The organism is Natronorubrum thiooxidans (assembly GCF_900156475.1).
Lineage (GTDB): Archaea > Halobacteriota > Halobacteria > Halobacteriales > Natrialbaceae > Natronorubrum > Natronorubrum thiooxidans.
The window spans coordinates 448,615-563,288 of sequence record NZ_FTNR01000001.1 but is presented as its reverse complement, the minus strand read 5'-3'; the positions used below and the strand labels follow the sequence as shown (position 1 = coordinate 563,288).

The window sequence follows — 114,674 nt, the reverse complement described above, 5'->3', positions numbered from 1 at the left end:
CTGGACCGTCTTGGGAATCGGCGTGCTCGCGCCACTGGTGTCGTACTTCTACGCCATCGAGCGATTCGACTGGTACACGCTCGAGTGACCCTCGAGCCAGTACTCAAGGGTGAGCGGACGCCGTCACTTCCTCGAATCGGATAGTATGCTCCACAGGAGTTAGCAGCCGTTCGCGAACGCTATTTTAAGCTCGTGGCCGACCTACGCTCTCCGTTCCTCGTGGAATTGTAAGTGGAAATGACAGCCACAGTACTCAGACCCGAAAGCTCGCGCCGAACCGTCCTCAAAACGATCGGTGCACTCAGTCTCGGCAGTATCGGCGTCGCAGGTCGGGCACGCGCACAGGAAACGGCAATCCCAACAGAACCGGCGCTGTACCAGATTCGCATGGCCGGGCAGACATCCTTCGAGGAATTCGACAGAGAAGGGCAGTTCTTTGTCACCCCACCAGTTGGACAGAATCAATCCGGGCCTCGAGATGTCGCCGTGATATCCGGCAACCCGCTGGGGGCACCGGAGAGCGGAGCGCTCGCGTTCTACACGAACACCGCACTCCGAACCGTGTTGAATACGGGCGGCGATCGAACGCTCAACGATGCGGCAATACCGATCGGCTCTGTTCAGGTAGACGACGCATCGGGTCTCCTCCGGGCCGAACACATCGAAGATTTAGGCGTCGACCTCCCACCGGGCGTTACTGCGGGATTGCAGGTCAACATCTTCACGCCCAGATCGGGAATCGTCGCGCCGCTTTACGAAGTCGGTGCCGGCATCGTCGATGCACAGTTTCACAGCGGAAACCAGGTCGACGGCACCATGGAGTTCGTCGGAACGTCACTGGGTGGTGCCGCCGATCAAGGAGCAGTCAGTGCCCAGTTCACCGGGGTGTCTTGATTCGCTCAAGACACCGAGCCAGTTGCGAGCCGGCTTAGTCCGAGCGGCCCCACTTTGCGGCCTGCTTCGGACGATCCGTCACGGAGGCGACCTCAAGGTCGCCGTCGAACTCGTCGAGCGCTTCGACGTAGGCCTCGGCACTCGCCACCGTCGACAGGTACGGAATCTCCTCTTCGACGGCCATCTCGAGCGAATCGCGGTCGCGGCTGACGACGAAGTCAACCTTGCTCTCGCGGATCGCCTGTGGCACGTCGTCGAATTCTTCGACGTCGAAGTGGTTCTCGAAGCCGTCGACATCGAGGTCGACCACGGCAGTCCCTTCGCTGACGGCGTTGGAGGACGCCTGCTGGGCCTTCCAGTAGGCCGTGCCAAACTCGCTTGCGGTGCCCATCACTTCGCCGGTGGACTTCATCTCCGGGCCGAGACGCGGGTCTGACCCCGGCAGACGGTCGAACGGCAGGACGACCTCTTTGATCGAGGTGTGGTCGGGAATCTGCTCGTCGGTCTCGAGACTCGCGAGCGTCTCGCCGGCCATCACCTGGGCGGCGAGTTTGGCGATCGGGACGCCGGTCGCCTTCGAGACGAATGGGACGGTACGCGAGGAACGCGGGTTCGCCTCGAGGACGTACACCTCGCCGTCTTTGACGGCCAACTGGACGTTCATCAGGCCCTTCGTCTTCAGGGCCGAGGCGATGTCCTCGGTGACCTCACGAACGCGCTCTAAGGTGTCTTCGTCGAGCGAGCGCGGCGGGATCATACACGCGGAGTCGCCGGAGTGGACACCGGCGGTCTCGACGTGTTCCATGATGCCGCCGATGAGGATCGTGCGGCCATCGGAGACGGCGTCGACGTCGAGTTCGATCGCCTCCTCGAGGAAGTCGTCGACGAGGATCGGTTTGTCCGGACTGACGCGGACGGCTTCCTCGATGTAGGTCTCGAGTTCCTCGTCGCTGTAGACGACGTCCATTGCGCGTCCACCGAGGACGTAGGACGGGCGGACGAGGACGGGGTAGCCGATGTCGTGTGCGAGTTCGAGGGCCTCCGCCTTCGAGAAGGCAGTGCCGCCGTCGGGCTGGGCGATGCCCAGTTCGTCCATCAGGGCGTTGAAGCGGTCGCGGTCCTCCGCAAGGTCCATCGCCGTGACGGAGGTCCCCATGACCTCACACGCGAGGCCGCGGCGTTCGATCTCGTCTTCGAGCGGTTCGGCGATGTTGACGGAGGTCTGGCCGCCGAACTGGACCATCACGCCGTCGGCGTCGATCGCTTCGGCGACGTCGGCGACTTCCTCGGCCGTGATCGGCTCGAAGAACAGCCCGTCGGAGGTATCGTAGTCCGTCGAGACGGTTTCGGGGTTGTTGTTGACGACGTGGGCGTCGATTCCGAGTTCGCGCAGGGCGCGAACCGCGTGAACCGAGCAGTAGTCGAACTCGACTCCCTGTCCGATGCGGATCGGGCCACCGCCGACGACGATCACGCTCTCGATGTCGCGGTCGACCTCGAGTTCGCCCGAGGCGGCGTCGCCCACGAGCGGTCCGGCCTCGAACTCGTTTTTTCGCGCGGAGTAATAATACGGCGTCTCGGCCTCGAACTCGCCGGCACAGGTGTCGACCTGTTTGTAGGTGCGGCCAGGGACGTCCTGCTCGACGGTGTCGATATCGGTTCCCGCAGACGCAGCGATCGAGGTGTTGGTCTGGCCAACGATTGCGGCCGCGGTGAAGTCACCTGCCTGAGCAGCACGCGTCGAGTCGGCGATGTTCTTGTACCGTTCGGTGTACCACTCGAAGATACCCGTCAGGTCGACGACCTCGTCGACCGTGTAGCCGCGTTCGAAGGCCTCGAACATCGCGTAGGGACGGTCCGGGGTCGGCGTCTCGAGGTAGTCGGCCTCGAGTGCCTCGTCGCTCACGTCGTCCCAGTCGACGTCGGGCTCATACTCCGAGGAGCGAAGGGCTTTGAGCAGGGATTCCTCGAAATTGCGGCCGATCGCCATCGCCTCGCCGGTCGACTTCATCGCCGTGGTCAGCTCGAAGTCGACGTCGTCGAACTTGTCCTTGGGCCATCGCGGGACCTTGGTAACCACGTAGTCGATCGCCGGCTCGAACGCGGCGGTCGTCTCGCCGGTAATTTCGTTTTCGATCTCGTGGAGACGCTTGCCGAGGGCGACCTTTGCGGTCACACGCGCGATCGGATACCCGGTCGCCTTCGAGGCGAGCGCCGAGGAACGGGAGACGCGCGGGTTCACTTCGACGACCCGATACTCTCCGCCCGGCGTGCCGTCGTCGCGCCAGGCGAACTGGATGTTACAACCGCCCTGAATGCCGAGTTCGCGGATGACGTCGAGGGCTGCGGTGCGCATTTCCTGGTGGCCCTCGTCGGGGACGAGTTGGGAGGGCGTGACGACCGTCGACTCCCCGGTATGGATCCCCATCGGGTCGATGTTCTCCATGTTACAGATGATGATACAGGAGTCGTCGGCGTCGCGCATGACCTCGTACTCGTACTCGACCCAGCCGGCGATCGACTCGGTGAGCAGGACTTCGCTGTTACGCGAAAGACGCAGCCCCTTGCGAACACGCGCTAAGAGCTCGTCCATCTCCTCGACGACGCCCGAGCCGCTACCACCGAGCGTGTAGGTCGTTCGGGAGATCACCGGGAGGCCGCCGACCTCGTCGACGGCGGCCTCGACGCGCTCGCGGATGTCCTCGTCACTGAGTTCGGTGACTGATTCGCCCTCCTCGAGCGAGATCGTCGTCGACCGGGGTACTGGCTGGCCGATCTTCTCCATGCGCTTTCGGAACAGGTCGCGGTCCTCGGTCGCATAAATCGTCTCCAGCGGCGTCCCCATGATCTCGACGTCGTGTTCCTCCAGGACGCCCTCCTCGGCGAGCCCGGCCGTGACGTTCAGTCCAGTCTGGCCACCGAGGCCGGCGATGACGCCGTCTGGGTTTTCCTTGCGAATAATCTCGGCGATGGCATCGGTCGTGATCGGCTCGATGTAGACCTCGTCGGCCATCTCCGGGTCGGTCATGATCGTTGCGGGGTTCGAGTTGACGAGGACGACGCGAGCGCCCTCTTCTTGGAGCGCCCGACAGGCCTGCGCGCCGGAGTAGTCGAACTCGGCTGCCTGCCCGATCTGGATCGGTCCACTGCCGATCAACAGGATCGTGCGTCCGTCACCTGTGTCGCCCTCGCCCTGATTGTCCGTGCTCATTTGCTTGTTCATCCGAAGTTCGTACATCGTAATAAGCCCCACGATACAGTACGAATCTCGAAATGGCTTTTCGAAATTCGAACTGCGGTGGCTGCCAGCGCGCCACCGTGGTCGATCGGCGCCCTTATCGACGGCCACGCGGTGTCCACACGTCGGTGCCGACACAGCGCGGAGTGCCACACGCCCGTTAATTTATTAATCCGATAACATTATAGCTATACCCACCATCGGTGATACCGGACCCAATCTATATCTCTATACTGGCAAGAGAGATGTGTATGAAACCAGCGGGCGGATCGGCGCGCGAGAACGCCCAGCCGGAGTGCATCCGGGTCGTCCATGTCGCTTCCGAGTCGACGGTTGCAGCCCGGACTGCCGACGGACTGGAACGCGAAGACGACCGGCTCGAGACGGTGACGGCCGCCACCGCAGCCGAAGCACTCGAGTATCTCGAGGAGACCTCTGTCGACTGTATCGTCTCGGCATACGACATCCCCGATATGGACGGCCTGACGTTTCTGAAACGGGTTCGCACGCGGGATGAAGACCTCCCGTTTGTGATGTTTACCGCAAACGGCTCCGAGAAACTCGCCAGCGACGCCATTGCCGCGGGCGTCACGGACTACGTGCGCAAAGACGAGGAGACCAGCCAGTCGCCCGTGCTGGCGAACAGGATCGTCACCGCCGTCGAGGCGACACGTACTCGCCGCCAGCGAACACGCCAGCTTCAGGCGATCGAGACCGCACAGGAAGGGATCAGTATGCTCGATTCGGTGGGGCGATTCACGTACGTCAACCAGTCATATGCCGATTGCTTCGGATACGACCCCGAGGAGCTGCTCGGAAAGCACTGGGACGTGCTGTACGAAGAAGACGAAGCCACGTACGTCTCCGAGGAGTTGCTTCCAACGGTGATGGAGACTGGTGGCTGGCATGGCGAGTCGGTCGGCGTCCGGGCGGACGGCAGCCGGATCATCGTGGATCACACGCTCTCGCGGACCGAGCACGATGGCCTCATCTGTACCGTCCGTGATATCACCGACCGAAAGGAGCGTAAACACGAACTCGAGCGCTACGAGACGATTCTTGAGGCGATCCCCGACGAGGTGTACGTACTGGACGCAGACGGCGTCTTCACGGCCGTGATCCCGCCGACTGATTCGACCCTGACGACGTCGGGATACCGGCCTGCGGAACTGATCGGCGAACACGTCTCGCTCATCCTCAACGATGACGATATCGCAAAGGGCGAGACTGAAATTCGACGACTGCTGGGCCAGGATGACCGCGAGAAGGCATCGTTCGAACTCGATCTACACACGAAAGACGGTGATCGAATTCCAAACGAAAACCACATCGCGTTGTTACCGATGACTGCAGACGAGCGGTTTCAGGGGACTGTCGGCGTCCTCCGTGATATCACCGACCGGAAGGAGCGCGAACGCAAACTGAAACGGCAGAACGAACGCCTCGAGTCGTTTGCCAGTATCGTTTCGCACGATCTTCGAAACCCGTTGAACGTGGCACAGGGGCAACTCGAGTTGGCTCGGGAACAGGCCGATAACGACCACCTCGAGGCGGTGGCTGCCTCCCACGAGCGCATGCAAGCCCTGATCGAGAATCTCCTCACGGTCGCCCGCGAAGAGAAACCGGTGACCAAGACCGAGCCGATCGACCTCGAGACGATCGCTCGAACGTGCTGGCGACACGTCGAAACCGCCGATGCGACGCTTATTACGGCCACCGATGCCGTCGTTCGAGGCGACAGAGCCAGACTCAGACGCTTGCTGGAGAACCTGATCCGAAACAGTGTCGAGCATGGCTCGACACGCTCTGACTCGCACACTCGTCAGAACAGTGTTGAGCATGGCTCAACGAGCAGTCGGCCGCAGGCCGACGACAGTGTCGAGCACGGCTCGACACACCCTGAACACGCTGGCGACGGTGGGGACGTGACAGTCACGGTCGGTGATCTCTCGGCGGAGACAGGGTTTTACATCGAAGACGACGGGCCCGGTATTCCGCCCGACCAGCGCGACGCGGTGTTTGAAATGGGGTACTCGATGGCGGCCGGCAGCACTGGCCTCGGGCTCGCCATCGTCGAGCGAATCGCCGAAAACCACGGCTGGACAGTGACTGTCACCGAGAGCAACGCCGGTGGTGCACGGTTCGAGTTCCGCGACGTCAACCTCGAGCAGTGAATCGCCTCAGAGTGCGCGGTCGTGTTCGCTCTCGAAATCGCGCTGGCGACGATACTGGTCGACGAACTCGCTGACGTCGAACTCGAGCATCTGTGACTCGAAGTCGGTGACAGCGGTGTCGTCTTCGGCGTGGCTGATCGCGTGGTCCATGAGTTCGACGACGAGTTCGACGATAATCTCGTGGAGCCGCCGGGCGTCAAACTCGGTCACCCACACCATCGCGTAGCCGACGCGACCATCATCGCTGCCGTCGTAGGTGGCGACCTTCTCGGGGAACTCCTCTAAGACGATGCCCATCAGGTGGGGCGTGCCGAACGCGTCGAACTCGTCGTCTGTCTCGATCGTCTCTTGCAGGACGGCCACGAGCGATTCGGGGAAGAATCGGGACGGCGGATGGACGTCAGTGACGACGGCGTGTGTATCGCCGTTGGCGCACGTATATTCGCGCATCCCAAGATCGATCTCGTGTGGATCGATCGTCGTCCCACAGGGTAACTCGAGGGTTCGATCGCCGCCGGAACCCGGTACGCGGGGTTCTGCCATTGAGCATCGTTGGACTGGACCGGCAATAAGGGCGACGACTCGGGCGGTCGGCCGCCGTGTCGAGTGGTTAGAAGTCCGCCTTATCGAACAGCGAGTAGCCGACAACGACTGAGACGAGCAGCCAGCCGGCGAGGATGACGAGCCCGATCTCGGGGGACGTATAGAACGGCTCGGCCTCGGCGGCCGTTACCTCGACGCCGGCACCGGCCTGGGCCGGGTCAGCGCCGACCGTCTCCGCGAGGTCTGGCAACAGGGCGACGACCGTCGAAAAATACGCCGCCGAGGGCGGGATCTGCATCACGGGATACACCCAGTCGGGAATCGTCGTTGGAAGCGAAAACCCCTCGACGACGTAGAGGAGTCCCATCGGGATCACGTCCCATAGCAGTTCGAAGACGACAAAGAAGCCAAGCGCAAGCGTTGTGGCGCGTGATGTCGACCCCGTCGTCGCCGAGATACCGACGATGATCGACGCGTAGACCGCCGTAAACGCAAGCGTGGCGAGGACGAACACCAGTACCGCGGCGACATCGAGGTCGCCGAGTAACACGGCACCGAATCCGAGGCCGACCACGAGCCCAACGCCGAGGCCAAACGCGAGGACGGCGGCTCGACCGATGACTTTCCCGACGAAAACCCGCCCACGCGTCGTCGGCAAGGAGAGCAACAGCTTGATGCTCCCGAGTTCGCGCTCGCCCGCAATGGATTTGTAACAGACGACGATCGCCGCCAGCGGGACGAACAGTCCAATGAGGCCGATGGTAAAGAAGATCAGCCCGCCGAACGTTGCGCCGCCCGGCGTGCCAAACATCTCGGGCAGTTCGACGTATGCGTACGTCGAGATGACCGAGAGGAGCACGAAGACGGCGACGAGCGCCCACAGTGCCCGCGATTGGACGGCATCCCGAAAATCCTTCTTTGCGACGGTGAGCCACGTCATGCTTCGACCTCCTTGCCTTCGTTGGTGTAGCGGACGAACAGGTCCTCGAGCGACGATTCGACGACCGAGAAGTCCTGCACCCCAGCCACCTCGTCGATGGCGTGTAAGACGCCGAACTTCGAGACGCCGTCAACAGTCACCCGCAGGCGACCGTCGTCGATCGCCGCAGTTCCGACGCCCTCGAGTCCTCGGACTCGCTCGAGGACTCCCTCGTCGAGCGTCGAGACGTAGACGTACAGCGTTTCGCCGATCTCCGTCGCGTTCCGAAGCCCATCGATCGTATCGACGGCGACGAGGTGGCCGGCATCGATGATCGCGACGCGGTCACAGACCGCCTCGACCTGTTCCATGATGTGACTCGAGAAGAAGACGGTCGTTCCGCGGTCGTTCTCCTGACGAATGATCTCGCGCATCTCGCGGGCACCGTTCGGATCGAGTCCAGTCGAGGGCTCATCCAGGACGAGCAGGTCGGGGTCGCCGACGAGCGCCATGGCGAGCACCAGTCGCTGGCGCATCCCCTTCGAGTAGCCGCCCGCCTTCCGGTCGGCGGCGTCGGCGACCCGGACGCGCTCGAGTAACGCCTCTGGGTCGTCGTCGACGCCTTTCATCTCGATGGCGAACTCGACGTGCTGGCGACCGGTGAGGCGGTCGTAGACGTGGTAAGCGTCCGGGAGCACGCCGGTCCGACGGCGGACGATTTCGCCTTCTGTCTGGGCGTCGTGACCCAGCACGGTTGCGGTTCCCGAAGTCGGGCGAATGAAATCCAGCAGGATATCGATCGCTGTCGACTTGCCCGCGCCGTTTGGCCCCAGAAAGCCGAAGATCTCGCCCTCTTCGACGGTTAGATCGAGGTCGTCGACGGCGACGACGTCACCAAAACGTTTCGTTAGCCCCTCGAGTTCAATCGCGGCCATGCTCGATCCTCCGAGATGCAGTCACAGTAGACAGTACGATGGGGTGCATGGAGAACACATAAACGGGGGATTGGATAAATATTGTCGTTTATTTTATATATTGACAGCGAGACTACTCAAAGATATTTGAGCCGGGACGGAGACACGACCGAGACAGACAGCTGTCGAGTGATACACGCACGTCGGTCTGTCGTCCACTGTCGGTGGAGTGACCCTGATACCGGCGCGAGTCGGCGGTCAGCAGTTGTCAGTTGAGACGGCCGTAACCCGAAACGAGTCGTCGATCTGCGGGTCAGATGCTGCCCTCATTGTTGGACGATGCGATTGGTGCCGTCTGCGTGCATCGCTCGAAAAGAACTCACCACTCAGCAGCCGATGCCCGGGGATGCCCTAGGGCCAGTCGTCTCGAACCGGCTCGGGGTCGTCGTCCTCGCTGTCGACGTTCGTTGCGAGGATCCAGTCGGCGGCCTCGGCAGCGTCCTCGACGGCGAGATACTCCCAGCCGACGTCGTCGGCCAACTGTTCGTCGTCGTCGTTCGAGCCAACGAAGACGTATCGGTCGGTGTCGAACTGGTTTTTGACGCCCTCGAGGCTCTCGGCTTTCCCGCGCGGGCCGGAGAAGAAGTCCTGTCGGATGCGGTTTTTCCGCGTGAAGTTCGTCACGACGTAGGTGGGTTTCTCGGAGACGACGCCGATGTACTCGGTCCAGCCTCTGGCGTCTTCGAAAACGGTCTCGGGTGAGGCGAGTTCTTTCAGCGCCTCGAGTTCGAACGCCAGGGTCATATCGCTACCGCCGTTCATACGGTACCGAAGGCCCGCGCTGGGGAAAACGGCTTCGATACGTTCGACAACTGATCAGTCGGCTATGGTACCGACTCAAACAGGTCACACACCGACCGCACAGCTATCGAGCGAGCGAGTGTGCACTGCCGTTCAGTGGCTACTATAGCGTGTTGCTACATCAAATCGACTCTGTAGTACTCGGTCCCAACGATTACATCGCCGGCATCGAGTCCCATTTCAGCGGCCGTGATCGGTCGGTTCCCTTCGACTGCCGCATAAAACGTGTCCAGTGTCTCCGTCTCGAGTTGATCGACGTGACGGACGGTCGCGTCCGGGCTGACGGATTCGATTCGGGTGAGTTTGAGCGACGACCCTCGGAGTTCACTGGTTGCCATGTGCATTGGTACCAAATGTCTGTATTGTACTTAACAATTGTGTCTCCGGAAAAACGGGAGCACTCGAGCGACAGCGGAAGCCACTGCGAACGTCTCGCGGGGTCGACGCTCCGGCGAGTAGCGCGTGAGCTACTGGCGATTCGACTCGATCGCTGTCGTGGCACAAAGAATCCGCGTCGATCGCTGCCGTTACTGTTCTTGTGTCGGCGCGAGCTCATCGAGGTCGACGGACTGCTCAAGGAGGACCTCTTTCTGGTCGGCGACGACACGCTGTTCGCGCATCAGCTGTTTGAACGCGGTCTGTGGCGAGAGGTCGCCGATGAGGACGCCGCCGACGATCTTGCCGTCTTTGAACGCGATGCGACGCCACTCGGTGTCGCTATACTTGCGTTCGGCGTGGTCGTCGCCGAGCGTTGGGTGGCCAAACGAAAGGAACGGGAAGTCGAAGTGGGTGATCGAGTACGAGGACACCCACTCGAACTGCTCGGCCTCGTCATCCGCGGCCATGTTGACGGCGGCGATGCGGCCCTGTTCTTTCGCCGAGCCCCACGAGCCGTTCTGGGCCTGCTCGCCGAGCAAGACGTCGTAGAAGCGCGTGAGGTCGCCGGCGGCGTAGACGTCATCGACGTTCGTCTGCATGTACTCGTCGACCATAATTCCGTTGTCCTCCTCGAGGCCGGCTCCACGGAGGAACTCGGTGTTAAAGGAGAGCCCGATAGCAACGCCAGCGAAGTCGCATTCGTAGCGGTCGCCGTTCGGATCGACGGCAGCCGTGACGTGGCCGTCGTCGTCGGTCTCGAAGTGGTCGACGCCGCTGTCGAAGACGGGTTCGACGCCGACGTCACGCATCCCTCCGTGCATGATTTCCGCGCCGTCAGCCGAGAGCGCGTAGCGCCACCAGCGGTCGCCACGCATCAGGTAGTTGGCCTCGATGCCCTGTGCGCCACAGACCGCCGCGAAGTCGATACCGAGCAGGCCGGCTCCGACGATAACGCCCGTATCGGACTGTTCGGCGTGCTCGCGGATGCCGCGTGCGTCTTCGAACGTCCAGAAGTGGTGGATACCGTCGGCGTCGCTGTTGTCGACCGGTAGTTGGGTCGGCGTCCCGCCTGTCGCGACGAGCAGTTTGTCGTACTCGAGGTCGCCGCTGTCGTGGGTGTGGACGACCTTTGCGTCGGTGTCGACGCTCGTGACGTGGGTATTAAGCGAGAGCTCGATGTCGCGTTCCTCATACCAGCCCTCCTCGTGGATCGAGATCGGCGCTTCGGGGAGTTTCCCTTTAGCGTGTTCTTTGATGAGAATCCGGTTGTACAGTGGCTCCCCCTCATCGGTGATGACGGTAATCGTCGCATCCGGGGCTTTCTCCCGGAGGGTCTCGGCAGCCGAACTGCCCGAGATCCCGTCGCCGATGATCACGTAATGGGTCATACTATCATCGTTCGTAATGCGGGTTAAAGTGGGTTGCTATCTCGTCTATTTTGCCAGCTGAAACGAGCTCACCTCCACAGTTGCACACCGATCTCGGTAATCGGCACGCACGGACAGATAGAACAGCACTCTTTTCGAGATATTTTTCGAGATTATAAGATTCGCCGACCAGTTAGTTATCAGACTGGTTTCGGCGATCAGACCGGAGTCATCGGCCACACCTGCGTTGTTGGCCGAACTGTTCTTTAGGCCACTCTCCATAGACCACGGCATGAAACTGCGCCAGAACGCCCGCCACTTCGCCTCGCGGAAGGCCCTCGAGACGCCGGTCGTCCGGTCGGTCGCGACGTCCGGGCTCGTCCGGCTTCACACCAAGGTCTTCCTCGACAAAGCCGACCCGGCCCATAGAGACGAGCGCAAACCCCACCTTGATGGACTCTTCGAGGCGACTATCGATACCTACCTGCGGGCGCTTCAGGACGGCTACTCCGAGGCCGAAGCCCGCGAAATCACCCATATCCAGGCCAACTTCGACTTCTATAACCATGGCTGGACCGAGATGATGGAGTTCCCCGCCGACGAACTCGAGGCTCACTACGACCGCTATCGGGAGTTCTTCGAGCCGTGGGGGATCACGATCGACAAACCGCTCGGCCAGTTCGCACCGCCGACGGGGCTTCCCGAGGCACCCGCGACGCCGGAGCGACTCGAGGATCCCACCCATCCTCACGCCGAAGGCGGCTTCGCGGACGACGTCTACGTCGAAACCGATGACGGCGACCTCATTGTTGGCGGACAGGACGAGCCTGACGACCCCGACGTCTCGAAAGCCGTCGGCGTCAGCGACGACGACCTCGACGACCAGTAACGCGTCCGCTGTGTCAATTGCGGACGGCCGTGCGACTCGAGGGCGGGTCGGGGGCGGGTCGGGTGCGGATCGGGGGCGGGTCGCGTACAGCGAGTCCGTTCAGAACCAGTCGGGGTCAGCGTACTCGGCCGTCGCCTCGCTTTCGGGCCAGATGACTTCCTGGACCCCCTCGCCGTTGTCGTTTTCCTGCCACTGGAAGTACAGCGACTGAAGATTGTCCTCACCGTAGATGACGTCGTGCGTGTGGCCGTACGCTCTGCCCTCGGCCTGGTGGTCCTGTCCATAGAACTCGAGCGTCCCGGTCGTGCCGGTAAACGTCGCGTCCTCGAGTGCCGGAATGAGCTCGTCGGAATCGACGGTTCCGAGCTCGGCCGCTTTCTCGGCGAAAAGTTTGATTCCGTCGTAAGTGTGATAGCCGGTGTAGACCGGATTCGATCCATCGAACGTCTCCTGGTAGTGGTTGACGAAGTCCTGTGTCTTCGGCGTCAGCGTACTCTGGGCCGTTGCGCTGTTGAAACTGAGGCCGTACTCGGCCAGCGGCGCGTCGGTCACTGGATGGCGGGCCTGCTCGTAGTACGCTGGCAGCTGCATCGGGACGTGGATCCCACCGAACGCGAACGGTCGCTGGGGTACTGCCCAGTCGGCCAACGCCTCGTTGCCGGTGTGTGCAGCCGTAATGAACGCCACGTCGGCATCGGCGTCTTCCACCCGGCCATAGATGTCCGAGAAATCGTCGGTCGCCGGCGGATACCGCTCGTCCATAACGACGTCGACACCCGTCTCTGCAAGCTGTTCCTGATAGATGGCCCACGGTTCTTCTGTCCAGGTGTAGTCTTCGGCGATGAGTGCGACGGATTCCCAGCCGATCTCCGATGCCATGTCGTTCATGAAGTCGATCTGCAGCCGTCCGAGATCGTAGTCATTGACCGGGCCAACACGGAAGTGATATTTGTACTGGTCGTACTCCTCGTTGACCAGTCGACTCACCTTCGTCGTTGCTGCTCCGGAGGTGAGATGGATCGTCTCCTGTTCAGCGATATCGTCGATGATCCCCAAGAGCGCCTCGCTCGCAAAGATACCAACCGTCACATCGGCTCCTTCCTCGAGGACGAGTCGCTGGTACTGGCGGCGGGCCTCGAGTGGACTTCCGTTCGTGTCACCGACGGCTATCTCGACATCTCGGCCGTTAATACCGCCGTCATCGTTGAGCTCTGTGACAGCGATTTCTGCCGCTCGGACGATCGATCGGCCGATGTAGTCGCTGTTCGGGTTCGGAGCCAGCACGCCGATCGTAACCGGCTCAGCATCGTCATCGCTGCGTCCGGCAATGGTTTCGTAGGAATCGAGACAGCCAGCGACCGAGATTCCGGCCGCGACACCGGTGGTCGTTTTGAGAAGCCGCCGCCGGTTCAGTGTTCGTCGCCGACCCCCATTGTTCGATGTGCTTCCGAACTCTGTTTCCCGCCGCTCGATATTGGACATATTGATACTCCTTTAGACGTATATTGCTTAGTGTTTGTGGATAGTTGTCAAAAACTAAGTTCTTGATTCGTGCACGCATACGCGTGCCCGTAATCGACCGGGTGAAGAGATGAAGCGAGTCGCTGGTGCTGGCGACGAATTGCGAGTGGATCCCCGTTCACGGTATCGATGGCCAACTCGGTCTATTTCGTCGATTTCGACGTTATCGTTGAGTTCCTTGCCTCCAAGAGAACTACCTGCCACATCGCCGGGAAATCGGTACAGCAGACCGTATCGCTGACCCCTGGCCGAAAGTGTCGTGATGACGCTCATCAAGGATGGTCCGGCCGTCGAAACCGATCGCAATAGGTGCCGCTCTCGTCATCCAGTTATCAGCACCGATAACTGTGGATCACCATTTATGTAGGGACACTGGGATCCGTACTATATCTATGGACGTCCTTCGACGACTGGTACCATCAGCTATCCGCCGCAGATATGCGGTCAAGTTCGGGATCGTATTGTTGATACTCGGTTTGGGTGTTGGAATGGTCGGATTCGTCGCAACTGCTGGCATCACTGGACAGGTCGAAGAGCGTGTCCAGAACGACCACACGTCGATCGCCAGCCAGGAAGCACAGAACCTCCAGATGTGGAACGAACAAAACGAGCATACAATCGGGGTGATCGCCTGGTCAGACGTCGTCGCCAGTGACGACCCGGACGCGATCGAAAACCGGTTCCTCAACTGGCAGGAACACCTCGATGCGGACACCTTCGCAATTAGCTACGTCGACACCGCTGACGGAACGGTGCTTGCAAGCACCGACAGCGATGTACGCGAGCAATCAGCCGACCAGATCGACGGCGTCCCGCTCGAGGCCTACGACGAAGCGACGAGCGACGTGCCGTGGGTCTCGAGTCCGTACACGGTCGAGCGTGAGTTGGGCGACGACAACGTCGCCGTCATGAGCTACGTCCTCTCCGTTCCCGGCGCAGACGACAGAGCAATTGTCTATACGGCCGACCTCGAGGCGTACGCGAACCGCCTCGACGATGATGAGAGCGTGACGACGATGATCCTCGACGGTAACGACGAAGTCATGCTCGATAACGCCGGCTACGGCGAGAATTACGAAACACTCGGTCTCGCATACGGCGACGAGCTCACGCGGGACGTCGTCCAGCCGGCACGAACTGAGGGTGCTGGAACCCACCAGGTTGCCGGCTCCGCACTGAATTTCGACAGTGCAGCCTACGACTTCAGCGGCGACGATTACGTCGTCAGTTCCGCACGCGTCCTTGGAACTGACTGGGTCGTCGTCACACACGAACCCGAGAGCCAGGCCTACGGATTCGTCAATACGGTCAACGACTGGGGGTACATCGCAACCCTGATCGGCGTGCTCATGATCGGGCTGATCGGTGCCGTGCTCGGTCGGAACACGGCCGTTTCGATCGATCGACTCACGGACAAAGCAAGCCAGATGGAAGAGGGCAATCTCGACGTCGACTTAGAGACCAACCGCGTCGACAACATCGGCCGACTCTACGATGGCTTCGACTCGATGCGCGGTGCCCTGCGAGCACAGATCGAAGAGGCCGAAACGGCCCGCAGAGAGGCCGAACACGAACGTGAACGGGTCGAAGAGATCAACGCCCACCTCGAGGAGAAAGCCGGTGAGTACTGCAGCGTCATGGGTGCGGCTGCAGACGGTGATCTCACGGCTCGTGCAGACACCGACAGCGATAACGAGATGATGGCACAGATCGGCGAGGACTTCAACCAGATGCTCGATGAGATCGAGCAGACCGTCGCCGAACTCAACCGGTTTGCAACCGACGTTGCGACCGCCTCCGAACAGGTCACGGCCTCGAGTGAAGAGGTTCGCTCGGCGTCCGAGCAGGTTACCGAGTCGGTCCAGGAAATCTCAGACGGCGCGGAACGACAGAACCAGTCGTTGCAGTCGGCCAACCAGGAGATGAGCGGGCTCTCGACGACGACCGAAGAGATCGCCGCGTCCTCGAACGAGGTCGCCGACATCGCCGAGCGGACGGTCGCCACTGGCGAAGACGGACAGGAGGCCGCCCACGCAGCGATCGCCGCGATGGACGAGATCGAGACCGAGGCAGGCGGTGCCGTCGACGAGATCCGCCGCCTCGAAGCGGAAGTCCAGCAGATCGACGAACTGATCGCGACGATTTCCGAGATCGCACGCCAGACCAATATGCTGGCACTGAACGCCAACATCGAGGCCTCTCGGTCTGCGGGCGGGAACGACGACGAAGGATTCTCCGTCGTCGCAAAAGAAGTCAAAGCCCTCTCCGAAGACGTCGCGGAGGCAGCCGACGAAGCCGAGGATCGCCTCGAGGCGATTCGAGAGCGGACCGAACAGTCCGCCGCCGAGGTCGAGGGCACCAGCGAGCAGATCGAGGACGCGAGTGAGCAAGTCAACGCGGTCGTCGACGCCTTAGAAGAGATCTCCGAACTCGCCGACGAGACCAACATCGGTGTCCAGGAAATCTCTGCGGCGACCGAAGAGCAGGCGGCATCGACTCAAGAAGTCGTCGCGATGGTCGACGACGCAGCAACGATTTCCGAGGAGACGACCGCCGAATCCGAAAACGTCGCCGCAGCGGCCGAAGAACAGACGACCGCGCTGACGGAAGTGACCAACTCCGCATCGAACCTCTCCGGGCAGGCCACACAGCTGTCCGAGGGACTCGACCGGTTCGAGACCGATGTGGACCGTTCGGAACTCGACATAGAGTTCGACCTGTCGGACGATGATACCGACGGATCGGAGCCGGTTGCGCCGGCGTTTGACGCTGGAACGGCACTCGAGGACGCCGCCGAGAGTCAGACACGGGGGATCACGCTCGAGACGGATGACGGTGACACGGAGTCGGCCGACGACGAGTCGGCGACGTCCGATGCCGAATCGATGTCTGCCCCAGACGCCACGCCGGACGAGCTATCGACTGGTGCCAGTGAAACGGACAACACAGCCACCGAACTCGGTGCCGAAGAGATTCTCGGGATCGACAACGAAACCGACGACGGGACCGTGGTCGACGAGCCGACAGCGACACCGGATGAAACGGCCAGCGCTGATTCAGACACCACTACGGATCCGCTTACGGATACAGATCCGTTCGCAGACGAGACTGCGGACCTATTCACAGACGAGACTGCCGATCCGCTCGGGGATGCAGAGCCGCTCGCAGACGAGACTGCCGACCAGCATGACGGCGACGCCGCTCAGCCGTTCGAGCCGGGCGAAGCGCCGGATGATGGACTCGAGACCGACGATCAGACGACGGTGTCCGACGCTGGTGTTGACACCGAAGCCGAACCGGACGATGAATCCGGTGCTGACGAGCACGAAACTGCTGAGGATGACGCCGACGAGACTGACGATGCTGAATCCGAAGACGACGTGTTCACGTTCGGGAACACCGACGAGTAACACGTCTCACTTGCCGTCACGTCGGACCGTCCGAACGAATCGCCGCCGGTGACGCTCGCCGGCGGCGAGTTGGATATGCTGTTTTGATTCGAGATCGTACTTATTTAATGACATGATAACCCCCGCCGTGACTGGCAAGTTCACCGTCGAATCGTCGCAGTTCGCTACCTTTTTGACTGCAGTCTCGGAAGGAATCGGCATGCTCACCGTGCGGGCACCAGCGACGAGCGCAAACCTCGGGAGTGGCTTCGACGTCTTCGGTGTTGCCCTTGGGACGCCCGCCGACGTGATCCGGGTTGAACGCGCACCGGAAACTCGGATTACCGTTACTGGGGCGGGCAGCCAGTATATTCCGGAAGATCCGGACCAGAACACTGTCGGCGCAGTCGCCGACGCTCTCGACGCACCGGCACATATCAAGATCGACAAAGGCGTTCGTCCCTCCTCGGGGCTTGGCTCTTCGGCCGCGAGCGCGGCTGGTGCGGCCGTCGCCTTGAACGCCCTCTACGACCGCGGACTCTCTCGAGAGGAACTCGTCCCGATCGCAGCCAAAGGCGAGGCGGTCGTCTCCGGCGAGGCCCACGCGGATAACGTCGCCCCCTCCATTCTCGGCGGCTTTACGATCGTCACCGACAACGGCGTCACACAGGTCGATACCTCGATCTCCGTCGTCGCCTGTCTTCCCGAGACGACCGTCTCCACGCGCGATGCACGCGGTGTCGTGCCGGAGTCGGCACCCCTCGATGACGTCGTCAACACCGTTGGCAGCGCTGCGACGCTCACTGTCGGCATGACTCGAGACGATCCCGACCTCGTCGGTCGCGGCATGAACGATCAGATCGTCACTCCGCAGCGAACCGCCCTGATCGACGGCTACGATCGGGTCCACGAGGCCGCTCTCGAGGCGGGCGCGACCGGCGTCACGGTCAGCGGGGCCGGCCCGGGCGTGCTCGCGGTCTGTCACGACCGCGACCAGAACGCGATCGCCGGCGCGATGATCGACGCCTTCGACGCCGTCGGTATCGAGAGCCGAGCCTACCAGACACGCGTCAGCGAGGGGGCACGCATCTATCCCGACCGGTCGTAGATCGGCACACTGACCATGGGTGTCCGGATCGACGCGGCGCTTGCACTGCTCGTTCTCATCGCTGTTGGAACGGCGTTCGTGATCGTCGAGCCTGGGGTCTCGTGGGTAGCTGCCAGCATCGGCGGCCTCGGCACGCTCGTCTTCGAACTCGTCGCCGCTCGAGACCCCGAAACCGTTCGCCGCTACTGGGACCAACCAGTCGTTCAGGGTCTGACTGTCGCCGTCACGCTGGCCGGCATTGCAATCGGCGCGGTCGTCGCGCCCTCGAGCGTGTTGTCGTTCGTGTTCGGCGCGCTGGTGACGTACCTCGTCGTATTGCTCGTGGTCCAGAGAGACGCGAAAACGGGTGTGAGGTCCCGCATGAAGTAGTCACGGACCGGGTCCGAACGCCCTCCCCGAGAGCTCCTGTGGAACCAGTCGGTAGAACTCGAAGGCGAGCTCGTCAGTCATCGTCTCGAGACTGACATTGAGCGCTGGGATGGTCGCGTTCGCTGCGATCGCACCCGAGGCACGCTGTTGATCCGCCTCGGGGACGGGCTCGAGCGGACCGCGAACGAGTACGCTTCGTGCGGGGTCGTCGGTGAAGGCAGTGAGCGTCGCGACGTCGGTCGTTTCGATGAACGACAGTTTCTGGCTATCCGAGTCGAAGCCCAGTTGAAAGTAGAGAACGTCGCCCTCGTAGCCGAACGACTCGGGAACGGCATACGTTTCTGCCCCATCGGTTAGCGACAATACACCGGAGCCCTGTTCGCGGAGAAAGGCGTCGATTTCATCCCGAGTCAGTGCAGTGGCAGTCATCAGCTGGTATTCTTTCGGGATCGAGTTTATAAGTTAACTTACCTATTTATGGGAGTATCCCAAACAGCTAAGTTATCGTATTAGTTGCGCGAGAAACGGCTTCAGACGGGAGCTGCCGGTGACAGAAGATCAGTTTTGTGACGTTTCTGGCGTCTCAGACGCCGCGACCCTGTAGCTTCTCCTCTTCGGCGAGGTCGGCGTTCGCGTCACCTTTCATCCCCTTGCCGAGGTTCTTTGAAATCTCGGCGAGACGGTCGGGGTCGTCCCAGTTGTTCGTCGCTTCGACGATCGCTTCTCCCATCGCTTCGGGGTTCTCCGCACCGAAAATTCCGCTGCCGACGAAGATGCCGTCGCATTCGTGGTGCATCATCAGTGCGGCGTCGGCAGGCGTCGCGATCCCGCCTGCGGCGAAGTTGACGACCGGCAGTCGTCCCATCTCGGCGGTCTCGTGGACCAGTTCCGCGGGCGCTTCGATCTTTCGGGCGTAAGCCTCGCGTTCCTCGTGTTTCATGCCCTCGAGTTTGCGAATCTCGCCTTTGATCGTGCGCTGGTGGTGGACGGCCTGATTGACGTCGCCGGTGCCGGCTTCGCCTTTGGTTCGGATCATCGCTGCTCCCTCGTCGATCCGGCGCAGCGCTTCGCCGAGGTTGCGTGCGCCACAGACGAACGGGGCCGTAAAGTCGCGCTTGTCGATGTGGTAGGCGTCGTCGGCCGGGGTGAGGACTTCCGACTCGTCGATCATGTCGACGCCGACACTCTCTAAGATCTGGGCTTCCTTGGTGTGGCCAATGCGGGATTTCCCCATCACCGGAATGGAGACTTCCTCGACGATCTCTTCGACATCTGCGGGGTCGGCCATCCGGGCGACGCCCCCGCGCTTGCGGATGTCTGCTGGGACGGCCTCGAGTGACATAACCGCGACCGCGCCGGCGTCTTCGGCGATTCGGGCCTGTTCTTTATTGACGACGTCCATGATGACGCCGCCTTTCTGCATCCGGGCAAACCCTCGTTTGATGAGGTCAGTCCCGCGTCGCAGTTCCTCCAAATCGGTGTCTTCGGCCATGGTGCGCCGTTAGGAACCACGGTACTTACACGTGTCCGTTCCACCCGCGATTGCCGACTTTTGGGCAGACGGTCTCGCCCCCGTCAGCTCTCGGTGATCGGTTCACTCGAGATCGATGGCGTGGAGGGGGCTGCATACGTCGATCACTGTAATGGCGGTACCGATAGTTGCCACGGCCGTGTCAATCGCTACTGTTTTGCGGGTGTCGTTCGTCGAACTGGACGAAACGATGTCTGTGACGACTGAGTTGCCCGACCGGGATCCACTGCCGACGTATCTCGCCCCCGTGCCAAAGACGATCGAAGACCTCGGGCTGCGATTCGCGTGGCTCATCGTCGCGATCAACCTCGCGGGGACGGCGTTTGGCTTCTGGTACTATTCGGGACAGTTCGCCGAAACCGCCGCCATCATGTGGCCCTGGGTTCCCGACAGCCCGCTGGCGACCCTGTTCATCGCGCTTGCGATTGCGGCATGGAAACTCGGGTACGAACAGCCGTGGCTGACATCGCTTGCCTTCTTTGGCAACGTCGTCCTGGGGCTGTGGACGCCGTATACGCTGCTTGCGTTCTCTGACGCCTATTCGTACTTGCATCCGCTGATGTTCCAGTTTCTCTTCTGGAGCCATCTCGCGATGGTCGTCCAGGCGTTCGTACTCCACCGAATCTCCGACTTTCCCGTCTGGGGTGTCGCCGTCGCGAGCGTCTGGTATGTGAGCAACCTCATCGTCGACTACTTCGTGCCGATCGTCGGTGAGCCACACCACACCGTCATCCCCGTCGCTCGAGACGAACCGATGTTCTTCGGTGCGGACGCCCTCGGCGTCATCGCTGCGGGTGAACTCACGTTCGTCCTCTTAGCGCTCTTTCTCGCGCTGGCGACGCGGGTCAAAAAGTGCGAAGCAGTACGCGGCCGACGCAGCTAGCGCAGGTCGTCGACAAACGCGAGCTCGAGGTAGGAATCGAGCGCGCGAGCCGCTGGCTTGCGCTCGACCGTCTCGGCGTCGGCATCGTATTTCAGGACGTCCGCCTCAATGAGCTTCCGAAGGTGATTGTGATGGAACTCGAGACGAATCGCCTCACGGCGATCGCGTGTCGGTGTTCCTTCCCGGTGTGCGATCCGAGCGACGAGTTCATCCAGACTCACCGCACCGACTTTCCGGGACAGGTAGTACAGCGCGTATCGCCGTCGATCCTCGAGCAACAGTTCGAATACCGTGTCCGAGGGGAGACCGGCGTTCGTACCGGCAGCTTCGACGTTCGTAATATCGGTGTTCATGGTGCTCCGTACTCGGCTTACACGACACTGAGCGACGGGTCGGCTCACGACGACTTCAGCAGAGCACGATTGGTATTCACACACAATAATTATAACTTTTCTTGTATCTGACAGTAGTATATACCATTATTTGGAGAATGTTTCGAACGATGATACGACCGAGACGGCATCCCGTCAGCAGCCGAGTCGGACGACGGCCGACTCGGTTTCGATCAGTCGTCCTGCAAGATGACGACAGCCGACTCGGTTTCGATCATCTCGCCCTCGCCGGAGTAGCTGCGTTCGACGGCGACCTCGAATAAGTCGTCCTCGAGTTCCTCGCCGGCGACTCGCAACACACCAGCGTCGTCGTCGATCTCGTACTCGCCACTGTCGATCCCGGCGTCGATCTCGCCGACTTTCGAGCCGAATTTCGGGCCGAGCGTCGAGTAATCGAGGTCGATCGAGGCGACCTCGGTCGTCACCTCGGGTTCGTCATCGAGGATCGACAGCTCCTGGACGTGCATCACGTGCTGGATGGCGTCCTCGAAGCCCTCGATCGGGCCGTAGACCGACACCGACTCGAGGTCGGCGTTCAGCGGCAGCTGGTTCTCGCTCTTGTAGCGTCGCAGCGCCGAGATGACCTCCATCGCGGTCTCGCCGGCCTCGAGGTCGGCCTCGTACCCCTTCGGGGTGGGCCACTCGCGGGTGTGGATGCTCTCGAGGTCAGCTGCGTCCGCGGCATACACCGCCTGCCAGATTTCCTCGGTCACGTGAGGCAAGAACGGAGCCCACAGCTCGAGGAAGGTCCGATGTGCCGTCCGCAGCGCATACTGGGTCGACGGCTCGTCCTCGCGGGTCTTGGCGATCTCGAGGTAGTCGTCACAGAACGTGTTCCAGAAGAACGTCCGCAGGCGGTCGCGGGCCTTGGCGAACTCGTAATCCTCGAGGTGGGTCGTCAGATCCTCGACGGCGTCGTCGAGTTCCGCGAGCAGCCAGCGGTCGATCGCCTCGAGCGTCTCGGGCTCGTCGGGCTCGCGGGGGGCGAGCGTGTCGACGAGTTTCGAGGCGTTCCAGAGCTTGCGCAGGAGTTTTTCGCCCGCCGTGAGGTCTTTCTCCTGATACGGGAAGTCGTCGCCGACGGCGGCGCTAGCCGCCCAGAAGCGGACTGCGTCGACGGGGTACTCCGAGAGCACTGCGTCGGGTTCGACGACGTTGCCCCGCGATTTCGACATCTTCTCGCGGTTTTCGTCGAGCACGTGGCCGTTGATCATCGTCGCGTCGAAGGGCACCTCGCCGGTGTGTTCGTAACACTTGACGATGGTGTGGAACAGCCAGAAGGAGATGATGTCGTGGCCCTGTGGACGGAGGTCGAACGGGTAGAGCTCGGGGTTGTCCATCGTGAACGCCTCGGCGTCGGCGTCCCAGTCCCAGCCAGCGTTGATCAGCGGGGTCAGCGAGGAGGTCGCCCACGTGTCGAAGACGTCCTCTTCGGGCTCGAAGGCGTCGTGGCCACACTCGGGACAGCTGTCGACGGGTGGCTCGTCGGAGAGCGGATCGACCGGGAGGTCGTCCTTCTCGGCCATGACCGCGTTGTCACAGTCCTCGCAGTACCAGACCGGGAACGGGATCCCCGAGTCGCGCTGGCGGGAGATCAGCCAGTCCCACTCGAGGCCCTCGATCCAGTGGCGATAGCGCGTAAACATCTTCTCGGGGTACCAGTCCATCTCCTGGCCGGCCGCTAAGTACTCGTCTTTGTGATCTAAGATTTCGACGTACCACTGTTTGGAGACGCGGTACTCGACGGAGGTGTCACAGCGTTCGTGGACGCCGACGTCGTGGACGATCTCGCGACGGTCCCGAAGGAATCCGTCGTCGTCTAAATCTTCAACGATGGCCTCGCGGGCGTCCTCGGTCGAGAGGCCTTCGTAGTCGCCGGCGAGGTCGGTCATCGTCGCCGTCTCGTCGATAGCGACACGCAGAGGCAGGTCGTGGGCCTGGTACCACTCGATGTCGTTCTGGTCGCCGAAAGTACAGCACATGACAACCCCGCTGCCTTTCTCCATGTCGACGCGCTCGTCTTCGATGATCGGCACCTCGTGGTCGAAGATCGGGACGCGAGCGGTTTCGCCGATAAGGTCGGCGTTTTCCTCGTCGTCGGGGTGGACGAAGACGGAGACACACGCCGGAATGAGTTCGGGACGGGTCGTCGAGATAACGAACTCCTCGCGGTCTGTGCCGTCACTGGCGATTTCGAACGCGATATCGTTGAAGTGGGCGTGGCGTTCGTCGTCTTCCGTTTCGACCTGCGAGATCGCCGTCTCACACTCGGGACACCAGATCGCTGGGGCCTTCTTGCGGTACTCACGGCCCTTCTCGTAGAGATCGAGGAACGAGAGCTGAGAGATGCGCTGAACGCGGGGTTCGATCGTTTTGTAGGTGTGCGACCAGTCGATCGAAGTACCGAGCGCCTGCATCTTGTCGGTGAACTCGGCTTCGTACTCTGCACAGACCTCTCGGCAGCGTTCCTGGAACTCCCGGCGCTCGTAGTCCTGGTGGCGAATGTCGAGTTCCGTCTCGGTCAGGCGTTCGCTCGCGATCCCGTTGTCATCGTAGCCGAAGGGAAAGAGAACGTCGCCGTCGGCCATCCGCTGGAAGCGGGCGGCGAAGTCCTGCAGCGTCGAACCGTAGAGGTGGCCCATGTGCAGGCTGCCCGAGACTGTCGGCGGCGGCGTGTCGATCGCATACGTCGTGTTCGGATCCTGCCCCGGGTCGCCGTCGTAGGCGTAGGTCTCCTCGTCGACCCAGCGCTGTTGCCAGCGCGTTTCGACGGCGTCGGGGTCGTAACCGCCCTCGAGTGACGGTTCAGTTGCCTCGGGGTCGTCCATACTCATGCTCTCACCGCCCGGAATGGGCGTCGTCGATACGTCGTCGTGACGTGGAAGTTGCTCGTATTCATTGCTGAGACCGGTCGTTGCTCGGTGAATGCTGGTCGCCGACAATACATCCGTCGAAACGGGGTGGGGAATGTGGGGCTAGGCCGCCCCTACGAAAACGGCGGTCCACGGACCGTCGAGCGCGTCAGCCGTGACCGCGACGGCGTCGGACATATTCGAACGTAGCGCCGGGCACGGTGTTAGGTGTTTCGTCGTCCGCGTCCGTAGTCGATCAGTAGTCGTCGTCTCTGTTGCCGGTCGCCGCGTCAAGTCGAATAACCGCCTGCGAGTCGCTGGTCTGGTCGAGGTCGCCGCCGAGATACGACGCCAGTCGCTCGAGGAAGCCGTCGGCCGTCTGCTCGTCGTCAGTGCCGACGAGTCGGATTCGTTCGTGGTCGCGCGTGTCGTACTCACCGTGCATGACGAGCGAAAACAGCTCTCTCGGCGTCACCGGCTCACCCGCGTCCAGCCGTGTGGCGACCCCCTCGAGCGAGGATTCGACGGTCGTCTCGACGTCGAAGGTGACGTCGACCGAAACGTTCGCCGCGCGGTCGGTCGCCGCGAGATACTCCTCGGAGCTTCGGATCGCTGGCTCGAGTACGTCCTCGAAGTCGACGCCGTACGTTTCGGTGCCGAGGTAGAGAAAGGCGACTGCTGCTCGAAGGCCGTCGAGAAACTCCTCGTCGGTCGTCGTCCGCTCGAAGAGCTGTTTGCGATCCTTCTCCGGGAGGGTGTGCAAGAGCAGATCGAAATCGAGCATCGCCGCGTGAATCCGGCGACGGATGCGCGCCTCTGCGTTGCGTTTTGACTGCTCGTGGCTCATCTCCCGGTCGCCGAGCAGGTAGGCCCGATCCGCGGGACTCAACACGCCGCGTTCGCGGTCAGTTTCGGTGTTCATAATCGGATATCGATTATACGACACCGGATACCATCCGAACTGATATGACTCTCCCGGTTCGAATGGATCCCAATGCATTCGTTTCCTGATCAGTGGGGGCGGCAATGAGCGGGCGAATCGCTGCCCGATATGCGAACGCGATCGTCTCACACAGTCGGCTCGTCGTCGTGCTCGTCTTGTTGCTCACTGGCGTCGTCGCCGCCGGCGTGGCGATCGGCGAGAGCGAGGATGGCGAGATCGGCCAGTTCGAGACCGACTCCGAGGAAACCGCGGCCCTCGAGGAGATCGATGCGACCTACGGGACCGACGACGGGGTCGTCGCCCAGCTCGTCGTCCGCGACGAGGGCGGGGATGTCCTCACGCGCGAATCATTACTCGAAGGGTTGCGCCTCCAACAGGAGATCCGCGACGACGACGAGTTGAACGCGACGCTCGAGGATGACGGCTTCGTCGGCCTCGAAAACATCGTCGGGACGGCCGCCGTGTTCGAAGATCGAGCCGCTGCTGGGGGCCCGCCGGACACGAGCGAGCCGACCCTCGAGGAACAGATCGCAGCGCTCGAAGCGCGCGACGACGCAGAAGTCGAGGCGCTACTCGAAAGCGTCCTCGATCCCGACGCTGAACAGGGTGGCGAGGACGCCTACGAGTTCCTGCCGACGAGCTACGAGCCGGGCTCGACCGAGGCTGAGTCACGGATCACGTTCGTCTTCCAGGTCGACGACAGCGGTCCCGACGAGGACCCGCAGGCGGCCTACGACGCACAAGTCGAAATCGCTGACCGCGTGGACGAGCGGTTCGACGACGCGTTCGTCTTTGGGCAGGGAATTACCGACGCGGCGTCCGCGAGCGCGGTCGGTGACAGCTTTGCGATCATCACGCCCGTCGCGCTCGTGCTCGTCCTCGGGGTGCTCGCGATCACCTACCGGGACGTCGTCGACGTCCTCATCGGACTGTTCGGCATCGCCGTCGTGATGGCGTGGCTCGCGGGCATCCAGGGCTGGCTCGAGATTCCCTCGAGTCAGCTGTTGATCGCCGTCCCCTTCTTGTTGATCGGGCTGAGCATCGACTACGCACTCCACGTTGTGATGCGCTACCGGGAGGCCAGAGCCGGCGAACTCGAGGCCTCACACGAGATGCAGGCGAAGGCAGCGAGCGACGGTGGGACGGCGGGCGGTGGATCGATCATCGGCGCACGGGCTGGGATGACACTCGGGCTGACGGGCGTCGTGCTCGCACTCGCTGCGGCGACCGTCTCGACGGGTGTCGGCTTCCTCTCGAACGTTGTCAGCCCGTTGCCGGCGATTCAGGACTTCGCGATCTTGAGCGCCGGTGGGATTCTCGCGACGTTCGTCGCCTTCGCCGTCCTCGTGCCCGCACTCAAGGTGACTGTCGATGACGTCCTCGAGAGCCGATTCGGCCGCAATCGAGCGAAACCGCCGTTTGGGACGGGAACCAGCGTCGTCAACCGCGCGCTCTCACAGTTCGTTACGCTGGCCCGTCGCGCGCCGGTCGCAATCGTGATCGTCGCGCTTCTCTTGGCCGTTGGCGGGGCCTACGGGGCGACGGGCATCGATACGGAGTTCAATCAGGCGGATTTCCTCCCTGAGGACGCTCCAGAGTGGGCGAAATCCCTCCCCGGACCGCTCGCACCCGGCACCTACACGATCAGCGACGACGCTGCATACCTCGGCGCGAACTTCGCTGACCGCGGCGAGGGGAGTCAGACACAGGTCCTGATACGCGGGGACGTCACCGATCCGGACGCACTCGTCGCGATGGACGAGGCGACCCGCGACGTCGACAGCGACGGAACGATCGTCGTCCGACCGGGCGGGCAGGCTGCGATCGACGGCCCGCCGACGGTGATCCGTGAACTCGCAGCCGAGAACGAAACCGTCGCTGCCGCCCTCGAGGCGCGTGATACGAACGACGACGGGCTGCCGGACGAGGACGTCGCTGGCTTCTACGACGTGCTGTTCGACGTCGATCCGGACCGCGCGTCGGAGGTTCTCTACCGTGGCGACGACGGCGCGTACGAGTCGGCACGGCTGCTCGTCAGTGTGCAAGGCGACGCCGCCGCACAGACCGTCGCCGACGACACCCGCGACGTGGCGGCCACGATCAGCAACAGCGGCGTCGTCACGGCAGTCGCAACCGGCGGACCCGTGACGACGGCTGTCGTCCAGGACGCCCTCCTCGAGACGCTCGTCCAGGCATTCGTCATCACACTGGTGGTCATCCTGGTCTTCCTGACGATTCTTTACTGGGTCCGCCACCGGGCACTCTCGCTCGGCGCGATTACGCTTGCACCCGTCGTCGTGGCGCTCGCGTGGCTGCTGGGAACGATGGCGCTCCTCGATCTGCCGTTCAATAGCGAGACGGCAGTAATCACGAGCCTCGCGATCGGCCTCGGCGTCGACTACAGCATCCACGTCGGCGAGCGGTTCATCGACGAGAAAGACGAGCGAGACTCACTCGAGGACGCGCTGGCGGCGACGATCACCGGCACCGGCGGGGCGTTGCTCGGCAGCGCGGCGACGACGGCAGCCGGCTTCGGCGTCCTTGCGCTGGCGCTCGCACCACCGCTCCAGCGCTTTGGACTGGTGACGGGCCTGAGCATTATCTTCGCGTTCATCGCCTGTCTCACCGTCCTGCCGTGTCTGCTCGTGTTGCGCGAGCGCGTGCTCGAGCGCGTTGGTGCGTGAGTTAGTCGCTGAAACCTTTTTGCTGGTCGGCGGTGTCGCGAGATAGCACACGATGAGCATGAATGCATTTGTCATGGATGGGATCGGCGAGACGGGAATTACGGAGAAGGAGCCGCCGGAGCCGGGACCGGCGGACGCAATCCTCAAGCCCACGAAGGGGCTGATCTGCACCTCGGACTGCCACACCGTCCACGGGGCGATCGGCGACCGCGAGAACCTCACGCTGGGCCACGAGGTTGTCGGCGTCGTCGAGGAGGTCGGCGACTCGGTGAGCGACTTCGAGCCCGGCGACCGCGTCGCTGTCGGCGCGATCACGCCTGACTGGAACTCGAAAGCCGCACAGGACGGCCATTCTTCACAGTCGAACGGGGCACTCGGCGGCTGGAAGTTCGCGAACGTCAAAGACGGGACGTTCGCTGAGTACGCCCACGTCAACGACGCCGACGGGAACCTGGCACACATTCCAGACGACGTCAGCGATCACGAAGCACTGTACACGACGGACATGATGTCGACCGGGTTCGCCGCGGCCGAAAACGCCGACATTCCGATCGGTGGAACCGTCGCCGTCTTCGCCCAGGGACCGGTCGGGCTGATGGCGACGAAGGGGGCCGAATTACAGGGTGCTGGCGAGATCATCGCCGTCGAAACGGTCGACAAGCGTCAGGAACTCGCCCAAACCTACGGTGCTGACCATGTCGTCGATTTTCAGGAGGTCGATCCGATCGAGACGATCATGGACCACACCGACGGCGAGGGCGTCGACGCCGCCATCGAAGCGCTCGGAACCGATCAGACCTTTCAGGACTGCATCAAGGCCGTCAAGCCTGGCGGGACCGTCTCGAACGTCGGCTACCACGGCGAGGGCGAGTTCCGTCACATCCCTCGAGAGGAGTGGGGCGTCGGGATGGCCGAGATCGACATCGTCACCGACCTCTGTCCGGGTGGTCGGCTCCGTATCGAACGACTGCTTCGACTGCTGGAGACCGACCGGGTCGATCCGACCGAGATGACGACTCATGAGTTCGAGTTCGACGAGATCGAAGCGGCGTTCGAACTGATGGACAAGAAAAAAGACGGGATCATCAAGCCGCTCATCCACTTCGAGTGAGACGGCCCCCTGTACCAACGTCCCGGCGCAACCGCAGGACGGTTCGCGGTTGCCGGCACCGACGTACAGTAATGCGTATGCCCCTCCGACCGCGTCGTCAGTTCTGGTGTGTCACTCCCCCGGAATCAACAGCCCTTCGGCGACGAGGCTCGCGGCCACCGAGCGACCGACGACGATACGTGCAACCCGAGGTAAAAAACCGTGCTCTTCTGACCCGTTACTGCTTGAGGCCGCTATCGGAGTGGGCCCGGACCCACAACTCGCCGATCCGGGAGAGACGCGTTCGGTAGGATTTCCCGTGTTCTTCGCGTTCGATGTAGCCTTTGCCGCCGGGGCCGAGTCGGTCGACGTTGTAGATAACCTTCGAGCGAAAGCTGTCGGTGTACTCCTCGTTCAACTCGCGGGCGAGCGCCTCTGCCAGTTCTGAGACGGAGGCGAACTCGCCGTCCTCGCCGAGTTTGTAGAGAATGAGTTCCTCGAAGGGTTTGACGTTCGAAAACGAGGCCACCGGGAGCTCGACGATGTGTTTGCCGTCGATCTCCTTCGCGCCGATGGTCGTCCCGCGTTCGTCGAACTCGGCGAGTAACTCCCGTGCGCTCTCGAGGCGATCGTCGACCCGGTCGTCCTCGAGGTCGTCGGCTCCGTCGAGTTTCTCGAGCAGCGTGATCTGTGCGCGCAGTTCCTCGGCGAGTTCCGTCTCGAGGTACTTCTCGGGGGCGGTGTAGTAGGTGTGGATATGTTCGCGGTCGTCTTGACGTTCGACCATCAGCGAGTGGGCGGCGTTGGCGAAGGCGAAACTGACCGTGCGGGGCATCGCCGCGACGTTGACCCAGACCTCGTTGCCGGCGTCGAGTTCCGCGGTGATGAGTTCGTAGGCCTGCTCGAAGGCGGCGTCGTAGTCATAGACGTCGGCCAGCACGAACCGTTCCGTACTCGCCCCTAACAGATTTCGAAAGTCCGTCTCGAGTTTCTTCGAGAGCCGGCGGGAGTACTCGACGTTGGCCTCGCTGCCGACGGCTCCCTCGAGCAAAATGACGCTATCGACGTCGATCTGATCGCGAACCAATGGGGCGATCAGCCGGTCGTAATCGAACCCGACCGGGACGATGTGGGTTTGCATACGCGATACGTGGTGCGACGCCGTAATCAATCCCGCCACGTTAGGAGCGGCGTGAGTCACGGTCCCGCCAGTCAGGGATCGTCGGTCATCTCCTAGCGGACTGTCTCCGGTTCATCGAGGATTGCCGTGAGGAGTTTTCGCTGGGCCGCCCGGAAATGCTCGTGAAACGTTGCGGGGGCCACGCCCATCGTCTCGGCAACCTCCTCGCCGGAACTGTTGCGGGGCCACTCGAAGTAGCCGCTGTAGTAGGCCGTCTCGAGGGCTGTTCGCTGGCGGTCGGTCAACGTCGCAGCCAGACGGTTTCGAAGCTGCTCGACCGACTCCCTCGAGGGCGTGACCTGTCGGCGGGCGACCGTTCGCGTCCCGGGATAGACGTCGGTGAGGTCGTCGACGAGGCTTCGAACGTCCGTTCCGGTCGGGAAGTGGGTCGTCACGGTGTAGTCGCCGTCGTGGATGGCTGCCGCCTCGACGTAGCCGCCGTAGGCGTCGATGACGCCGACCATTGGCGGTGAGCTGATGGTCAACTCGAAGGTCACCTCGGCGGCTGACTCGTCGAGGACGGATAGCTGCTCCCAGTGTGGGATACATGCGACGAGTGCTTCGACCATCGGCACTGTCTCGGAGGCCGTCGTCCCGTACTCGAGATACTGCTTTTCGTCGATTCGGATGACGCGGTCGAACCAGACGGAGTGGCCCGTCATCGAGGGGCCGTCGAAGAGCGCGACGGCGTCGTCGATGACGAGTTCGAGTTCGATCAGTTCGTCGCCCAGGAGGACACGCCGGCGCTCGAGGGCGGCAATCGCGTGTCCCAGGACGTCACCGAGTTGGCCGATGACGTCCCGTTCCTCGTTGGTGAACGCGTTCCGACGGGCACTCGTCACACCGAGGACGCCGTATAAGACGTCGTCGTGGATGATCGGGATCGCAGCCGCCGAGTTGTAGCCGTGCTCGCGGGCATCGTCGCGCCAGGGTTCGAACGACGGGTCTTCGAAGACATCGGTCGACACCTGCATCGTTCCCGTTCGGATGGCAGTTCCGGCCGGCCCGCGGCCGGCGGGGTCGTTGGCGTCCGTCGATAGCGGAATCGTCTCGACGTAGTCGTCGATCCCCGCCTCGACACTGTGTGTGATCCGTTTCGATCTGGTATCGACGTCCGCAATAAAGGCGAACTCATACGACGGCGAGTCGGCCAGCGACTCGCAGGTCACCCGCTCGAGATGCGTTCTGTTCGAGCCGTTGACGATCGCGTCGTTGATCTCGCGGACGACGCTGTTGACGTGATCGAGCGCCGTCAGCCGTTCACGCTGGCGCTCGAGTTGGCGTTTACGCCGGCGACTGTTGGTGACGTCTCGGAGGATGGAGAGATGGGTCCCGGGCAAGACGTCGGCGACGGCGTTGTACTCGACGATTCGGTCGGTGCCGTCGGGCCGAGCCAGCGAGAACGACCCATGGAGCCGTCCCTGCTCGAGGAGTGCCGCCCAGGCCGACTCAACGTCATAGTCGTCGTGAATAAACTCCTCGAGCGAGCGGCCGTGCAGTTCCGACCGGTCGACGCCGAGCAACTCGCTTGCGGCCGGGTTGGCAGCGACGATTTCGTCTGTGTCACCGACGAGGATCGCATCGTGTGCGTTCTCGAAGATCGATCGCAGCCGTCTGTTCCCGTCCGCGAGCGTTTGCTCTCGCTCCTTGCGCTCGGTGATCTCCCGAACGACGACGGTGACGCCCGTCTCGTCCGGATAACACCGCGCCTCGAGCCAGTCGTCGGCCGCGTCGTGGAACCGTTCGACCGTGATCGGCTGTTGGGACTCGAGGGCGCGTTCGTGGGCGTTCCCAAAGAGCGCCCGAATCGTGTCGATCGGTGGCTCCGCCGCTGTAGCCGCGACAGTCCCGGTCTCCTGTCCGAACAGCGCCCTCGCACGGTCGTTGACGGCCGTACACCGTCCCTCGGCATCGAGGGTGTAGATCCCATCGGCGATCCGATCGAACGCGGCCTCGAGGTCGACACTCGAGTCATCCTCTCGCCTGGAATCGGCCTCGATCGATCGCCGCTCGTCTCCCATATCTGTCGCGTGTGACCCAGTCGCAAAAATATAGCGGTTGACACGGTTTTTGGCGCATCAGCACCGTGCTCCGTAAACTGGTGGTCACAATCGACCGGATCGATATCGGGGGCCAGCGATCGCCGCGGCCAATCGTCACTCGTCGGTTTCGGTGTCGGGCTCGGCGTCGGTCTCGAGGGCGATCGTCCGGACCAGTTCCGCGATCGTCTCGCGGTCGCGTTCCGGGTCGACCTCCGGGGCGGACAGCAGGTTGTCGAGCTCCGCTCCCGTCTCGCCGGCGACGTCGGCGACGCTCTCGAGTGGCACCGTGCCTCCCGCCATCCCGTAGCTCGTCTCGGTCGGCCAGACGGCGACGTGGACCTCGGCATCGATCGCGTCGAGTTCGACACCCAACAGGTCAGGGTCGACGGGGTAGCCCGCGTCGATGACGTACCAGACACCCGACTCCCCGTTTGCTGCTTCGAACTCGAGGCTGTTTCGCGTGCCGTCGATGACCAGCCCCTCGTCCTCGATCGTCTCGATGAACTGCCGTTTGGCTTTGGGGGCTGCCTGAGAGAACACCGACGATGGTGGAATGCCGACGTTCGGCAGTGGTGGCGAAAACGAGAGATCGACGGCAAACAGCGAGCGAACCGGAATCTCGCTGGCACTGACTGCTGCCAGTTGGTCGGCGCGATCGATGGGTTCGTACAGCGTCGTCTCTGCAGTAATCGAGAGGATGAGGACGTTCATCGTCCCCGTTCGCGTTCCAAGCGGACGCCACGACGCGGCCAACGACTCCGGCAGATCGGACGGCATTACCCCTCGATACGAGACGGATTCGTTTCGGTCTGTCGGTCCGCGATACTGTTTCCCGACGATCAGTCAACCGGTTCGACCAGCCGTTCGTCGACGGGCGTCGCTCGCATCCTCGAGGAGCGACGCAGACGGACAGCAACTCGTCTCACTCCTGGTGGCGGACGCGAACCATCCCCTCGGCAGTGACGCCGACGATCAGCGGCGTCGAAATCTCGCGTCCCGAGACTGCGGGGCCGGCAGCGTCGCTGACGGCTTTCATGAGATCCGGCGCGGTGTGATCGACCTTGACGCCCTGTTCGTCACAGGCCTCGTAAACGAGCTGTGGCACGTCATAGAGGTCGGTTCCCGTCGGCACCCGGACGCGAACCGGTGCCCGGAGCGCTTCCGCGAAGGCGACCGTCTCACGAGCTTTCGATAAGTTCTCTCTGGCGCTCGATTCGACCGATGAGACGTTCGCTCGTGACGTTCCGAGTGCATCGGCAATATCGGCCTGTGAAATGCCGCGTTCGCGTAACGCGAGCACCTGCGCCTGCCGGTGGGTCAGCACGCTCGTCTCCGGCTCGAACCCGATATCCTCGAGGAGTGCCTCGACCTCGTCGATCACGGTGATCGCCCCCACTCTCGGTACCCCCGGCTCTCGCGTGCATACATATTGAATAGTAAGACGGCGACGGCATCAAAGCTTCCCCGATCTGTTCTCCGGATGGCTAGACTGTACCGGCAGCGTGACTCTTCACTCAGCGGAATCGTGGCTGCAACCGCCAGCACAGCCGTGACGTCGCCGGCGAGAACGGAACCAGCATCTCTGCCTGCCGACAGCGTCGAAGGTCGCACACCGACCGCAAGCGACTGTCGAAGGCACGGTCGAGTCCGCCAGCGTCCATACTGAGCGCGGCGTGTCCGGGACGATCAGTACTCGAGTGGCCACCGCTCCTCGTCGCTCGCGGCGAGTTCGTCGGCGACGCCGTCGGCCAGCCGGTACTCGGTGCCCTCTCTGACGACGGTGCCAGCCCGCTCTACGTGTTCCAGGTGGGCGTAGGACTCGCCGGGACCGTGGAGAATGTGAATGCTCTCGAGGTCGCCGAACAGGTCGTCGCTGACCGTCCAGGTGTCACAGGGCCCCTTCCGATCGAGAGCATCGAGCACCCGCCACGACCGTTCCTCGTGGTGGTCGATGATGTACTGGGCGCGTGCGGCCGGATCGTCGATCGGATCGCGATGGCCCGGCCACGCTCGAGCGTAGTCGGCGTCGACGATCCCCTGCAGCGCCCGCAGGTATTTCTCGAGTGGCCGCTCCACACGGATATCCGCGCCGCCGACGTTCGGCGTATAGACTGGAAGTAACGCGTCCCCAGAAACGACCTCACGGCGGCCAGCTCGTGTGAGTTCGAACATACAGAGCCCCGCAGCGTGTCCCGAGGTGTGGACGACCTCGAGGTCGTGTCCGTTGATGGTAAACGTCTCGCCATCTTCGAACGTCGTCACCGTCGGTGACTCGCCCGTCGGCTTCCCGCCAGCCAGCACCTCCCGGAGGACGTCCCGTTTGGATTCGGGCATCCCCCACTGCTCGAAGTATCGTTCCTGGCGGTCGGATAGATCCGCCCACGCGTCCTCGTCGCCCTCGATGAGCGGCGCATCGGCAGCATGCGCGTACACCTCGGCACCGCTTGCGGCCTGTAATTCGCCTGCCAGCCCCGTGTGGTCGCCGTGCCAGTGTGTGAGAAAGATGCGATCGATGTCCGCAAACTCGAGATCGCGCTCGTCGAACGCGGCCTCGAGTTGCTCGCGCGTCGTTGCCATCCAGTCGCCGGTATCGATCAGGACCGTCTCCGGCCCGTCGGTAAAGAGGTACGTGTTGTTGTTGCCCTCGAACGCGGAGTTCGACAGGGATATTCGTTCCATGCCAGTATGACACACGGAGAACGTGAAAACTGTTGTGAGAATCGCGAGCAGTTGGCAGTGATTAGCCTCGAAGAGCCCACACAACGCGGACGACGGCGAGCAGCCATCGATCAGGCTACAGTTGCTGTGACTGATACGTACGTCTTATTGGCAAAAACGCGGCACGGCGTCGAGCGTGTTCCGGTGACTGTCCACTCAGTGGAACGCACTCGAGGGCGACGATTACGAGCCCCAGAAGTTATCGCGGCTCCCGAGCCGTTCGCGGCGATCTTCTTTCGTGTCTTCGTCGTTGGATTCGTCCGTATCGGCGTCCGCAGCAGCCGTGGTATCGTCGGCGTCCGTTTCATCGGCATCGGCTTCCTCGTCGGGGTCCATCGGCAGCAACTCGAGTTCTTTCGCGCGTGCGTGATTGCTGTGGACTCGTGTGATTTCGACGCGAGCACGGGCCTCCGGCAGCACGCCGTCGACCATGACGATAAAGCCATCCTCAGTTCGACCGACGCCGGCTCCGCTTTCGTGCATGTCGACGACGTCGATAACGACCTCCTGACCCGATTTGACCGGTTGGGTTTTGAGGTCCTCGATCGGCTGGCTGTAATGATTGCACCACTCCTTGCCACCCCGATCCCCGTAGTGGCTACACCCCATTCCAGAGATCCGTTCAGAAAAGCTCGGACAGTCGTCGGAAAGTGGACAGTCTGCCATACGGCGTACTACCAGTGGCGTCGTTAAACCGTTTCCGTCTTGGGGATCGAATTCGGAGTAGCCAAAAACGCTGGTAGCATCTCTCGGCCATGTGAGAGGAGACGTAATGTTGGTTGGCGCGATCGGTAACTGTTGGTAAATGAACGGCGATCACCTGACGGGCCGTTTCGAAAAGGTTTACGGCACGGACGTAGCAGTGATAGATGATGAAAATCCTCGTTACGGTCAAAGAAGTCGCGACCGTCGAAGACGAGTTCGAGATCGAGGGGACTGAAATCGCATCCCAGTACCTCGGTGCCGACCTCAACGAGTGGGACGATTACGCCGTCGAAGAGGCAGTTCAGCTCCAGGAGGCCGGACTCGCGGACGAAGTCGTCACGGTCACAATCGGGCCGGAAGAGTGCGAACAGACCATCCGACAGGCCCTCGCGAAAGGTGCCGACCGCGCTGTCCGCGTCTGGGACGACGCACTCGAAGGCGTCGACTTACTCGACGTCAACGCGAAGACGGAGATCCTGAGCGCCGTCGTCGAGGCGGAGGATCCAGACCTCGTACTGACGGGGGTCCAAGCTGGTGACGACAGCTTCGGCGCGACTGGCGTCTCGCTGGCCGAAGAGATCGGTGCACAGTGGGGAGCCGTCGTCAACTCTCTCGAGCACGACCTCGAGGACGGCGTCGCCTCGGTACGACGCGAACTGGAGGGCGGTGTCGAGGAGCTGACCGAGATCGACCTGCCAGCGGTCCTGACGATCCAGACGGGGATCAACGAGCCACGCTATGCGAGCCTGCGTGGCATTCGACAGGCCCAGCGCAAAGAGCTTGACGTCCAGGCCCTCGCCGACATCGGCATCGACGAGAGCGCGATCGAAGCCCAACTCGAGCTGACTGAGATGTACGAACCCGAGAGCGAGAGCGACGCGACGATCTGGGAGGGCAGTGCCGACGAGACCGCATCGGAGCTCGGTGACCTGCTTCGCGAGAAGGGGGTGACACAATGACGGACGTCCTTGCAGTTACTGACCACCGCCGCGGCGAACTGCGCGATGTGAGCTACGAGATCATCACTGCCGGACGAGAGCTGGCCGACGAAACCGGCGGCGACCTCCATCTCGCCGTGATCAGCGGCACTGTCGACGAGTTCGCGGAGAAACTCGATCGTGAAGGCGTCGACGCCATCCACACCGTCGACTACGGCGAGGAGTTCAACCACGACGTCTACACGCAGACGATCACGCAGCTCTACGACGAACTCGCGCCACAGTACGTCCTCGCACCGAACAGCGTCAACGGGCTCGACTACGCACCCGCCGTCGCCAACGAACTCGACCTCCCGATCGTCACCGACACGATCGGTCTCGAGACCGACGGCGAGACGCTGATCGCCACCCGCGAAATGTACGGCGGCAAAGTCGAGACGACAAACGAACTCGAGGGTGAAGCCGTCGTCACGATCCGAAGTGCCGAGTGGCCGCAGGCCGAGGGCACGGGCGACGCTGCCATCGAGGCCTTCGACGCCGAGATCGACGAGGACGCGATCGGCTCGACCGTCACCGGCTTCGAGGAAGTCGGCGGCGGCGACGTCGACATCAGCGAGGCGGACGTGCTTGTCTCTGTTGGCCGTGGGATCGAAGAGGAGGACAACATCCCGATCATCGAGGAACTCGCTGAGGCACTCGACGCAACAGTCTCCTCGTCGCGCCCGATCGTCGACAACGGCTGGCTGCCGAAGAACCGGCAGGTCGGCCAGTCCGGGAAGGTCGTCACACCTGACGTCTACATCGCCATCGGTATTTCGGGTGCCGTCCAGCACGTCGCTGGCATGAAAGGCTCCGATACGATCGTCGCGATCAACACGGACCCCAATGCGCCCATCATGGACATCGCCGATTACGCGATCCACGACGACCTCTTCGACGTCGTCCCGGCGCTGACCGAAGAGTTCCAGTAAGCGAGCGCGCGCCCTGCGCAGGCCCCACTCTCGGAAACGCGAGCGGGAAGGAACGACCCGCGAGCTGTGTGGGTCGAACTGACTGTGACTGGATTCGGGCCTTTTTGCTCGGTTTGGGACGACAGTGAGACGCGCAGCGAGCGCGTTACGCTCGACGGGCGGATTTTCACACGAGAGTGAACATCACGACCTCGAGTGGAAAACCTGGCTTGTGATCCGTCACCTACTTTTTACCCCCGTCCTAAGCGCTGGCAATGGAACGTCTGGAGCGTCGTCGGGCGCTGATCGAAGCGCGTCTCGTCGAGGTGATCGACGGCCTCGAGCCGGATACGCTCAGAGAGGAGGTACGCCACACGGCGCTGTCGGGCGGCAAGCGCGTCCGACCGATGGTGACGCTGTTAGCTTGTGAAACCGTCGGCGGGACAGCCGAGGAGGCAGTCGATTTCGGTGTCGGCATCGAACTCGTCCATAGCGCATCGCTCGTGATCGACGATATTATCGACCGCTCGGAACTGCGTCGCGGAACGACCAGCGCGTGGGCCGAGTTCGGCTACGGCCCAGCGATCGTCTCGAGCGATGGGCTACTCGGCGAGGCGTTTGCCCTCTTTTCGGCCGACCCGGATGCCATGCAGGTCGTCGCTGAATCGATGGTCGAACTCGGGATCGGCGAGGCGACCGAACTTTCGGCAAAGCCAGCAAACGAAGCGGAGTATATGACGCTGGCCCGACGCAAGACGGGTGCGCTGTTTCGGGCCGCCGCCGAACTCGGGGCCATCGCTGCCGGCTCCGACCCCGTCACCGTCGAAGCCCTTGGAGAATACGCCGAACGAGTCGGTGTCGCCTTCCAGATCAGAGACGACGTCCTGGATGCGATCGCAGATGCCGACGAACTGGGCAAACCGACCGGCCACGACGCCGCCCTCGAGCGCCCGTCGGTCGTCCAGGTGACCGATCTCACCCCCGACGAAGCCAACGCCCGCGCTCGAGCCGAGTCCGATCGAGCGATCGACGCCTTAGACCGTATCGAGGTCGTCGATCCGGCGGCCAGAGCGTATCTGCTCGAACTCGCGGAGTTCGTCGTCGAACGCGAGCGCTAACTCGTCGCGGTTCTCGCCGTTATCCGAGGTCCGTTCCGGCGCAATCACTGTGGCGTGGGCCCGTACTGCGACTCATACGGACTGCTGTCGGTCAGTTTCGGCGCGACCGCGATCACACACGGTCCAGTTGCCGTGGTTCTCCCTCCGGTTCCTGCTCGTCGTCTCCCGAGTCGGAGAGTCTGGATTCGGCGACGGCGAACGTGAGCGTACTCACGATTCCCAAGAGCGTGCCGGCCGTCAGGGCCGCTGCCAGATAGCTGATCCCGACCTCACCGAGGAAGAAGGCGCTCACTGCATAGAGGACGACGGCGATCGAGAGGACGTAAAAGGGGGCGTTGAGGTAGCGCCACTCGAGCGTGCCGGCGATATACTCGTCGGTGATCTGGCCGAGGCTGGTCGTCACGCCCGCCGCAGCAAGCCATTGGATCGAGCCGTGGACGAGTGCAGCGAGCATGACCGGCACGCCGACGTCACCAGCCGTCGCGTTCTGTTCTGCCTCGAGGGCGTTCACCCCGCTGACGCCGCCGAGGACGAGCAAGGTCGCGGCGACGACGTAGGCAAGCAGGGTCGTCCGACCGGCGTACAGCGACCGGCGGGCGCGCTCGACGGCATCATCGAGCCGGTTGCCGAGTCCGAGGCCACGGGAGATGAGATACAGGCCGAGCAGCGCGGATGTCGTCCCGAGTACGAACCCTGGCATTTCGAGGACGGCTCCGACCAACGCGAGCGGGTAGATGAGCAGCAGGATTCCCAGCGGGATCAACACCGTCCCGCGCGTTTCGGGATCATTCAACACCTGTTTGATCGTGTAGTACATCGATTCCAGGTTCTGGGCCTGCCGAACGACGACGCGGCGAACGCCATCGATCGGCACGCGCGAGCGAATAATCGGGATGACGGATTCGTCCTGTGCGCCGTCGGTGACCACGAGTGCCGTGACGTCTTCGGCCGTCGAGAGGCTCGCGAGGACGGTGTCGACCTCGTCGCCGACCTCACGGTTGGCGTTGACATCGCCGTCGTCGTTGCCGGTGACGACGGCGACCTCGACGCTCTCGTCGCGTTCGTCGAGGTTGTCGTAGATATGTATGCCCTGAAAAATCACGTTGACGTCGGAGTCCTCGGGATCCGCAGTCGCGAGTGCGACGGCCGCCGATTCGGCCGACTCTCGGCCGATAACCGGGGTCGAGAAGCCGGTTTTCCGACCGAGGTCGTCGTCGAGATCGACACAGAGGACCAACAGCATTGGGTCACACGTTCGAGCGCAGGGTATTTCCATCTTCTGGGGACGACAGAATCGGGCGTGCAGGCTCGAGGCCGGTCGGGTCGTTTCGCACGGCTTTTGTGAGTCGGCCCACTAACCGTCGTTGAATGATCTCGAAGGGCTGTGAGCAGTGTGCGAAAGGTGGGAAGATGGTGCTGTTCGTCTACGGCTACTGTGACCAGCGCGACTGCTTTTACTGCCCGCTTGGCGAGAACCGAAAGAACGTCACTGACGTCTACGCCAACGAACGACAGGTCGAATCCGACGCGGACGTCCTCGAGGAGGCCCACCGGATGGACGCACTCGGCACGTCGATCACCGGCGGCGAACCCCAAGAAGCCCTCGAGCGCACCTGTCACTACCTCGAACTGCTCAAAGACGAGTTCGGCGAGGACCATCACACCCACCTCTACACCGGCATCACGGGCGGCCGCGAGAACATGCGCCGGCTCTCCGAGGCCGGCCTCGACGAGATTCGGTTCCACCCGCCACTCGAGCAGTGGGGTGACCTCCACGGCACCGAGTGGGAAGAGATCCTGTATATCGCCCGTGAGGAAGGACTGACGCCCGCGTTCGAAATCCCCGGTATTCGCGCCGAAACGGAGTTCCTCGAGTTCCTCGATGAGGGGGCTGCGGAGTTTTGTAACGTCAACGAGTTCGAGATGAGCGACGGGAACTACCGCCGAATGCAAAAGGAAGGGTACGAACTCAAAGAAGACCACATGAGTGCCGTCGACAATGACCGCGAGGGGATCCTCGATGTAATGGGCGACCACGAGAAGGTCTACTTCTGTACCTCCGTGTTCAAAGACGCGGCCCAGCATCGCCGCCGACTGAAACGGATGGCCCGCAACGTCCGCCGAGAGTTCGACGACGTGACCGACGACGGCACGCTCGTCTACGGCAAGACGTACACCGACCCCGAACACTTCGAGGCCCTCGGCGTCCCCGAGGAGTTCTACACCGTCAAAACGAACCACGTCGAAGTCGCCTGGTGGCTGCTCGAAGAAATGATCGAGGAAGGCGACCTCGAGGACGGGGAGATCGTCGAGCAGTATCCGAGCTACGACGGACAGGTCGTCGAGCGAACGCCGTTGGTGTGAAGTTCTGACCACGAGCGAGCAAAGCGAGCGAGTGACTTTTTGCTGTCCTCTCGAGGGGGACGAGCGACTGCTTACTCGATTTCGGTCGGGTCGATGTCGGGGAGTGTGATGAGGTTCTCACGGCCGATTCGAAGCTTCTCGATCTCGTCGCCCTCGTCCATCTGTGAGAGCAGTTGCGAGACCTTGGCGTTCGACCAGCCGGTCTCCGAGACGATCGAACCCTGTTTCATCCGGCCACTGTTCTGTTTGAGCAGTCGAAGGACGCGTTCCTCGTCGCTCAGCAGTTCGGGATCGATCCCATCGTCGATCTCCTCGTCAAACTCGAGTTGCGTGCCGGCCCCGCCGGCTGGGGCTGTGTCGGTCGGATTCGTCCCGGTTTCGGGAGGTGCCTCGAGCGATCCCCCATCGGTATCGGTGATGGACTCGTGGGAGGGCGTCTCATCGGTCGTGCGTGTACGGAGTCGACGGACGACCCCGAGGGCACCAACACGCTTGCAGAGCCGATCGACCGGCGGTGGCAGTTCGATGTGTGGCCGGCGCGCGAGGAGATAGCTCCCGACGCCGACGACGAACACGAGCCCCACGATGCCAGCGATCAGCCAGTTCGACACCGCAGCCGTGGGAGCGAGACCGTTGCCACCGCCAGCACTGCGAACAAAGATGATCTGGAGGTCGTCCTCGCTGAACTGGTACGGGCCGTCTCGTTGGAGCGTGGTCGACGCCTCCGCACTGAGGGCGTAGCCGGGGGGTGATTCGATGACGAGGCGTTGCTCATCGGACAACGAGAGCCACACACCGCTGTCGGTCTGGAAGACGTCACCGAAGTAGATCCGATCCTCGTCGACAGTCGCGAAGTTCGTCCAGGTCACCGAGTAGGCGAGGACGCCGACACGGACTGACGTATTCTCATCAGTCTCAGGAAGGGTCTGTGCATCGAGGCCTGCCTCTTCGGGTGAGACGATACGTGGCTCGTCCCAGCCCGCGTTCTCGAGGCTCATCTCACGGCCGGTCGCCTGTTGGGCGTCCTGACGGAACGGTTCGAACTGCTCGGCGTCGTAGGTAATCTCTCGTTGCCCGCTCGTCACCGCATCAGCGTACTCGGTAAACGCTTCTTCGTCGTCGTCAGTAGTCAAAACGACGTACCGTTCGATCGTCCACGTCGCGTCACCGGTCTCGCTGATCGTGATCCGAATCACCTGTTTCGGATCGGTATCCTCGAGTGTGGGTTGGGTCGCTGCGAAATTCGCGGTGGTGGACGAGAGCTGCGAATGTGTCGGAGAAGACGGATCTATCAGTGGCCGGTCACCGGCAGGGTCCGCTTGTGTCTGGGCGGGCCCAGAAGCGGCTACAGCCGGTGTGGCGGCCACCGCCCCAAGGAGGGATGTCGTGAGGAGGGCTGTGAGGGCGAGTGTAATGGCGGTGGATACCCGCATACGTACCAACAGGGTGGTCCCCCGGGGGAAAAAACACTTTCCATCGGAAAATAAAGCGTTACCCTCGGTTGTGAATCGTCTCCGCAGCGAAAGCGAGGCCACGAATCCGGACGAAGGGACCGGAAGACAACGATAATGCGGGCATAAACGGTTGGTATTTCGCCACGTTCTAGTGCGACCAGTTTTTGTATCAAGAGTTCATACAGTGGATCGATGAACAGCGCGACTTCTGCCCTCCTCGCGTTGCTTCTCGTCTTCTCACTCGTCGCGATTCCGGTCGCAGCGGGTCCCGGAGATGGGACGCGAGCCCAGCTACAGGCGGAGCAGCAGGATCGGACGACCGACAACTCGGCGGCCGACGAGACGACCACCCGCCTCCCGCTCGAGGGTGAAGTACGAAGCGACACCGTGTCGTACGGTCCCGACCTTGGGATAGTACTCACAGCGACGGACGACGAGTTGCGAACGGATTACGCCCAGTACACGATCGTCGAGCACGAGTTCGAGGACGCGAGCGAAGCGAAACGAGAAGCGCTGGTTGCGGATGCGTACGATCGAATCACGGACCGCGCGGACGAACTCGAGCAGCGGGAAGTAGACGCCGTGGAGGATCACGCGGCAGGCGACCTCTCGACGACGGAACTGCTACAGATTCTGCTTCGAAACCACAACGAGGCAGCAGTTCTCTCTGACGCGCTCGAGGAACTCAAGAATCGAACAAATCAGATTCCTGACTCCGAGGTCCGGGACGAGCAGAACAGACTCGAAATGCAGCAGACACCAGTTCGAACGCACCTTCAGATGGCAGCTCAAGGTGGAGACGAAACAGTCGTTACCGTCCAGACGTCCGAAAACGGATATGCCCTCTCGACTCTCACCGATGACTACGTCCGTGAAACGACCAGATTCGACAATCGCGACACTAGGTTAGGAAATAGCTTCGAGGATATGTGGGATGGTTATGAGTATGCTGTCGAGCAGTACCCGTGGGTGTTCGAAACTGGCAGCTCACAGGCGGTTCACCAACATACGGCAGCAAGACTGTACCAGATTCGAGTCTCACATGATCAGGGTCGATTCGATATATATCTCGATTGGGGAACTGGAGAGGTTCACCGTGAAGTGCAGGTCCTAACGTATACCTCGTTGCCGACGGAGACCGAAACGACCTGGACGGACGGCGAGCGCCGGCTCGCGCTCAACGAGACGCCGGCGAACGGACCGGCCAAGATCACGGTGACCGATATCGAAACCGAGAGTCCCGAGACGGCAACGGTCACGGTTGATGGGTTCGGGGTTGGCGAACTCGATAGTGACGGGACCATCTGGTTCGTACCACCGGCTGAATCGTACGACCTGACGGTAACGACCGAAAACAGCAGTACCACCGTCACCGTCGGCGACTGATCACGCGTTTTTGCGGTCGGTCTCGAGTAGTGGGCCCGTTCGAGGAGCGACTCGAGCGCTGGTGGCAGAGCCAGACGTTTATATTGGAACAGGCAGCCAGTGCAGTGCGTGACTGACCGTCCGGATGAGAGCGTGACGTTCGAGACGTGCGAGCAGCCGAGCGCGGGCCGCGGAATCAGCCCGGTTGTCGGCCTCGTCGCGTTACTCGTGCTTACCGTCGGACTGGTGGCCGTCGTCGCCGTCGGCGTCGGGGCGCTGTCACTCGAGGCGGGCGCGCCGACCGCGGCGTTCGACCTCACAGTCGACAGCGAGGCGTCGGCGATCACGGTCGAACACATCGGCGGCGATCCGATCGACGTAACGAAGCTGTCGATGACGGTCGCGATCGACGACGAGGAACTGACGAAACAGCCGCCCGTGCCGTTCGTCGGTGCAAGCGGGTTCGATGGAACACCAACCGGGCCGTTCAACTCGGCAACCGATCCCGAATGGCGGGCTGGAGAGCGTGGAACCGTCGTCGTCGCCGATACGAACGAGCCACCGATCGAGACCGGTGATTCGGTCACCGTCACGCTTGCTGTCGACGGCACTCGCGTGGCTACACTCGAGACGACGGCGAAATAAGAGTCACAAACCGACGACGGGGCGAGTTACTCGGGTGCCCGACCGATCGTCGTGATCGCGACCTCGGGATCGTAGGAGGGGCCCTGAAACAGGTGTTTGACGTCCTCGAAGCCCGCCCGTTTGAACATTCGGTCAGCCTCGTACTCGTCATAGAAGAGCATGATCGAGTCGGCGAGTTTCTGTGCGATAACGTTGTCGGGGTAGTTCGGTCCGACGACGAGTACCTGCCCACCCGGTTTCAATACGCGACGGAACTCCCGGAGCGCGAGGATCGGGTTCGGCCAGTACTCGATCGAGCCCGACGACCAGACGACGTCGAACGTGTCCGTCGCGAACGGCAGCCGTTCGGCGTCGCCACGGTGGAACTGAACTGGCGGTGCTCGTTTGCCGAACTTCGCGTAGGCCTGCTCGAGTTGGTGTTCGCTCTGGTCGAGTGCATACACCTCGTCGACACGCTCGAGCAAGCCCTCGGTCGCAAAGCCGGTGCCACAGCCGACGTCGAGGACCGTCATATCGGCCTCGAGTTCGAGTAGATCGAGGGCCTCCGTTCGCATCTCCTCGTTCCAGATGAAGGGGTTGATCTGGTCGTAGACCTTCGAGAGGTATTTATAGAACAGTCGAGCCCGGGCCTTGTTCTCGAGGATTCCCATTGTGAAGACGTTTCGACCGGACCGGGATATGTTTACTGTTCCGGGCGGTCAGGCACCGCCGACAGTAGCAGGGATCAACATCGATCGGCAGAAATTGGCCCGTTTTCCCCCGAAAATGCTGAACGACTTTCGCAACTACCATATACGCGCTCTGGTAAACATCCGTTTGCTTAGAGTATGCCGAGGCCAGAGGTTCTCGAACGAATAAAGTCGGCGGAAGAGGAAGCCGACGAGATCGTCGCATTGGCACAAAACGACCGCGACGAGCGAATAGCCGAGGCCCGGGAACGTGCCGAGGAGATTCGCACGGAAGCGGAACAAGAAGCGCGGGATCTCAAAGAGCGTCGTCTCGAGGAGGCGCGCGAGGAGATCGACACTGAAACCGAACGCGTCCTCGAGAACGGTGAACAGGAGCGCGAGGCGCTCGCCGAGCGTGCCCAAAACCGGGTCGACGAAGTGACCGACCACGTCGTCGAACTGTTCCAGGAGGACGTTCATGCTCAGACCTGAACGGATGAGTAAGGTCTCGGTGACCGGCTCCAAGGGCGTCATGCCCACGGTCATCGAGACAGTCCACGGACTGAACCTGGTCCATCTCTCGGACTACGACGGCTCCTGGGAGGGGTTCGATAACGGCAACCCGATCGAGGGTGCCGACGACGCCTCCGAGAAGCTGGTGACTGTCCGAGCCCTCGAGAGTACCCTGGGGCTGTCGGTCGACGAGGCCGAACCAGACACCCTCGGGGACGACTGGGAAGACCGGGTCGAAGAGATTCGAACTCGAGTCAACGAACTCGACGACCAGCGCAGTGAGGTCCGTGAGGAGCTCCGCCAGGTCAACGAGAAAATCGACCGCGTCGCCCCCTTCGCGGAACTGGGGATTGACCTCGACCTCCTGTCGGGGTACGACACGGTCGACATCGTCGTCGGTGAAGGCCCGAACGACCAGATCGAAGCGGCGATCGACGCCGCCGACGAGATCCGGGTGTTCGAGCTGTTTACCGGTGGTGACGTCGTGGCTATCGTGGCCGCACCGACCGACGACGCCGGCTCGGACCCACTCGGCGACGCACTTGTCGGGATCGAGTTCACCCGACATCCGGTGCCGGAGACCGAACAGACGCCGAGTGCGTACGTCGACGAACTCGAGGAACGCAAGCGCGAACTCGAGTACGAACTCGACGATATCGACGCGGAACTCGAGGAAATCAAGCAGACTGAAGCCGGGTTCCTCTTGCGCGTCGAAGAGAAGCTGACCATCGAGGTACAGCGTGCGGAAGCACCGCTGCAGTTTGCGACGACGGATCGCGCGTTCATCGCCGAGGGATGGATCCCAAGCGACGAGTACGATAGATTCGTCGCAACGCTGGACGACGCCGTCGGCGACAGCGTCGAGATCGAAGAACTCGAGCGTGCGAGCTACGACCGCCACGGGGCACACTCCCACACGGAGGACGTCCAGAAGGGCGCGCCCGCGGCGGACGAACCAGCCGAATCGGACGACCAACAACAGAAGGCCGTGACCGACGGTGGCTCGACGATGACGATGAGCGACGAGCCACCAGTGATCCAGAACAATCCGAGCGCGGCAAAACCGTTCGAAGTGCTGGTGCAGGCAGTTAACCAACCGAAATACAGCGAATTGGATCCGACGATCTTCCTGTTCCTGACGTTCCCGGCGTTCTTCGGGTTCATGATCGGGGACGTCGGATATGGGATCGTGTACGTCGCCATCGGCGCGTACATGGCCACGCAGTTCGACAGCAAAGGAATCACCAGTCTTGGCGGCGTCGCCATCTGGGCTGGTCTGTTCACAATGCTGTTCGGGATCATCTACGGCGAAATATTCGGCCTTCACGTGCTCGGCGAAGTGATCTGGCACGATATATTCAGCTCAGAGGTTCTCCCGCTGAACAAGGGACTCGAGCCAGGAGCGAGTGCGTTCGCACTGGGCTGGATGGTCATTAGCGTGCTAGCCGGGATCGTCCACCTCAACATCGGGTACATCCTGGACTTCTACGAGAACATGAGCCACGGCGTCAAAGACGCCCTCTTCCACAGCGGCTCATGGATCCTGATGCTCAACGGCATCTGGATCTGGATCTTCTCGGCGCAGGCTTCGGGCTCCAAGCCCGACTTCCTGTTCACGACGTTCGCAAGCGATGGGCCGTTCCCGATCGGCTTCACCGGGTTCCCGGAGTGGGGGCTGTTCGCCTTCCCCGAGGGGATCCCGGTACTCGGCGGGTTCCTGTTGACGGCCCCGCTGCTCATCTTCCTCGTCGGGCTGGTCATGCTGATCGTCAGCGATCCAGTCGAAGCCGTCGAGGCACTCGACGTCATCGTCAACGTCTTCTCGTATACCCGAATGGGCGCAGTCCTGCTCGCGAAGGCCGGAATGGCCTTCGTGGTCAACCTGCTGTTCTTCGGGGCCTACGAGGACCCAGACGGCGCATTCCACTTCCTGCGCTCTCACGAGCCGAGCTACGTCGCCGAAACCTACGGTGGCGAAGCGACCGTCATCTTCGACGGACTCATGCACTCCGGCACTGCCGGCTTGCTCGGCGGACTTGTGATTCTCGTCCTCGGCCACATCGTCGTGTTAGTTCTTGGCGTGACAAGCGCCGGCTTACAGGGCGTGCGCCTCGAGTACGTGGAATTCTTTAACAAGTTTTATGAGGGCGGTGGGGAGAACTACGAACCGTTCGGAACCGATCGAAATCACAGTGAGGACTAATCAACAATGATTGACCAAGCACCTGAACTCGCGGAAGTTGCACTGCAAGCAGAAGAAGTTGCCGGACCAACCCTCGAAAACTCTGGCGCAGCGGCGATCGCCGTCGGTCTCGCCGCACTCGCAGCGGGTTACGCTGAGCGCGGTATCGGCGCCGCAGCCGTCGGCGCAATCGCCGAGGACGACGACATGTTCGTCCCAGGCCTGATCATGACCGTCCTCCCAGAGACGCTCGTGATCCTCGCCCTGGTTGTCGTCTTCATCGTCTAAACACCGCCCCCCTTCTCTTACCAATGAGTTTGGACACAGTCGTAGAAGACATTCGAGAAGAGGCCCACGCGCGTGCGGAGGATATCCGTGCCGAGGGCGAAGCGCGCGCTGAAGAGATCGAATCGGCCGCCGAGGAGGATGCCGAGGAGATCGTCGCCGACGCAGAAGCTGCGGTCGAGCGCGAGATCGAGCAGCTGCGTGAACAGCGACTCTCCAGTGCGAAGCTGGAGGCGAAACAGAAGCGTCTGGAGGCCCGCCGTGATGTCCTCAGTGATGTTCACGAGCAGGTCGAAACCGAGCTCGCGTCCCTCGACGGAGACAGCCGCAAAGAGCTGACTCGTGCGCTGCTCGAGGCTGCAAGCGACGAGTTCGACGCCGACGACGACGTCAGCGTCTACGGTCGCGCAGACGACGAGGACCTCCTCGAGGAGATCCTCGAGGCGTACGACGGCTATATGTTCGCCGGCGAGTACGACTGCCTCGGTGGCGTCGTCGTCGAGAGCGAGCAGTCCCGGGTTCGGGTCAACAACACGTTTGACTCGGTTCTCGAGGACGTCTGGGAAGACAACCTTCGGACGATCAGCAACAAACTCTTCGAGCAATGAGTGTAGGTGCCTCGAATCCGGAATACGTGAACGCTCGCGTTCGGTCCCGCCGAGCCTCGCTGTTCGCGGACGAAGATTATCGGAAGCTGATCCGGATGGGGCCGAGCGAGATCGCACGGTTCATGGAAGAGACGGAGTACGAACGCGAGATCAACGCACTGGGGGCGCGTTTTTCGGGTGTCGACCTGATCGAGTATGCGCTCAACCAGAATCTCGCAAAGCACTTCCATGATCTGCTGGACTGGTCGAACGGACGACTGTACGACCTGATTTCGCGCTACCTGCGAAAGTTCGACGTCTGGAATCTCAAGACGATTATCCGCGGGATCTACACCGACACCGATCCCGATGCGATCCGGACGGACCTGATCCAAGCCGGCGAACTTGAGGAGGCGACGCTCGATCGTGTCCTCGAAGTCGATACGATCGAGGATGCGATCGAGGTACTCAACCGGACGATCTACTACGACCCCCTCAGCGAGGCGTATGAGGAGTTCGAAGAGACCGGTGCGCTCGTTCCCCTCGAGAACGCACTCGACCGGGAGTTCTACGAGCACTTGCTCGAGGACATCTCCCGTGGATCGGGAGACGAGCCCCAGGAAGGGCCGGAAGCGAAGTACGTCGAATTCCTGCAGGCCGAGATCGACTTCCGGAACGCCCGGAACGCGCTTCGACTCGCCCGCAGTGGCGCTGACCTCGATCCTGCCAGCTACTACATCGAGGGTGGCGTTCTGTTCGACCAGTCAGAACTGAGTCGACTCGTCGGGAACTACGACGAGCTCGTCGATCACATCGGCGAGAACAAACGCTACGGTGACCGACTCTCGGGGGCGATGGATCGGCTGCGCGATGCTGATAGCCTTATCCAGTTCGAGCACGCACTAGACGCTGCGTTGCTCGAGTACGCAGATACACTCTCGAGCATCTATCCGGCCTCCGTCTCGGCCGTGCTGTCGTATATCCTCGCGAAAGAGCGCGAGGTCGAGAACATCCGTGCGATCGCGCGTGGTCGAGAGGTCGGCCTCTCCGAAAGCGAGATCGAAGAAGAGCTGGTGATCCTATGAGCCAGGAAATCGCAGTCGTTGGCAGTCCGGAGTTTACGACCGGCTTCCGTCTTGCGGGCGTCCGCCGGTTCGAGAACGTTCCGGACGACGACAAAGGTGCGGAGCTCGACGATGCCGTTATCGACGTCCTCGACGACGATGGCGTCGGCATCGTCGTTATGCACGACGACGACCTCGAGTATCTGTCGCGGTCAGTTCGTCAGAACGTCGAAACGAGCGTCGAACCGGTTGTCGTCACCATCGGTAGCGGAACGGGTGGCGGCGGACTGCGCGAGCAGATCAAACGTGCGATCGGTATCGACCTAATGGAAGAAGACAGCGAGTAACACTATGAGTCAGGCACAAGACACCGAAACCGTCCAGGAGGACGGTGTTATCGAAAGCGTGAGTGGTCCGGTTGTGACCGCCACGGACCTCGACGCCCGGATGAACGACGTCGTCTACGTCGGAACGGAAGGGCTAATGGGAGAGGTCATCGAGATCGAAGGCAACATTACGACGATTCAGGTTTACGAAGAAACCTCCGGCGTTGGCCCGGGCGAACCCGTCGAAAACACGGGCGAACCGCTTTCCGTCGACCTCGGACCGGGTGTGCTCGACGCCATCTACGACGGCGTCCAGCGTCCGCTCGACGTCCTCGAGGAGAAGATGGGAACGGCCTTTTTGGACCGTGGAGTCGACGCCCCCGGGATCGACTTCGAAACGGAGTGGGAGTTCACGCCGACCGTCGACGTCGGTGACACCGTCGAGGCCGGCGATGTCGTCGGTGAAGTCCCCGAAACCGAAAGCATCACCCACAAGGTGATGGTGCCGCCGGATTACGAGGGTGGCGAAATCGAGTCGATCGAGAGCGGCGAGTTCACGGTCGACGAAATCATCGCTGAACTCTCTTCTGGCGAATCGATCACGATGCACCAGGAGTGGCCTGTTCGACAGGCCCGACCTGCTGACACGAAAGAAACGCCGACGGTTCCGCTGGTCAGTGGCCAGCGGATCCTCGACGGACTCTTCCCGATCGCCAAAGGTGGGACCGCTGCGATTCCCGGACCCTTCGGCTCCGGGAAGACGGTCACCCAGCACCAACTCGCCAAGTGGGCCGACGCGGACATCGTCGTCTACGTCGGTTGTGGTGAGCGTGGTAACGAGATGACCGAGGTCATTGAGGACTTCCCCGAACTGGAAGACCCGAAGACGGGCAAGCCGCTCATGTCTCGTACATGTCTCATTGCGAACACGTCTAACATGCCCGTCGCCGCCCGTGAGTCCTGTATTTACACGGGAATCACCATCGCGGAGTACTTCCGCGACATGGGTTACGACGTCGCACTAATGGCCGACTCCACCTCCCGGTGGGCAGAGGCCATGCGTGAGATTTCGAGCCGACTCGAGGAGATGCCTGGCGAAGAAGGGTATCCCGCATATCTGGCCGCATCGCTCTCGGAGTTCTACGAGCGTGCCGGCAAGTTCCAGAATATCAACGGCACCGAGGGATCGGTGACGGCGATCGGCGCCGTCTCGCCACCTGGTGGCGACTTCTCCGAGCCAGTGACGCAGAACACGCTTCGTATCGTCAAGACGTTCTGGGCACTGGACGCAGACCTCGCAGAGCGCCGACACTTCCCGTCGATCAATTGGAACGAGTCGTACTCGCTGTATCGACAGCAACTCGACCCGTGGTTCCGCGACAACGTCGCGGACGACTGGCCGGAGGTCCGTCAGTGGGCCGTCGACGTGTTAGACGAAGAGGATGAACTCCAGGAGATTGTCCAGCTCGTCGGGAAAGACGCGCTGCCGGAAGACCAGCAGCTGACGCTGGAAGTCGCACGCTACCTGCGTGAGGCGTGGCTTCAGCAGAACGCGTTCCACGACGTGGACACCTACTGTGAACCGAAGAAGACCTACCGGATGCTCCTCGCGATCCGGACGTTCAACGACGAAGCCTTCGATGCACTCGAGGCGGGCGTCCCGGTCGAGGAGATCCAGGATGTCGATGCCACCCCGCGCCTGAACCGGATGAACACATCCGATGAGTGGAACGAGTTCATCGACGACCTCGAATCGGATCTCGAAGAACAGATTCGGAGCCTGTACTAACCATGAAAGAGTACCAAACAATCACTGAAATCAGCGGCCCGCTGGTGTTCGCCGAGGTCGACGAACCGGTCGGCTACGACGAAATCGTCGAGATCGAAACCGACGACGGACGGACGCTCCGCGGCCAGGTACTAGAATCGAGCGAAGGACTCGTCTCGATCCAGGTGTTCGAAGGAACTGGCGGTATCGACCGCAACGCTTCCGTTCGATTCCTGGGCGAAACGATGAAGATGCCCGTCACCGAGGACCTGCTCGGACGGGTGCTAGACGGCTCCGGACAGCCGATCGACGGCGGGCCGGAGATCGTCCCCGAGTCCCGTGAGGACATCGTCGGCGAAGCGATCAACCCCTTCTCCCGAGAGTACCCCGAAGAGTTCATCCAGACCGGTGTTTCCGGTATTGACGGCATGAACACCCTGGTCCGTGGACAGAAGCTGCCGATCTTCTCGGGTTCCGGACTCCCGCACAACGACCTCGCACTCCAGATCGCCCGGCAGGCAACCGTGCCGGAAGAAGAGGAAGGCGACGACGAAGATGGCTCGGAGTTCGCGGTCATCTTCGGTGCGATGGGGATCACCCAGGAAGAGGCAAACGAGTTCATGGACGACTTCGAGCGCACGGGTGCACTCGAGCGCTCTGTCGTCTTCATGAACCTCGCGGACGACCCCGCAGTCGAGCGGACAGTCACGCCGCGACTCGCGCTGACCACGGCCGAGTATCTCGCCTTCGAGAAGGACTACCACGTCCTTGTCATTCTCACGGACATCACGAACTACTGTGAAGCGCTTCGTGAGATCGGTGCCGCACGTGAGGAGGTTCCGGGACGACGTGGCTACCCCGGATACATGTACACTGACCTGGCACAGCTCTACGAGCGTGCCGGTCGAATCGAGGGCAAGGACGGATCGGTCACGCAGATTCCGATTCTCACGATGCCCGGCGACGACGACACCCACCCGATTCCAGACCTGACTGGCTACATTACCGAGGGTCAGATCGTGATGGATCGGGACCTCAACAGTCAGGGTATCGAGCCGCCGATCAACGTCCTGCCAAGCCTCTCGCGGCTGATGGACGACGGGATCGGCGAGGGTCTGACCCGGGGCGACCACGCCGACGTCTCCGACCAGATGTACGCCGCCTACGCGGAGGGTGAGGACCTTCGCGACCTCGTGAACATTGTCGGTCGCGAGGCGCTGTCCGAACTGGACAACAAGTATCTCGACTTCGCAGACCGCTTCGAGACGGAGTTCGTCCAACAGGGGTACGACACCAACCGCTCGATCGACGACACGATCGAACTCGGCTGGGACCTGCTGTCGGACCTCCCGAAGGAGGCACTCAACCGGATCGACGAGGACCTCATCGAAGAGCACTATCGCGAAGACGCCGAAGAAGCTGAAGCCGTTCAGGCTGACTGACTGCCGACGCGGCTTCTCTCGGAATCCATTTTTATCGGTGAAACCCACGCTGGAGACACGTGTGTACCCTGGAGCAGGGTGTACGTCGAACCGTGTCGAACGGAGAACATGACTGCGATACAATATATCGAAACAGTCGTATACCCGCTCGATTAATTATGATATGTATGCACAAGCCACTGCTCGTCCCGGAGTTTTTAGACCGGGCGCGAACGCACTACGGCGATGATGAGGCGGTTATCGCCACGACCGGTGAACGGTTTACGTACAACGAACTCGGCGAGCGGGCAGACCGTTTCTCGGCGGCATTACAGGACCGGGGGATCGAGAAAGGCGACCGCGTTGCGGTGTTGGATCCGAACACCCACTATCATCTCGAGGCAGCGTACGGAATTATGCAGGCCGGGGCGGTTCACACCCCACTGAACTACCGGCTCACTCCGAACGATTTCGAATACATCCTGTCGGATGCCGGCGTCGACGCGATCTACGCCGATTACGAGTACGCCGAAAACATCGAGGCGATTCGCGACGACGTACCGACGGAGACGTTCATCACGAACGACGCCGACGCCGTCGATGGCGATTGGGAGCGCTTCGACGACGTCATCGAGGAAGCCGGGACCGAGTACGACCGACCCGAGATGGATGAAGATGAACTCATCACGATCAACTATACTTCGGGGACGACCGGCGATCCGAAAGGCGTCTGTCGAACGCACCGCGGGGAGACGATCCACGCGTATCTGACGGTTGCCCATCAGGATATCAGCGACGACGACGTCTACCTCTGGACCCTGCCGATGTTCCACGCCAACGGCTGGGGACACATCTTTGCCATCACGGGAATCGGTGCGACGCACGTCTGTACGCGCGGGATCGATGCTGGCGAGATCTTCGAGACGGTTCGCGAGGAGAACGTTTCGTACATGTGCGGCGCGCCGACGGTGTTGAACATGCTCGTCGACTACTACAACGAGCACGAACCCGAGACGACCGGCGACTCGCCGGTCCGACTCGCGACCGCTGGCAGCGCGCCGCCGGAGGCGACGATCCGGACCGTCGAAGACGAGTTCGGCTGGTACCTGAAACACGTCTACGGGGCGACCGAGACGGGGCCGCTAATCACCACGTCCGACGCCGGGCGACACTTCGAGGCTGACAGCGATGACCGGTTCCGGATCAAGAAACGACAGGGGCTTGCCTTCCTTGGAACCGAGATCAGAGTGGTCGACGAGGACGGCAACGACGTCCCGCGGGACGACGAAACGCTCGGCGAGGTCGTCGTCCGTGGCAACCAGATCATGGAAAAATACTGGGGAAAACCTGACGCCACCGAGGAGGCGTTTACCGACCGCGTTGAGGGATACTACCACACCGGCGATCTCGCGACGATCGACGAACACGGGATGATCGCGATTCAGGACCGCAAAAAAGACATCATCATCTCGGGCGGCGAAAACATCTCGAGTATCGAACTCGAGGACACGCTGTTCGATCACCCCGAGGTGTCGGACGTCGCGGTGATCCCGGCCCCGAGCGACGAGTGGGGCGAAACACCCAAGGCTTTCGTCGTGCCGGCAAGCGGCGATCCCGATGACCCGGGTGTCTCCGAAGACGACCTCGTCGCGTTCACCCGTGAAAACCTCGCCGGCTACAAGACCGTCCGTCGACTCGAGTTCGTCGAGGAGCTGCCGACGACGGCAACAGGCAAGATCCAGAAGTACGAGCTCCGCCAGGAGGAGTGGGAGGACGAGGATCGGATGGTCGGACAGGGATAGAGCCAGTTCGCAGCGGACAGCCGATCGCATCGACGACAGTGACCGAACCGAGACCCGGCTCGCGTCGCGGCGAGGGGTGATCGTCGGGGACTAAGCGACGGTCCACGACGCAAAAAACTGTAAACAGTTATCCGGCTGGGTGCGCAATCCCCCCACAAGATGGCCAAGGACGTCAAGCCCACCCGCAAGAACCTGATGGAGATCGAGGATCGGATCGAACTCTCCGAGCGCGGGCACGGCACCTTAGAGAAGAAACGGGACGGGCTGATTATGGAATTCATGGACATCCTGGACAAAGCCCAGGACGTCCGCGGTGACTTAGCCGACGATTACAACTCGGCCCAGAAGAAGATCAACATGGCGCGGGCCATGGAAGGTGACGTCGCGGTTCGCGGGGCCGCCGCTGCACTGCAGGAACACCCCGAGATCACCACCGAAGCGAAAAACATCATGGGCGTCGTCGTCCCACAGATCGAGTCCTCGCGGGTCTCAAAGAGCTTGGACCAGCGTGGCTACGGGATCATGGGCACCTCCGCCCGTATCGACGAAGCCGCCGAAGCCTACGAAGACCTCTTAGAGAGCATCATTCTCGCCGCCGAAGTCGAGACGGCGATGAAGAAGATGCTCCGCGAGATCGAGACCACGAAGCGTCGTGTCAACGCACTCGAGTTCAAACTCCTGCCCGACCTCTATGAAAACCAGGAGTACATCGAGCAGAAACTCGAGGAACAGGAACGCGAGGAAACCTTCCGTCTGAAAAAGATCAAAGAGAAGAAAGAACAACAGGAGAAAGCAGAGCGAGAAGCCGAAGCAGAAGAAGCGACGGAGGACGAAGGCACGGCCGAACCGGATATGGAGCAGTCGACTGCGGGCGGCATTCCGGGCGGCGACTGAGACCGCTTGCGCCAGACTATGGCCTGTTCGGAGTGTGGTGCGCCGACGATCGTGTTTTCCGTTCCCGAGGAGTATCAAGCATGCACGCCGGGCGAATCAGCGGCGGCGACGCTCTGTACGCGCTGTCTGACCGTCGAATCGACGTCGGTCGAGTCGACCGGTGAGTCAGATTTCACTCGCGTGAGCGATGCGTTCCCGACGGCGGCGAACGCAGCGGTCCCACTGGCGCTTGCGCTGGGGCTGTGTCCCTCGCTTGCGACCAACCGGTCGGCGATCGAGACACTGCTCGAGGCCGTCGAACGGGCGGGGACGGATCCGCTGTTGGTCCTCGATCGACTCGGTGACGAACCATCGATCGAGCCGGCGTTCGCTCTCGAGCGACGACGCCACCAACTCGAGCAACTCCTGTACTGAGTTCGCTGTCGCTACTCGAGTGGACGAGAAACTGGGGTGTCGATTCGAAGATCAAGAGACGTGGCTCTTCGGTGAGTGAAGACGTGGGGGCACGGTGCCCGAAAATCGGAACGGCGATTACTTCGCAGTCGGGGTGACGCTGTCACTGACGGCCTGTTTGACCTGCAGTGCGGCGCTTGCAGCGAGGCCGCGGGCGACCTCGTCACGTTCGGCGGCGGTGATGACTTCCTCGGCGGCCACAACTTCTTCTAAGTCAGGCGTAAAACCGGCGCTGACGGCGTGGCCGATCGGCGGTCGGACGGCGACGGTGACCTGTGGACCGGTGAGTCCACTCGAGATATCCGAGTCGACAACGTATTCGTCGGGGAGGAACTCTCGCGTTCGAGCGGCGATCCGCGAGACGTCACGGTGAAGCAGACGTTTCTGTGCCCGCGATAGTTCTGGAACGTCCGCCGCGGCACGCTGACCAGCACCCGTTTCTCCCGGCAGCCCTGCGTACGGCGTATTTCCGTTCATGAGAAGTGTGTACCCGGACCAATGCACTGACGGGTCAAAAGGATTCGCCTTCAGACAATCCAGACAGGCCGACCTGTCATTCGTTAACAAATTGGGTCGCTATCGCCGTAGACCGCCAGTACGAGCGCTGTCGTATACGTTCCCGACTCGGCTTGCTCGCTCTCGACGGCGACACGCGGGCCGGCAAACTCCCAGTCTCGCAGTTCCTGTCCCGCATGCAGTCCCTCGTGGACGCGTCGTTCGACGTCCTCGGCGTCGGTTTCGCCCGCTACCTCGTAGAACAGCCCCGGACCGTCGTCGACTGACTGTGACCACGCAAGCGCAGCGGACACCTGGCCTGGACCAGCAGTAGTGGCTCGAGCCTCGACGACGGTCAGCCGTTCGCCAGCGGGGCCGAGGTCGGGTGCGGTGCCGACGGCTTCGACAGCGGTTGCAGCCGGAATAACAGACGAGACGGAGACGAGATTGTAGTTTTCGATGCCTGCCGCTGCGAGTGCAGCGTCGTAGGAGGCCATTTCGGTCGGCGCGGATGCCGATCCCCAGACGACCCGAATCAGACTCATATCCGTGTTCGGGGATGGACAGCGTAAGGCGTTGCGATCCAACGGCAAAACGGTTCAGGAGTCTTACTGGTAGAAGTAGCCAGCCGAGGAGATGACGTCGCTCGAGTCGTCGCTTTCGATCTTCTCGAGGGCCTCGAGGAAGTCCTCGTGGTGGACCTCGTTGCGGTCGTCGCGGATGGCAAACATGCCGGCTTCGGTGGCGAGGCTCTCGATCTCGGCACCGGAGTAGCCCTCGGTTTCTGCGGCCAGTTGCTCGAAGTCGACCTCGTCGTCGACGCGCATGCCGCGGGTATGGATCTGGAGGATCTGCTCGCGACCCTCTCGGTCGGGTTCGGGCACTTCGATGAGGCGGTCGAACCGGCCGGGACGGAGGATCGCGCGGTCGAGCATGTCGTACCGATTGGTCGCAGCGATAATACGAATCTCGCCGCGAGCCTCGAAGCCGTCCATCTCGGAAAGCAGTTGCATCATCGTCCGCTGGACCTCGGCGTCGCCGGAGGTCTTCGATTCCGTGCGCGTGGTGGCGATCGCGTCGATCTCGTCGATGAAGATGATGGCTGGCTGGCGTTCGCGGGCCATCTCGAAGAGATCGCGGACGAGTCGGGAGCCTTCGCCGATGAACTTGCGGACGAGTTCCGAGCCGGCCATTTTGATGAAGGTGGCGTCGGTCTCGTGGGCGACGGCTTTGGCGAGCATCGTCTTGCCGGTCCCCGGTGGCCCGTGGAGGAGGACGCCGCTTGGCGGATCGATGCCGACCTCGTCGAACAGTTCGGGTTCGGCGAGGGGCTGTTCGACGGCCTCGCGGACTTCGCGGATCTGCTCGTCGATCCCACCGATATCGGCGTAGGTGACCGTGGGACGCTCGGTAATCTCCATCGACTGCGCGCGCGCATCGGTCTCGGCGTCGAGGACCGTCTGGATCGCAAACGAGTCATTGACGGCAACGCGGTCGCCAGCCTCGACTTGTTCGAGGATGCGCGGTGAGACGTCGGTCAGCACCTCCTGGTTGTTCCCGTGCTGTTTGACGATTACCTCGTCGTTGTCGAGGACGTCCTCGATGGTGGCGATGTACAGCGAGGAGCTCTTGAGCGCCTCGTTTTCGCGTTCGATGCGGTCGGCGCGCTCGCGCAGTTGCTGGCGGCGCTCGTCGGCGTCCTCGAGTTGGTCGGAGAGCTGTTCGTTGACGTCCACGAGATCGGCATAATGCCCGCGGAGCGCCTCGAGCCGCTCATCGTCGGGGAGATCGGGATCGATATCGCGGTGAGGTCGGTCTGGAATAGACGGGCTTCGAGACATCCTGACGTACGCTGGTAAGCCCCCCACGATAAATGTGCCTTTGGGTCGCGGCCGGTTTTCGGAGCGTACCGCCAGTTCGGACTCGAAAAGACGTGTGATACGGTTCAGTGTCCGTCTGAATTACTCGAGTAACGCCTCGAACTCCTCGAGTCGCTGGCCGTAGGTCTCGAGCGCGCGGTCGATCGGCTCCGACGTACTCATGTCGACGCCGGCGATCCGGAGGAGTTCGAGGGGATACTCGCGGGAGCCACGCCGAAGAAACTCGAGATAGCTGTCGGCTGCATCCCGGTCCGGTTCGTCGCCAGCGCCGTTCGGGAGGATATCGTCGACGATGGCCAGCGCGGCCGAGATTCCGGTCGCGTACTGGTAGACGTAGAACGCCCGGTAGAAGTGGGGGATGCGCATCCACTCGGTGGCGATGCGGTCGTCGATCACGGCGGGTTCGTAGTACGTCTCCTTGAGCCCGCGGTAGAGGTCGTCGAGTCGATCGGCCGTCAGCGGTTCGCCCGCTTCCTCGAGTTCGTGGGCCTTGTGTTCGAACTCCGCAAAGAGCGTCTGCCGATACAGCGTCGAGCGGACGCGCTCTAAGAACTCGTTCAAAACGTGTTTGCGGAACTCGGGGTCGTTGACGGTCTCGAGTAAGTGATTCGTCAGCAGGGCTTCGTTGACCGTGCTGGCGACTTCGGCCACGAAGATTTCGTACCCCGAGTAGACGAACGGCTGTTCGTCTTTCGTGAGTTCGGAATGCATCGAATGGCCGAGTTCGTGGGCCAGCGTGTACATCGAGGAGATGTCGTCCTGATAGTTCATCAGGATAAACGGCTGTGTGTCGTAGGTCCCACCGGAGTAGGCCCCGGACTGTTTGCCCTCGTTTTCGTAGACGTCGACCCACTGAGACTCGAGCCCCTCTGCGACACGTGATTGGTACTCCTCTCCAAGCGGGGCCAGCGCGTCGACGACGTACTCCGTCGCCTGCTCGTAGTCGACCTCGGGGCCTTCGTCACCGGTCAGGGGCATGTAGACGTCCCACATCTGGAGCTCGTCGACCTCGAGTGCCTGTGCTTTGAGGTCGGCGTGGTGGTGGAGCTTGTCAAGATTGTCGTGGACGCTCTCGACGAGCGTCTCGTAGACGTCGACGGGGACGTTGGGGCCGTCGAGGGCGGCCTCGCGGGCGGTGTCGTAGTTGCGCGCCTGGGCCGTCTTCACGTCGGCTTTGACGCTGTTTTTGTAGCTCGCCGCAACCGTGTTCCGGACCGATTCCCACTCGTCGAAATAGGCGTCGTAGACCCGCTGGCGAAACTCTCGGTCGGGGCGTTTGAGCAGGTTGACGAAGTTGCTCTGGGTGATTCCGACGGCCTCACCGTCAGGGTCTTCGACCGTGGGGAACTCCATATCGGCGTTCGAAAGCATCGTATAGACTTCGCCCGTCGCACCCGTGACCTCGCTCAGATCGGCGAGGAGCTCCTCGACTTCCGCCGAGCGGGTGTGGGGTTTCATCCGGAGGACGTCGTCGATGTAGTGGTCGTAGGTCTCGAGGGCGGGTTCGGCTTCGACCATCGCTTCGAACTCCTCGCGAGTCAGTTCCTGAATCTCGGGATCGATAAACGAAGCAGCGGACTGTGCGTCGGCCGCAAGCGACTGTGAGCGGGCCGTCAGTGCCTGGTACTCCTGATTGGTCGTATCCTCGTCGCGGCGCATTCGGGCGTAGGCGGCGACCGTCGACACCTCGCGCATGATCTCGTCGCGCAACTCGAGGACGGAGTGTAGCGTCTCGGCGTCGTCGGTGACCTGTCCCTCGCAGGCGGCGAGTTCGTTGACGCGCTCGGCGACCGATTCGTAGGCGGCCTCCCAGTCGTCGTCGGTCGCGTAGATGCTCTCGAGGGCCCAGGTATACTCCTCGTCGACCTCGGAGCGGTCGGGAACGGAACTCATGCCTCCGGTTTCGGAACGGAGGTGGTAAAGCGTATCGAACGCCGAAGATAGCGGACACAGCGCTGTCGGCGAGTATAGTAGCCACTGAAAATCAATGCACACCTGATCGCACGACAGCTGTGCGATCAGTGTGTAAATCGTTTCAGTTGTTACTATAGGAACCGTCTTCGGGCCCGGTGGCCCGCGGCTGTTGGGAGCGTCGCCACTGGAAAACACTGCCATCCGATCGCACGGCGGCGGTGCGGTCGGTGTACAAATCGTCTTGTCCGGCAGCATATCGCCGAAACGGCGACGGATCGGTGGGTGAAGGGTTTAACTGTCGTTGTCGAATGAATCGACTAATGGGTGACCGGGAGGATACGGCAACGCGAGACTCCCAGACCGACAGCGTCGACAGCGCGGGCGGACAACAGTACCGGGCGCTCGTCGAACTGCTCGATGACGGAGTCTACCGCCTCGATAGTGATGGACATATCATCGCTGTCAACGACGCTCTCGTCGAGATAACGAGCTACGCTCGTCGCGACCTCCTCGGTGAACACGTCTCGAGCATCGTCGGTGAGCGAGACGTGACGCGACTCGAGCGGGAAATCCGCACCCGACTCGAGACGGCTGTGGACGACGACACTACGTTCGAGGTCGGAATCGAGACAGCCGACGGCAACCGGCTACCGTGTACGGTGCAGTTCAGCCTGCTCGTGACTGCTGGCGAGTTCGACGGGACCGTTGGCATCGTTCGACCGGTCGATGCGTCAGCGCTAGCCCGGTCGAAGAGCGACCAGCGGTTCGAATCGTTGGTCGATGCAGTCGAGGAGTATGCGATCTTCATGCTCGATCCGAACGGACACGTCGTGAGCTGGAACGAGGGGCCGAACGGATCAAAGGCTACGACAAAGCGGAGATAATCGGCGAGCACTCCTCCGTGTTCTATACCGACAGCGATCAAGCGGACGACATTCCACAGCGAAATCTCACACAGGCACGCGAGGCAGGCATGGTCGAAGACGAGGGCTGGCGTGTCCGTGCCGACGGCTCGACGTTCTGGGCGAACGTGACGATCACGGCGATCCGAACTGACGGGGAGTTACAGGGGTATGCGAAGGTCACGCGGGATATGACCGACCGACGGGAACGGGAACGACAGCTGCGACACGAACGTAACGTCGTCGAGCAACTCCTCGAGACCAGCCCGGTTGGGATCGCAGTCGTGAACCCGGATGGTTCGACCAACCGGGCCAACGAACGGATGGCGCAACTGCTCGAGATCTCAGCTGAAGACGCCTCGGCGTACACCGCCGGCCAGCGAGCGATGTTCGACGCGGATGGGGCGTTCCTCCCGGTCGAAGAACGGCCTGCGTTCCGGGTGTTCGAGACGGGTGAGCCCCTGTACGATCAGGAGATTCTGTTGGATCCGGACGGGCAACGGCGCTGGCTGTCGGTCAACGCCACGCCAATCACTGGCGAGGAGGGTGATCCGGAGCAAGTCGTCGTGACGGCGACGGAGATCACCGAGTTGAAAACGGTAGCCGAACGGCGCAAGCGGGAACTCGAGGGACGGGAAAAGGAACTCGCCACGGTCAGACTCGCCACGAACTTGCTCGAGACCAGTGAACAACCGACGGAGGAGTTACTCCAGGATTTCGTGGCGAAACTCCCGCAGTCGTTTCGGTATCCAGACCGGACTGCAGCGCGTGTTTCGGTCGGTGAACACGAGGCGGCCACCGGATCGTATGAGCCGTCCGAGCGGTCGATTACTGCCACCACCACCACGGCAAACGGCACGCGGGTTACGATCGACGTCGTCCTCACGGAGCGCCAGCCAGAAACGGACACGGAGCCGTTTCTCGAGGATGAGCAACAGCTGATCGAGACGCTCGCAACGCTCGTTGCGTTTCATTTCGAACGTCAGGAGTACATCGACGAGTTGCAAGCCGAAACCAGACGCCTCGAGCAGTTCGCCTACGCCGCCAGCCACGACTTACAGGAGCCGTTACGGATGATCTCGAGCTATCTCCAGCTGATCGAGCGCCGCTATGGGAACGACCTCGACGCAGACGGGCGTGAGTTCCTTTCGTTTGCCGTCGACGGTGCTGAGCGAATGCGGTCGATGATCGAGGGACTCCTCGAGTACTCGCGTGTCGAGACCCAGGGCGCTCCGCTCGAACCGGTCGATCTCGATTCAGTCATCGAAGACGTGCTCAGAGATCTCGAGGTGCGGATTATCGAGACTAACGCCGAAATCACGACGGCGTCGCTCCCGACGGTCGAAGGCGATGCGAGCCAACTCCGACAGCTGTTCCAGAATCTCCTCGAGAACGCACTCGAGTACAGCGAGGGCGTCCCTCGCGTTCACATCTCGACCGAACGGAGGGGGTCAAAATGGGTTGTGTCCGTCTGCGACGACGGAATCGGCATCGAACCCGAGGAGACGGACCGAATCTTCGAGGTGTTCCAGCGGCTCCATAGCCGCGAGGACTACGACGGAACCGGGATCGGATTGGCGCTGTGTCAACGGATCGTCGAACGACACGGCGGTGAGATCTGGGTCGACTCCGAATCCGGCAGTGGATCGACGTTCTCGGTGACGTTGCCAGCGGTATCCGAGGCCGACGATTGATCTAAAACGCGGCGCTGACCGACCGACAGCGGCTGCTCAGAACGGGACGTCGTCCGAGATGTCGCGTGACGTTCCCTCCGTCAGCCCATCGAACCCGGTGGTGACCGAGACGCGATCGATCTCGTCGATCTCGCTCGGCAGTCGGCGCTGGATCGCCTGCGTCGTCATCGGGCTGACGCCACAGCCGCTACAGGCCCCGGTCAGGTTGATCGACACGTGGCCCGCCTCGAGGTCGACCTCGGTGATCGAGGAGTCGCCGCCGTGGGCCTGAATCTGGGGAAAGTTCCGCTGGAGGAACAGGGAGACGGCTTCTCTGACGGCGTCTTCCGGGGACTGGGTGTCGGCGGAGTTGCTCATGGGAGCACGAACGGACCGGGCGAATAAATCTCTGTCCACCGCTCGGAACTGCGCCAGGAGAACACGACTGGCACCTGCTCGAGGAAGAGCGCGTCGTCTCGACGATGGTCTGCGTGATCAGCGTCGCAGCTCAGCGTCGACCGCAGTTCGGACCACACGAGCAACACCGAGCATCGCGATGAACGTACTCGCAAAGATGACAGCCACGAACAGAAAGACACCGAGCCCGACCGCCCCGGCGTTTGGATGAGAGAGAAACGGCGACGTGAGGCGGGAGCCCAGAAACGCGATCACGATCCCTGCGGCAACGTAGATCGACGCTCGCCAGTAGGCACCGTACTCGTCCGGCGACAGTTCCATGCGCTGAACAATCAGCCCCGACCGTAAAAAGCGCTCGTCCACTCACTGGATGCCGTCAGCGACCTGCCCTGCGACCCGCGCGCCTGTCTGGCGGTCGATACGACGCGTCTCGAAGACCGCCCGTGCGCTCGAGGCGGCATCCTCGTCCACAGTGAACTCGAGGCCCGGATAGTCGACCGCCGTCAACACGAGTGGCTCCGGCGGTGCGGGTGCGATTCCCTCGTGGCCGGGCAGTGACTCGGAGCTGAGTGTCCGCTCGATCTTCGCGAGCGAGACCGCGCCGGTACCGACGTCCTGTGCGAGCGAGACGAGTCGGCGGACGAGTTCGCGGGCAAAGCCGCCCGCGATGACAGTGAGGACGAGATAGTCGCCATCACGGGCCGCCGACAGCGTCGGCGAGCGCTCGGTGTTGTGGTCGTCCGGGGTGAGGTTATGGAAGTCGTGGGGTCCCGACAGGGCCTCACAGGCGGCGTGGAATCGGTCGTCGTCGACCGACTGCTCGATTTTAGCCGGAGTCGCACTCGAGTCGCCTGCAGCCGGCGGTGCGTACAGGTGATACGTGTACGTCCGGCGGGTCGCGTCGTGAGTTGCGTGAAACGAGTCAGGGACGTCGGCGACCGCCCAAGCCCGAACGGCGGCGGGCAGTTCGGCATTGAGCGCCCGTGGCGTCAGCCAGTCCGGTCCCTCGAGAGTGATCGTCTGAGCGAGTGCGGAGACACCGGCGTCGGTCCGGCCGGCGGCGGCGTAGCCCGCGGGCTTGTCAGCGTCGGGAGCAAGGACCTCGAGCGAGCGCAGAGCGTCGAAGATGGTATCCTCGACGGTGGACACGTCGGGCTGGCGCTGAAAGCCGTAGTAGCCGGTGCCGTCGTAGGCGATCCGAAAGGCGCGCATCGGTTCAGTTCCACCGACGCGCGCAGCCGTGTTAGGGCCGTCGAACCCACGCCCGACGGTGTCGGCCGACAGTATATCCGCCGCGAGTGTCGACAGTTCCCATCCGACGCGTCCGCTACTGATCGGTACTGATCCGGGTTGTGACGACGCCATCGCACTCGTGTTGGCACTCGAGCGCACCCTCTCGCTTGTCGACGTGAGAGCGGCGAGAGAGTGCTGTCCGCGTTGCTTCCCTCGAGTCGTCAGTGCTGGCTGTCGCCCGACGACAGTCTGATTGCGTCCCAGTCACCCGGCAGAACGGGCCCTCGAGCAGCGGATCGTTCGTCTCGGCCATCCACTCGCGTAGCTCCTCGCGAAGCCGGTCGCGAGTCTGCTCGAGGGCGGGGTCGTCGGGGCCGTCATCGGCGAGGAGATTGTCCTGTTCGAGCGGATCGGCCTCGAGGTCGTACAGTTCCTCGTAGGCTCGTTGCTCGCCGTAACACGCCTCACGCACCTCGCGGCCGGCGTCGCTACAGTAGATGTCGGTCGTGAGATAGCCGTGCGAACTCGTCGGCGACGGTTCGGGCACGAGCGGTCTCGTGAACCGACGGCGGCGTGTCCGCGGTCAGTGGCTGGTCGGTGTGGATTCGATCGTAGCCGAGCCGGGCGGGGGACTCGGTGACGTGTTGCAGCCCGAACAGATGGGTCTCGTAGCCGGCCTCGGCGAGCAGTTCGGGGAGGAGTCGCTCATCGTCGTGAAGCTCCCAGTCGGCGTGGGCAAGCCCGAGCATCCCGTTCTGGTGTGGATGGCGTCCGGTGAACAGACTCGAGCGACTGGGCGAACACTGGGGTGCGGTCACGAAGTGGCGGTCGAAGCGAACGCCGTCGGCGGCGAGGCTGTCGAGCCGTGGCGTGTCGACGGCCGCGCCGTAACAGCCGACGTACGTCCCCAAGTCGTGACAGTGGATGAGGACGATGTGTGGCGAGGGCATGCCAACAGGCTACGGCGACGACGAGAGTAAGCGTTCGGACGAATACGGACGCGTAAGCATCTCTCGGAAACGATTGTCAGTCTATCAGTAGTCTCCAATCGAGTGATCCACCTGCATACTCCGGGCCGATGACCTTCCCTTCGAGGAGCGGAGTTGTGCCACCCATGGCGGAATCTAACGGACGTGACCCGGAGTTACATTCAACTGTGCGGAACGTCGTTCTCGTCGTCCTCGATACGGCTCGAGCAAAAAGCGTTGGCCCGGAAACGACGCCAGCGCTGACCCAGCTTGCGGCGGAGGGCACGACCTTCGACAACGCGTTTGCGACTGCCCCGTGGACCCTGCCCTCTCACGCCTCGATATTCACGGGGACCTATCCCTCCGAACACGGCACGCACGGCGGACACACCTATCTCGACGATGAACTGCGGACACTCCCCGAGGCGTTTGCCGACGCGGGGTACGAGACCGTCGGCGTCTCGAACAACACCTGGATCACCGAGGAGTTCGGCTTCGATCGGGGCTTCGAGGAGTTGCGGAAAGGCTGGCAGTACGTCCAGTCCGACGCGGATATGGGGGCGGTCGTCCGCGGCGAGGACCTCCGGGAGAAGCTCCAGGCCACGCGGCGTCGGCTCTTCGACGGCAATCCAATGGTCAACGCGGCGAACATCCTCTACAGCGAACTGCTTCAGCCAGCGGGTGACGACGGGGCCGACCGAGCGACGACCTGGGTCACCGACTGGCTCGAGAGGCGGACGGACGACCGCCCGTTTTTTCTGTTCTGTAACTTCATCGAGCCACACGTCGAGTACGACCCCCCGAAGGCGTACGCCGAGCAGTTTCTCCCCGAGGACGCGAGCTACGAGGAGGCAGCCGCGATCCGGCAGGATCCTCGTGCCTACGACTGCGAGGACTACGTCCTCTCCGATCGTGACTTCGCGCTGCTTCGCGGCCTCTACCGGGCGGAACTCGCCTACGTCGACGGCCAACTCGCCGAGCTTCGGACGGGACTCGAGGACGCCGGGATGTGGGAGGACACCCTGTTCGTCGTCTGTGGCGACCACGGCGAGCACGTCGGCGAGCACGGTTTTTTCGGCCACCAGTACAACCTCTATGACACCCTGCTTAACGTGCCGCTGGTCGTCCACGGGGGGCCGTTTACCGACGGCGGGCGACGACGCGATCTCGTCCAGTTGCTCGACCTCCCCGCGACGCTGCTCGAGACTGTCGGCATCGACGATCCAGCGCTCCGAGCGCAGGGCTCGAGCCGATCGATGCATCCGAATTCGACGGCGACGCCGCGAGACGCCGTCTTCGCCGAGTACGTCGCTCCCCAACCGTCGATCGAGCGCCTCGAGGCCCGGTTCGGCGACATTCCTGCTCGCGTACGAGCGTTCGACCGGCGACTACGGGCCATCCGCACGGCGAGGCACAAGTATGTCCGGGGTGACGACGGCTTCGAACGGCTGCACGAGATCGAATCGGATCCGCTCGAGCACGTCGACATCGCGGCGGACGAGCCAGAACGGGTTCGAGCGCTCCGTGAGCGCCTCGAGGAGCGATTCGAGCCGCTCGCGGACGTCGGCACGACAGGCGAGGTTGCGATGCGTGAGGGGACGAAAGAGCGACTCGCGGATCTGGGCTACCTGTAGTCGGCCACATCGCGGCCGTGCCTGCAGTACCCGTTTGATTGGCAGTCCGCTACACCGGACGACGACGAGTTGCCACACCGAGTTCGGCTCGAGCGACGGGAAAAACGGCGATCATCGACGCTTCGACCAATGACATCACAGACTGTCCGACTCGAGGCAGGCGGGTTCGTCCCGTTTTTCCGGTCGTACACGAGGACGTGGATCCACGCCGTCGCGACGGCCGGGCTGACCGCGTTCGGGACGCTAACGATCGTTCACCGCTGGTTTGCCGGCCTCGCGCTCGCAGCGTACGTCGTTCCGCCTATCGTACTCTATCTCCGCCAGCGAGGACGTGTCGAGGACGACAGCGAGTCTCGAGCGGAAGCGACACCACGCGAGCACTCCGAACTCGACGACGAGCGACCCCCCAGTGAGGGCGAACGACGGGCCGACCAGAACGACGCTTCGCCCGTCGGCTGGAACACGGCCGAGACACCCACGGACGCGACGTTGCACGACGTGACCGTCACCACGTCGAACGACGGCTACGCTGTTGGCGACGGCGGGCTCGTTCTCGCGAGCGAGGGCGACGAATGGGAGACCGTCCTCGAGGACGGACCGGCAGCCCAGGGCAACAACCTCCGCGGAGCGGATGCGACGGCAGACGGCGAGGCAATCTGGATCGCCGGCGACAGCGGCTCCCTCGGTCGCGTCGACGGCGAGACCGGCCGCCACACGGATTATACGGCCCCAGCGGAGATTACCGGCAACTGGCTAGGCGTCGCCGTTGACGGCTCGAGCGGCGAGGAGACGATCGTTTTGATAACTGGCTCCGGCGGCGTCGTTCGCGGCACGTATCACGAGGGCGACCTCGAGTGGTCCGGCCCTAAAAAGCCCGGCAGCGGATCGAGTCTGCGTGCCGTTTCGCTCGCCGACGCGGCGGTCGGCTACTGCTGTGACACCAACGACGGCGTCTTCGAGACGACCAACGGCGGTGAGTCGTTCGACCGCGTCGGCCTCGAGGGAGCGGACGGAACGCTTACCGACGTCGCGACGGCCGGACGTGGGGACTGCGTCGTCAGCGACGACGACGGAACCGTTCACCGCTACGACGGCTCGAGGTGGACGCCAGAACGCGTCGCCACGGGGTCGGTGTCCGGTGTCGCGCGTCACGAGGAACGGACGGTCGCGTGTACTGCGGACGGCAGTGTGTTCGAGCGGCCGTCGCCGGAGGCTGCGTGGGAACGGCTCGATACCGACGTCTCCGGCGGGCTGGTCGCGGTCTCGCTCGGCCCTGATCGCTCTGTCGCAGTCGGCGCGGACGGACTCATCGTCGAACGGGGGCGACGGTGACGCCGGTCGTCGCTTACAGTTATTGTACTCGAGGGTGGTATCTCGAGGTGTGAGCGATCAGCGAACGGACCGCGATCGCTGTTGCCTCTGTGGGACGGCGATCACCGAATCGAACACCGAGACTGGCTCGGAGACGGGCGGGGACGGCCCGTTCTGCTCGACGGGCTGTCGTGACGTCGCCGCAACACTCGGCAAGCCCGACAGTGCTGACAGTACCGCCGAGAGTGGTGCGAGTCCCGATACCGACCCCGACGACCGAGACGACGCGTTGACGCGTACGTTCTTCCGGGTCGACGGCATGCACTCGGCGCTCTGTGAGAAATATCTCGAGTCGATCGCCGAGGGTCACGCCGGCGTCTCGGCTGTCGCGGCGAGTTACGTCACGGAAAGCGTTCGAGTCGACCACGACCCCGATCGCGTCTCGGCGGCGACACTCGAGGATGCCCTGACTACGACCGGCTACACGGCATATCGTCGCGAGAAGGCCACGGACGCGGCCAAAGCTGACGAGACGGCGGACGACTCGAGTAGCACACGGCGATCCCGCGAGATGCAGGGGATGCGAAAGCGCCGCTCGGAAGACATGCTCGAGGTCCGGTACATCATTGGAATCGTCTTCGGCTCGTTTCTGCTCGTACCGTACGTCACGGTGTTGTATCCGGTGTATCTCTCCGCGTACACTGACTACTGGCTGTTCGAGCGCTACGGCGAGACGTTTGCGACGTTCGACGGCATGCTGTTCCTCCCCATTTTTCTCGTGGTAACTGGGGCCGTCCTCTATCTGACCGGGATGCCACTGTTGCGCGGTGCGTACGTGAGCCTGACGCTCCGACGACCGAGTACGCACCTGTTCGCGGCGCTGTCGATCGTTGCCGCCTTCTGTTATGGCACGATCTCGTTCGTCGTTGGTGATCCCCAGATCTACTACGACCTGACGATTCTCGTCGCCGCCACCGTCATGGCCGCGATCTTCTACGAGGAACTGATCAAGCGGACAGCGGTGAACCGGCTCACCGAGCTCACGGTCTCGCAGGTCGGGACGGCTCGCGTCCTCGAGGCCGACGGCACGACTCGCGAGCGTCCGGTCGAGGAAATCGAGGCCGACGACCGCCTGCTGGTTCGGGCGGGCGAGCGAATCCCTGTCGACGGGACGATCGCCGAGGGCGAGTGTACGGTCGACGAGGCGGTCATCACCGGGGAATCGCTCCCGGTCTCGAAAGCCGCGGGCGACGAAGTGGTCGGTGGCTCGGTCGTGACGGGGAACGCCGCCGTCGTCGCCGTTGGCGAACGGACGACGAGTAGTATCGACCAGCTAACACGAACTGTCTGGAATCTCCAGAGCGCCGATCACGGCGTCCAACGCCGGGCGGACGCCCTCGCCGGGCGACTGCTCCCGGTCGTCGCCGTCGCCGTCGTCGCCGTCGGGCTGGGAGCAGTGGTGCTTGGCAACGGGCCACTGACCACCACGACGGCCGCACTCGTGGCGATTATCGCCGTGAGTCCGTGGGCGCTCGCGCTCGCGACGCCGTATTCGATCGCGACCAGCATCCGCGACGCCCTCGAGGCCGGAATCGTCGTTTTCGACGAGAGCGTTTTCGAGCGGCTCCGCGCGGTCGACATCGTCGTCTTCGACAAAACCGGGACGCTGACGACCGGCGAGATGACTGTCCTCGAGGCGGACGCTCCGGACGACCTCCTCTCCGCGGCCGGCACGATCGAACGGCGCGGCGCACACCCCGCTGCCGCGGCGATCGAGACTGCGTTCGCCGACGACGGCGCACGCGCGTCGGCACGGACCGACGGCGGCGTCACGGACGAGGAGGCAGACGGTGAGCGAGGAGACGGCCAGCTACGGGCGTTCGAACGCCACGCGACCGGCGTCGAGGGCGTCGTCGACGGCCAGCGCGTGCTCGTCGGTCATCCCGACCTCTTTCGCGAGCAGGGCTGGGCGCTCGAGGACGGCCTCGAACAGCGCGTTGCGACCGTCCGGGCGGACGGCCACCTCCCCGTCGTCGTCGGGCGTGATGGCCACGCAGCGGGGATCATTACCGTCGGCGACGAACCGCGCGGGGAGTGGGAACGGACGGTGACGGCGCTTGCCGACGGCGGCGTCGACGTCGTGGTCCTGACCGGCGACGACGACTCGGCTGCGGCCCGCTTTCGCGCGCACTCGAGTATCGATCACGTCTTCGCAAACGTCTCACCCGAGGGAAAGACGGCGGCGATCCGGCGGCTACGGGCCGACAACCGCGTGGCGATGGTCGGCGACGGGACGAACGATGCACCCGCCCTCGCCGCGGCGGATCTGGGCATCTCGCTCGGTGGCGGGACGGCACTCGCCGCCGACGCGGCCGATCTCGCGATCGTCGAGGACGACCTCGCTGCCGTCGAGCGGGCGTTCGCACTCGCGCGCGGCGCTCGCAGGCGTGTCGTCCAGAACCTCTGGCTCGCGCTCGTCTACAACGCGATCGTGATTCCCGTCGCGCTGGCGGGGCTGTTGAGTCCCGTCATCACGACCGCGGCGCTGGCTGCCAGTGGCCTGTTGATCGTCGGCAACGCCTCGCGACCGCTGCTCGAGGCCGACCGCGAGTGAACAGGGGTCGAAACGTCCCGCCCCACGGTCACCTCGTCAACGGCATCGTTTGATAGCGCTCCGTTCCGTAGGAGACGTATGGCTGCCCTCGAGACGGCTCGTTCACGTGCGCGGATCGTCCCGGTCGACCACGCAAGCCGACCGCGTCGGGGTGAGCGGTGATGGCCCGCGTACTCGTCGCCTTCGGCTCGAGCGAGGGCCAGACGGCGACAATCGCCGAGCGGATCGGCGACGTCCTCGAGGCGGCGGGCCACGACGTGGTGGTCGTCCACGCGAAACACCCGCCGGCGGAGCTCGATCCGGGCACGTACGAGGGAGTGATCGTCGGTGCGTCGATCCACATGGGCTCACACCAGTCGTACGTCGAATCGTTCGTCGACACGCACAGCGAGGCGCTAAACCGCCTCCCGTCGGCGTTTTTCTCGGTGAGCCTAACGGCAGCTCACGACGACCCCGCCGAGCGCAAGCCGGCCCGGGACCTGCTTGAGGACTTTCTCGAGGAGACGGGCTGGGAACCGGACGCCACGTTGCTCGTCGCGGGCGCGCTCAAGTATCGCGAGTACGGCCTGCTCAAACGGTTCATGATGCGCCGAATCGCGAGGAGTGAAGGCGGCGACACCGATACCGCCCAGGACTATGAGTACACCGACTGGGACGAGATCGAGGCGTTCGCCGAGGAGTTTACGACGTTGCTCCCCGACGCATCCGAACCGGATCCGCGCTGATCTCAGACGGCCCCGACCGAACTCGCGATCAGCAGCGCCACGACCAGTAGGGCGAGAACAGTCCCGACGGCCAGCGGGACGTTTTCTCTTGCTTTCTCGAGGACGGACATGTCGTCGTACTCCGCGCGGAACGCCTCGAGATTGGTCTCGTCGTAGAAATATTTCGTCTTGAGCGCGAAGCGTTCGGTCACGGCACAGCCGAGACAGATCGGCTCACCCTCGAGTCGCTCCGTTTCGATGTGGGCGTCGCAGTTGATGCTGCCGCAGTTGGCACAGTAGGTGTAGGACTCGCTCGAGCCGGCGGTCTCGCAGTGGACACACCCCTGAAGATCGTTGGTCGTGGTCGATCGCGAGGGGCCGGCGGCGTAGTAGGCGTATTCGTACTCGTACTCACCGAGCGAGAGCTGCGAGCGGACGTGTGGGACGTAGACCGGATCGATCGCCTGGACCGAGATATCCGAGCGCGTCGGCGTACAGGTCTTCTCGTAGTCGACGTTGTTCCCGCCCGTGTAGTGAACTGTCGTCGTGTGGGCCTGCCGGAGGCGGTCGATCGCCCACTCCTTGTAGGCCGTCTCGGTCTGGCCGAAGCGCTTGCGCTCGACGCCGTCGAACGTCGCTTCGAGGGCGGCGTCCTCGATATCGATCCGGGGTGCTGTCGGCGTCGCGACGAGGTCTCGAACGTCGCCGGTCGCCACGGCGGGCGCGTCGCGGTCAGCGTGGACGACGAGGTCGTTCACCTCGTCGATCCGGTGGATGACGCCGACGGAGGTCTCGAACGTCGCATCCGTCGTCGCACGGACGGTCACCATTGGCTCGAGAGAGACCGTCGTCTCCGGTGTCGGAATCGTCACGGCCTCGAGATTGGCGATCTCCCGGACGGCCGCGAAAACGGGGGCGTCTCGGCCGGCGGTGGGGTGGACCGGCTGGAGGGTCTCGGTACAGAGGATCTCGATCCGCCCGTTGTAGAGATTCATCCCGATCTCCTCGCCGATCGTTCGGAGGTCCTGCCCGTCGAGGAGTTCGACGCCGCCGTCACCGTCGCCCAACTGTCGTGCATACTCGCGAGCCGGCGCGGTAAAACGCCCGGTCGTCGCCACCATCCCCCGGACCGGGCCGTCGTAGTCGTACGTCGTCGCCGCCGAGTGGAGCTTCTGGATCACCGGGCGACTCACTGTCGCCGTGTGTTTGCATTCGACGACGACCGCCCGTCGGGTCCCGTCGACGACCTCTTCCATCAGGATGTCCCGGCCCTCGTCGGCTGTCCGTCGTGATTGGCGGACGTTCCCGTAGCCGAGGTGTCGAAACACGTCCTCCATCAGGTCCTCGAACTCGTAGCCCGAGAGATCGTCGAGTATCGCCATCGCGTTCACGACCGACTACCAAGTCGACCGCCGATAGCGTTTCGACTCGAGACAGTCTCGATGGCCGACTATCGGAACCCATTGTCACATCTGATACGGACTGATACGGTCTGCTGTAACGATTTACCGGCGCGACCACAGGGCGACTCGCGGTCACACCGGAAATGACGTACAGCAGATCGTATGACAGCAGTCCGTTCCGGTGCACTCGCGCCCACCCTGCGGGTGCACCAGGACATCGGTACAGCAGATCAGATCGTATGAAACGTCTTTACCTGCGCTCGTGGTTTTCCAACTATGACCACCGATCTCGACGACCTCGAGTTGAGCGACGCCGAAGCTGAGGCACTCCACGAGATGCAACTCGGTATCGAGTACATCTACCGAGCGTACGGCAACTTGCTCGAGTTCCACCACGAACTCGGCCACGCGATGGACCGGATGGGAAACGCCGAAGACCGACTTCGTGAGGCCGGTCACGAGGGGTGGGCAGACGACCTCCGGGACGACCACCTGCCCGCGGGGGCGGTCAGCGACCAGTGGACGTTCGAACTCGTCGAGGAGTTTTCGACCGCGTTTCTCGAGGAGGTCGATGCGTTCGAAGACGAGGTCAGAGCGGAGTTAGCCGACGGTATCGACCACGTGACCGAACGCCGCCAGAAGCGACAGTTGCGCGAGCGGGCCAAGCGAGACGACGACTGAACGCCGCACACGGATACGAAACTGCCCGGAAGGCTCCGTCCTCGCGGACGAGTCGCGCTCGAGCGACGAACGCACAGACCAGGCGGAACGCTGACCGACCGTACGCTCGCCGGCGAAACAGCCGGCCTACAGCGTCCCAATGATCTCGTCGGCGAACGTCGACAGCGCTGCCTCTCGATCGTCGTTTTGGATCCCGACGATCGCGTGATCCAGCCCGTAGTCCTCGAGCCGCCGGAAGTACTCGCTGAACCACTCAACGCCGGCGTGAAAGCCCAGATGGAGCGGCTCCGGCTCCGCGGTCGGGTCGTCGGCCAACTCGACGCGGATCGCGATCGCGAACGGTTTCTCGCCCGCTGCCTCGCGCCAGTCTACGAGATAGTTTTGGAGAGTGCGCTCGGGCAGGTGATAGAACAGCCAGCCGTCGCCGTGGTCGGCGATCCACTCCGTCGACTGGCGGGCATGACCCGTCGGGAGCAGCGGAATGGTCTCCGTCGTCGGTTTCGGAACGATCTCGAGATCACCCTCGAGGGAACCCCACTCGCCCTCGAGTTCCGGGAAGTCCTCGCGCCAGACCGTTCGCATCGCCTCGACAGACTCACGAAAGAGCTGGCCGCGATTCTCGCGGTCGACGTCGAACGCCGGAAACTCGGGGTCCCGGTCCCCGGAGGCGACGCCGAGGACGAGTCGGCCATCCGACAGCTGGTCGACCGTCGCCGCGGACTTCGCGACGTGAAGCGGATGCCGGAGTGTGAGCACGACGCTCGAGGTGCCGAGCGCGATGTCGTCAGTGTGTGCGGCAACGTGTGAGAGCCACGGCCACGTGTCGAACGTCTGGCCGGCATCGCCGAACTTCGGCCAGTAGGTCGGGACGTCCCGCGCCCAGAGGCCGTCGAAGCCGACCGATTCGGCGTGAGTCGCGAGTCGCAGTTCCTCGGTGATGTCCGGCGTCGAACGGTTCGCCCCCGTCAGCGGAAAGCCGGCCCCAAAGGTCAGCCCCTCGTGGTCGAACAGCCGTCGATACCCCGCGTTCTCGTAGTCGCGTCCACCGGTTGCCATTCGAGTGCGCTATCGGGCGCAGCCCTATGACGATGCCGTTGTACGGCCGCGATGGCGATATCGACGGAAAGCGGAGCGACAACGTGGCCGTCGCTCGAGCGACCCAAAAAAGCAGAGAATCGAAGTCGGAATGCCGATCAGTCGTCGGCGGGGGCAGCGCCGCTGCCGCCTTCGGCCTGTTCTTTCGTCCAGGCGAGTTTGCCACCGGCGGCGAGGATATCGCGCTCGCGCTCGGAGGCGTCCAGCGTCGCGGTGTACTCCTCGTCACCGACGCGGACCGTGAACTCTTCCTGCCCGCTCGTGACGGCCTCGTAGACGTCGTCGACGATCTCGATCTCGTCGCCCTGATCAATCGACTCGTAGGTGTCCTCGTCGATCGTCAGCGGGATGATCCCGAAGTTGAAGAGGTTCGCACGGTGGATGCGGGCGAAGCTCTGTGCGAGGACGCCCTCGATGCCGAGATACATCGGACAGAGCGCGGCGTGTTCTCGCGAGGAGCCCTGGCCGTAGTTCTCGCCAGCGACGAGGAAGCCACCGTCGGCGTCGAGTGCGCGCTGTGCGAAGGTGTCGTCGACACGCGAGAGCGTAAACTCGCTCAGTTTGGGGACGTTCGACCGGTACATCAGGATGTCCTGCGTCGCCGGGATGATGTGGTCGGTCGTGATGTTGTCCGCCATCTTGAGCAGCGCTTCGCCTTCGATCTCGGAGCCGAGCTGGTCTTTCAGCGGGACGTCGCCGATGTTCGGGCCCTTGATGAGTTCGTCGTCGACGGCCTCGTCGGGACTGATGAGGTCCGTCTTGGAGCCGTCGTACTCCTCTGGGAGCTCGACGCCGGGTGCCTCGAGGTCGCCGAGTTCGTCGGCAAGGTTCCGTGGATCGATGATTTCGCCCTTGAGCGCGGCTGCGGCCGCGACCTCTGGCGAGCAGAGGTAGACGTTGTCGTCTTCGATCCCCGAGCGACCCTCGAAGTTCCGGTTGAAGGTTCGCAGCGAGACCGAATCGGAGGCTGGCACGTGACCGATGCCGATACAGGCACCACACGTGGCTTCCGAGAAGTTGACGCCGGCGGCCATCATCTCTGCGACCCAGCCCTCACGGGCGAGCATCTCGGAGGCCTGCTTGGAGCCAGGGGCGACGATCGTCTCGGTCTCCATCGAGGTCTCGCGACCCTCGAGCATCTTGGCGACGGGGAGGATGTCCTCGTAGCCACCGTTCGTACAGGAGCCGACCATGACCTGCTCGACGGATTCGCCCTCGACTTCGCTGACGGGGACGACCTTGTCGGGCATCGAGGGCTGTGCGATCAGCGGCTCGAGATCCGAAAGGTCGACGACGATCTCGTCGTCGTACTCGGCGTCGTCGTCGGGCTGGAGTTCGACGTACTCCTCGCCGCGGCCGACACGTTCGAGGTAGTCTTCGGTCTGCTCGTCGGTCGGGAAGATCGACGTCGTCGCGCCGAGTTCCGTGCCCATGTTCGTGATCGTCATCCGCTCGGGGGCGGTAAGCGTCTCGACGCCGGGGCCGGTGTACTCGAGAATCTTGCCGACGCCGCCCTTAACGCTCAGTCGGCGGAGCAGTTCGAGGATGACGTCTTTCGCGGTGGCCCACTCGGGGAGTTCGCCCTCGAGACGGACGCTGACGATTTCGGGCATCTCGATGTAGTAGGGTGCGCCACCCATCGCGACGGTGACGTCGATCCCGCCGGAACCGATGGCGAGTTCGCCGATGCCACCGGGCGTTGGGGTGTGGCTGTCCGATCCGAGCAGTGTCTTGCCGGGGGCCGCGAAGTTCTCGCGGTGGACGTTGTGACAAATGCCGTTGCCGGGGCGAGAGAAATGAGCGCCATATGTACCGGCAGCAGAGCGGAGGAAACGGTGGTCGTCCGTGTTCTTGAAGTCGAACTGGTAGGTCTGGTGGTCACAGTACTGGGCCGCGATTTCGGTCTGGACCTCGTCCAGTCCCATCGCTTCGAACTGGAGCCAGACCATCGTGCCGGTCGTGTCCTGGGTAAGTACCTGATCGATCTCGATCCCGATCTCCTCGCCGGTCTCGAGTTCGCCCTCGACGAGGTGGTCGTCGAGAATCTTTTCGGTGAGAGTCTGTCCCATAGCACTACGAAATGCGCTTTCCGTCCTGATAAATCCAGCGTGTTTCTGCGAGGAAGCGGCCGTTTCGAGCCCCCCACCGGAAAACTCACCGTGTTTCATGTAATTATTGCCATCGGCGTGGACAGCTGTCAGAGAACCGGTGGACTCCTTCGACGAGTCGATGAAACGATGGTTGGTTGTCGATCCGTTTGCCACGCGTACCCGTCCCGAACGGCCCGTCGTGAACGGATACGCTTTTCTCTGCGCCGCGGTGTTGTGCCCACATGTTCCGTTCCGGTGCGTTCGTCTCTGAACACGTCTCGCCGACGGCTGCCGATCAGGTCCAGCCCAACGGCGTCGACCTCACCTTAGACGTCGTCTTCGAACAACTCGAGCCAGGTCGGATCGGTCGGGATGGCAAAGAGATCGGTGACCGTATCGCCCGCCCACTAGAGGAACTCGAGCAGAAAGATCCCGACACCTACTATCTGCCCGAAGGAGCCTACGTCGCCCGCTACGACGAACGGATTCGGATTCCGGAGGGCCACATCGGCTTCGTCTACCCTCGATCGTCGCTGATGCGCAACTCGTGTATGCTGAATACGGCCGTCTGGGACGCCGGCTACGAGGGCCGTGGCGAGGGGCTACTGCAGGTCCATCACGACATCGAGATCGCACGGGGTGCTCGGATCGCCCAGCTCGTCCTCGCCGAGGCCGACCACGAGGACGTCTACGACGGCAGCTATCAGGGCGAGAACCTCGAGTAACGCGCGATGGACCGCCGGTTCGCGTACTGTTTTATCGGTTCCCGTCGGAGGATTCGGGTATGATGGCGACCACGCACGTCTTCGCCGGGCTCGCTATTGTCGCCCCGATTGCCTACGCCCGCCCCGAGTTCGCGGTGCCGCTGGCGGTCGGGGCAATCCTCGGCGGGCTCGCACCCGATTTCGACCTCGTCGGTGTTCACCGGCGGACGTTCCATTTCCCGTTTAGCGGGCTCGCAGTCGCCGCTCCGGCCGCCGCCATCGCAATCAGTGTTCCCTCGAGTGGCACGGTCACAGTCGCGGCGTTCGCCGTCGCCGCGTGGGTTCACGCCGCGAGCGACGCGCTCGGTGGCGGCCCCGAGATGGATCCGTGGAACGACCGGAGCGAGCGGGCGGTCTACGACCACGTTCGCGGGCGCTGGATCCGACCGCGACGGTGGATTCGCTACGACGGCGCGCCCGAAGACGCCGCGCTCGCGGTCGCACTCGCCGTCCCCGTGGTGCTCGTCTTCGACGGCTGGATCAGCGCCGTTGTCCTCGGCGGCGTCGCCGTGTCGCTCGTGTATGCACTCGTTCGCCGGGAGCTCGTCGCGTGGGTTCCCGACTGGCTCGAGTAGCCACGTCGGTCGGTGGACAGCCACCGCCGCTCGGCTGTGAGTCGGAACGCTGATACTCCACCTCTCCGAGGGACTCGATATGGTTGATATGTTCCTCGCCCAGACGATTCACCTGATATTCGCCGCGCTCTGGGCTGGCAGCGTCTGTTACGTTGCGCTCGTCGTACTACCACTCGCCCGCGACGGCGCGTTCAACACGACGAAGCCGCTCGAGGTTATCTCGGGAAAGCTCACGATGCTGTCGCGTGTGAGCGCGCTCGTCCTGTTGCTGACTGGTGGTCACCTCGCGGGCATGCGATATACCTCCGAGAGTCTTTTTGGGACGACCAACGGACACCTCGTGCTCGCGATGGTTGCGCTCTGGGCCGCCCTGGCCGGACTCGTCGAAGTCGGCGCGAAGCGCTTCGAGTCGGGGCTCAACGGGAAGAAACTGCGTGAACCGGCCGGTGATGCCTTGCCACTGTACCGGGCAGCGGCGGTCGTCTCCATCGCGTTGCTCGTGGTCGGCGGGATGATCACGACGAACATCGCCCGTCTCATCTGACCGAACGGGGTGTTTAGTTCTGGAAGTGACATATTAGAAGACAACATTCTTACGAAAGATACTTAGTCAGTTACTGTAACGTACTCCCATGATGATCAGGGGAAAAGAACTGGCGCTGTCGGTCCTTGCAGTCGGTACGGCGGCGGTCGTCGGCTACGCGCTTCGCTCGAGCGGGCGGGCCGACTGCGAGTCACGATCGAAAGCCGACCTCGGCGCACGGATCGTCGACCACGACGCGGTCCCGGACGAGGCTACGATCGTCGACAGCACGTCTCGCCAACTGCGCGAGATCCCTGGTGCACGGCGTGCGATCGACCGCGCCGTTCGTAACGACGCGGCCAACGAGTGGGAACACGTCACCATCGAACGTGATGGTGCCTGGTCTGTCGTCGACGCCGTTCGTGGCTCGCTGCCGTACTACGACGGTGATCGAAGCGAGTACAATGGCGTCTTCGTTCACTCGGGAGACCAAATCGTCGTCCTCGATGCGATCGGCTGGGCCCGACTCGAGGAGCCACTTCAGTAACAGCACGGTCGATCCTGTGTGAGTCCGCACTGCAGTTCTCTCTTGTCGGTTGACAGCCGATCTATCGTTGGTTTCCAGCGGCCGATCGCTGCCTCGAGTCGACACCCGTCGCGAGCAATAAATCATAACCACTACCTCACCCCCCCGCAGAGTGACGCCCATGGAACTAGGCGTAATCGGACTCGGACGCATGGGACAAATCGTCGTCGACCGCACCCTCGAGGCAGGCCACGACGTCGTCGCCTTCGACCTCGAGCCGGAAGCCGTCGCGACGGCTGCCGACGCGGGCGCAGAGCCGGCTGACTCGGTCGCGGATCTCGTCGACCGACTCGGCGACGACAAATGCATCTGGCTAATGGTCCCGGCGGGTGCAGCCGTCGACGCGACGCTCGAGGAACTCGAGGGCCACCTCGACGAAGACGACGTCGTCGTCGACGGCGGCAACTCCTACTTCGAGGACTCCGTGCGGCGAGCCGAAAGCACGCCGGCAGCGTATCTCGACTGTGGGACCTCGGGCGGCCCGGCAGGCGCACATCTGGGCTTCTCGCTGATGGTCGGCGGCCCCGAGTGGGCCTACGACGAGCTCACCCCCGTCTTCGACGCCGTCGCGACCGGCCCGGACGGCCACGAGCGCATGGGGCCTGCGGGCTCGGGTCACTACGTGAAAATGGTCCACAACGGCGTCGAGTACGCGCTGATGCAGGCCTACGGCGAAGGGTTCGAACTCCTCCACGAGGGCCGCTACGACCTCGACCTCGAGTCGGTCGCCTCGGTCTGGAACAACGGCGCAGTGATCCGCTCGTGGCTGCTCGAACTCTGTGAAGAGGCGTTCCGCGAGGAGGGCACCGATCTTGGCGACGTCGCGGACCGCATCGAAGGCGGCTCGACGGGGACCTGGACCGTTCAAGAAGGTCTCGAGCAGGAGGTGCCGCTGCCGCTCATCTACACCGCGCTCGGCGAACGCTTCGGCTCGCGAGCCGACGACGGCCGCTTCTCGCGGCGACTGGCGAACCGACTCCGGTACGGCTTCGGTCGTCACGAAGTCCCACGTCGAGAGTAACGAGAACGACGGCGCTTCCAGTAGCGAGCGCACGCGATTCGACCGGTATCTGAGCGGTTTGTACAATACTAAACCGCATCTCTGCGAGCCCGAAACACGGGCGAACTCTCGACAGGTCACTGATACTGTCGATATCACGGGAATGGATTGTAATTTTGCTTGTCGAACTGGGGGTGGAATATTGAGGTATTTTCTTTATTCCCGATATCGACGTCACCAGTGATGGACTCTGATCACTCGACGATAGTGACGGCTGTAGACGAACACCGGCCAAGTATGGCCGTTGTCGACCTCGTCGCAGCGGTAACCGACACTGATCCGCTCGCTCTCGCTCCGCTCTACGACGCGATCGATCCCGACGCACTCGATTCGCTCTGTACACCCGACGCTTGCGTTTCGTCCCTCGAGTTCGAGTATGAGGGGTATACCGTCGTTGTCGAACAGTCTGGTGACGACGTCGAAATCTCGCTCGAACCGATCACAGTCGGTGACGGGAGCGCTCAGGAGGTTGCCGATTCCGGATCGTCAGCGTAACACTGATTTTATCAACACATACGATAGTCCACTCGCCCGAAACGACAGCGACGGCGCCGGCTAGGTGTCCGCTTGACGGTCCTCATTACCCTACTCGCAGATTTCCGCTTCGTGCTCCCGTTCGAGCGTGAGTACGATATTCACTGCCCCGACGTCAGCATGGCCTCGTTCTCGAGTTGTAGTCTCATTTTAAATATGTGTTCTGTTAATCGTGTGTACTCGAGATATGTGTGAGAGTTCGCGCCCTTTGATTTTATACTGGGTAGTTGATACCAGCGCAGGTTCCGTCGCAACCATCATTGATAAACACAAAAGATTCAACTATACATATTCTCGATACTGTGATGTGAAACGAAGGAACAAACTCCTTTTTGTGGGCGTCGGTATTCTATTGCTCCTTGGTGCCCTGGGCGTGACGGTAATGAACGCGTCTGCAGAGTTCGTTACACCAACGGCTGTCGACGACGGCGACTATGAGGGTGAGTGGGTAAATCTTGAGGGCCAAGCGACTGACATCGAACAGACGGGTGAGAAAATCACGTTCGCCATATCTGATAACAACACGTCGGTCGATGTGGTCTACGAGGGAACCATGCCCGAGACGATGGCCGAAAACCGAATCGTCGTTGCAAAAGGCGCTGTCGAGGATGGAACACTACAGGCGACCGAACTCTCGGTCAGGGCCCACAACGACGAAGACGGTGACCCGCCGGAAGAACACACCTAACCGATGGCGTCGATTACCGCCGAGGGTGTCACGAAGCGACTCGGTTCGACGGTCGCCGTCCGCGACGTCAGTTTCACCGTTGAATCAGGCGAACACGTCGGACTGTTCGGTCCGAACGGCGCCGGCAAAACGACCCTGATGCAGATGCTGGCCACGCTTTCGTTCCCCAGTGACGGCTCCATTCAGATCGGTGGACGCGACGTCACACCCGATGCGACGCGCGTCCGACGCGACCTCGGTGTCATGGGCCACCGACCGATGCTGTACGGCACCCTCACCGCCCGTGAAAACCTCCGTCTTCACGCTCGACTCCGAGGCGTCAGTACCGACCGCGTCGAGGAGGTCCTCGGGCAGGTCAATCTCCGGACGCAGGCGTCGACGCGCGTGGAAACGTTCTCCCACGGGATGAAGAAGCGACTCGCTATCGCTCGCGCAGTGCTTCACGATCCGACAGTGCTATTGCTCGACGAACCCTATGCCGGGCTGGATCAACGCTCGGCTGCGGATCTGCAACGGATTCTCGACCAGTTCGACGACCGAACGGTCGTGCTCGCGACCCACGACTTAGCACGGGGCGCTACCGACTGTGACCGCGCACTCGTGCTCGTTGACGGCACCGTTTCGCGTGACGTTCAAATCGAAGATTCGGCAACGGACGCACTCGAGACCGTCTACCAGCGAGCAACCGACCCGGCTGATCAACGATGATCGACGGCCTTCGCAAGTACAACCGCGTCGTGCTCGAGGTCGTGCGCAAGGACCTGCTCCTCGAGTTGCGCTCGAAGCAGGTACTCAACACGGCGGTCGTGTTCGCGTTGCTGGTCGTCGTCATCTTCGCGTTCAGTTTCGCCAGATCGTTTACGGACGTTGGCGTCGTCGGAAGCGGCGCACTCTGGATCGCGTTCGTCTTCGCGGGGACCTTCGGCGTCAGCCAGAGTGCAACGGCAGAGACGGCCGACGCGGGACTCGACGGCCTTCTCCTGTTGCCCGTCGACCGATCGGCGATCTACGTCGGAAAAGTGCTGAGCAACACCGTCTTTACCACGGCCGTTGCGGTCATTACGTTCGTCTGTACCGTCATCTTCCTCGAGTTTACCGTCCCGCTTGACGTCGTTCCGATACTGCTGGTGGTCTTCGTGCTGGCCGCGTTCGGATTCACGTCGACCGGCGTCCTCATCGCGACGATGACCGCCCGGGCCCGGCTTCGCGAACTCCTGTTGCCGCTCTTGCTCGTGCCGCTCGTCGTCCCCGTGTTGCTCGCCGGTGTCGAACTCACGCGCGTGCTCACGGAGGGGTACGTGACGTGGCAGTGGCTTCAGCTCTTGCTCGTGTACGATGGACTGCTGTTTCTCACTGGATTAGTGACGTTCGAATACGTGGTCGAACGGTAGCTACAGCCGTCGGTACGCAAGTAGCCCGACGACCACGATTCCGACGAACGCAGCGCTTAGAAGACCGACAGGAAGGTCATCACCCTGCGAGTCGTTATCCAGTTCGTCGCCGGCGACCGCCCCGCGCTCGTCAATGCTCACGGCGATCCGTTCGTCCGCTTCGAGGGCGTTGGTGTTCATCACCATCGGCATCGGCGCGTCCGCTTCGACGAGGTTGTCCGAGAACTCGACCTGACTCAGGTCGTACTCGACAAACGAGATGGCGAACTGCTCGACGTCGTATCCGACCGGTTTCTCGAGTTCTCGGTCTTCAAGCTGATAGAATACCGATACGTCGGCCGTCTCGCCGCCCTCGATCGAGGCGTCGACCGTTGCCGTTCCGTTCTCGACGGTGACCTCAGTACGCTCCTCTTGGACCATTCCCGTGACGACTTCGGCATCCGACGGCACCGCAAACTCGACTGGACCGGCGAAGGGGCGAGCGGCACTGTTCTCGAACGAAACGGTCTCGACGACGAACAGTCTCGACCCGTCCTGAGTGGGTCCGACCCGCAGCAGATGGTTTACGGGTTGTCCACCGCCGAGGTGTAACACGTCTTGGTCGGCAGTCGGCTCCGGAAGCTCGTACGTGGCGTCGACGGATCCATCACCGGTCGAGAGCATCCGCTCGTAGACAGCGCCGTTCGCCTCGATACGAATCGGATACGTTTGATCGGGCTGGAGTGGCTCGAGGGTAAACGAGCCGGTATCGACCGCCAGCTGATCGACTGGCGGACCGTGCTCGCTCATGACGTCGATGGTCGCGTTCGAGACAGGATCGCCATCCTCGTCGACGAGCGTTCCGGTTGCCGTTTCGTTTAGGGTGATCGTCGGCTCCTGGCCGTCGGTGACGAGTTCGTAGTGAGACGCGCCGGCGTGCTCGAGTTTGATGAAGTACACTGACGCGTTGTCAGCCCGTTCGTAGCTGAACGAGCCGTTCTCGATGATCGTCTCGGTTGGATCATCGACTGCGTTGTACCCCGCATCGAGCGGCGTAATGGTGATGTTATCTCCCTCCGCGGAGCCGTCTGCGACGGTCACGGTGCCGGAATACGACTCCTCGGCGACAGCGCCGGGAACCAGCGCGATCGAGACGAGTACGACGAGTGCAAGCGATGCGAGTACTGTGAGAAGTGTGTGTTTGTGAGACATGAATTAGTCGTCGGATGGTGTTTCAGTGGTGTTCGGCTGTTCGGTCCGGCGTGACCACGTGCGAACGAGCCCGTAGGCCGGGTCGAACAGGATGATAACCAACATTCCTGCGAGCAACACGCCGGTACTAACTCGCATGAGATTCATCAGCGGAATCTGTCGGATCGTCAGTGAGGCGGTTCCGTCGTCGACCGCTGCGATGACGTACGTGTCGTGGGCCAGTCCACGATCGACAAAGACGTTTCTGACTTCCATCCCGCCCTGCCGGAGGTAGCGCTCCTGGCCGGCTTCGCCGCTGGCGAGTCGTTCGCCACCGTCGTAGACGGTGAGTCCAACGGCACTGCCCTGGACGCGCGTCTGGTCGAGTGCAGCAGGCGGATTCGTCACCGACCCGATGTCCGCCGGGTCGGTGACGACGACCGCATCGGTTTGCGATAGCTCCGGAAGGTAATCCCACATCACGTAGCCGACGCCGACGACCTGGTCGCCCTCGGAAACGTCAACGTCTGCCTGCCCGTCGCCGACGACGCCGAGCCAGATTTGCGAGTCGTCGAGTTGGACGATCGTCGCCTCCGGCCCCTGATTAACCTCCGTTACCGTTCCGTACACCGGCTGTACCGTCTCGTGAATCGAATCACCTCGAGCAGTCACCTCGTCGACCGAGAAGGCGACGTTTCGAATGTCCGGATCCTCCGGACGCTGATACTCACGATAGTCAGTCACTTCGACGGCGTAAGCGGAGTCGGGGACGTCGTGGACACCGGAGTCGTCCAGTGCTGCCTCCTGTTCGGCATCGGCGATGATCACCGACGACTGGGCGGTAAACAGATAGGAGAACGCGACGGCGACCACGAGGATCACGAAGCCGATGTGAACCATCGCGACGCCCACCTGTTTGAACTGATAGTTTCGACTCGGCGAACCGGGAACGTACTCGAGTGCGCGATTGATGACCGTGAGACAGACGTACGCCGCTGGCGGGAGCAGCGAGAGGGCACTCACGCTGCCGATGAGTTGGTAGAATAGCGCATCGTTCGTGTCACTCGCAAGCAACCACGAGTCGGTCGGCGCGATCAGCGCAGCCAGAACGGTCGCCGTCGTGAAGACACCAAGCGAGAGCAGTGCACGGCGGCGACCCTCTACGTCGTAATCCATGTAGAACCCGAGGAGCAACAGCATCGCGAGCACGATCGGATAGCTCCAGAGGTTATAGTAGTCGCCCGTCACTTCGACTTCCATCCCCGTGATGTAGCTGTTGAGGACGGGGAACGAAAGCCCCCAGACGGAGACGAAACCGAGCAGTCCGATACCGAGGATGGCAAGGTGTAACACATTCGCTCGAGTGAGCCATGGCTGTGAGTCGTCGGCTGGCTCCGCTGGCTCCCTCAGAAGCCAGTAGCCAAGCGGGAGACAGACGCCGAGTATCGTCGTCACTGCGAGCAACACGAGCAGCGCGAACCCAATTCCGTCGTCGGCAAACGAGTGAACGCTTCGGAAGACGCCACTTCTGACGATCGCGGTCGCGTAGATGACGAGCGCAAGTGTCGTCGCCGTCATCGCCGGTGCAAGCGTTGCGTACGTCGATCGCGACCGGTAGTTCATTACGGCGTGTAACGTCGCAGTGAGGAAGATCCACGGGATCAACACGGCAGTCTCGACGGGATCCCACGCCCAGATCCCACCCCAGCCGAGGACTCGATACGACCACAGCGACCCGAGGACGATTGCAGCGGTGAGAAAGAGCCACGAGATGCGGAGCCAGCGCGTGATGCTTCCGATCCAGTCGCTGAACAGTCCTCCGTTACCACGGATCGTCGAAATAAAATGGGCAACGGCGATGGCAAACGGCATCGTCAGAAGCGCGTAGGCGATGAACATCACCGGTGGATGGATCGCCATATACGGATCGACCAGAAGCGGATTAAGTCCCGTCCCATCGAGCGGCGTGACCCCCTCGCCCATCTCGGGGAACTCGTCGGTGATCGAGGTGAAGGGACTATCGAAGAATAGCATGGCCGCGAAGTACGTGACAATCCCGACCGTGAGTCCCTGCACGAGTTTCGCATCGGGCGACGCTACTCCACGGCGGACAGCCGCCCAGAAGGCGACGACGGCAGCCAGTGCTGCCCACAGGAGAACGGAGCCTTCGTTACCTGCGTAGACGCCGGTGATGCGATAGAGCAGTGGAATGTAATTCGCGGTGTTGTTCCAAACGTACGCATTCGCGTAATCGGTGACGACAAACTGGTACGTGAGATACCCGAGTGCGAGTGTCAACAGTCCGGCAGTCGCACCGATCAACGGTGCAATGACGGTGACGTAGTCGTTGTTACGGCGGAGATAGCCACGAAACAGGAGCACCGTTGCCACGAGTCCCGTAACCATCGCGCCGGCGATGAGCGCAGATCCAATCATCGACTCTTCCACTCCGATTGCGCTTCGTCGAGATACGCGATAAACGAGTCCGTCTCGGCGTATCCATTGATGTCCACCAACAGTTCTCCGTCAGGTGTGATCGCGACATGCTGGGGCGGGTAGTTCGCATTGTACCGTCGCTGGAGGTCTTTCGCTTCCGAACTGCTATCGTCGAGATTCACCGCGAGGAGAACGAAGTTATCGAGCCGGTCGTGAACATCCGGCTCGACGTAGGCGTTCTCGTTGTAATCTTCACAGTAGGTACACCACGTCGTCCAGAAGTAGACGAGCACCGGTTTGTCTTCCGCGGCAGCGGTTTCCAGCGCTTCGTCTACGTCTGTTTGCCATGCAGTGTCTCCGTGATACGTGTGTGACTCATCACTCAGTACGGATGCCGTGTTCATCGAGTAGTATCCGATTCCGAGGGCCATGATAACAAGAACAATCGTGAAGATTTTTCGTGGCGTCACGGATTCGGCGGGCTCATTACTAGTGGATCGATTGATGTGACCATACGATAGATACTAATTTTCCCATGGGATTTCATCGACCATAAATCTTTAATCATTAGTTTCCATCATTATGACTCATGCCAGTGAGTGCATCATGCAGAAGGTGTCCGGAAAGAGGATCTTCTGGGCCATGAAGCGAAAACTACTCATCTTGTCAGGAGTGCTCGTACTGGCCGTTCTGGCCGGTTGTTCCGCTCCGACAGCACCTGATGATAGCAACGGCGAAACGAGTGATCCGATAGAGGCGCCGGCAGAATGGCCGGACCGCAACGTGTTGGACGAAGATCTTCGGGAGGGTGAGTCGAAAGACGACCTCGAGTACCGGAACGAAACGGCCGGCGAGGAGATCCAGTTCTCCCCCAAGGAGATGAACGAGTCGACGCTTCCCGAGAACGAAAACGAGCGGGAACTCGTCATCTACGGGCGCGAGATCATGGAGAACACCTCCGAAGAACTTCCAGAGCACGTCGGTAACGAACTGTCGTGTGCGAGCTGTCACGGCGGCAGCGATCTCGGTATGACGCAGGGAATGGTCGGCCAGGATATCACCATGATTCCGCTCGTCGGGACCCATGCAGACCTACCCGAGTGGACCAACCGGCGCGACCGGATGCGTGACAGTCGCCAGCGGCTGATGGGCTGTTTCGACCGGAGTATGAACTCCCAGGACTCCGAGGAGGGCACACCCGAGTACGACAGCAGAGAGATGCAAGCCATGGAGGCGTACATGCAGTGGCTGAGCGAGGGCGTGCCGACGAAGGCCCAGCCGTACTGGTCACACCTGAACAAAGCAGAGGGTGACGAACGCGTTCCGGTCGAAGAGATCAACCCTGTCCGGGGTGCAGAACTCTACCTTGAGAACTGTGCGTCCTGTCACGGTGACGACGGACAGGGAATCGAGGGCACTGCCACAGCACTGTGGGGCCCTGACTCGTTCAACGACGGTGCCGGAATGTCCCGCGTCTACACGTCGTCGGCGTTCATCCGTGAAGCCATGCCATACGGTGCACCACACACGCTGACTGACTGGCGTGACGTACAGGACATCGCTGGATTCATGAACGGCCACGACCGTCCCGAGTTCGTTGGCAAAGAAGACGACTTCCCGACGACGGGTCCACCGGAGGAGGGAGTCTACTACGAACGGACGCAGGGGGATCTCGGCTACGAGATGAACCCGATGCAGAAGAAACTCGAGTTAGCTGGCATCCCGACGGGTACCGAGTCGCTTAGCGAGGACGACATCCCGGACGACGTCGATCGGTACGACCAGCCGCTCCGGGAGGAGTCGGTCGACGAGACGGGCGACTGAACGAAGCCGTCGAAGATTCACCACGTTCTTTATTTCCATCTCGGGATATAGAGTCATCAATGCTCGAGACGCCGGGACTGGTTGCAGTTTTCGTCGCAGGGGTACTCACTGCACTCACACCGTGTTGTCTCCCGATGATCCCCCCGTTACTCGCGGGAAGCACCGGACACCGGTTTCGGCCGCTCGCGATCGTCGCCGGGAGTATCGCGTCGTTTACCGTGCTCGGAATCGCCACGGCGCTGGTCGGCTCGTTGACGCCCGATTCGTTTCGGCTGCCGTTCGTGGCAATGATCATCGTCTTCGGTGCGGTGATGGCCGATGACGATCTTCACACCGCGTACACGACGTACGCATCGAGAGTTACCGGTCCGGTGACGCGGTTTACGACCGCCATCGAAACGTCCCACCACCCACTCGTCGGTGGCTTCGTGCTCGGACTGTTTCTCGGCGTCATCTGGTTGCCGTGTGTCGGGCCCGTACTCGGGAGCGTGCTCGCGTTCGTCGGTGCGTCCGGAGAGACGGCACAGAGTGCAACGCTGCTTTTTACGTACGGGGTCGGCTTCTCCGGACCACTGTTGGTCGTCGCGTACGGCGGGAAACGGGCCGGCAGTGTGCTGACCGACCGCGTGCGGTCGCTCGATCGACCGGCGCTGGTACGACGGCTGAGCGGGTACGCGCTCGTCGTGACAGGTATCGGACTGTTGTTCGAAGTCGACAAGGCGTTGCTGGCAGCACTCGTCCAGTAATTGTTGGAAAAAATTAAGTCATACTCGTTGAATGCATGCTCGTATGCGTACACTCTCGAGACGCCTTGGCACACTCATCGCGCTGTTCCACCGAATCATGTGGAGTCGGTTTGTTCGCTGGGGCGCGTTCGTTCTTGGCTTGACCTCGTTGACTCTCATATTCGGATTCGCCTCCCGAACGATGTACGGCATCGATCACGGTATCAACCTCATCGCCTACTGGCACATTCCGCTCGCGTTTCTGACTGCCGGCGCCCTCTCTGCGACGTTCGTCGGGAGTGTGCTCTATCTCAAATACGAGGGCCGATTCTGGAACCGGCTCGCACACAGCGGCGGCGAGATCGGATTCCTGTTCGCAACGCTGACGCTCGTTACGGGGAGCCTGTGGGGACGCGTCGTCTGGAACTCGTGGTGGGAGTGGAGTGACGTTCGACTCGTCACGTTTCTCATGGTCTGGTTCATTTACGCGGGGTATCTCGTCGTGTACGCCTCGACAGAACGGGGTGCCGACGAACGATTTGCGGCAGTCTACGGAACAGTCGCGTTCATCACCGTTCCGATCACCTACACTGCTGGCCGTCTCTGGACACCGACGTTTCACGAACCGACCGTGGCAAATCCAGACGTGAGTGCAAACATCGACCCACTGACGCTCGGCATCTCGTTGCTCGCACTGGGACTGCTCTACATCTACCTGATGGCGATTCGTATCCGCCTGCACGAACTCGAGGACAAAGTCGTCCTCAAAAAAGAGGAGGTGGCGTAACCATGGAACCGTTCCTCCTCGCCGGATACGGCGCGATATTCGTCGCGCTGTTCGCGTACATCCTCTACATGCAGCGCCAGTTACACCGCCTCGAGCGACAACTGCAAGATCTCCGGTAGCCCTCTGTCACGGCCCGGATGAATAGCGTCTCCACCGACTGTCGCCGCACGCCTACACACGACGGCTGTGCGTCGGGATAGCTATCGACAGTGTTTCTCGAGGGCGACCTCGGTGCTGACACCCTCGAGAGCGAGTGACGAAGAAATCACAACCGTGTTGACGCTGCCCTCGTGAGTAGGGCCCGATGACGAACGCGTCCGGGAGCCGAGAGACACTGTGGGTTATTCTGGCGTCGGCAACGCTGACCGTGATGGCCGGGGCGATCCTCGGGCCGATCGTGCCGGCGATCCAGTCGAGTCTGGGCGTTTCGGAGTCGAACGCCGGCCTCATTATTACGACCCACGGGGCACTCATTGTTCTCGTTAGTCCGATTGCGGGCGCGCTCATCGACCGTATCGGGCCTCGCCGGCCCTTCATTATCGGGCTCTTGCTGTATGCAGCCGGTGGCGGGGCCGGACTCGTCATCGACTCGTTTGGCCCGCTGCTCGCCTCGAGGGCAGTGCTGGGCGTCGGCGTGGCCTTGGTCTACACCGGGATCACGGTACTTATTTACGATCTCTACGAGGGCCAGCGGATGAACCGTGCGCTCGGCTTACGGAGCAGCGCCAACAGCGTCGGTGCGGTTATCTGGCCGTTGGTCGGCGGTGCGCTCGGCACCCTCTCGTGGCAGGCCCCCTTCGGTGTCTACTTGATCGCGGTCCCGCTTGGTCTCCTCGCGATCGTGACTGTTCCCGAGACGGGACGAAACGAAACCAGCGACGAGGTGGAGTCGGATGCGGGTGTCGCCGGTGTCGTCGCCGTCTTCCGACGGCGGCCCGCGCTGCTGTCGGTCTACCTGCTATACTTCGGGGCGAACACACTCCTCTACAGTATCGTCGTCTTTTACCCCCAACTGCTTTCGGGGCTGGGGATCACCTCCTCGCTGTCGATCAGCTACTATCTCGCCGCCAACGGGCTTGCCGGTGGGATTTCGGCTGCGCTCTACGATCGACTCGTCGAACGGACGAGCCGGCACGTCCTCGTCGCGACGGCGCTCGTCCTCTGGATCGTCGCGTTCACGGGTGCGACCGTCGCGGGATCGGCGCTGACCGCAGTCCCGTCGGTGGTCGCGTTTGGGCTGGGACTGGGGCTGGTCTTCCCCTCGGCGTTCGCGTGGATCGAGGCACTCGCACCCGTCGATCGACAGGGACAGTTCAGCTCCTATCTCGCATCAGCAGGCTATACGGGCCAGTTCCTCTCACCAGTGTTGTTCGGTCCACTGGTCCCGCTGTTCGGCGTCCGTGGAGTGTTCGGTGCGGCGGCGACAGCAGCCACACTCGGTACGCTCGCACTCGCGGCCGTGCTGGGCAGACGGCGTCGACATAACAGGGCACTGGCGAAGTGAATCTCCCGCTTTGTCAAGCCAGAGTATACGTTCCAGATAGCCGATCAAAACGGTCCAAACTGACTCACACGGACTCCCGAAGCGCCCAGACGTCCTCGGTCGGCTCGAGGCGATGCGGCTCTGCCCCTCGAGCAGTCAGAATCCCAGCGTGGTACAACATCGCCTTCAGTTGGAAGACGGTCGGCGAGTGATAGACGGACCCATCCTCGAGCGCTGAGCGCCGAAGCTCGCCGTCTTCGGTCAGGACTCGTCGTCGAACCGCCTCGTCGCCGCGGACGAACAGTTCGACGGTAAAGGTCGGATGGAGTTCGTGCATGTGGACGACCAGATCGACGAGCGAGGGCTCGGGCTGCCAGTCGTCGTGCATGGTCTGGAGTTCGGTCACGAGCAACTCCGTCGCGGGATACTCGAACAGGACGCGTCGAGCCAGCCGCCCCCACGCCGGGGCGACGTCGACGAACCGTTTTGACGACCGATACCAGTTCTCGAACTCGGCAAGCGCCGCCTCCACGGAGCCGTACTGTGCCGTCGCGAATCGAACGACCTCCTGACCGAGCGACGTCAGCGCCGGGGCGGGGCCGGGTTCGATCAATCCGAGAAAGGTAGCGCCGCGTCTGGCATCGTCGGCCGCGCCGACGATCTTGTAGTCTGAGAGCACCGTTGCGGTGTCCCCGTCTGCGTACTGCGCGAGCGGATAGCCCAGATAGTTTTTCGGATGATTCAGCCCGAACGAGGCGTCGGTGACGCCCTGTGCGCCAGCCTGGAATCGCAGCGCCGTCGCCTCGCTCGAGGTTCGGTTACCGACGACACGGGGCACCTCGAGGGCGTCGACCGTCCCCGACTCGGCAACGCCGAGGACGCCGACGTTCAACTCCCGGGCGAGCGTGCGATCGGTTTCCGAAACCGCGGCTGCCGGCGCGGCGAGATACGCCGCGTTCGCCTCGTGAAGCCGGTCGTAGGCCTGGACGATCCCGCGTTGCGTGTCGACGCCGCCGCTCGTCTCCCCTTTCGCTTCGATGGCGATCAGCGGCGGCTCGTCGCCGAGCCGGTCGACAGCGAGCAGATCGGACTCGAGGGCGCGCACGCCGACGAGATCCGGGTAGCCGCCACCGATCCGAACGTGGTTGAACGGCGCGAGACAGTCTCGAACGGCCGGATCGACGGGGTGGCCAGGGAGCCATTCGGCTTTCGAGAACTGCGTGTCGGCGACTGCGTAGGACGGCGAGTCGTCCGCGGACTGGCTCGGAAAGAGCCGTCGCTTGGTGTGGGCCAACACCTGTGGTTCCGACAGCGGCCCTGCCGCGGTGCTCATGACTTGTGATTCGAGACAGCGATCAAGAATGTTCTGGCACCGAGATCGGTCGGGCCGGACGCCAGTGTTCGAGTGGGTTCGGCTCGAGGGGCGTCTCAATCCATCGGCTCGGTCGGTGTCGCCGCCGCCTCGCTCGAGTAATCGAGCAGGGCAATCGCGATTCGGCCAGCGACGTACGCAAAGGCGTTCGAAAGGTGGAAAAACGCGAGTCCGAGACCTGCACCGAGCACCACCGCGAGGGCTGCTTCCGGGAGCGTGTCGATCGTCCAGACGATCGGCTCGTCGTTGACCCTGAACAGTTCCTCCTCGTGTGGATACCGGAACGGGATAGTGAGAAACGAGAGCGCGGTGACGAACACGACGAGCAACACGATTGCGACGAACCCGAACCAGAACTTCACCATGAGAAAGCCCAGTCCGCGCCAGGTCGAGGGAGCGTCGAAATATCGTCTCACCGTCGCCAGCAACCCGGCCGACGAGGACCGGACGTCGTCGATCGTCTCGAGATCGACCGAAAGCAACGCGTTTGCGAGCCATCGTTCGAACCGCACAAGCAGTCGCGAGCCGATGACGGTGCCGATCAACAGCAGGATGCCGATGCCGAGCGCAGAGAGGACGGTTCCGAACCCGAAGCCGACGAGAAACACCACCGAGTACACCATTCCGAGTGGAAACGCCACAGCCAGATAGCAGAGGTTTTTGTACGTCTGTCGCTCGGCGACGACGCCGACGAAATTGGCAACCGAATAGCTCCGCTCGCGGCTTGGACGGTCTGTAGATGACATTTTGACTGACTGTTGTCTCGCTCTAGTAAAGAGGGCCGCATCCAGTTACAGGATCAGAAACAGCGTGGTGAGCCACACCCGACGACGGTTACGGCCCGGTGACCACACGAGCCGAGCGCTCGAGCGGACCGCTGACACGTCACCCGCCCACCCCAAGCACTGCCTCGAGGGTCGAGGACAGGCGTTTGTGCCTCGAGTCCGTCAACGTCGTGTATGACCGAGCCAACGCTCGTCTACGACGACGACTGTGGGTTCTGTACGTGGTGGGCGGACTACGTCGATCGACATGGCGAACTGCGTCTCGTCGGCTTTAGCGATCTGTCGGCCGAACCCGAACTCCACGGGCGGCTGCCGACGCACTACGAGCAGTGTTCGCATCTCGTGACCGATGATGCGGTCTACTCCTGTGGGGCATCGATCGAAGAGGCACTCCGTCGGACGACTGCCAACAACACCGTTCGCGACGTCATCGAGTTCGGTCGCCACTTCGAAGAGTACGAACGCGTCCGCGAGTGGGCCTACCGGCAGGTAGCGAACAACCGCGAGACGTGGGGCCAACTCGTCTCGAAGACGCCGCCAGCGAGGCAAGATGCGGCCGACGACGGGAGCCGCTGAGAGCCCGTATACGACCCAGCCGTCCCATCGCGTGCTTGCTCTGGCCTGTCAGCCACCGTCGTACTCGCCGAGCCACGACTGTACCGTCCCCTGCAGGGCACCGGTGGTACTTCCGATATTCAGGATTTGGTAGCCCGACGCGGCCTTCTCGTTGACATCGTCCATCCCGAAGCCGAGCCCGCCGAGTGGGACATCGGCCTCGAGCGCTGCCTCTCGAATCCGGTCGACGTGGTGCTCGACGTCCTTGTGGGTCGGCTCCCCAGGATGGCCCGTTGAGACGGCGAGATCGAGCGGGCCGGCGAAGACGAAGCCCAGTTCGGGCACCGCGAGGATGTCGTCGATGTTGTCGACCGCCGTCGGATTCTCGATCGTCACGCCGAGGACGATCTCGTCGTCTTCGGTGCCGACGTAGTCGTCGGCCGTCCCCCAGCGACTCGCACGGGGGCTTGCAAAACCGCGTCTTCCGGGGTCGCCGTCGTACTCGAACCGGGCGGCCTCGAGCGCCTGCTGGACCTCGTCGGCCGTCTCGATCCGCGAGACGAACAGCGAGCGGACGCCGGCGTCGAGCGCTTTTCGGATCATCCCCGGGTCGGGTTCGGGCAGGCGAACGAGCAGTTCCGTCTCGGTTACGTCCGCGGCCCGAAGCAGGTCCTCGAGTCGGTCGCCGTCCCACGGACTCGGGCCGGCGTGTTCGAGATCGATCCAGACGAAGTCGAGCCCGAGCTCGCCGTAGAACTCGACGAGCGTTGGGTTGTACGTGTTCTCGAGGATTCCAAGGGCGACACCGCCGTCCTCGAGCGTTCGCTGAAGCCGGTTGCTGCGGGGTGTGGTCGGCATAGGCGACGGACCAGCAGAACCGCAATAAAGCTTCGCGGTGAGTAAGCACCGTCGGCTCGAGCAGTTGGTCCGCTCGTCGGTTCGCCAGCCTCGAACGGGACATCTCGGCGACTGTGGACACCTACTGGCGCTCGTATCGAAGCATGGTCCCAGCGAGGACGATCACGAGTGTACCACCCGAAAGCATGGCCAGTCCGGGAACGTACGAGCCCGTCACGTCGTGAAAGACGCCGATCAACATTGGGCCGAAGAAGCCGCCGATCTCGCCGACGGCGAAAATGAAGCCGACCGCCGTCCCGGTCAGCCGCGCGCCGATCCCTTCGAGTGTCGGCGGAATCGCCCGGATGAGCGGCGACACACCGCCAATTCCCAGCCCGGCGAAAACGATTCCAATGACGGCCAGTGTCCCGGACCCGCCCGCGATCACCCCGGCAACGCCGAGGAACGCGACGCTGCCACAGCCCATCAGTGCGAGTCGCCGGGCAGCGAACCGGTCTGCAAGCGTGGGGATGAACAACACGCCGACGACGTAGGATCCGATCAACAGGCTCGTGGCCTGTCCAGCCACACCGGCCGCGAGCCCGCGCGACTCGAGTACCGTCGGCAGCCACCCCTGCAGGCCGTGGTGTAACAGCAGGTACATCGTCCCAATGACGACGATCAACTGGAGGTCGCGGTGGGACAGCACCAGCCGCAGGTCGTCGACGACCGACTCGAGGGAAAACGGGTCGTTGTCGGCCATCCGGTCGTCGATGCCGACGTGCCACGTCACGAGGAGCCAGCAGAGCCCGTAGCCGATGGCGACGACACCACTCCAGAAAAACAGCGGTCGCCAGCCGCCGAGCCACGGTCCCAGAATCGGCCGACCGACGGCGAAGACGAGCGCCGAGCCCGTCGAGGCTCCGATGAGATAGATCGCCGATGGGCGACCGGTTGCCGCTGGCGGGAACAGGACCCCGACCAGCTTCGGGAGGCCGAACGTAATCGCGGTCGCGCCGACGCCGAGCAGGAGCGTTGTGGCCAGCAGCGACGGAAAGCTGCCGGCCGTGCTTCGACCGATCTGGGCGACGCCGTAGATCAGCACACCGACAGCGAGGCTTCGGCCAGGCCCGACTCGGTCGACGGCGAGCCCGGAAAACAGCGCAAGCGGGATGTACGTCAACGGCACCGCCCCAGCGAGAATCCCAGCTTGCGTACTCGAGAGGTCGAGCTCCGCGATAATCGTCGAGAGAAACGCCGGCAGCGAGAACCAGACGAACATGAGACAGGTATAACTCCCTGCCCCGAGCACGACGAGGCCGTACTCCTGTCGGTATCCACTGCCATTAGTTCTCATGGAGTCGGGGTGTGTGCCGACACATGGAGTAGGTTGCTATACCGGTCGTATCGACCGGATGGCACCCCGATCGCTTCTTGCCGTGTGTCGGCTGTGCAGTGACGGCCAGTGGCGATCATCGCTGCACCCACGTGGGAATTATGTCGGTTGTGACCGTAGTCGACGTATCCAACGGAGGGGACAACCTGTGACATGCACCAACTGCGGAGCGACGGAGTACCCAGTCGAGCGCTATCACGTTCATCTGTCCACGGGCCAAGTCGTCGAGTTTGCGCTCTGTGAAGGATGTCGTCACAAGTTCGTCACCGCAGACTGGGTTGCGGCAGTGGTTTAAGTGGTTGAACGACGACAGTACACGGTGTCATGGTGTCGACACCGACTGAAAGTGCGACTGCGGAGGGGCACCCTGTTGGCAGGAGTCCGCTCCCGGAGTTCGTCGACTGGCTCTTCGGGGCTATCATCGCGCTGAGCGGACTGTTTCTGGTCGTCGGTGGGAGCGCGCTCGTGTTTCTGGTCGACCGAACGCTCCTCGCGGAGGGCGTCGAAGACGGAACGATCACGGTCACCGTCGGCACGACCGAACTCACCGACGCCGAGACGCTGACTGTCGCCGACGCCGTCGTCTCGTGGACGGGGCCAGGACTGCTACTGACCGGCGTTGGGCTGGTTCTGTTCGCCGTCGGGTACGTCGTCGCGAGACACCGCGCGCACCGTCAGGCCGGGACGGACGACCCCGTCAGTTCGTATGGTACGTTCGCCGTTCTCGGCGCTGTGACGACTGTCGTGCTCTCTTTTATCCCCGTCTCGCCCGCCGTCGGCGGTGCGCTGGCGGGCTATCTCGAGCGTGGCGAGTCCGATCGGACGGTCAGCGTCGGGACGCTCGCGGGGCTCTTGCCCATGCTGCCAGTAATCGCGATCCTCCTGTTCGTGTTCGGCGGCCTGGTAACCGGACTGCTGGCCATCGAGCAGGCAGGGAACGCAATCGTCGTCGGAACAGTGGTGCTCCTTTCGGTGTTGCTCGTCGCGACCGTCGGGGCCGGCCTCGGCGCGCTCGGCGGGTACGTCGGTGGTCGGCTTGCAGACCGTCGGGCGACTGTTAACTGACGCACACTACGTTTCGCATCCCGCTTCTCATCTCACGGGTGTTACGTCGACGCTTCCACCGATACAACGTCGCCGAGTTCGGGCGCACTCGCGTCGAACCCATCGCCTCGCAACTCTTCGGCGAATGCCTCACAGCGGTCGCCGTGGTTGATCAGGACTGAACTGTCGCGGTAGGATGCGAGAAACTCGAGAATGCCGTCTCGATCCGCGTGGGCCGAGAAGTCGTACTGTTCGACCTGGGCGCTGACGGGCATCACTCGCCCGTCGATCTCGGCGCTGCCGGTCTCGAGGAGGTCGCGTCCGGGCGTCCCCTCGACCTGATATCCCGTCATGGTGATCTTGTTCGCCGGATTCCGCCGGATTTCGGGGATGTAGGTCATCGCCGGCCCGCCCGAGAGCATCCCGCTGGTGGTGATGATCGCGGCTTTCTGGTCGACGATTCGCTTGCGCTGGCCGTCCCGGCCGGTAACGAAGCGGGCGTGTGAGATCGCTCGCCGAAACGCCTCGGCGTCGCGGACGTAGTCGGGATACTGGCGGAGCATCTCGGTGACCTGTGTCCCCATCCCATCGACATAACACGGGATGTCGTGGGCTGCACAGACGAGCATCAACTCTTGTGTGCGCCCGATCGCGAACGCCGGGACAACGACCGTGCCGCCGTCCCAGAGCGTCGTCTCGACGCTTTCGACGAATCGCTCCTCGACCGTAGCTCGAGGCTCGTGGTCGACGTCGGAGTACGTACTCTCACAGAGGACAATATCGGCGTCGGGACGCGCGGTCGTCCCCGACACCAGCCGCTGTCCAGCCACGGAGCTGGCGTGGCCGTTCGAACCGCTCGAGTCGACATCGGCGTCGATGTGGAAATCGCCCGTATAGAGCAGTCGCGTGTCGCCGTCATCGACGAGGACGTGGGCGCTGCCCGGAATATGGCCGGCATTATAAAACGTGATCTCGTGGCCAGCGGCTTCAAAGGGCTCCCGATAGCCGTGTGTCTCCGAGACCTGCGTGACGCGTTTGAGGTCGGGTTCAGTAAACGGGCAGTTGTACGAACCGCCGTGCAGTTTCAGCGTGTCTCGAGCGAGCGTCTGCGCGAGTTCGGCCGTCGGCGGCGTCCAGTGGATCGGCGGTCGCCCGTCACCAGAGAGAAGGGTCGGAATCGTCCCGACGTGGTCGAGGTGGCCATGGGAGACGACGACCGCCTCGGGATCGGGCGTCTCGAGCGGAAACTGGGGCGGGTTGGCGGTCAGCATCCCGAAATCGAGCAACAGCGCGTCGTTGACGAGGATCGCGCTGCGCCCGACCTCACGAGCACCGCCGAGAAATCGGATGTCCATTACCATCGCTGGGTCCTCGAGCCGTTTTCCTCCATCGTTTCCGTTCGTTCGGCCAGCGAATATGACACGGACAGCGGCGGACAGCCTGTCACCGAAAAGGCATAGGGTGGGCTACGTCAAACGGACACATAGATGAGTGCCACACTGGACGAGCGGGACATCAAGATCATCTTCGCAATCGCAGAACAGGAGACCGACAACACGGAAGTCATCCACGAACAGACCGGTATTCCGAAGTCGACGGTGCACTACCGATTGCAGAGTCTCAAAGAGGACGGCGTCATCACGAACGAACTGTACGAACTCGACCTCGAAAAGGTCGGCCTCGGAATCACGATCATCTCCGAAATCTGGGCGGAGTTCGGCGAGGGCTATCACGAACGGGTCGGCGAACAGCTCGCCGATATCGAGGGCGTCAATCAGGTCTATTTCACGATGGGCGATACTGACTTCATTGTCATTGGGCGACTCACCTCGCGGGATATGGTCGAAGAGCTCGTCGACGACTACGAGTCGATCGACGAAATTCGTCGCACGAGTTCGAAGTTCGTCATCTCGACGATCAAGACGAACACGGGGATCGGCACGCTGCGTGATTACAGTCAGGAGTCGCTGCTCGACTCACATGAGTTGCCCACTGGCGACGAAGCGGAGTAAGGACGAGTCGCTTACTCGTAGGCGGCGATCCCGGTCAGATCCTCGCCGAGGATGAGGGTATGGATGTCGTGGGTGCCCTCGTAGGTGTAGACCGTTTCCATGTTCGCCAGGTGACGCATCGGCGAGTAGTCGGTCGTGATCCCGTTCCCACCGAGCATCTCACGGGCGATCCGGGACTGGTCGCGGGCCATGCGCACGTTGTTTCGTTTGGCCATCGAGACGTGCTGTGGGCGCAAGTCGCCGCGCTCTTTGAGCTCCGTCAGGCGGTGGATAAGCAGTTGTGCGAGTGAGATCTGGGTCGCCATCTCCGCGAGTTTCTGCTGTTGGAGCTGGAAGCGCCCGATCGGGCCGCCGAACTGCTCGCGGTCCGTCGCGTACTGGCGGGCTGTCTCGAAGCAGTTTCGAGCCGCGCCGACAGCTCCCCAGGCGATACCAAAGCGCGCCTGCGTGAGACAGGACAGCGGTCCTTTCATGCCGGAGACGCCGGGGAGGACGTTCTCCTCGGGAACGTGGACGTCGTTCAGACCGATCTCGCCAGTGATCGAGGCGCGAAGCGAGAGCTTTTCGGTGATTTTGTTGGTCGAGACGCCGTCGCGGTCGGTCTCGACGAGGAAGCCCCGAACTGGGGTGTCGTCGCTCGAGCGATCACGCGCCCAGACGATCGCGACGTCGGCGATGGGGGAGTTCGTGATCCACGTCTTCGAGCCGTTGAGCACGTAGCCGTCGGCGTCGCGTTCGGCGTGGGTTTCCATCGCCGTCGGGTTCGAGCCGTGTTCGGGTTCGGTGAGGCCGAAACAGCCGACAGCCTCGCCAGCGCCGAGTTTGGGGAGCCATTCTTCTTTCTGCTCCTCGCTGCCGTAGGCGTGGATCGGATACATGACGAGTGCGCCCTGGACCGACGCCATCGAGCGCAGCCCCGAGTCACAGGCCTCGAGTTCCTGCATCAACAGGCCGTAGGCCGTCTCGGAGACGTTCGGCGAGCCGTAGCCCTCGAGGTTGGGGGCGTAAAAGCCCATCTCGCCCATCTCTGGGATCAGTTCTTTCGGGAACGTGCCGTTTTCGAAGTGCTCGCCGATATCCGGGCGAACCTGTTCGTCGACGAACTCGCGTGCCGTATCGCGGATCAGTCGTTCTTCGTCGGTGAGTTCTGCTTCGAGGTCAAGGTAGTCGAGCATTAGTGTGAATCCTCCGTTGTTGCACGAACGGCCTCACAGAGGACGTCCATGCCGAATTCCGCTTGTTCGTGGGTGAGAACGAGCGGCGGGATGAGCCGCAACACGTTCCCGTGTCGGCCGGCGCTCCAGACGAGAACGCCGTTCTCATAACAGTACTGCTGGATCGCTTTGACGATGTCGGCGTCCGGGTTGCCGTCCGCGTCTTCGAACTCGACGCCGACGAACAGCCCCTTCCCGCGCACGTCGATGATCTCCGGGGTGGTTTCTGCGACCTCGCCGATGCGGTCGCGAAGGTAGCGCCCGAGTTCCGTCGCGTGTGCGAGCAGGTCGTGTGATTCGATGTACTCGATCGCACGCAGGCCGCCGACCATCGCGGGCGCGTTGCCGCGGAACGTGCCAACGTGGCCGCCCGGCCCCCAGGTGTCGAACTTCTCGTGGTAGAGCATCGCACCGATCGGCAGCCCGGTACCGCCGAGTGCTTTCGCCATCGTGATCGCGTCCGGGGTCACGTCGAAGTGGTCCGTTGCGAACCACTCGCCGGTTCGACCCAGTCCGGTCTGGATCTCGTCGACGATCAACATCGCATCGTTGTCGTCTGCGATGTCACGAAGCCCCTGCAGGAAGCCCTCCGGCGGCACGATGACGCCGCCTTCGCCCTGAATCGGTTCGACCCAGATGCCGGCCGGCGTCTCGTGGCCGCCGTAGGGGGCCTCGAACTTCCGCTTGACGGCGTCGAGCGCGCGGGCACAACCGTCGTTCATACAGCAGTCGTCGGCCGGACAAAGTGCGCCGGCGTCGCCGGTGTCGGGATCCTGGGCGGGGTAGGGATAGGGCACGTGGACGGTGTCCGCAAGCAGCGGCGCATAGCCTTTCTTGTACTTCTTGCCCGCAGTGAGGCTGAGTGCACCGGCGGTCGTGCCGTGGTAGGAGCCTTCGAAGGCGAGCAGGCCGTGTCGACCCGTGTTGTGTTTGGCGAGTTTGATCGACCCTTCGATCGCGTCGCTCCCACTCGGGCCGCCGAAAACGACGTTACTCGCGCCAGCCAGCCCGCCGGGAGCGATCTCTCGAAGCTTGTCGATGAGATCGAGCCGCGCTTCGGTCGGGAAGTCGATCGTATGGGCGACCGACTCGAGTTGTTCCTGAGTCCCCTCGAGAACGTAGGGGTTCGAGTGGCCGACGTTCAACACGCCGATCCCGGCGAAGAAGTCGAGGAAGGTGTTGCCGTCGACGTCACGAACCGTCGCCCCGCGGGCTTCCTCGAGGGCGATCGGGATCCGTTTCGGATACGCAACGGCGCTACTGTCGATCTCCTGTTGACGCTCCAGGAGTTTCCGTGAGTTCGGTCCTGGAATCTTATCAACGGATGGTTCCATCGCGAAGTGAAGGTCGTCGATTGGCGGGCCTACTGCCATATGATACTATTTCCAGCGTCACATATATATTTGATGCGAAATCTCACGTAGTTTGCGTTAGACAGCAATAATCTAAAAGCCGGAATAGATATTGGACCTAATCCAACATCGAGAGATTGTGGTGGCGAAGGGACGCTGTGTGGGTGAAATGCTGTCTGCTCGACGGCGTCTCGCGTGCTCCTCGGCACCAAGTCGGGCGGTCGGAACAAACATGTTCGACAGAATATATGTAGACCAGTGTCAACCACAGTCACGGCTCTGAGTAACATCTGTTTTACCGGTAGAATAGCAGAAATGTTTCTAAATTGCTGTATTTGACCCAACAAAACGGAAAGAAATAGGATCTAATACACTATATAGTACACTTCTTGATGAATATACAACACCTACGAAAGATACATTAGGTATCGTATTTATGGCCCATACGGTAACGGAAGTCAAGGACGACAACTATGTCAGATACAACACAAAGCGGATTAGAAAAGGCGTTGGGGAGCAAGGAAATGCTGATCTTGGCGTTTGGCGCGATGATCGGCTGGGGATGGATCATTCTCGCAGGGGATTGGGTCAATGAAGGAGGTCCACTGGGTGCGATCACCGCGTTCGTTGCAGGGGGGATTGTCGTCGGTATCGTGGCGATCATTTACAGTGAACTGGCGTCGTCGATGCCGTTGGTCGGTGGCGAACACGTCTACAGCCTTCGTGCGCTGGGTCCGATCGGCTCGTTCGTCTGTACCTGGGCGATCATCTTTGGCTACGTCACAGTCGCTGCCTTCGAGGCGGTGGCTCTTCCGTCCGCGATGGCGTTTATCGTTCCCGGGTTCGATGCGATCCCGCTCTGGGAGGTCGCCGGCGAGCCGGTGTACGCCACCTGGATCCTCGTCGGTGTGCTGGGAACGATCGGTATTACGTACCTGAACTACATCGGCATTCGAATCGCTGCACAGTTCCAGATCATCATGACCGTCGTCATCGCGTTCGCCGGTGTCGTGTTGATCGCCGGTGCGGTGACCAACGGGCAGCCATCGCCCGATCCATCCTTCGGGGCTGGAACGGCCGGTATCTTCGCTGTCGTGTTGATGACGCCGTTCATGTTTGTCGGGTTCGACGTTATTCCACAGTCAGCGGAAGAAGCCGACATTCCGGCCCGAACGCTGGGGCTCTTGATCATACTGTCAGTTAGCATGGCTGCGCTGTTTTATATGGCCGTCATCTGGGGCTCCAGTCGTGCGCTTCCGGGTACGGAACTCGTCGACAGCGCCCTCCCCGCGGCGACGGCAATGGAGGTGCTGTACAGCAGTACCGCTGCTGGGCAGCTGATGGCACTTGCAGGCGTTGCAGGGATCATGACGAGCTGGAACGCGTTCATCATCGGCGGCAGTCGTGCCCTCTTTGCACTCGCCGAATCGGGGATGATTCCGAAATCGCTCGGGAAAGTCCATCCGGAACATAACACCCCGAGCAACGCGATCCTACTGGTCGGCGGACTGTCCGCGATTGCCCCGTTCTTCGGCGAACAGATGCTCACGTGGATCGTCAACGCCGGTGGACTCGGCATCGTCGTCGCCTGGTTCCTCGTCGTCGTCTCCTTCCTGGTGCTTCGCTACCGTGAACCCGAGATGGAACGACCATACAAGGTTCCGGGTGGCTCCGTCGTCGGCATCGTTGCGTTCGTGCTGACGGCGATTTTCATCTCGCTCTACCTGCCCGGCGGCCAATCTGCACTGGTCTGGCCATACGAGTGGCTCATCGTCCTCGGCTGGTGTGTTCTCGGTGTCGTCTTCTATGCGCTCTCGGGCGAAACATCGGTCGAGACATCCGAAGAAGTGGTCCAGAGAATCAACGCGTTAAACGACGACTAAGACGGGTTGCCGTCCCCGTGTCCCGGCAACCGCACGCGGGGTCGCGATCGCGCCGGACCTAACGGACAGCAGTCCGTCTGAAGCGGTCGGAGCGGCAACATACAGTTTTGTGACCGGACACGTCAGCAGTCATTTGAGTGGGATTCGTTCGATGGCGTCGCCTCCGCTGCCCGTTTCGTCAGCCCGATAAGATAGACGTCGAGCAAACAGACGATCAGGACGGCAAGCGGAACGGCGACGTCAGTGTAACTGACCGATTCGAACTGTAGCGCCGTCACGAAAAACGGCTCGTCGACCTCGAGTGCACCCGAAAGCGTCCGAGCGCTCAGGAACGCAAGCGCGAGCGCATAGAGGAGAAACCAGCTCACGCCGCGTTTCCACTCGCCGAAATACCAGTGGCCGAGGCCGGCAACGAACGCCGACAGGATGTATGCGGGCCAGATCGGCCGTGTACACGCGCGCATTGGACTACGTTCGACCGTCCTGAAACGGCAGTCGTGTCGCTCGCTCGAGGCGGACGAGCGGTGGCAGTGTCTCGGCGGATACACGGTCGACCTCCCTCGAAATCGCATCCGAATCGAGCGGTTCGAGGGCTGTTCGCGCTCGCTCGAGGGCGTTCGTGACGGTCGAACTACAGTGCTTGACGCGAGCCCGTGGTTCCACGATACGCGGTGTCCGTTGCCCAGAAAGGACAGCGATGGCCGTCGCTCGAGGTCTGGTGTCGTCGGTCCCGACCGTCGACTGGGACGCGAGTGCGATCATTATTGCATGGCTGTAGCGCCGCAGGCATCTGCGTGTTTCGGTCGATCCACCGACAGCGGTCACGCCGAGTGCGCCGGCAACACCCGCAAGCGTCGCCTCCACACTGACTCGAGCGTTGACTGGCGTCTCCGTGTCGAACTGGGGGAACGACCGGTGGGCAAGCGCCGTCGATCCCTGTGTCAGGAGTCGGTACAGTTCGAGCAGTCGGTCGTCGGGTAGCGGCGTCTCGGCAATCGTCGCATAGGCTGTCGCGTGAAGCGAATCGCTGGCGAGAATCGCCGCGTCCCGATCGACTGACGGCTCCGCGAGCCAGTCAGTCGCCGGCTCGGCTGTCACACCAGCGTTGCCACCAACCGAACCCATCGCGAGTCGAAGCCGAACGTATCCCTCGAGGTATCTGACCGCGTCACCGACCGGTTCGAGGACCCGCTCGAGACGGTCGATGTCCGGATTTACCCTGTGATCGGCCGCGTCGTCGCTGCACTCGCCGGCGACCGTACACAACGCGGCAGGAAGCGACCGGTCGGGCGGCGACAACGACTCGTCGACGACGGTCCGGACCGACGACGGCAGTTCGGTCGCCGACCCGTCAGTACTCGAGCGGGCGAAACGTCGGATCGTGTTTGAAGTGGTGCCAGTCATCTCACCGTATCTCGTTCGGTTCGTTCATCGGCGGTACTCGAATCACGCAGCCGCTCGTCGGGCGGGAATTCGAACGCGACTGTCTCCGGAAACTCGACGTCCGGCTTGAGGATGTCCGCGAGGACGTGATCGACCGTTCCAGCACGGATCGTCTCGAGGTATTCGTTTCGCCCGAGCGTTACCTGACGGATCTGTGCGCCGTCGAACGCCGCAAGGAGGAGTGCCGCGACGGCTTCCGGGTCGTGTGCCTGAAAGACTCCCTCCTCGAGCCCGTCCCGGAGGATCTCCTCGAGGGCACGTTGAAGACGGTCGTTGCTCTCGCGGAGTTTCGCCCGGAACACGTCGTTGTAGGGTGCCTGTGCTCGGAGTTCGAGCAACGCGGTGTGAAACGCTCGCTCGTCGTCGTCCGGCTCGGAGAGAAACCAGTCGACGAAGGCCGCGAGCCGCTCGAGTGCCGGTCGATCCCGCGTTTTGGCGACTCGCAATTCGATCCCCTCGATCAGGTACTCGATGAACTCGGCGACGATCGCTTCTCTCGAGCCGTAGTGATAGAACAGCGCGGACTTGCTCCGATCGGTCCGGTCGGCGATCGCCTGGGCGGTGAGATCGCTGTATCCCTCCTCACAGAGTGCTTCGTACGTCGCAGTCATGATCGCATCACGGATGTCGGGGTTGGTCACTGTCTGACTAGTCAGTCAGGTCCCGAAAAGCTGTTTCGGTCTCAGTGGTGCTTCAATCCTCAATTTATGCATCTCTCAGCTCAGATCGTGGCAGATAGAACTGATAACAGGCAGTAACCGCCTGCAACACGCAGAGCAGGAGTTCAGCACGACCGTCAGTGCGAAGTGGAAGACGAGCGACGGTCAAGTCACGCCAGTTCAGTCGCCAGAACATCGATGGCCGCGCCCTTGTTACTCGACAGGCTGGGTTTCAGGGAATTGATAGCTCCCGTCGAGAATCTCCTCGCGCGGCTCGTAGAGCCGGACCGTATAGTTCCACCCCTCTGGTGTGTAGAGGAAGTTCGGCTGGTCGTGATCACCGCCGAAATGAATCGTGACGCTGCCGTCGTCGTCTCGCTCTGCGGTTACGTTGTTGATCGAGTATGCGTCGTACTCGTTTTCTTCGAGGTACCACTCGCTATTGTAGACGGTGACCGACCAGTACCCGTCGACAGGGACGTCGTCGACGGTGAGCGTATATGACGTTTCGCCGTCGTTCTGTTCGGGCGTTCGCCAGAGAACGAACTCGTCCGTCTCTGGACTGCCACCCCAGGCGATCGCGGTGCCGAGGAAATGCTTGACGGGATCGACCTCGTCGGCGTCGCCCCACACGCCCCGGGAGTCGTCCATCGTCTCTCCGACCGTGATGAGCGCCTCGCGGATTCCCTCGAGTGAGTCCTGATCCCAGTTGGGGATCTCGAACGTCCCGATCGATTCCTGACTTGCCGTGATCTCGTCCTGGATGGCGTGGACGGTCTCGACGTCGTCGGGATCGTTCGGATCGAACAAGGTGCGGACCAGGACCAGACAGTACCGCGTCCCGACGTCGTCCTGTGTCAGCGTGTATTCGCCGGCGGTTGTGGACGATCCCCGCAAGTAGTTATCCTGGTTGATGACGATCAGCAACTGGTAGCGGTCACCGGTGTCCGGTTGGGTGACGGTGACCGGCTCGGTCAGGTCGAAGACGCCAGCCGAGTAGAGCGTATCACGATTCATCTGGATGACGTTCTGCTCGTCGATGGGGACCAGCTCTCGGAGGTGATAGAACGCTCCGAACCCGCCCAGTTCGGCGTATCGCGCGAGGTACGTGTCGGACTCTGCGCGCGGGTAGTTCTCCCACATTACCGGGACTGGCTCGTCTGTCTCGTTTTCAGCCAGGTGGGTATTCGCCTTCGGGGAGTGTTGGCTGGCAGTGGCGCTGCCGCCGCCCATCGCGAGTAAGCCGGCGAGACCCGCTCCGCGAAGCGCGGTGCGGCGGGTTGCTCGCAGCGGTTCAGCATCCGATTTCCTCGTCGTGTGGTGTGTCTTATCGCTCATGGCGTATGTCTCTCTGAGTGCCCTACACCGTGGATGGGATCGACTCACACTCTCGCACATCAGCGCCCTATATAATACGTTGACGATAATTTGAAATTATATCATGACAAGAGGATAGTATTGACTTGATGATGAACTCTGCTCCGTAAGTTATGATGATTCTACCGGCCAGTCAAGTACATAGACGTTCTTGAACGTTGCCAGATGCTACATTCGCGCCCTGTATCTTGCAAGCGACTCGAGGAAACAAATTGAATTTGGTTTTTTGAACGGAGAGATGCACTACGACATTTACAATTGAAGCGACACTCAGTCGAGGTCCCGATACCGTCGAATCCCGAACTGACTGTAGCCGCCGTAGGCGAGTTCGAGCGAGCCGATCCACCAGTTCCACCGCTCCGGCGGCGTCCCGTCGGGGGCATCCGAGAGCTCCTCGATGACGACGTCGGTGGTCAGTGTCGCACCCACATCGGCCTGATACTGCCCAGCGTCCGCGAGGTCGACGGCTTGTCGAACCACGACACGAGCCTGTCCCACCGTACCGTCGAACTCGTCGCGCAGCCGGGCCTCGAGTCGTTCGGGATCGATAAACACAGCTGTTCGTAGGCGGGCGACGTACTTGACTGTTCGAGCCGAAGCCGCTGCCGGTCGAAGTCGAACCCGATCACAGGGCACACTCGTAGGTCGTATCGATGTTCTTTTGAGCGACGGCCGTCTTCCGTTGCACATGGTAAGTTTCACTGTCGTCGTCGGCGACCCCGATTCCGGGTCGTCCTACCAGCTTGAGGCGGAAGAACAGGACGCAAACCGGTTCATCGGCAAGTCGATCGGCGAGGAAGTCGACGGCGGGGCAGTCGGCCTCGACGGCTACACGCTCGAGATCACCGGTGGCTCGGACGAAGCTGGGCGACCACTCAACCCGGACGTCGCCGGCGCAAACCTGAAAGAAGTGCTGATGAACGAGCGACAGACGGGCTACAAACCATCGCGTGACGGCGAGCGCCGCCGTATCACGGTTCGCGGTCGCGAAGTGTCCGACGCTGTCGCACAGATCAACGCCTCGGTCGTCGACCACGGCAGCACCGACATCGACACGCTCCTCGGCGACGCCGAAGACGCCGACGAGTAACCCCCAGCCGAATTCTTTGTTCGTCAATGGCAGACCGAATTTCGAGTGACCACCCGTCAGTGCAGACGGTCAGGTCAACGTGTACGGAGACGGCAACCGGCGTCCGTCTCGAGGTACCGGCCGACGATCGAGACGCGTTTCCGACCGACGAGGTCGTCCGCGTCGTCCTCGACGGCGACGAGTGTTTCGCACGGGTCGAACGAGCGCTGACCGGTGACGACCTCTCGATCCCCGGTATCTACGACACGCCCGATCTGGCTCGCGATCCAACCGGAGCGACCGATCGCCTCGCCGACTGGGTCGACGACCACGGCGTGGCGATGGGCGGCTCGGTTCTCGTCGACGTCATCGAACCCGAGTTCCTCTACGGACTTCGCTCCCCGGGTGAGACCGTCTACTACGACGCTCACGAGCCCCCAAGCAGTAGTTTGCAGGATATCGCCTCGGATCTCGAAGAGCAGTAACCCGCTTGTAGATTCGAGGGTCGAATCCACCGCCGCCGCCACCGACAGCGATAGCTGTTCGATTGCCGATAGCTGCCGGCCGGCGGGAACCAGTATAGCGCCTTTTTTCCACCTCGAGCGGGAATACGGGGGTATGACTGACCCACGCGAGGAGTTCCTAGCCGGTGACCGTCCGGATGACGTCGCGTTGTTTCTGGCTGACTCGTACGTCTCCGACGACCGATTGGCGGAGTTCGGCGAGCGCGTCGACGACGGCGTCTTGATCGTCGTCGACGGCGAGCGCGGCCGGAACGCGTTTCAGGCAGCGACCGGGATGGAGGCGATGCAGTTCGCCAAATCGGCGATGGACCTCGAGGGCATCATCGATGCGGATCTCACTGGCGGCACCTGCCCGGAGACGCCGGGCGACGGCGACCACGAGGTCCAGTTCATCTTTGCCTTCGCAGAAGAACAGAACGAGGACGTTGGCGGGATTTACGCCGAGGGGGACGTCATTCACGCGTACGCGCAGTGTACGTGTGGAACGGCGTACTCGGACCGCTGGAACCCCGCCGATGCCTAAGCGGTGAAAGCGGTGCAGACACTGGTCGGGCGCAAAGACCATTCTTTTGCGACCAGACGGCGTACACTCGAGTCATGAGTTCTTTCGAAACTCCACACGAGACAGGCCGTGGCTTCGGCCTCTCGAGTCGCGAGGTGCGGGTGATCGGCGGCGCGACCGGATTGATGACGATCACCGTCGCGTTGATGTACGTCTTCGCGGTGACGCCGCTTGCAGTGGTCAACGACTATCTCTTTGCGTTTCCGATCATCGGCGTGGTTGTCTACGGGGCGGCGATCATGGGCGGAGAACTGATCGCCGAGCGAGGGGTGACGAACGGCGATATGGGAGTGGCCTTCATCGGCATGGCCGTGTTGCAACTGGCCTTCGGGATCTTCGGTGCCGGAATCATCTCGTTTGTCCCACAGGAGACACAGCTGCTGGTGCTCGGAATGACGGCCGTCATCACCGCACTGCTGACGGCACTGGTCTCGGGGTACGTCTACGCGCGCTCGAGGACGTTCGAACACTGGGGTCGGTTCGCGAACTACGCGTTCCTCGGCGGTATCGGTGTCATTCTCGTCGGGACGTTCGTCCTGCAGGTGCTGTTGCTGGTCGGCTTCGTGCTCATCTTCCTTGGCTTTTTGCTCCGGCTGGGCTACGAAATTTGGCAGGTCCGCGATCAGCGCAACGCCTCGGTCGCTCTCCAGACCATCGGCGTCTACATCGCTGTCGCTGGTGTGTTCGTCCACGTCCTCCAGCTCGTGATGCGGTACGTGCTCTCTCAGGAGTAGTCAGCAGGTTCGAATTTACACCCTCGAGACGCTCGAGGGTCGTTCTCGGTTCGATTTGGGGTGGTTCTCGAGTCAGCTACTCGTCGGCCTGTTCGTCGTCCGCCGCGTCGGCCTCGGCGACGACGTCACGGAACGCATCGAGGATGACCTGTTTCGTCACCGCGCCGCGGGTCGTCCAGTGGTTCGCGTAGTCGAGCATATCGTCGTAGATGTCGGGTTTACAGCCCGCAGCCTTCGGGTGGCCGCCGCCGTTGACCTTGCCCGCGACCTTGTGACACAACTGGAACTCGTCGGTGCCCCGAATCGAGGCCGAGCCGGCGGGTTTGACGACGACAGAGGCGTCGGCCCCCTGCTCACGCATCGCTTCGGCGACCTCGTTCTGTGAACAGCGGCCGTAGGTGATCCCGACCGAGTAGCCGCCGATGTCGCGGAACTCCGAGCGACCGACTGCCTGCTCGATCAGCGCCTCCTTTTCGACGCGGCGTTCTTCGAGGAACTCACGAACCCAATCGGGCAGGTCGACGCCGTACTCGCGGACGACCTCGACGTACTCGACAGGGTCGGTCCAGTAGGCGTAGTCTGCGAGGTCGTCGCTGCGTGGGTCCTCGCGCAGCCAGAGGTCGTGATCCCGTGTCACGGTGGCCAGTTCCTCGTACATCGGACCGAACTCGTACTCGAGCGAGCGGTAGACGACGTCCGCGCTACACTCCTTGTCGGAGTCGCCGACGACTAGCGTTGCCCCGGCGTCGCGCACCGACGCGGCGACGTCGTCGCCCCACTGGTGGTGGTCGTACCATTCGACGCTGGCCCCGGTCTCGAGGGCTGCCTCAAGTTCCTCCTCGACGTACTCGTAGCGGTCCGGCGCGAGGTCACAGACGAAGATGTCGATCCCCTCGTCGCCGTACTCGGCGACCCGCGCCAGCGCGTCCTCGACGTTGTGCGGGCTTGCGGGAATCAGGGCGACGGTGTGGGGCGTGGGTTCGGGCTCCCCGAGCGGTTCGTCGGCCTCGCCGGCGAGACTGACGGTTTCCTCGTCTGCGTCGTCGACGGCATCGGCCGCGTCCGAGGCGTCAGTCGGTTCGCCGTCGGGTTCCGGGATCTGCTGGACGTCGTTGTAGGCCTCTCGAATCAGCGCCACGCAGGCTAGGCCGTCGGCGTCAGGGTCGGCGATGACGGCGACGTCGGCTCCCTCGAGTGCGGCTGCCGTCTGTTCGTCCTCGAGGTCGTCCTCGAGAGTATCGGGCAGAAAAAAGCCAGTGCCCGGCAGAACCGACTTCCGGGCGATCGAGAGATCGCCGCTATCGATGAGTTCGTCGTACATGGGTAGTTTTGCGAGTCGGGCGGGGAAGTGACTTGCCCTCTGGCGCGGCGTTACCGGACTGGCGCGCCGTCGGCCTCGTCTCCAGCCATCGGATCGAGTTGTCGAACGGAGAGGACGGGGGCGGGCGAGGTGCGAACGATTCGTTCGGCGACGCTGCCGAGCAGAAGGCGGTTCTCGCCGTGACGGCCGCGGGTCCCGGTCGCGACCAGATCGGCGTCGATCTCGCGGGCGTACTCACAGATCTCGGCTGCGGGTCGGCCCTCGCGGACGGCGGTCGTGATCTCGGTATCCTCGTCCGCACGCTCCTCGACGGTCGCGAGTGCGGCGTCGGCGGTCGTCTCGAGGGCGGTTCGCAGTTCGTCCCGAAGCTGTTGGGGTGAGGCGTCGACCTCGCTGGCGTCGACGACCGAGAGCGCGTGCACCTCGGCGTCGAATCGATCCGCGAGATCGAGTGCAACGTCGATGGCCCGCTTGACACTCTCGGAGCCGTCAGTCGCGACCACAACCGTGTCGAACATACGTGGGGATTACGACCGAGACGGCTTAAACACCGGCGACTCTTCATCGTGAGCCGACGCGAGAATCAGGAACGGTCACGAGCGATTGTCGGGTGGCTTTTTGACGCCGGGGAACACACCACCGCGTATGGACGACAGCGAGCCGTTTACCGTCGAGACTGTTCTCGCGCCGGTCGACGGAAGCGAGGAATCCGCGACCGCCGTTGAGTACGCCGTTGCCGTCGCTGACCGCTACGATGCCTCGGTCCACGCTCTGTTCGTGCTCGGCCGCGGCGTCGTTCGCGGGATGAACGCCGGCACCGTCGACGAAGAGGCCATCGCAGCGGATACGCAGGGCTTCTTCGACGAGATACAGGCCGTCGCAGAGACGGCAGACGTTCCACTCGTGACCGCCGTCGACGACGGCTTCTCACAGACGCGCAAGACGCGCCATCCCGGCAACGTCGTTCTCGACACTGCCGATTCGATCGATGCCGACTTTATTGTGCTTCCGAGAGAACCGGTCACCGACGCCGCCTCGGCGGAAGTCCTCGAGAAAGCCGCGGAGTACGTGCTTGCGTATGCGAGCCAGCCGGTTCTCTCGGTGTAGTCCAGGCGTCTCCGAACGTCACTCGAGCCGGATCGCCATCTCTTGTTCGAAGCTTTCGGTACCGGTCGACTCGAAGCCGACGCGTTCGTAGAGGGCGATCGCTGGGTTGTTCCAGCGTTCGACGGTCAACCACACGCGTTCGATCCCGATGTCACTCGCGTGCCCGAGCAGATGCTTGAGGAGTTCCGTCCCGATCCCGGCGCGCTGGTAGTCCTGTAAGACGAAGATCGCGAGTTCCCACTCGATATCGCCCTTGTCCGCGACCGACGACGGATCGTCGGTGTCGGGGACCAGCGTGGCATGTGCGACGACGTCATCGCCGTGGCGGGCGACGACGTTGGCGCTCTCGTCGGCGATCGTCTCGAGCCAGTTGCGGATGCGTGATCGCCCAGTCGGTGGAATCCCCTGTGCTCGATCGGTGGGATCGAACTGATCGTACATGTCGACGGCGTCCTCGAGGGTCTCCTCGAAGTCGGCTTCGGCGCTGATCTCGATAGATCGTCCGTCCCCATCCTCGAACGTCGTCGTGGGGGAGGGGAACGGTCCGGACGGCCCGTCGGGATACGGTCGTGTTCCAGCCATCGTTATCGCACCAGTTTGACCGTTGTCGGTGCGTTCAGAAGGACGAACTCGGTGATCGGGCCAAGCTGAATCTTCCCCATCGGGCTCAGGGTTCCGCCCCCGATTACCAGCTGATCGTACTCGCCCTGTTCGGCGTAATCGACCAGGGAGCTGCCCGGGTCTCCCTCGAGCGTGATGACTTCCGCGTCGACGGCTGCGTCCGTGAGGAGTGTCTCCGCCTGCTGTGTCATCTCCGCTTGTGAGCGTTTCGCCTCGGGTTTGTCGACGATAGCAACGGTGAGATCGTCGCCGACCTCCTCCGTCCGATCGATCGTCCGCCGAAGCGTTTTGATCGATTCATCGCTTCCAACGAGACCCACTAGGACGTTCATACACATGCGTGTGCACTGATGGACGAAAACCGTTGTGCCACTAGTGGCATCGCACGCCTGACCTGCAGGGTCGAATCTGGCGGTGAAAATCGATTCGACCCTGCGGTCGACGCGTGGGAGGGTACTAGAGAGGGACTCGAGTGCGAGTAAGCGTATCTCCCGCATGCGTTGCGTATGACGACGACGTTAAGACCGTGTGGTGAATACGTTGACCGAATGAGTGATGCGGCGCTCGATGTCGTGGAGTTTCTGCTCACGACGAGCGTGTATTCGGACGATCGAACGCTGGATGAGAACGATCTCCCACCGTCGTACCGGCAAGTATACTGGTCCGGTGGCGTCGACAACGACGGCGACGAGGGAGGCGGCCGCAAACACGCCGGCATCAGTCGGCCGCTCTCAGCCACGAACAACACCGCCCGTGAAGCGACTGGCATCGGCCAGCCCTGGGCGGCGGTCTCGGAGTTGATGTTTACCGACCGCGACGAGTTCTCGGGGACCATCACCCTCGTCGAGGAAGCGATGGCCGAACAG

The 114,674-nt window shown here is 62.4% G+C and carries 109 protein-coding genes and 1 pseudogene (2 of these 110 only partly in view); 58 read left to right on the top strand and 52 right to left on the bottom strand.

The window, feature by feature from the left end; translation table 11 throughout:
* Both BW940_RS02800 and BW940_RS02795 read left to right on the top strand, forming a co-directional pair.
* A protein-coding gene (locus BW940_RS02800) for a hypothetical protein (RefSeq protein ID WP_076607642.1) crosses the window boundary here: on the top strand, positions 1–88 show its final stretch. The gene continues 1,574 nt to the left of window position 1, outside the view; only the last 88 of its 1,662 coding nucleotides appear in the window; the start codon falls outside the window, past its left edge; it ends in the stop codon at positions 86–88.
* A gap of 149 nt (positions 89–237) precedes the next feature.
* Complete coding sequence (locus BW940_RS02795) at positions 238–894, top strand: hypothetical protein (RefSeq protein ID WP_076607641.1); 657 nt, start codon at positions 238–240, stop codon at positions 892–894.
* A gap of 34 nt (positions 895–928) precedes the next feature.
* On the opposite strand, the gene carB is transcribed toward BW940_RS02795, so the two are convergent.
* A complete protein-coding gene (carB, locus tag BW940_RS02790) occupies positions 929–4,105 on the bottom strand; it encodes a carbamoyl-phosphate synthase large subunit (RefSeq protein WP_076607720.1) in 3,177 nt (1,058 codons plus the stop codon).
* A 278-nt stretch (positions 4,106–4,383) separates the two neighbouring features.
* On the opposite strand from carB, the gene BW940_RS02785 reads away from it, so the two are divergent.
* Complete coding sequence (locus tag BW940_RS02785; RefSeq protein WP_084776717.1) at positions 4,384–6,306, top strand: PAS domain-containing sensor histidine kinase; 1,923 nt, start codon at positions 4,384–4,386, stop codon at positions 6,304–6,306.
* A gap of 6 nt (positions 6,307–6,312) precedes the next feature.
* Here the strand turns inward: BW940_RS02785 and BW940_RS02780 are convergent, their stop codons facing one another.
* The 6 genes from BW940_RS02780 to BW940_RS02755 form a co-directional block, all read right to left on the bottom strand.
* Positions 6,313–6,849 carry a DUF5815 family protein gene (locus BW940_RS02780; protein ID WP_076607640.1) on the bottom strand — a complete coding sequence of 179 codons (537 nt, stop codon included), beginning with the start codon at positions 6,847–6,849 and terminating at the stop codon, positions 6,313–6,315.
* Positions 6,850–6,916: 67 nt separating this feature from the next.
* Positions 6,917–7,789 (bottom strand): ABC transporter permease subunit, encoded by an 873-nt coding sequence (locus BW940_RS02775; protein ID WP_076607639.1) that lies wholly within the window; start codon positions 7,787–7,789, stop codon positions 6,917–6,919.
* Positions 7,786–8,703, bottom strand: a complete 918-nt coding sequence (locus BW940_RS02770) for an ABC transporter ATP-binding protein (protein ID WP_076607638.1) — start codon at positions 8,701–8,703, stop codon at positions 7,786–7,788. The genes BW940_RS02775 and BW940_RS02770 overlap by 4 nt, the downstream gene beginning before the upstream one ends.
* 390 nt (positions 8,704–9,093) lie before the next feature.
* Positions 9,094–9,504 (bottom strand): DUF7124 domain-containing protein, encoded by a 411-nt coding sequence (locus BW940_RS02765; RefSeq protein ID WP_076607637.1) that lies wholly within the window; start codon positions 9,502–9,504, stop codon positions 9,094–9,096.
* Positions 9,505–9,659: 155 nt separating this feature from the next.
* Positions 9,660–9,887, bottom strand: coding sequence for a hypothetical protein (locus tag BW940_RS02760; RefSeq protein ID WP_076607636.1), 228 nt, complete (start codon positions 9,885–9,887; stop codon positions 9,660–9,662).
* Between the two features lie 183 nt (positions 9,888–10,070).
* Complete coding sequence (locus tag BW940_RS02755) at positions 10,071–11,309, bottom strand: NAD(P)/FAD-dependent oxidoreductase (RefSeq protein ID WP_076607635.1); 1,239 nt, start codon at positions 11,307–11,309, stop codon at positions 10,071–10,073.
* 271 nt (positions 11,310–11,580) lie between these two features.
* Between BW940_RS02755 and BW940_RS02750 the strand changes: the two genes are divergently transcribed.
* Positions 11,581–12,177, top strand: coding sequence for a DUF6149 family protein (locus tag BW940_RS02750; protein WP_076607634.1), 597 nt, complete (start codon positions 11,581–11,583; stop codon positions 12,175–12,177).
* Between the two features lie 99 nt (positions 12,178–12,276).
* Here BW940_RS02750 and BW940_RS02745 read toward each other — a convergent pair whose 3' ends face one another.
* Positions 12,277–13,659, bottom strand: a complete 1,383-nt coding sequence (locus BW940_RS02745; RefSeq protein ID WP_076607633.1) for an ABC transporter substrate-binding protein — start codon at positions 13,657–13,659, stop codon at positions 12,277–12,279.
* 431 nt (positions 13,660–14,090) lie between these two features.
* On the opposite strand from BW940_RS02745, the gene BW940_RS02740 reads away from it, so the two are divergent.
* From BW940_RS02740 to BW940_RS02730, 3 genes are all read left to right on the top strand, one after another.
* Positions 14,091–17,108, top strand: a complete 3,018-nt coding sequence (locus BW940_RS02740; protein WP_076607632.1) for a methyl-accepting chemotaxis protein — start codon at positions 14,091–14,093, stop codon at positions 17,106–17,108.
* 199 nt (positions 17,109–17,307) lie between these two features.
* A complete protein-coding gene (locus BW940_RS02735) occupies positions 17,308–18,195 on the top strand; it encodes a homoserine kinase (RefSeq protein ID WP_076607718.1) in 888 nt (295 codons plus the stop codon).
* A gap of 15 nt (positions 18,196–18,210) precedes the next feature.
* Complete coding sequence (locus BW940_RS02730; RefSeq protein WP_076607631.1) at positions 18,211–18,564, top strand: hypothetical protein; 354 nt, start codon at positions 18,211–18,213, stop codon at positions 18,562–18,564.
* On the opposite strand, the gene BW940_RS02725 is transcribed toward BW940_RS02730, so the two are convergent.
* Positions 18,565–18,993, bottom strand: coding sequence for a pyridoxamine 5'-phosphate oxidase family protein (locus tag BW940_RS02725; RefSeq protein WP_076607630.1), 429 nt, complete (start codon positions 18,991–18,993; stop codon positions 18,565–18,567).
* Positions 18,994–19,147: 154 nt separating this feature from the next.
* On the bottom strand, positions 19,148–20,056 hold the full coding sequence (gene pdxS / locus BW940_RS02720) for a pyridoxal 5'-phosphate synthase lyase subunit PdxS (protein WP_076607629.1): 909 nt from the start codon (positions 20,054–20,056) through the stop codon (positions 19,148–19,150).
* A 229-nt stretch (positions 20,057–20,285) separates the two neighbouring features.
* On the opposite strand from pdxS, the gene BW940_RS02715 reads away from it, so the two are divergent.
* Positions 20,286–20,978 carry a DUF1405 domain-containing protein gene (locus BW940_RS02715; RefSeq protein ID WP_076607717.1) on the top strand — a complete coding sequence of 231 codons (693 nt, stop codon included), beginning with the start codon at positions 20,286–20,288 and terminating at the stop codon, positions 20,976–20,978.
* On the opposite strand, the gene BW940_RS02710 is transcribed toward BW940_RS02715, so the two are convergent.
* From BW940_RS02710 to BW940_RS02700, 3 genes are all read right to left on the bottom strand, one after another.
* Positions 20,975–21,331 carry a DUF7344 domain-containing protein gene (locus BW940_RS02710; protein WP_076607628.1) on the bottom strand — a complete coding sequence of 119 codons (357 nt, stop codon included), beginning with the start codon at positions 21,329–21,331 and terminating at the stop codon, positions 20,975–20,977. The two genes, BW940_RS02715 and BW940_RS02710, sit on opposite strands and share 4 nt — an antisense overlap.
* A gap of 212 nt (positions 21,332–21,543) precedes the next feature.
* The gene (locus BW940_RS02705; RefSeq protein ID WP_076607627.1) at positions 21,544–24,312 is read right to left on the bottom strand and encodes a valine--tRNA ligase; all 2,769 of its coding nucleotides are present in this window, start codon (positions 24,310–24,312) and stop codon (positions 21,544–21,546) included.
* 166 nt (positions 24,313–24,478) lie between these two features.
* Positions 24,479–25,144, bottom strand: a complete 666-nt coding sequence (locus BW940_RS02700) for a hypothetical protein (protein ID WP_076607626.1) — start codon at positions 25,142–25,144, stop codon at positions 24,479–24,481.
* A gap of 104 nt (positions 25,145–25,248) precedes the next feature.
* Between BW940_RS02700 and BW940_RS02695 the strand changes: the two genes are divergently transcribed.
* Positions 25,249–27,849, top strand: coding sequence for an efflux RND transporter permease subunit (locus BW940_RS02695; protein ID WP_076607625.1), 2,601 nt, complete (start codon positions 25,249–25,251; stop codon positions 27,847–27,849).
* A 58-nt stretch (positions 27,850–27,907) separates the two neighbouring features.
* Complete coding sequence (locus BW940_RS02690; protein ID WP_076607624.1) at positions 27,908–28,960, top strand: zinc-binding dehydrogenase; 1,053 nt, start codon at positions 27,908–27,910, stop codon at positions 28,958–28,960.
* Between the two features lie 217 nt (positions 28,961–29,177).
* Here BW940_RS02690 and BW940_RS02685 read toward each other — a convergent pair whose 3' ends face one another.
* From BW940_RS02685 to BW940_RS02660, 6 genes are all read right to left on the bottom strand, one after another.
* On the bottom strand, positions 29,178–30,080 hold the full coding sequence (locus BW940_RS02685; RefSeq protein WP_076607623.1) for an HFX_2341 family transcriptional regulator: 903 nt from the start codon (positions 30,078–30,080) through the stop codon (positions 29,178–29,180).
* Between the two features lie 92 nt (positions 30,081–30,172).
* Positions 30,173–32,140: a bacterio-opsin activator domain-containing protein gene (locus BW940_RS02680; RefSeq protein ID WP_076607622.1), complete on the bottom strand. Its 1,968-nt coding sequence runs from the start codon at positions 32,138–32,140 to the stop codon at positions 30,173–30,175.
* Positions 32,141–32,275: 135 nt separating this feature from the next.
* Positions 32,276–32,938 (bottom strand): hypothetical protein, encoded by a 663-nt coding sequence (locus BW940_RS02675; protein WP_076607621.1) that lies wholly within the window; start codon positions 32,936–32,938, stop codon positions 32,276–32,278.
* A 145-nt stretch (positions 32,939–33,083) separates the two neighbouring features.
* Positions 33,084–33,542 (bottom strand): Tfx family DNA-binding protein, encoded by a 459-nt coding sequence (locus BW940_RS02670; protein WP_076607716.1) that lies wholly within the window; start codon positions 33,540–33,542, stop codon positions 33,084–33,086.
* A gap of 305 nt (positions 33,543–33,847) precedes the next feature.
* Entirely contained in the window at positions 33,848–34,840 is a 993-nt protein-coding gene (locus BW940_RS02665; RefSeq protein ID WP_076607620.1) for an MBL fold metallo-hydrolase, read from the bottom strand.
* A 222-nt stretch (positions 34,841–35,062) separates the two neighbouring features.
* A complete protein-coding gene (locus BW940_RS02660; RefSeq protein WP_076607619.1) occupies positions 35,063–35,545 on the bottom strand; it encodes a TRAM domain-containing protein in 483 nt (160 codons plus the stop codon).
* A 206-nt stretch (positions 35,546–35,751) separates the two neighbouring features.
* Here BW940_RS02660 and BW940_RS02655 point away from each other — a divergent pair, with 206 nt between their 5' ends.
* The 3 genes from BW940_RS02655 (at position 35,752) to BW940_RS02645 (ending at position 38,590) form a co-directional block, all read left to right on the top strand.
* Positions 35,752–36,543 carry an electron transfer flavoprotein subunit beta/FixA family protein gene (locus BW940_RS02655; protein ID WP_076607715.1) on the top strand — a complete coding sequence of 264 codons (792 nt, stop codon included), beginning with the start codon at positions 35,752–35,754 and terminating at the stop codon, positions 36,541–36,543.
* Positions 36,540–37,493 (top strand): electron transfer flavoprotein subunit alpha/FixB family protein, encoded by a 954-nt coding sequence (locus BW940_RS02650; protein ID WP_076607618.1) that lies wholly within the window; start codon positions 36,540–36,542, stop codon positions 37,491–37,493. The genes BW940_RS02655 and BW940_RS02650 overlap by 4 nt, the downstream gene beginning before the upstream one ends.
* 254 nt (positions 37,494–37,747) lie before the next feature.
* Entirely contained in the window at positions 37,748–38,590 is an 843-nt protein-coding gene (locus BW940_RS02645) for a polyprenyl synthetase family protein (RefSeq protein WP_076607617.1), read from the top strand.
* 112 nt (positions 38,591–38,702) lie between these two features.
* Here the strand turns inward: BW940_RS02645 and BW940_RS02640 are convergent, their stop codons facing one another.
* Positions 38,703–39,833 carry a DUF373 family protein gene (locus BW940_RS02640; protein ID WP_076607616.1) on the bottom strand — a complete coding sequence of 377 codons (1,131 nt, stop codon included), beginning with the start codon at positions 39,831–39,833 and terminating at the stop codon, positions 38,703–38,705.
* 125 nt (positions 39,834–39,958) lie between these two features.
* Here BW940_RS02640 and BW940_RS02635 point away from each other — a divergent pair, with 125 nt between their 5' ends.
* Positions 39,959–40,954, top strand: coding sequence for a radical SAM protein (locus BW940_RS02635; RefSeq protein WP_076607615.1), 996 nt, complete (start codon positions 39,959–39,961; stop codon positions 40,952–40,954).
* Positions 40,955–41,025: 71 nt separating this feature from the next.
* Here BW940_RS02635 and BW940_RS02630 read toward each other — a convergent pair whose 3' ends face one another.
* A complete protein-coding gene (locus BW940_RS02630; RefSeq protein ID WP_084776715.1) occupies positions 41,026–42,387 on the bottom strand; it encodes a helix-turn-helix transcriptional regulator in 1,362 nt (453 codons plus the stop codon).
* Between the two features lie 213 nt (positions 42,388–42,600).
* Between BW940_RS02630 and BW940_RS02625 the strand changes: the two genes are divergently transcribed.
* Complete coding sequence (locus BW940_RS02625; protein ID WP_076607613.1) at positions 42,601–43,794, top strand: DUF7096 domain-containing protein; 1,194 nt, start codon at positions 42,601–42,603, stop codon at positions 43,792–43,794.
* A gap of 108 nt (positions 43,795–43,902) precedes the next feature.
* Positions 43,903–44,418, top strand: coding sequence for a type IV pilin domain-containing protein (locus BW940_RS02620; RefSeq protein ID WP_084776714.1), 516 nt, complete (start codon positions 43,903–43,905; stop codon positions 44,416–44,418).
* Positions 44,419–44,444: 26 nt separating this feature from the next.
* Here BW940_RS02620 and BW940_RS02615 read toward each other — a convergent pair whose 3' ends face one another.
* Positions 44,445–45,068, bottom strand: coding sequence for a methyltransferase domain-containing protein (locus tag BW940_RS02615; RefSeq protein WP_076607612.1), 624 nt, complete (start codon positions 45,066–45,068; stop codon positions 44,445–44,447).
* A gap of 177 nt (positions 45,069–45,245) precedes the next feature.
* Here BW940_RS02615 and ahaH point away from each other — a divergent pair, with 177 nt between their 5' ends.
* From ahaH to BW940_RS02560, 11 genes are all read left to right on the top strand, one after another.
* The gene (gene ahaH, locus BW940_RS02610) at positions 45,246–45,578 is read left to right on the top strand and encodes an ATP synthase archaeal subunit H (protein WP_076607611.1); all 333 of its coding nucleotides are present in this window, start codon (positions 45,246–45,248) and stop codon (positions 45,576–45,578) included.
* Entirely contained in the window at positions 45,565–47,802 is a 2,238-nt protein-coding gene (locus tag BW940_RS02605; protein WP_076607610.1) for a V-type ATP synthase subunit I, read from the top strand. The genes ahaH and BW940_RS02605 overlap by 14 nt, the downstream gene beginning before the upstream one ends.
* A gap of 6 nt (positions 47,803–47,808) precedes the next feature.
* On the top strand, positions 47,809–48,069 hold the full coding sequence (locus BW940_RS02600) for a hypothetical protein (protein WP_076607609.1): 261 nt from the start codon (positions 47,809–47,811) through the stop codon (positions 48,067–48,069).
* A gap of 23 nt (positions 48,070–48,092) precedes the next feature.
* The gene (locus BW940_RS02595; protein WP_076607608.1) at positions 48,093–48,674 is read left to right on the top strand and encodes a V-type ATP synthase subunit E; all 582 of its coding nucleotides are present in this window, start codon (positions 48,093–48,095) and stop codon (positions 48,672–48,674) included.
* Positions 48,671–49,738, top strand: coding sequence for a V-type ATP synthase subunit C (locus BW940_RS02590; RefSeq protein WP_076607607.1), 1,068 nt, complete (start codon positions 48,671–48,673; stop codon positions 49,736–49,738). Before BW940_RS02595 ends, BW940_RS02590 begins: the two co-directional genes overlap by 4 nt.
* A complete protein-coding gene (locus tag BW940_RS02585) occupies positions 49,735–50,064 on the top strand; it encodes a V-type ATP synthase subunit F (protein ID WP_076607606.1) in 330 nt (109 codons plus the stop codon). The genes BW940_RS02590 and BW940_RS02585 overlap by 4 nt, the downstream gene beginning before the upstream one ends.
* A 4-nt stretch (positions 50,065–50,068) precedes the next feature.
* Positions 50,069–51,832 (top strand): ATP synthase subunit A, encoded by a 1,764-nt coding sequence (locus tag BW940_RS02580; RefSeq protein ID WP_076607605.1) that lies wholly within the window; start codon positions 50,069–50,071, stop codon positions 51,830–51,832.
* Between the two features lie 2 nt (positions 51,833–51,834).
* A complete protein-coding gene (locus BW940_RS02575; RefSeq protein WP_076607604.1) occupies positions 51,835–53,253 on the top strand; it encodes an ATP synthase subunit B in 1,419 nt (472 codons plus the stop codon).
* A 167-nt stretch (positions 53,254–53,420) separates the two neighbouring features.
* A complete protein-coding gene (locus BW940_RS02570) occupies positions 53,421–55,034 on the top strand; it encodes a long-chain-fatty-acid--CoA ligase (RefSeq protein ID WP_076607603.1) in 1,614 nt (537 codons plus the stop codon).
* 159 nt (positions 55,035–55,193) lie between these two features.
* Positions 55,194–55,928 carry a V-type ATP synthase subunit D gene (locus BW940_RS02565; RefSeq protein WP_076607602.1) on the top strand — a complete coding sequence of 245 codons (735 nt, stop codon included), beginning with the start codon at positions 55,194–55,196 and terminating at the stop codon, positions 55,926–55,928.
* Positions 55,929–55,946: 18 nt separating this feature from the next.
* Positions 55,947–56,342 (top strand): DUF6276 family protein, encoded by a 396-nt coding sequence (locus BW940_RS02560; protein WP_076607601.1) that lies wholly within the window; start codon positions 55,947–55,949, stop codon positions 56,340–56,342.
* A 117-nt stretch (positions 56,343–56,459) separates the two neighbouring features.
* On the opposite strand, the gene BW940_RS02555 is transcribed toward BW940_RS02560, so the two are convergent.
* From BW940_RS02555 to pepF, 4 genes are all read right to left on the bottom strand, one after another.
* A complete protein-coding gene (locus BW940_RS02555; RefSeq protein ID WP_076607600.1) occupies positions 56,460–56,858 on the bottom strand; it encodes a DUF5811 family protein in 399 nt (132 codons plus the stop codon).
* An 83-nt stretch (positions 56,859–56,941) separates the two neighbouring features.
* Positions 56,942–57,421 (bottom strand): pyruvoyl-dependent arginine decarboxylase, encoded by a 480-nt coding sequence (locus BW940_RS02550; RefSeq protein WP_076607599.1) that lies wholly within the window; start codon positions 57,419–57,421, stop codon positions 56,942–56,944.
* A 63-nt stretch (positions 57,422–57,484) separates the two neighbouring features.
* A complete protein-coding gene (pan2, locus tag BW940_RS02545; protein ID WP_076607598.1) occupies positions 57,485–58,717 on the bottom strand; it encodes a proteasome-activating nucleotidase Pan2 in 1,233 nt (410 codons plus the stop codon).
* 120 nt (positions 58,718–58,837) lie between these two features.
* Positions 58,838–60,649: an oligoendopeptidase F gene (gene pepF, locus BW940_RS02540; protein WP_076607597.1), complete on the bottom strand. Its 1,812-nt coding sequence runs from the start codon at positions 60,647–60,649 to the stop codon at positions 58,838–58,840.
* A 341-nt stretch (positions 60,650–60,990) separates the two neighbouring features.
* On the opposite strand from pepF, the gene BW940_RS22635 reads away from it, so the two are divergent.
* Together BW940_RS22635 and BW940_RS02535 are read left to right on the top strand one after the other, a co-directional pair.
* A complete protein-coding gene (locus BW940_RS22635; protein ID WP_159440150.1) occupies positions 60,991–61,554 on the top strand; it encodes a PAS domain S-box protein in 564 nt (187 codons plus the stop codon).
* Between the two features lie 17 nt (positions 61,555–61,571).
* The gene (locus tag BW940_RS02535) at positions 61,572–63,266 is read left to right on the top strand and encodes a PAS domain-containing sensor histidine kinase (RefSeq protein WP_235847764.1); all 1,695 of its coding nucleotides are present in this window, start codon (positions 61,572–61,574) and stop codon (positions 63,264–63,266) included.
* A gap of 36 nt (positions 63,267–63,302) precedes the next feature.
* On the opposite strand, the gene BW940_RS02530 is transcribed toward BW940_RS02535, so the two are convergent.
* The 4 genes and pseudogenes from BW940_RS02530 to BW940_RS20820 all read right to left on the bottom strand — a co-directional run bounded on the left by BW940_RS02530 (position 63,303) and on the right by BW940_RS20820 (position 65,845).
* On the bottom strand, positions 63,303–63,623 hold the full coding sequence (locus BW940_RS02530; RefSeq protein WP_076607596.1) for a NifU family protein: 321 nt from the start codon (positions 63,621–63,623) through the stop codon (positions 63,303–63,305).
* A 117-nt stretch (positions 63,624–63,740) separates the two neighbouring features.
* Complete coding sequence (locus BW940_RS02525) at positions 63,741–63,983, bottom strand: hypothetical protein (protein WP_076607595.1); 243 nt, start codon at positions 63,981–63,983, stop codon at positions 63,741–63,743.
* A gap of 42 nt (positions 63,984–64,025) precedes the next feature.
* Positions 64,026–64,874 (bottom strand): tRNA pseudouridine(38-40) synthase TruA, encoded by an 849-nt coding sequence (gene truA, locus BW940_RS02520; RefSeq protein ID WP_076607713.1) that lies wholly within the window; start codon positions 64,872–64,874, stop codon positions 64,026–64,028.
* 242 nt (positions 64,875–65,116) lie between these two features.
* Positions 65,117–65,845: pseudogene (locus BW940_RS20820) on the bottom strand (sulfatase-like hydrolase/transferase).
* 164 nt (positions 65,846–66,009) lie between these two features.
* On the opposite strand from BW940_RS20820, the gene BW940_RS02505 reads away from it, so the two are divergent.
* The 4 genes from BW940_RS02505 (at position 66,010) to BW940_RS02490 (ending at position 72,147) form a co-directional block, all read left to right on the top strand.
* Positions 66,010–67,497 carry a sulfatase gene (locus BW940_RS02505; RefSeq protein ID WP_173834833.1) on the top strand — a complete coding sequence of 496 codons (1,488 nt, stop codon included), beginning with the start codon at positions 66,010–66,012 and terminating at the stop codon, positions 67,495–67,497.
* A 129-nt stretch (positions 67,498–67,626) separates the two neighbouring features.
* Entirely contained in the window at positions 67,627–68,829 is a 1,203-nt protein-coding gene (locus BW940_RS02500; protein ID WP_076607591.1) for a beta propeller repeat protein, read from the top strand.
* A 49-nt stretch (positions 68,830–68,878) separates the two neighbouring features.
* Positions 68,879–71,422: a heavy metal translocating P-type ATPase gene (locus BW940_RS02495; RefSeq protein WP_076607590.1), complete on the top strand. Its 2,544-nt coding sequence runs from the start codon at positions 68,879–68,881 to the stop codon at positions 71,420–71,422.
* Between the two features lie 161 nt (positions 71,423–71,583).
* Positions 71,584–72,147 (top strand): flavodoxin domain-containing protein, encoded by a 564-nt coding sequence (locus BW940_RS02490; RefSeq protein WP_076607589.1) that lies wholly within the window; start codon positions 71,584–71,586, stop codon positions 72,145–72,147.
* A gap of 2 nt (positions 72,148–72,149) precedes the next feature.
* Here the strand turns inward: BW940_RS02490 and BW940_RS02485 are convergent, their stop codons facing one another.
* A complete protein-coding gene (locus tag BW940_RS02485) occupies positions 72,150–73,508 on the bottom strand; it encodes a restriction endonuclease (protein WP_076607588.1) in 1,359 nt (452 codons plus the stop codon).
* Between the two features lie 297 nt (positions 73,509–73,805).
* Between BW940_RS02485 and BW940_RS02480 the strand changes: the two genes are divergently transcribed.
* Complete coding sequence (locus BW940_RS02480) at positions 73,806–74,210, top strand: hypothetical protein (RefSeq protein ID WP_076607587.1); 405 nt, start codon at positions 73,806–73,808, stop codon at positions 74,208–74,210.
* Between the two features lie 126 nt (positions 74,211–74,336).
* Here the strand turns inward: BW940_RS02480 and BW940_RS02475 are convergent, their stop codons facing one another.
* Positions 74,337–75,266, bottom strand: a complete 930-nt coding sequence (locus BW940_RS02475) for an LLM class oxidoreductase (RefSeq protein ID WP_076607586.1) — start codon at positions 75,264–75,266, stop codon at positions 74,337–74,339.
* A gap of 137 nt (positions 75,267–75,403) precedes the next feature.
* Positions 75,404–77,374, bottom strand: a complete 1,971-nt coding sequence (locus BW940_RS02470) for an aconitate hydratase (RefSeq protein WP_076607585.1) — start codon at positions 77,372–77,374, stop codon at positions 75,404–75,406.
* 263 nt (positions 77,375–77,637) lie between these two features.
* On the opposite strand from BW940_RS02470, the gene BW940_RS02465 reads away from it, so the two are divergent.
* The 9 genes from BW940_RS02465 (at position 77,638) to BW940_RS02425 (ending at position 83,516) form a co-directional block, all read left to right on the top strand.
* Positions 77,638–78,120 carry a deoxyuridine 5'-triphosphate nucleotidohydrolase gene (locus BW940_RS02465; RefSeq protein ID WP_076607584.1) on the top strand — a complete coding sequence of 161 codons (483 nt, stop codon included), beginning with the start codon at positions 77,638–77,640 and terminating at the stop codon, positions 78,118–78,120.
* Positions 78,121–78,179: 59 nt separating this feature from the next.
* Entirely contained in the window at positions 78,180–78,734 is a 555-nt protein-coding gene (locus BW940_RS02460; protein ID WP_076607583.1) for a hypothetical protein, read from the top strand.
* Positions 78,735–78,813: 79 nt separating this feature from the next.
* Positions 78,814–79,278: a CopD family protein gene (locus tag BW940_RS02455; RefSeq protein ID WP_076607582.1), complete on the top strand. Its 465-nt coding sequence runs from the start codon at positions 78,814–78,816 to the stop codon at positions 79,276–79,278.
* Positions 79,279–79,366: 88 nt separating this feature from the next.
* Complete coding sequence (locus BW940_RS02450) at positions 79,367–79,804, top strand: hypothetical protein (protein WP_076607581.1); 438 nt, start codon at positions 79,367–79,369, stop codon at positions 79,802–79,804.
* 160 nt (positions 79,805–79,964) lie between these two features.
* The gene (gnd, locus tag BW940_RS02445; protein WP_076607580.1) at positions 79,965–80,864 is read left to right on the top strand and encodes a phosphogluconate dehydrogenase (NAD(+)-dependent, decarboxylating); all 900 of its coding nucleotides are present in this window, start codon (positions 79,965–79,967) and stop codon (positions 80,862–80,864) included.
* A gap of 222 nt (positions 80,865–81,086) precedes the next feature.
* The gene (locus tag BW940_RS02440; RefSeq protein ID WP_076607579.1) at positions 81,087–81,398 is read left to right on the top strand and encodes a HalOD1 output domain-containing protein; all 312 of its coding nucleotides are present in this window, start codon (positions 81,087–81,089) and stop codon (positions 81,396–81,398) included.
* A gap of 346 nt (positions 81,399–81,744) precedes the next feature.
* Positions 81,745–82,125, top strand: coding sequence for a cytochrome c maturation protein CcmE domain-containing protein (locus BW940_RS02435; protein ID WP_076607578.1), 381 nt, complete (start codon positions 81,745–81,747; stop codon positions 82,123–82,125).
* 3 nt (positions 82,126–82,128) lie between these two features.
* The gene (ccmA, locus tag BW940_RS02430; protein ID WP_076607577.1) at positions 82,129–82,833 is read left to right on the top strand and encodes a heme ABC exporter ATP-binding protein CcmA; all 705 of its coding nucleotides are present in this window, start codon (positions 82,129–82,131) and stop codon (positions 82,831–82,833) included.
* A complete protein-coding gene (locus BW940_RS02425; protein ID WP_076607576.1) occupies positions 82,830–83,516 on the top strand; it encodes a heme exporter protein CcmB in 687 nt (228 codons plus the stop codon). The genes ccmA and BW940_RS02425 overlap by 4 nt, the downstream gene beginning before the upstream one ends.
* Here BW940_RS02425 and BW940_RS02420 read toward each other — a convergent pair whose 3' ends face one another.
* The 3 genes from BW940_RS02420 to BW940_RS02410 are packed head-to-tail and all read right to left on the bottom strand — an operon-like array spanning position 83,517 to position 87,553.
* On the bottom strand, positions 83,517–84,707 hold the full coding sequence (locus BW940_RS02420; RefSeq protein WP_076607575.1) for a carboxypeptidase-like regulatory domain-containing protein: 1,191 nt from the start codon (positions 84,705–84,707) through the stop codon (positions 83,517–83,519).
* Between the two features lie 3 nt (positions 84,708–84,710).
* Positions 84,711–87,122, bottom strand: coding sequence for a cytochrome c biogenesis protein CcsA (gene ccsA / locus BW940_RS02415; protein ID WP_076607712.1), 2,412 nt, complete (start codon positions 87,120–87,122; stop codon positions 84,711–84,713).
* Complete coding sequence (locus BW940_RS02410; protein WP_235847763.1) at positions 87,119–87,553, bottom strand: thioredoxin family protein; 435 nt, start codon at positions 87,551–87,553, stop codon at positions 87,119–87,121. The genes ccsA and BW940_RS02410 overlap by 4 nt, the downstream gene beginning before the upstream one ends.
* Positions 87,554–87,905: 352 nt before the next feature.
* Between BW940_RS02410 and BW940_RS02405 the strand changes: the two genes are divergently transcribed.
* The 5 genes from BW940_RS02405 (at position 87,906) to BW940_RS02385 (ending at position 91,962) form a co-directional block, all read left to right on the top strand.
* The gene (locus BW940_RS02405) at positions 87,906–88,946 is read left to right on the top strand and encodes a c-type cytochrome (protein WP_235847762.1); all 1,041 of its coding nucleotides are present in this window, start codon (positions 87,906–87,908) and stop codon (positions 88,944–88,946) included.
* A gap of 59 nt (positions 88,947–89,005) precedes the next feature.
* Entirely contained in the window at positions 89,006–89,692 is a 687-nt protein-coding gene (locus BW940_RS02400; RefSeq protein WP_076607572.1) for a cytochrome c biogenesis CcdA family protein, read from the top strand.
* Between the two features lie 97 nt (positions 89,693–89,789).
* Positions 89,790–90,458 (top strand): cytochrome c biogenesis protein, encoded by a 669-nt coding sequence (locus BW940_RS02395; RefSeq protein WP_084776724.1) that lies wholly within the window; start codon positions 89,790–89,792, stop codon positions 90,456–90,458.
* Positions 90,459–90,460: 2 nt separating this feature from the next.
* Positions 90,461–90,577 carry a CcmD family protein gene (locus tag BW940_RS02390; protein ID WP_076607570.1) on the top strand — a complete coding sequence of 39 codons (117 nt, stop codon included), beginning with the start codon at positions 90,461–90,463 and terminating at the stop codon, positions 90,575–90,577.
* A 185-nt stretch (positions 90,578–90,762) separates the two neighbouring features.
* Complete coding sequence (locus BW940_RS02385; protein ID WP_084776712.1) at positions 90,763–91,962, top strand: MFS transporter; 1,200 nt, start codon at positions 90,763–90,765, stop codon at positions 91,960–91,962.
* 64 nt (positions 91,963–92,026) lie between these two features.
* On the opposite strand, the gene BW940_RS02380 is transcribed toward BW940_RS02385, so the two are convergent.
* Positions 92,027–93,274, bottom strand: coding sequence for a hypothetical protein (locus BW940_RS02380; protein WP_076607569.1), 1,248 nt, complete (start codon positions 93,272–93,274; stop codon positions 92,027–92,029).
* A 95-nt stretch (positions 93,275–93,369) separates the two neighbouring features.
* A complete protein-coding gene (locus BW940_RS02375; protein WP_076607568.1) occupies positions 93,370–94,059 on the bottom strand; it encodes a sensor domain-containing protein in 690 nt (229 codons plus the stop codon).
* A 213-nt stretch (positions 94,060–94,272) separates the two neighbouring features.
* Here BW940_RS02375 and BW940_RS02370 point away from each other — a divergent pair, with 213 nt between their 5' ends.
* Positions 94,273–94,674 (top strand): DCC1-like thiol-disulfide oxidoreductase family protein, encoded by a 402-nt coding sequence (locus BW940_RS02370; protein WP_076607567.1) that lies wholly within the window; start codon positions 94,273–94,275, stop codon positions 94,672–94,674.
* A gap of 48 nt (positions 94,675–94,722) precedes the next feature.
* Here the strand turns inward: BW940_RS02370 and BW940_RS02365 are convergent, their stop codons facing one another.
* A complete protein-coding gene (locus BW940_RS02365) occupies positions 94,723–95,511 on the bottom strand; it encodes an HpcH/HpaI aldolase family protein (RefSeq protein WP_076607566.1) in 789 nt (262 codons plus the stop codon).
* 121 nt (positions 95,512–95,632) lie between these two features.
* A complete protein-coding gene (locus BW940_RS02360) occupies positions 95,633–96,847 on the bottom strand; it encodes an MFS transporter (protein ID WP_076607565.1) in 1,215 nt (404 codons plus the stop codon).
* 363 nt (positions 96,848–97,210) lie between these two features.
* Here BW940_RS02360 and BW940_RS02355 point away from each other — a divergent pair, with 363 nt between their 5' ends.
* Positions 97,211–97,951, top strand: a complete 741-nt coding sequence (locus BW940_RS02355) for a DUF5518 domain-containing protein (protein ID WP_076607564.1) — start codon at positions 97,211–97,213, stop codon at positions 97,949–97,951.
* Between the two features lie 41 nt (positions 97,952–97,992).
* Here the strand turns inward: BW940_RS02355 and BW940_RS02350 are convergent, their stop codons facing one another.
* The gene (locus BW940_RS02350; RefSeq protein WP_076607563.1) at positions 97,993–99,285 is read right to left on the bottom strand and encodes an MBL fold metallo-hydrolase; all 1,293 of its coding nucleotides are present in this window, start codon (positions 99,283–99,285) and stop codon (positions 97,993–97,995) included.
* Positions 99,286–99,417: 132 nt separating this feature from the next.
* Here BW940_RS02350 and BW940_RS02345 point away from each other — a divergent pair, with 132 nt between their 5' ends.
* Complete coding sequence (locus tag BW940_RS02345; RefSeq protein WP_076607562.1) at positions 99,418–99,942, top strand: Lrp/AsnC family transcriptional regulator; 525 nt, start codon at positions 99,418–99,420, stop codon at positions 99,940–99,942.
* 11 nt (positions 99,943–99,953) lie between these two features.
* Here BW940_RS02345 and BW940_RS02340 read toward each other — a convergent pair whose 3' ends face one another.
* Both BW940_RS02340 and BW940_RS02335 read right to left on the bottom strand, forming a co-directional pair.
* Positions 99,954–101,117, bottom strand: coding sequence for an acyl-CoA dehydrogenase family protein (locus BW940_RS02340; RefSeq protein ID WP_076607561.1), 1,164 nt, complete (start codon positions 101,115–101,117; stop codon positions 99,954–99,956).
* Positions 101,117–102,529: an aspartate aminotransferase family protein gene (locus BW940_RS02335; protein ID WP_076607560.1), complete on the bottom strand. Its 1,413-nt coding sequence runs from the start codon at positions 102,527–102,529 to the stop codon at positions 101,117–101,119. Before BW940_RS02335 ends, BW940_RS02340 begins: the two co-directional genes overlap by 1 nt.
* A 452-nt stretch (positions 102,530–102,981) precedes the next feature.
* On the opposite strand from BW940_RS02335, the gene BW940_RS02330 reads away from it, so the two are divergent.
* A complete protein-coding gene (locus BW940_RS02330; RefSeq protein WP_076607559.1) occupies positions 102,982–104,391 on the top strand; it encodes an APC family permease in 1,410 nt (469 codons plus the stop codon).
* A gap of 122 nt (positions 104,392–104,513) precedes the next feature.
* Here BW940_RS02330 and BW940_RS02325 read toward each other — a convergent pair whose 3' ends face one another.
* The 5 genes from BW940_RS02325 to BW940_RS02305 all read right to left on the bottom strand — a co-directional run bounded on the left by BW940_RS02325 (position 104,514) and on the right by BW940_RS02305 (position 108,425).
* On the bottom strand, positions 104,514–104,855 hold the full coding sequence (locus BW940_RS02325) for a hypothetical protein (protein WP_076607558.1): 342 nt from the start codon (positions 104,853–104,855) through the stop codon (positions 104,514–104,516).
* A gap of 4 nt (positions 104,856–104,859) precedes the next feature.
* On the bottom strand, positions 104,860–105,795 hold the full coding sequence (locus BW940_RS02320; protein WP_076607557.1) for a hypothetical protein: 936 nt from the start codon (positions 105,793–105,795) through the stop codon (positions 104,860–104,862).
* Positions 105,792–106,475: a TetR/AcrR family transcriptional regulator gene (locus BW940_RS02315; RefSeq protein ID WP_173834832.1), complete on the bottom strand. Its 684-nt coding sequence runs from the start codon at positions 106,473–106,475 to the stop codon at positions 105,792–105,794. Before BW940_RS02315 ends, BW940_RS02320 begins: the two co-directional genes overlap by 4 nt.
* A 231-nt stretch (positions 106,476–106,706) precedes the next feature.
* A complete protein-coding gene (locus BW940_RS02310) occupies positions 106,707–107,831 on the bottom strand; it encodes a DUF1214 domain-containing protein (protein ID WP_084776711.1) in 1,125 nt (374 codons plus the stop codon).
* 309 nt (positions 107,832–108,140) lie between these two features.
* Complete coding sequence (locus BW940_RS02305) at positions 108,141–108,425, bottom strand: hypothetical protein (RefSeq protein ID WP_076607555.1); 285 nt, start codon at positions 108,423–108,425, stop codon at positions 108,141–108,143.
* 133 nt (positions 108,426–108,558) lie between these two features.
* Here BW940_RS02305 and BW940_RS02300 point away from each other — a divergent pair, with 133 nt between their 5' ends.
* The 4 genes from BW940_RS02300 (at position 108,559) to BW940_RS02285 (ending at position 110,759) form a co-directional block, all read left to right on the top strand.
* On the top strand, positions 108,559–108,960 hold the full coding sequence (locus BW940_RS02300; protein ID WP_076607554.1) for a 30S ribosomal protein S6e: 402 nt from the start codon (positions 108,559–108,561) through the stop codon (positions 108,958–108,960).
* A 26-nt stretch (positions 108,961–108,986) separates the two neighbouring features.
* Positions 108,987–109,424: a DUF7112 family protein gene (locus BW940_RS02295; RefSeq protein WP_076607553.1), complete on the top strand. Its 438-nt coding sequence runs from the start codon at positions 108,987–108,989 to the stop codon at positions 109,422–109,424.
* 133 nt (positions 109,425–109,557) lie between these two features.
* Positions 109,558–109,986, top strand: a complete 429-nt coding sequence (locus tag BW940_RS02290; RefSeq protein WP_076607552.1) for a DUF5807 family protein — start codon at positions 109,558–109,560, stop codon at positions 109,984–109,986.
* 74 nt (positions 109,987–110,060) lie between these two features.
* Positions 110,061–110,759: a hypothetical protein gene (locus tag BW940_RS02285; RefSeq protein ID WP_076607551.1), complete on the top strand. Its 699-nt coding sequence runs from the start codon at positions 110,061–110,063 to the stop codon at positions 110,757–110,759.
* Positions 110,760–110,835: 76 nt separating this feature from the next.
* Here BW940_RS02285 and BW940_RS02280 read toward each other — a convergent pair whose 3' ends face one another.
* Both BW940_RS02280 and BW940_RS02275 read right to left on the bottom strand, forming a co-directional pair.
* Positions 110,836–112,080 (bottom strand): DHH family phosphoesterase, encoded by a 1,245-nt coding sequence (locus BW940_RS02280; protein ID WP_076607550.1) that lies wholly within the window; start codon positions 112,078–112,080, stop codon positions 110,836–110,838.
* Positions 112,081–112,130: 50 nt separating this feature from the next.
* A complete protein-coding gene (locus BW940_RS02275) occupies positions 112,131–112,598 on the bottom strand; it encodes a universal stress protein (RefSeq protein ID WP_076607549.1) in 468 nt (155 codons plus the stop codon).
* Between the two features lie 127 nt (positions 112,599–112,725).
* Here BW940_RS02275 and BW940_RS02270 point away from each other — a divergent pair, with 127 nt between their 5' ends.
* On the top strand, positions 112,726–113,187 hold the full coding sequence (locus tag BW940_RS02270; RefSeq protein ID WP_076607548.1) for a universal stress protein: 462 nt from the start codon (positions 112,726–112,728) through the stop codon (positions 113,185–113,187).
* A gap of 18 nt (positions 113,188–113,205) precedes the next feature.
* Here BW940_RS02270 and BW940_RS02265 read toward each other — a convergent pair whose 3' ends face one another.
* A complete protein-coding gene (locus tag BW940_RS02265; protein ID WP_076607547.1) occupies positions 113,206–113,769 on the bottom strand; it encodes a GNAT family N-acetyltransferase in 564 nt (187 codons plus the stop codon).
* A 2-nt stretch (positions 113,770–113,771) separates the two neighbouring features.
* A complete protein-coding gene (locus tag BW940_RS02260; RefSeq protein WP_076607710.1) occupies positions 113,772–114,140 on the bottom strand; it encodes a universal stress protein in 369 nt (122 codons plus the stop codon).
* A gap of 216 nt (positions 114,141–114,356) precedes the next feature.
* Here BW940_RS02260 and BW940_RS02255 point away from each other — a divergent pair, with 216 nt between their 5' ends.
* Positions 114,357–114,674 carry the start of an ATP-binding protein gene (locus tag BW940_RS02255; RefSeq protein ID WP_076607709.1) on the top strand. 1,092 nt of this gene lie beyond the right edge of the window, so the window shows 318 of its 1,410 coding nt (coding positions 1–318); it begins with the start codon at positions 114,357–114,359; its stop codon lies off the right edge, out of view.

Coding starts and splice junctions, on each gene's coding strand:
- BW940_RS02795 (WP_076607641.1), top strand. CDS start 238: ATGACAGCCACAGTACTCAGACCCGAAAGCTCGCGCCGAACCGTCCTC.
- carB (WP_076607720.1), bottom strand. CDS start 4,105: ATGAGCACGGACAATCAGGGCGAGGGCGACACAGGTGACGGACGCACG.
- BW940_RS02785 (WP_084776717.1), top strand. CDS start 4,384: ATGAAACCAGCGGGCGGATCGGCGCGCGAGAACGCCCAGCCGGAGTGC.
- BW940_RS02780 (WP_076607640.1), bottom strand. CDS start 6,849: ATGGCAGAACCCCGCGTACCGGGTTCCGGCGGCGATCGAACCCTCGAG.
- BW940_RS02775 (WP_076607639.1), bottom strand. CDS start 7,789: ATGACGTGGCTCACCGTCGCAAAGAAGGATTTTCGGGATGCCGTCCAA.
- BW940_RS02770 (WP_076607638.1), bottom strand. CDS start 8,703: ATGGCCGCGATTGAACTCGAGGGGCTAACGAAACGTTTTGGTGACGTC.
- BW940_RS02765 (WP_076607637.1), bottom strand. CDS start 9,504: ATGAACGGCGGTAGCGATATGACCCTGGCGTTCGAACTCGAGGCGCTG.
- BW940_RS02760 (WP_076607636.1), bottom strand. CDS start 9,887: ATGCACATGGCAACCAGTGAACTCCGAGGGTCGTCGCTCAAACTCACC.
- BW940_RS02755 (WP_076607635.1), bottom strand. CDS start 11,309: ATGACCCATTACGTGATCATCGGCGACGGGATCTCGGGCAGTTCGGCT.
- BW940_RS02750 (WP_076607634.1), top strand. CDS start 11,581: ATGAAACTGCGCCAGAACGCCCGCCACTTCGCCTCGCGGAAGGCCCTC.
- BW940_RS02745 (WP_076607633.1), bottom strand. CDS start 13,659: ATGTCCAATATCGAGCGGCGGGAAACAGAGTTCGGAAGCACATCGAAC.
- BW940_RS02740 (WP_076607632.1), top strand. CDS start 14,091: ATGGACGTCCTTCGACGACTGGTACCATCAGCTATCCGCCGCAGATAT.
- BW940_RS02735 (WP_076607718.1), top strand. CDS start 17,308: ATGCTCACCGTGCGGGCACCAGCGACGAGCGCAAACCTCGGGAGTGGC.
- BW940_RS02730 (WP_076607631.1), top strand. CDS start 18,211: ATGGGTGTCCGGATCGACGCGGCGCTTGCACTGCTCGTTCTCATCGCT.
- BW940_RS02725 (WP_076607630.1), bottom strand. CDS start 18,993: ATGACTGCCACTGCACTGACTCGGGATGAAATCGACGCCTTTCTCCGC.
- pdxS (WP_076607629.1), bottom strand. CDS start 20,056: ATGGCCGAAGACACCGATTTGGAGGAACTGCGACGCGGGACTGACCTC.
- BW940_RS02715 (WP_076607717.1), top strand. CDS start 20,286: ATGTCTGTGACGACTGAGTTGCCCGACCGGGATCCACTGCCGACGTAT.
- BW940_RS02710 (WP_076607628.1), bottom strand. CDS start 21,331: ATGAACACCGATATTACGAACGTCGAAGCTGCCGGTACGAACGCCGGT.
- BW940_RS02700 (WP_076607626.1), bottom strand. CDS start 25,144: ATGAACACCGAAACTGACCGCGAACGCGGCGTGTTGAGTCCCGCGGAT.
- BW940_RS02695 (WP_076607625.1), top strand. CDS start 25,249: ATGAGCGGGCGAATCGCTGCCCGATATGCGAACGCGATCGTCTCACAC.
- BW940_RS02690 (WP_076607624.1), top strand. CDS start 27,908: ATGAATGCATTTGTCATGGATGGGATCGGCGAGACGGGAATTACGGAG.
- BW940_RS02685 (WP_076607623.1), bottom strand. CDS start 30,080: ATGCAAACCCACATCGTCCCGGTCGGGTTCGATTACGACCGGCTGATC.
- BW940_RS02680 (WP_076607622.1), bottom strand. CDS start 32,140: ATGGGAGACGAGCGGCGATCGATCGAGGCCGATTCCAGGCGAGAGGAT.
- BW940_RS02675 (WP_076607621.1), bottom strand. CDS start 32,938: ATGCCGTCCGATCTGCCGGAGTCGTTGGCCGCGTCGTGGCGTCCGCTT.
- BW940_RS02665 (WP_076607620.1), bottom strand. CDS start 34,840: ATGGAACGAATATCCCTGTCGAACTCCGCGTTCGAGGGCAACAACAAC.
- BW940_RS02660 (WP_076607619.1), bottom strand. CDS start 35,545: ATGGCAGACTGTCCACTTTCCGACGACTGTCCGAGCTTTTCTGAACGG.
- BW940_RS02655 (WP_076607715.1), top strand. CDS start 35,752: ATGAAAATCCTCGTTACGGTCAAAGAAGTCGCGACCGTCGAAGACGAG.
- BW940_RS02650 (WP_076607618.1), top strand. CDS start 36,540: ATGACGGACGTCCTTGCAGTTACTGACCACCGCCGCGGCGAACTGCGC.
- BW940_RS02645 (WP_076607617.1), top strand. CDS start 37,748: ATGGAACGTCTGGAGCGTCGTCGGGCGCTGATCGAAGCGCGTCTCGTC.
- BW940_RS02640 (WP_076607616.1), bottom strand. CDS start 39,833: ATGCTGTTGGTCCTCTGTGTCGATCTCGACGACGACCTCGGTCGGAAA.
- BW940_RS02635 (WP_076607615.1), top strand. CDS start 39,959: ATGATCTCGAAGGGCTGTGAGCAGTGTGCGAAAGGTGGGAAGATGGTG.
- BW940_RS02630 (WP_084776715.1), bottom strand. CDS start 42,387: ATGCGGGTATCCACCGCCATTACACTCGCCCTCACAGCCCTCCTCACG.
- BW940_RS02625 (WP_076607613.1), top strand. CDS start 42,601: ATGAACAGCGCGACTTCTGCCCTCCTCGCGTTGCTTCTCGTCTTCTCA.
- BW940_RS02615 (WP_076607612.1), bottom strand. CDS start 45,068: ATGGGAATCCTCGAGAACAAGGCCCGGGCTCGACTGTTCTATAAATAC.
- ahaH (WP_076607611.1), top strand. CDS start 45,246: ATGCCGAGGCCAGAGGTTCTCGAACGAATAAAGTCGGCGGAAGAGGAA.
- BW940_RS02605 (WP_076607610.1), top strand. CDS start 45,565: ATGCTCAGACCTGAACGGATGAGTAAGGTCTCGGTGACCGGCTCCAAG.
- BW940_RS02600 (WP_076607609.1), top strand. CDS start 47,809: ATGATTGACCAAGCACCTGAACTCGCGGAAGTTGCACTGCAAGCAGAA.
- BW940_RS02595 (WP_076607608.1), top strand. CDS start 48,093: ATGAGTTTGGACACAGTCGTAGAAGACATTCGAGAAGAGGCCCACGCG.
- BW940_RS02590 (WP_076607607.1), top strand. CDS start 48,671: ATGAGTGTAGGTGCCTCGAATCCGGAATACGTGAACGCTCGCGTTCGG.
- BW940_RS02585 (WP_076607606.1), top strand. CDS start 49,735: ATGAGCCAGGAAATCGCAGTCGTTGGCAGTCCGGAGTTTACGACCGGC.
- BW940_RS02580 (WP_076607605.1), top strand. CDS start 50,069: ATGAGTCAGGCACAAGACACCGAAACCGTCCAGGAGGACGGTGTTATC.
- BW940_RS02575 (WP_076607604.1), top strand. CDS start 51,835: ATGAAAGAGTACCAAACAATCACTGAAATCAGCGGCCCGCTGGTGTTC.
- BW940_RS02570 (WP_076607603.1), top strand. CDS start 53,421: ATGCACAAGCCACTGCTCGTCCCGGAGTTTTTAGACCGGGCGCGAACG.
- BW940_RS02565 (WP_076607602.1), top strand. CDS start 55,194: ATGGCCAAGGACGTCAAGCCCACCCGCAAGAACCTGATGGAGATCGAG.
- BW940_RS02560 (WP_076607601.1), top strand. CDS start 55,947: ATGGCCTGTTCGGAGTGTGGTGCGCCGACGATCGTGTTTTCCGTTCCC.
- BW940_RS02555 (WP_076607600.1), bottom strand. CDS start 56,858: ATGAACGGAAATACGCCGTACGCAGGGCTGCCGGGAGAAACGGGTGCT.
- BW940_RS02550 (WP_076607599.1), bottom strand. CDS start 57,421: ATGAGTCTGATTCGGGTCGTCTGGGGATCGGCATCCGCGCCGACCGAA.
- pan2 (WP_076607598.1), bottom strand. CDS start 58,717: ATGTCTCGAAGCCCGTCTATTCCAGACCGACCTCACCGCGATATCGAT.
- pepF (WP_076607597.1), bottom strand. CDS start 60,649: ATGAGTTCCGTTCCCGACCGCTCCGAGGTCGACGAGGAGTATACCTGG.
- BW940_RS22635 (WP_159440150.1), top strand. CDS start 60,991: ATGGGTGACCGGGAGGATACGGCAACGCGAGACTCCCAGACCGACAGC.
- BW940_RS02530 (WP_076607596.1), bottom strand. CDS start 63,623: ATGAGCAACTCCGCCGACACCCAGTCCCCGGAAGACGCCGTCAGAGAA.
- BW940_RS02525 (WP_076607595.1), bottom strand. CDS start 63,983: ATGGAACTGTCGCCGGACGAGTACGGTGCCTACTGGCGAGCGTCGATC.
- truA (WP_076607713.1), bottom strand. CDS start 64,874: ATGCGCGCCTTTCGGATCGCCTACGACGGCACCGGCTACTACGGCTTT.
- BW940_RS02505 (WP_173834833.1), top strand. CDS start 66,010: ATGGCGGAATCTAACGGACGTGACCCGGAGTTACATTCAACTGTGCGG.
- BW940_RS02500 (WP_076607591.1), top strand. CDS start 67,627: ATGACATCACAGACTGTCCGACTCGAGGCAGGCGGGTTCGTCCCGTTT.
- BW940_RS02490 (WP_076607589.1), top strand. CDS start 71,584: ATGGCCCGCGTACTCGTCGCCTTCGGCTCGAGCGAGGGCCAGACGGCG.
- BW940_RS02485 (WP_076607588.1), bottom strand. CDS start 73,508: ATGGCGATACTCGACGATCTCTCGGGCTACGAGTTCGAGGACCTGATG.
- BW940_RS02480 (WP_076607587.1), top strand. CDS start 73,806: ATGACCACCGATCTCGACGACCTCGAGTTGAGCGACGCCGAAGCTGAG.
- BW940_RS02475 (WP_076607586.1), bottom strand. CDS start 75,266: ATGGCAACCGGTGGACGCGACTACGAGAACGCGGGGTATCGACGGCTG.
- BW940_RS02470 (WP_076607585.1), bottom strand. CDS start 77,374: ATGGGACAGACTCTCACCGAAAAGATTCTCGACGACCACCTCGTCGAG.
- BW940_RS02465 (WP_076607584.1), top strand. CDS start 77,638: ATGTTCCGTTCCGGTGCGTTCGTCTCTGAACACGTCTCGCCGACGGCT.
- BW940_RS02460 (WP_076607583.1), top strand. CDS start 78,180: ATGATGGCGACCACGCACGTCTTCGCCGGGCTCGCTATTGTCGCCCCG.
- BW940_RS02455 (WP_076607582.1), top strand. CDS start 78,814: ATGGTTGATATGTTCCTCGCCCAGACGATTCACCTGATATTCGCCGCG.
- BW940_RS02450 (WP_076607581.1), top strand. CDS start 79,367: ATGATGATCAGGGGAAAAGAACTGGCGCTGTCGGTCCTTGCAGTCGGT.
- gnd (WP_076607580.1), top strand. CDS start 79,965: ATGGAACTAGGCGTAATCGGACTCGGACGCATGGGACAAATCGTCGTC.
- BW940_RS02440 (WP_076607579.1), top strand. CDS start 81,087: ATGGACTCTGATCACTCGACGATAGTGACGGCTGTAGACGAACACCGG.
- ccmA (WP_076607577.1), top strand. CDS start 82,129: ATGGCGTCGATTACCGCCGAGGGTGTCACGAAGCGACTCGGTTCGACG.
- BW940_RS02425 (WP_076607576.1), top strand. CDS start 82,830: ATGATCGACGGCCTTCGCAAGTACAACCGCGTCGTGCTCGAGGTCGTG.
- BW940_RS02420 (WP_076607575.1), bottom strand. CDS start 84,707: ATGTCTCACAAACACACACTTCTCACAGTACTCGCATCGCTTGCACTC.
- ccsA (WP_076607712.1), bottom strand. CDS start 87,122: ATGATTGGATCTGCGCTCATCGCCGGCGCGATGGTTACGGGACTCGTG.
- BW940_RS02410 (WP_235847763.1), bottom strand. CDS start 87,553: ATGGCCCTCGGAATCGGATACTACTCGATGAACACGGCATCCGTACTG.
- BW940_RS02400 (WP_076607572.1), top strand. CDS start 89,006: ATGCTCGAGACGCCGGGACTGGTTGCAGTTTTCGTCGCAGGGGTACTC.
- BW940_RS02395 (WP_084776724.1), top strand. CDS start 89,790: ATGTGGAGTCGGTTTGTTCGCTGGGGCGCGTTCGTTCTTGGCTTGACC.
- BW940_RS02390 (WP_076607570.1), top strand. CDS start 90,461: ATGGAACCGTTCCTCCTCGCCGGATACGGCGCGATATTCGTCGCGCTG.
- BW940_RS02385 (WP_084776712.1), top strand. CDS start 90,763: ATGACGAACGCGTCCGGGAGCCGAGAGACACTGTGGGTTATTCTGGCG.
- BW940_RS02380 (WP_076607569.1), bottom strand. CDS start 93,274: ATGAGCACCGCGGCAGGGCCGCTGTCGGAACCACAGGTGTTGGCCCAC.
- BW940_RS02375 (WP_076607568.1), bottom strand. CDS start 94,059: ATGTCATCTACAGACCGTCCAAGCCGCGAGCGGAGCTATTCGGTTGCC.
- BW940_RS02370 (WP_076607567.1), top strand. CDS start 94,273: ATGACCGAGCCAACGCTCGTCTACGACGACGACTGTGGGTTCTGTACG.
- BW940_RS02365 (WP_076607566.1), bottom strand. CDS start 95,511: ATGCCGACCACACCCCGCAGCAACCGGCTTCAGCGAACGCTCGAGGAC.
- BW940_RS02360 (WP_076607565.1), bottom strand. CDS start 96,847: ATGAGAACTAATGGCAGTGGATACCGACAGGAGTACGGCCTCGTCGTG.
- BW940_RS02355 (WP_076607564.1), top strand. CDS start 97,211: ATGGTGTCGACACCGACTGAAAGTGCGACTGCGGAGGGGCACCCTGTT.
- BW940_RS02350 (WP_076607563.1), bottom strand. CDS start 99,285: ATGGACATCCGATTTCTCGGCGGTGCTCGTGAGGTCGGGCGCAGCGCG.
- BW940_RS02345 (WP_076607562.1), top strand. CDS start 99,418: ATGAGTGCCACACTGGACGAGCGGGACATCAAGATCATCTTCGCAATC.
- BW940_RS02340 (WP_076607561.1), bottom strand. CDS start 101,117: ATGCTCGACTACCTTGACCTCGAAGCAGAACTCACCGACGAAGAACGA.
- BW940_RS02335 (WP_076607560.1), bottom strand. CDS start 102,529: ATGGCAGTAGGCCCGCCAATCGACGACCTTCACTTCGCGATGGAACCA.
- BW940_RS02330 (WP_076607559.1), top strand. CDS start 102,982: ATGTCAGATACAACACAAAGCGGATTAGAAAAGGCGTTGGGGAGCAAG.
- BW940_RS02325 (WP_076607558.1), bottom strand. CDS start 104,855: ATGCGCGCGTGTACACGGCCGATCTGGCCCGCATACATCCTGTCGGCG.
- BW940_RS02320 (WP_076607557.1), bottom strand. CDS start 105,795: ATGACTGGCACCACTTCAAACACGATCCGACGTTTCGCCCGCTCGAGT.
- BW940_RS02310 (WP_084776711.1), bottom strand. CDS start 107,831: ATGAGCGATAAGACACACCACACGACGAGGAAATCGGATGCTGAACCG.
- BW940_RS02300 (WP_076607554.1), top strand. CDS start 108,559: ATGGTAAGTTTCACTGTCGTCGTCGGCGACCCCGATTCCGGGTCGTCC.
- BW940_RS02295 (WP_076607553.1), top strand. CDS start 108,987: ATGGCAGACCGAATTTCGAGTGACCACCCGTCAGTGCAGACGGTCAGG.
- BW940_RS02290 (WP_076607552.1), top strand. CDS start 109,558: ATGACTGACCCACGCGAGGAGTTCCTAGCCGGTGACCGTCCGGATGAC.
- BW940_RS02285 (WP_076607551.1), top strand. CDS start 110,061: ATGAGTTCTTTCGAAACTCCACACGAGACAGGCCGTGGCTTCGGCCTC.
- BW940_RS02280 (WP_076607550.1), bottom strand. CDS start 112,080: ATGTACGACGAACTCATCGATAGCGGCGATCTCTCGATCGCCCGGAAG.
- BW940_RS02275 (WP_076607549.1), bottom strand. CDS start 112,598: ATGTTCGACACGGTTGTGGTCGCGACTGACGGCTCCGAGAGTGTCAAG.
- BW940_RS02270 (WP_076607548.1), top strand. CDS start 112,726: ATGGACGACAGCGAGCCGTTTACCGTCGAGACTGTTCTCGCGCCGGTC.
- BW940_RS02265 (WP_076607547.1), bottom strand. CDS start 113,769: ATGGCTGGAACACGACCGTATCCCGACGGGCCGTCCGGACCGTTCCCC.
- BW940_RS02260 (WP_076607710.1), bottom strand. CDS start 114,140: ATGAACGTCCTAGTGGGTCTCGTTGGAAGCGATGAATCGATCAAAACG.